Origin of the sequence: Janthinobacterium woesei (assembly GCF_051380875.1) — a bacterium.
Lineage (GTDB): Bacteria > Pseudomonadota > Gammaproteobacteria > Burkholderiales > Burkholderiaceae_D > Janthinobacterium.
Genome location: NZ_JBNYXW010000009.1, coordinates 114,000 through 229,342, shown reverse-complemented (window position 1 = coordinate 229,342; position 115,343 = coordinate 114,000). Strand labels below are relative to the sequence as shown.

The 115,343-nt window shown below is 60.7% G+C and carries 95 protein-coding genes, 5 tRNA genes and 3 pseudogenes (2 of these 103 cut by a window edge); 44 read left to right on the top strand and 59 right to left on the bottom strand.

All coding sequences use genetic code 11. From position 1 onward, the window contains the following. The 4 genes from ACQ4W6_RS12685 to ACQ4W6_RS12670 all read right to left on the bottom strand — a co-directional run. Positions 1–196 carry the 5' portion of a DUF3240 family protein gene (locus ACQ4W6_RS12685; protein ID WP_436567534.1) on the bottom strand. Its footprint begins 107 nt before the window's first position, so the window shows 196 of its 303 coding nt (coding positions 1–196); its start codon is at positions 194–196; its stop codon lies off the left edge, out of view. Then, entirely contained in the window at positions 189–3,272 is a 3,084-nt protein-coding gene (locus ACQ4W6_RS12680) for an efflux RND transporter permease subunit (protein ID WP_436567533.1), read from the bottom strand. Before ACQ4W6_RS12680 ends, ACQ4W6_RS12685 begins: the two co-directional genes overlap by 8 nt. After that, a complete protein-coding gene (locus ACQ4W6_RS12675) occupies positions 3,272–4,387 on the bottom strand; it encodes an efflux RND transporter periplasmic adaptor subunit (RefSeq protein ID WP_436567532.1) in 1,116 nt (371 codons plus the stop codon). Before ACQ4W6_RS12675 ends, ACQ4W6_RS12680 begins: the two co-directional genes overlap by 1 nt. Positions 4,388–4,612: 225 nt before the next feature. Beyond that, positions 4,613–5,008, bottom strand: a complete 396-nt coding sequence (locus ACQ4W6_RS12670; protein ID WP_436567531.1) for a hypothetical protein — start codon at positions 5,006–5,008, stop codon at positions 4,613–4,615. Positions 5,009–5,442: 434 nt separating this feature from the next. Here ACQ4W6_RS12670 and ACQ4W6_RS12665 point away from each other — a divergent pair, with 434 nt between their 5' ends. Then, positions 5,443–6,114 carry a heavy metal response regulator transcription factor gene (locus tag ACQ4W6_RS12665; protein WP_076568658.1) on the top strand — a complete coding sequence of 224 codons (672 nt, stop codon included), beginning with the start codon at positions 5,443–5,445 and terminating at the stop codon, positions 6,112–6,114. After that, the gene (locus ACQ4W6_RS12660; RefSeq protein ID WP_436567530.1) at positions 6,111–7,520 is read left to right on the top strand and encodes a heavy metal sensor histidine kinase; all 1,410 of its coding nucleotides are present in this window, start codon (positions 6,111–6,113) and stop codon (positions 7,518–7,520) included. Before ACQ4W6_RS12665 ends, ACQ4W6_RS12660 begins: the two co-directional genes overlap by 4 nt. Positions 7,521–7,707: 187 nt before the next feature. Here the strand turns inward: ACQ4W6_RS12660 and ACQ4W6_RS12655 are convergent, their stop codons facing one another. Together ACQ4W6_RS12655 and ACQ4W6_RS25745 are read right to left on the bottom strand one after the other, a co-directional pair. Further along, complete coding sequence (locus ACQ4W6_RS12655; RefSeq protein ID WP_436567529.1) at positions 7,708–8,124, bottom strand: DUF305 domain-containing protein; 417 nt, start codon at positions 8,122–8,124, stop codon at positions 7,708–7,710. Between the two features lie 90 nt (positions 8,125–8,214). After that, positions 8,215–8,526 carry a four-helix bundle copper-binding protein gene (locus tag ACQ4W6_RS25745; protein ID WP_495542722.1) on the bottom strand — a complete coding sequence of 104 codons (312 nt, stop codon included), beginning with the start codon at positions 8,524–8,526 and terminating at the stop codon, positions 8,215–8,217. A 403-nt stretch (positions 8,527–8,929) separates the two neighbouring features. Between ACQ4W6_RS25745 and ACQ4W6_RS12650 the strand changes: the two genes are divergently transcribed. Further along, complete coding sequence (locus ACQ4W6_RS12650) at positions 8,930–9,274, top strand: CzcE family metal-binding protein (protein WP_436567528.1); 345 nt, start codon at positions 8,930–8,932, stop codon at positions 9,272–9,274. A gap of 39 nt (positions 9,275–9,313) precedes the next feature. On the opposite strand, the gene ACQ4W6_RS12645 is transcribed toward ACQ4W6_RS12650, so the two are convergent. After that, positions 9,314–9,742, bottom strand: a complete 429-nt coding sequence (locus ACQ4W6_RS12645) for a YybH family protein (protein ID WP_436567527.1) — start codon at positions 9,740–9,742, stop codon at positions 9,314–9,316. Between the two features lie 458 nt (positions 9,743–10,200). Here ACQ4W6_RS12645 and ACQ4W6_RS12640 point away from each other — a divergent pair, with 458 nt between their 5' ends. From ACQ4W6_RS12640 to ACQ4W6_RS12595, 10 genes are all read left to right on the top strand, one after another. Further along, positions 10,201–10,554: a hypothetical protein gene (locus ACQ4W6_RS12640; protein WP_436567526.1), complete on the top strand. Its 354-nt coding sequence runs from the start codon at positions 10,201–10,203 to the stop codon at positions 10,552–10,554. 1 nt (position 10,555) lies between these two features. After that, positions 10,556–11,941, top strand: a complete 1,386-nt coding sequence (locus tag ACQ4W6_RS12635; protein WP_436567525.1) for a TolC family protein — start codon at positions 10,556–10,558, stop codon at positions 11,939–11,941. After that, on the top strand, positions 11,938–13,329 hold the full coding sequence (locus ACQ4W6_RS12630) for a multicopper oxidase family protein (protein WP_436567524.1): 1,392 nt from the start codon (positions 11,938–11,940) through the stop codon (positions 13,327–13,329). The genes ACQ4W6_RS12635 and ACQ4W6_RS12630 overlap by 4 nt, the downstream gene beginning before the upstream one ends. Before the next feature lie 24 nt (positions 13,330–13,353). Continuing rightward, positions 13,354–13,683 (top strand): copper-binding protein, encoded by a 330-nt coding sequence (locus ACQ4W6_RS12625; protein ID WP_436567523.1) that lies wholly within the window; start codon positions 13,354–13,356, stop codon positions 13,681–13,683. A gap of 21 nt (positions 13,684–13,704) precedes the next feature. Beyond that, positions 13,705–14,073 (top strand): copper resistance CopC family protein, encoded by a 369-nt coding sequence (locus tag ACQ4W6_RS12620; RefSeq protein ID WP_436567522.1) that lies wholly within the window; start codon positions 13,705–13,707, stop codon positions 14,071–14,073. After that, positions 14,074–14,973: a copper resistance D family protein gene (locus tag ACQ4W6_RS12615; RefSeq protein ID WP_436567521.1), complete on the top strand. Its 900-nt coding sequence runs from the start codon at positions 14,074–14,076 to the stop codon at positions 14,971–14,973. A 42-nt stretch (positions 14,974–15,015) separates the two neighbouring features. Further along, positions 15,016–15,519 (top strand): cupredoxin domain-containing protein, encoded by a 504-nt coding sequence (locus tag ACQ4W6_RS12610; RefSeq protein WP_436567572.1) that lies wholly within the window; start codon positions 15,016–15,018, stop codon positions 15,517–15,519. 99 nt (positions 15,520–15,618) lie between these two features. Further along, positions 15,619–18,000 carry a heavy metal translocating P-type ATPase gene (locus ACQ4W6_RS12605; protein ID WP_436567520.1) on the top strand — a complete coding sequence of 794 codons (2,382 nt, stop codon included), beginning with the start codon at positions 15,619–15,621 and terminating at the stop codon, positions 17,998–18,000. 42 nt (positions 18,001–18,042) lie between these two features. Beyond that, positions 18,043–19,434, top strand: coding sequence for an ATP-grasp domain-containing protein (locus tag ACQ4W6_RS12600; RefSeq protein WP_436567519.1), 1,392 nt, complete (start codon positions 18,043–18,045; stop codon positions 19,432–19,434). Between the two features lie 303 nt (positions 19,435–19,737). Next, positions 19,738–20,070 carry a flagellar basal body rod protein FlgB gene (locus ACQ4W6_RS12595; RefSeq protein ID WP_436567571.1) on the top strand — a complete coding sequence of 111 codons (333 nt, stop codon included), beginning with the start codon at positions 19,738–19,740 and terminating at the stop codon, positions 20,068–20,070. Between the two features lie 161 nt (positions 20,071–20,231). Here the strand turns inward: ACQ4W6_RS12595 and ACQ4W6_RS12590 are convergent, their stop codons facing one another. The 13 genes from ACQ4W6_RS12590 to ACQ4W6_RS12530 form a co-directional block, all read right to left on the bottom strand. Continuing rightward, positions 20,232–20,489 carry a hypothetical protein gene (locus tag ACQ4W6_RS12590; protein WP_436567518.1) on the bottom strand — a complete coding sequence of 86 codons (258 nt, stop codon included), beginning with the start codon at positions 20,487–20,489 and terminating at the stop codon, positions 20,232–20,234. Between the two features lie 58 nt (positions 20,490–20,547). Further along, a complete protein-coding gene (locus ACQ4W6_RS12585; protein ID WP_436567517.1) occupies positions 20,548–20,907 on the bottom strand; it encodes a hypothetical protein in 360 nt (119 codons plus the stop codon). Positions 20,908–20,912: 5 nt separating this feature from the next. Then, positions 20,913–24,068, bottom strand: a complete 3,156-nt coding sequence (locus ACQ4W6_RS12580) for an efflux RND transporter permease subunit (protein ID WP_436567516.1) — start codon at positions 24,066–24,068, stop codon at positions 20,913–20,915. Further along, the gene (locus ACQ4W6_RS12575; protein ID WP_436567515.1) at positions 24,065–25,621 is read right to left on the bottom strand and encodes an efflux RND transporter periplasmic adaptor subunit; all 1,557 of its coding nucleotides are present in this window, start codon (positions 25,619–25,621) and stop codon (positions 24,065–24,067) included. Before ACQ4W6_RS12575 ends, ACQ4W6_RS12580 begins: the two co-directional genes overlap by 4 nt. Beyond that, positions 25,618–26,967, bottom strand: coding sequence for a TolC family protein (locus ACQ4W6_RS12570; RefSeq protein WP_436567514.1), 1,350 nt, complete (start codon positions 26,965–26,967; stop codon positions 25,618–25,620). Before ACQ4W6_RS12570 ends, ACQ4W6_RS12575 begins: the two co-directional genes overlap by 4 nt. A 742-nt stretch (positions 26,968–27,709) precedes the next feature. Continuing rightward, a complete protein-coding gene (locus ACQ4W6_RS12565; protein WP_436567513.1) occupies positions 27,710–28,195 on the bottom strand; it encodes an arsinothricin resistance N-acetyltransferase ArsN1 family B in 486 nt (161 codons plus the stop codon). Positions 28,196–28,298: 103 nt separating this feature from the next. Further along, the gene (locus ACQ4W6_RS12560) at positions 28,299–28,952 is read right to left on the bottom strand and encodes an NADPH-dependent FMN reductase (protein WP_436567512.1); all 654 of its coding nucleotides are present in this window, start codon (positions 28,950–28,952) and stop codon (positions 28,299–28,301) included. Between the two features lie 77 nt (positions 28,953–29,029). Further along, the gene (gene arsH / locus ACQ4W6_RS12555; RefSeq protein WP_436567511.1) at positions 29,030–29,773 is read right to left on the bottom strand and encodes an arsenical resistance protein ArsH; all 744 of its coding nucleotides are present in this window, start codon (positions 29,771–29,773) and stop codon (positions 29,030–29,032) included. Further along, positions 29,766–30,197 (bottom strand): arsenate reductase (glutaredoxin), encoded by a 432-nt coding sequence (arsC, locus tag ACQ4W6_RS12550; protein ID WP_436567510.1) that lies wholly within the window; start codon positions 30,195–30,197, stop codon positions 29,766–29,768. Before arsC ends, arsH begins: the two co-directional genes overlap by 8 nt. 17 nt (positions 30,198–30,214) lie before the next feature. Further along, entirely contained in the window at positions 30,215–31,495 is a 1,281-nt protein-coding gene (locus tag ACQ4W6_RS12545) for an arsenic transporter (protein ID WP_436567509.1), read from the bottom strand. Then, positions 31,489–31,998 (bottom strand): arsenate reductase ArsC, encoded by a 510-nt coding sequence (locus ACQ4W6_RS12540; RefSeq protein ID WP_436567508.1) that lies wholly within the window; start codon positions 31,996–31,998, stop codon positions 31,489–31,491. The genes ACQ4W6_RS12545 and ACQ4W6_RS12540 overlap by 7 nt, the downstream gene beginning before the upstream one ends. Before the next feature lie 68 nt (positions 31,999–32,066). Then, on the bottom strand, positions 32,067–32,567 hold the full coding sequence (locus ACQ4W6_RS12535; RefSeq protein WP_436567507.1) for an arsenate reductase ArsC: 501 nt from the start codon (positions 32,565–32,567) through the stop codon (positions 32,067–32,069). A gap of 59 nt (positions 32,568–32,626) precedes the next feature. Continuing rightward, a complete protein-coding gene (locus tag ACQ4W6_RS12530; protein WP_436567506.1) occupies positions 32,627–32,953 on the bottom strand; it encodes an ArsR/SmtB family transcription factor in 327 nt (108 codons plus the stop codon). Positions 32,954–33,119: 166 nt separating this feature from the next. Here ACQ4W6_RS12530 and ACQ4W6_RS12525 point away from each other — a divergent pair, with 166 nt between their 5' ends. Both ACQ4W6_RS12525 and traM read left to right on the top strand, forming a co-directional pair. After that, the gene (locus ACQ4W6_RS12525) at positions 33,120–33,434 is read left to right on the top strand and encodes a hypothetical protein (protein WP_436567505.1); all 315 of its coding nucleotides are present in this window, start codon (positions 33,120–33,122) and stop codon (positions 33,432–33,434) included. Continuing rightward, positions 33,434–33,808, top strand: a complete 375-nt coding sequence (traM, locus tag ACQ4W6_RS12520) for a conjugal transfer transcriptional regulator TraM (protein WP_436567504.1) — start codon at positions 33,434–33,436, stop codon at positions 33,806–33,808. Before ACQ4W6_RS12525 ends, traM begins: the two co-directional genes overlap by 1 nt. A gap of 142 nt (positions 33,809–33,950) precedes the next feature. On the opposite strand, the pseudogene ACQ4W6_RS12515 reads toward traM, so the two are convergent. Then, positions 33,951–34,121: pseudogene (locus ACQ4W6_RS12515) on the bottom strand (IncP plasmid survival protein KfrC family protein); the annotation flags it as partial. A 213-nt stretch (positions 34,122–34,334) separates the two neighbouring features. Between ACQ4W6_RS12515 and ACQ4W6_RS12510 the strand changes: the two are divergent. Together ACQ4W6_RS12510 and ACQ4W6_RS12505 are read left to right on the top strand one after the other, a co-directional pair. After that, positions 34,335–34,799, top strand: coding sequence for a helix-turn-helix domain-containing protein (locus tag ACQ4W6_RS12510; protein WP_436567503.1), 465 nt, complete (start codon positions 34,335–34,337; stop codon positions 34,797–34,799). A 162-nt stretch (positions 34,800–34,961) separates the two neighbouring features. Next, positions 34,962–35,960 carry a type II toxin-antitoxin system HipA family toxin gene (locus ACQ4W6_RS12505; protein WP_436567502.1) on the top strand — a complete coding sequence of 333 codons (999 nt, stop codon included), beginning with the start codon at positions 34,962–34,964 and terminating at the stop codon, positions 35,958–35,960. Between the two features lie 99 nt (positions 35,961–36,059). On the opposite strand, the gene ACQ4W6_RS12500 is transcribed toward ACQ4W6_RS12505, so the two are convergent. Next, the gene (locus ACQ4W6_RS12500; protein WP_436567501.1) at positions 36,060–36,950 is read right to left on the bottom strand and encodes a ParB/RepB/Spo0J family partition protein; all 891 of its coding nucleotides are present in this window, start codon (positions 36,948–36,950) and stop codon (positions 36,060–36,062) included. Between the two features lie 56 nt (positions 36,951–37,006). After that, positions 37,007–37,327 (bottom strand): KleE stable inheritance protein, encoded by a 321-nt coding sequence (kleE, locus tag ACQ4W6_RS12495; protein ID WP_436567500.1) that lies wholly within the window; start codon positions 37,325–37,327, stop codon positions 37,007–37,009. A 390-nt stretch (positions 37,328–37,717) separates the two neighbouring features. On the opposite strand from kleE, the gene ACQ4W6_RS12490 reads away from it, so the two are divergent. Beyond that, a complete protein-coding gene (locus ACQ4W6_RS12490; RefSeq protein ID WP_436567499.1) occupies positions 37,718–38,041 on the top strand; it encodes a helix-turn-helix transcriptional regulator in 324 nt (107 codons plus the stop codon). 20 nt (positions 38,042–38,061) lie between these two features. Here the strand turns inward: ACQ4W6_RS12490 and ACQ4W6_RS12485 are convergent, their stop codons facing one another. The 8 genes from ACQ4W6_RS12485 to cysS form a co-directional block, all read right to left on the bottom strand. Continuing rightward, positions 38,062–38,466 (bottom strand): tyrosine-type recombinase/integrase, encoded by a 405-nt coding sequence (locus tag ACQ4W6_RS12485; RefSeq protein ID WP_436567498.1) that lies wholly within the window; start codon positions 38,464–38,466, stop codon positions 38,062–38,064. A gap of 43 nt (positions 38,467–38,509) precedes the next feature. Beyond that, on the bottom strand, positions 38,510–39,184 hold the full coding sequence (locus tag ACQ4W6_RS12480) for a tyrosine-type recombinase/integrase (protein ID WP_436567497.1): 675 nt from the start codon (positions 39,182–39,184) through the stop codon (positions 38,510–38,512). A gap of 368 nt (positions 39,185–39,552) precedes the next feature. Continuing rightward, positions 39,553–39,645 (bottom strand) — tRNA-Ser (locus ACQ4W6_RS12475). A gap of 110 nt (positions 39,646–39,755) precedes the next feature. Beyond that, a complete protein-coding gene (locus tag ACQ4W6_RS12470; RefSeq protein ID WP_436567496.1) occupies positions 39,756–41,003 on the bottom strand; it encodes an aspartate kinase in 1,248 nt (415 codons plus the stop codon). 196 nt (positions 41,004–41,199) lie between these two features. Then, entirely contained in the window at positions 41,200–42,618 is a 1,419-nt protein-coding gene (gene tilS / locus ACQ4W6_RS12465; protein ID WP_436567495.1) for a tRNA lysidine(34) synthetase TilS, read from the bottom strand. Between the two features lie 123 nt (positions 42,619–42,741). Continuing rightward, complete coding sequence (locus ACQ4W6_RS12460) at positions 42,742–43,716, bottom strand: acetyl-CoA carboxylase carboxyltransferase subunit alpha (RefSeq protein ID WP_436567494.1); 975 nt, start codon at positions 43,714–43,716, stop codon at positions 42,742–42,744. A 54-nt stretch (positions 43,717–43,770) separates the two neighbouring features. Continuing rightward, positions 43,771–44,490, bottom strand: coding sequence for a DNA-3-methyladenine glycosylase family protein (locus tag ACQ4W6_RS12455; protein ID WP_436567570.1), 720 nt, complete (start codon positions 44,488–44,490; stop codon positions 43,771–43,773). After that, positions 44,490–45,887 carry a cysteine--tRNA ligase gene (gene cysS, locus ACQ4W6_RS12450; protein ID WP_436567493.1) on the bottom strand — a complete coding sequence of 466 codons (1,398 nt, stop codon included), beginning with the start codon at positions 45,885–45,887 and terminating at the stop codon, positions 44,490–44,492. Before cysS ends, ACQ4W6_RS12455 begins: the two co-directional genes overlap by 1 nt. A 278-nt stretch (positions 45,888–46,165) precedes the next feature. Between cysS and ACQ4W6_RS12445 the strand changes: the two genes are divergently transcribed. The 13 genes and pseudogenes from ACQ4W6_RS12445 (at position 46,166) to ACQ4W6_RS12385 (ending at position 69,269) form a co-directional block, all read left to right on the top strand. Beyond that, on the top strand, positions 46,166–46,795 hold the full coding sequence (locus tag ACQ4W6_RS12445; protein WP_436567492.1) for a peptidylprolyl isomerase: 630 nt from the start codon (positions 46,166–46,168) through the stop codon (positions 46,793–46,795). Between the two features lie 83 nt (positions 46,796–46,878). Then, a complete protein-coding gene (locus ACQ4W6_RS12440) occupies positions 46,879–47,370 on the top strand; it encodes a peptidylprolyl isomerase (RefSeq protein WP_436567491.1) in 492 nt (163 codons plus the stop codon). Positions 47,371–47,456: 86 nt separating this feature from the next. Beyond that, a complete protein-coding gene (locus tag ACQ4W6_RS12435) occupies positions 47,457–48,212 on the top strand; it encodes a UDP-2,3-diacylglucosamine diphosphatase (protein WP_436567569.1) in 756 nt (251 codons plus the stop codon). 113 nt (positions 48,213–48,325) lie between these two features. Continuing rightward, a pseudogene (locus ACQ4W6_RS12430) lies at positions 48,326–48,673 on the top strand (GntR family transcriptional regulator). Next, a complete protein-coding gene (locus ACQ4W6_RS12425; protein WP_436567490.1) occupies positions 48,670–49,536 on the top strand; it encodes an ABC transporter ATP-binding protein in 867 nt (288 codons plus the stop codon). The pseudogene ACQ4W6_RS12430 and the gene ACQ4W6_RS12425 overlap by 4 nt, the downstream one beginning before the upstream one ends. 2 nt (positions 49,537–49,538) lie before the next feature. Then, the gene (locus tag ACQ4W6_RS12420) at positions 49,539–50,537 is read left to right on the top strand and encodes a hypothetical protein (protein WP_436567489.1); all 999 of its coding nucleotides are present in this window, start codon (positions 49,539–49,541) and stop codon (positions 50,535–50,537) included. A 789-nt stretch (positions 50,538–51,326) separates the two neighbouring features. Beyond that, on the top strand, positions 51,327–60,386 hold the full coding sequence (locus ACQ4W6_RS12415; protein WP_436567488.1) for a hypothetical protein: 9,060 nt from the start codon (positions 51,327–51,329) through the stop codon (positions 60,384–60,386). Positions 60,387–60,463: 77 nt separating this feature from the next. Next, on the top strand, positions 60,464–61,780 hold the full coding sequence (locus ACQ4W6_RS12410) for a TolC family protein (protein WP_436567487.1): 1,317 nt from the start codon (positions 60,464–60,466) through the stop codon (positions 61,778–61,780). Between the two features lie 28 nt (positions 61,781–61,808). Then, a complete protein-coding gene (locus ACQ4W6_RS12405) occupies positions 61,809–63,959 on the top strand; it encodes an ATP-binding cassette domain-containing protein (protein WP_436567486.1) in 2,151 nt (716 codons plus the stop codon). Beyond that, positions 63,956–65,125 carry an HlyD family type I secretion periplasmic adaptor subunit gene (locus ACQ4W6_RS12400; RefSeq protein ID WP_436567485.1) on the top strand — a complete coding sequence of 390 codons (1,170 nt, stop codon included), beginning with the start codon at positions 63,956–63,958 and terminating at the stop codon, positions 65,123–65,125. Before ACQ4W6_RS12405 ends, ACQ4W6_RS12400 begins: the two co-directional genes overlap by 4 nt. A gap of 89 nt (positions 65,126–65,214) precedes the next feature. Next, on the top strand, positions 65,215–65,838 hold the full coding sequence (locus ACQ4W6_RS12395) for a T6SS effector phospholipase Tle3 domain-containing protein (RefSeq protein WP_436567484.1): 624 nt from the start codon (positions 65,215–65,217) through the stop codon (positions 65,836–65,838). Beyond that, positions 65,777–67,534 (top strand): T6SS effector phospholipase Tle3 domain-containing protein, encoded by a 1,758-nt coding sequence (locus ACQ4W6_RS12390; RefSeq protein ID WP_436567483.1) that lies wholly within the window; start codon positions 65,777–65,779, stop codon positions 67,532–67,534. The genes ACQ4W6_RS12395 and ACQ4W6_RS12390 overlap by 62 nt, the downstream gene beginning before the upstream one ends. Continuing rightward, positions 67,531–69,269, top strand: a pseudogene (locus ACQ4W6_RS12385) (type VI lipase adapter Tla3 domain-containing protein). Before ACQ4W6_RS12390 ends, ACQ4W6_RS12385 begins: the two are co-directional and overlap by 4 nt. A 22-nt stretch (positions 69,270–69,291) precedes the next feature. Here the strand turns inward: ACQ4W6_RS12385 and ACQ4W6_RS12380 are convergent. From ACQ4W6_RS12380 to rnr, 4 genes are all read right to left on the bottom strand, one after another. Then, the gene (locus tag ACQ4W6_RS12380) at positions 69,292–69,984 is read right to left on the bottom strand and encodes a YceH family protein (RefSeq protein ID WP_436567482.1); all 693 of its coding nucleotides are present in this window, start codon (positions 69,982–69,984) and stop codon (positions 69,292–69,294) included. Positions 69,985–70,015: 31 nt separating this feature from the next. After that, positions 70,016–70,765 (bottom strand): serine O-acetyltransferase, encoded by a 750-nt coding sequence (cysE, locus tag ACQ4W6_RS12375; RefSeq protein ID WP_436567481.1) that lies wholly within the window; start codon positions 70,763–70,765, stop codon positions 70,016–70,018. Between the two features lie 193 nt (positions 70,766–70,958). Then, entirely contained in the window at positions 70,959–71,702 is a 744-nt protein-coding gene (gene rlmB, locus ACQ4W6_RS12370; RefSeq protein WP_436567480.1) for a 23S rRNA (guanosine(2251)-2'-O)-methyltransferase RlmB, read from the bottom strand. Between the two features lie 15 nt (positions 71,703–71,717). Then, positions 71,718–74,255, bottom strand: coding sequence for a ribonuclease R (gene rnr, locus ACQ4W6_RS12365; RefSeq protein WP_436567479.1), 2,538 nt, complete (start codon positions 74,253–74,255; stop codon positions 71,718–71,720). Positions 74,256–74,667: 412 nt separating this feature from the next. Here rnr and ACQ4W6_RS12360 point away from each other — a divergent pair. From ACQ4W6_RS12360 to ACQ4W6_RS12345, 4 genes are all read left to right on the top strand, one after another. After that, positions 74,668–74,752, top strand: a tRNA-Leu gene (locus ACQ4W6_RS12360). A 317-nt stretch (positions 74,753–75,069) separates the two neighbouring features. Further along, positions 75,070–75,154: transfer RNA gene (locus ACQ4W6_RS12355), tRNA-Leu, on the top strand. Between the two features lie 69 nt (positions 75,155–75,223). Then, positions 75,224–75,308 (top strand) — tRNA-Leu (locus tag ACQ4W6_RS12350). A 70-nt stretch (positions 75,309–75,378) separates the two neighbouring features. After that, positions 75,379–75,463 (top strand) — tRNA-Leu (locus ACQ4W6_RS12345). Positions 75,464–75,563: 100 nt separating this feature from the next. Here the strand turns inward: ACQ4W6_RS12345 and ACQ4W6_RS12340 are convergent. Then, the gene (locus ACQ4W6_RS12340; RefSeq protein WP_436567478.1) at positions 75,564–76,415 is read right to left on the bottom strand and encodes an SDR family oxidoreductase; all 852 of its coding nucleotides are present in this window, start codon (positions 76,413–76,415) and stop codon (positions 75,564–75,566) included. A 118-nt stretch (positions 76,416–76,533) separates the two neighbouring features. Between ACQ4W6_RS12340 and ACQ4W6_RS12335 the strand changes: the two genes are divergently transcribed. From ACQ4W6_RS12335 to phaP, 4 genes are all read left to right on the top strand, one after another. Beyond that, positions 76,534–76,962, top strand: a complete 429-nt coding sequence (locus ACQ4W6_RS12335; protein ID WP_436567477.1) for a winged helix-turn-helix transcriptional regulator — start codon at positions 76,534–76,536, stop codon at positions 76,960–76,962. 113 nt (positions 76,963–77,075) lie between these two features. Then, positions 77,076–79,319, top strand: a complete 2,244-nt coding sequence (locus ACQ4W6_RS12330; RefSeq protein ID WP_436567476.1) for an ATP-binding protein — start codon at positions 77,076–77,078, stop codon at positions 79,317–79,319. Between the two features lie 48 nt (positions 79,320–79,367). Further along, a complete protein-coding gene (locus ACQ4W6_RS12325; RefSeq protein ID WP_436567475.1) occupies positions 79,368–79,562 on the top strand; it encodes a hypothetical protein in 195 nt (64 codons plus the stop codon). A 108-nt stretch (positions 79,563–79,670) separates the two neighbouring features. Beyond that, a complete protein-coding gene (gene phaP / locus ACQ4W6_RS12320) occupies positions 79,671–80,264 on the top strand; it encodes a TIGR01841 family phasin (RefSeq protein ID WP_436567474.1) in 594 nt (197 codons plus the stop codon). Positions 80,265–80,291: 27 nt separating this feature from the next. Here phaP and ACQ4W6_RS12315 read toward each other — a convergent pair whose 3' ends face one another. Both ACQ4W6_RS12315 and ACQ4W6_RS12310 read right to left on the bottom strand, forming a co-directional pair. Beyond that, entirely contained in the window at positions 80,292–80,924 is a 633-nt protein-coding gene (locus ACQ4W6_RS12315) for a helix-turn-helix transcriptional regulator (protein ID WP_436567473.1), read from the bottom strand. Then, a complete protein-coding gene (locus tag ACQ4W6_RS12310; protein WP_436567472.1) occupies positions 80,921–82,138 on the bottom strand; it encodes an MFS transporter in 1,218 nt (405 codons plus the stop codon). The genes ACQ4W6_RS12315 and ACQ4W6_RS12310 overlap by 4 nt, the downstream gene beginning before the upstream one ends. A gap of 204 nt (positions 82,139–82,342) precedes the next feature. Here ACQ4W6_RS12310 and ACQ4W6_RS12305 point away from each other — a divergent pair, with 204 nt between their 5' ends. Further along, complete coding sequence (locus ACQ4W6_RS12305) at positions 82,343–83,995, top strand: VRR-NUC domain-containing protein (RefSeq protein ID WP_436567471.1); 1,653 nt, start codon at positions 82,343–82,345, stop codon at positions 83,993–83,995. Further along, positions 83,992–86,286 (top strand): ATP-dependent DNA helicase, encoded by a 2,295-nt coding sequence (locus tag ACQ4W6_RS12300; RefSeq protein ID WP_436567470.1) that lies wholly within the window; start codon positions 83,992–83,994, stop codon positions 86,284–86,286. Before ACQ4W6_RS12305 ends, ACQ4W6_RS12300 begins: the two co-directional genes overlap by 4 nt. Here ACQ4W6_RS12300 and ACQ4W6_RS12295 read toward each other — a convergent pair. The 14 genes from ACQ4W6_RS12295 to pstS all read right to left on the bottom strand — a co-directional run bounded on the left by ACQ4W6_RS12295 (position 86,267) and on the right by pstS (position 100,666). Further along, the gene (locus ACQ4W6_RS12295; protein ID WP_436567568.1) at positions 86,267–87,007 is read right to left on the bottom strand and encodes a LytR/AlgR family response regulator transcription factor; all 741 of its coding nucleotides are present in this window, start codon (positions 87,005–87,007) and stop codon (positions 86,267–86,269) included. The genes ACQ4W6_RS12300 and ACQ4W6_RS12295 overlap by 20 nt on opposite strands. Positions 87,008–87,018: 11 nt before the next feature. Then, positions 87,019–88,095, bottom strand: a complete 1,077-nt coding sequence (locus tag ACQ4W6_RS12290) for a sensor histidine kinase (RefSeq protein WP_436567469.1) — start codon at positions 88,093–88,095, stop codon at positions 87,019–87,021. Between the two features lie 6 nt (positions 88,096–88,101). Then, complete coding sequence (locus tag ACQ4W6_RS12285; protein WP_436567468.1) at positions 88,102–88,902, bottom strand: LiaI-LiaF-like domain-containing protein; 801 nt, start codon at positions 88,900–88,902, stop codon at positions 88,102–88,104. Continuing rightward, a complete protein-coding gene (locus tag ACQ4W6_RS12280) occupies positions 88,892–89,275 on the bottom strand; it encodes a LiaF transmembrane domain-containing protein (protein WP_436567467.1) in 384 nt (127 codons plus the stop codon). The genes ACQ4W6_RS12285 and ACQ4W6_RS12280 overlap by 11 nt, the downstream gene beginning before the upstream one ends. A 386-nt stretch (positions 89,276–89,661) precedes the next feature. After that, positions 89,662–90,564, bottom strand: coding sequence for an NAD-dependent epimerase/dehydratase family protein (locus ACQ4W6_RS12275; protein ID WP_436567466.1), 903 nt, complete (start codon positions 90,562–90,564; stop codon positions 89,662–89,664). Between the two features lie 95 nt (positions 90,565–90,659). Further along, on the bottom strand, positions 90,660–92,606 hold the full coding sequence (locus tag ACQ4W6_RS12270) for a UvrD-helicase domain-containing protein (protein ID WP_436567465.1): 1,947 nt from the start codon (positions 92,604–92,606) through the stop codon (positions 90,660–90,662). 33 nt (positions 92,607–92,639) lie between these two features. Beyond that, the gene (gene senA, locus ACQ4W6_RS12265; protein ID WP_436567464.1) at positions 92,640–93,836 is read right to left on the bottom strand and encodes a selenoneine synthase SenA; all 1,197 of its coding nucleotides are present in this window, start codon (positions 93,834–93,836) and stop codon (positions 92,640–92,642) included. A gap of 74 nt (positions 93,837–93,910) precedes the next feature. Continuing rightward, entirely contained in the window at positions 93,911–95,227 is a 1,317-nt protein-coding gene (phoR, locus tag ACQ4W6_RS12260; protein WP_436567463.1) for a phosphate regulon sensor histidine kinase PhoR, read from the bottom strand. An 11-nt stretch (positions 95,228–95,238) separates the two neighbouring features. Further along, a complete protein-coding gene (locus ACQ4W6_RS12255; RefSeq protein WP_034755074.1) occupies positions 95,239–95,928 on the bottom strand; it encodes a response regulator in 690 nt (229 codons plus the stop codon). Positions 95,929–95,933: 5 nt separating this feature from the next. Continuing rightward, a complete protein-coding gene (phoU, locus tag ACQ4W6_RS12250) occupies positions 95,934–96,644 on the bottom strand; it encodes a phosphate signaling complex protein PhoU (protein ID WP_436567462.1) in 711 nt (236 codons plus the stop codon). 60 nt (positions 96,645–96,704) lie between these two features. Beyond that, the gene (gene pstB, locus ACQ4W6_RS12245) at positions 96,705–97,487 is read right to left on the bottom strand and encodes a phosphate ABC transporter ATP-binding protein PstB (RefSeq protein WP_436567461.1); all 783 of its coding nucleotides are present in this window, start codon (positions 97,485–97,487) and stop codon (positions 96,705–96,707) included. A 40-nt stretch (positions 97,488–97,527) separates the two neighbouring features. Then, positions 97,528–98,424: a phosphate ABC transporter permease PstA gene (gene pstA, locus ACQ4W6_RS12240; protein WP_436567460.1), complete on the bottom strand. Its 897-nt coding sequence runs from the start codon at positions 98,422–98,424 to the stop codon at positions 97,528–97,530. Continuing rightward, positions 98,421–99,392, bottom strand: a complete 972-nt coding sequence (gene pstC / locus ACQ4W6_RS12235) for a phosphate ABC transporter permease subunit PstC (RefSeq protein WP_436567459.1) — start codon at positions 99,390–99,392, stop codon at positions 98,421–98,423. Before pstC ends, pstA begins: the two co-directional genes overlap by 4 nt. Before the next feature lie 224 nt (positions 99,393–99,616). Continuing rightward, positions 99,617–100,666 carry a phosphate ABC transporter substrate-binding protein PstS gene (pstS, locus tag ACQ4W6_RS12230; protein ID WP_436567458.1) on the bottom strand — a complete coding sequence of 350 codons (1,050 nt, stop codon included), beginning with the start codon at positions 100,664–100,666 and terminating at the stop codon, positions 99,617–99,619. Positions 100,667–100,936: 270 nt separating this feature from the next. On the opposite strand from pstS, the gene ppk1 reads away from it, so the two are divergent. The 3 genes from ppk1 to ACQ4W6_RS12215 all read left to right on the top strand — a co-directional run bounded on the left by ppk1 (position 100,937) and on the right by ACQ4W6_RS12215 (position 104,084). Beyond that, on the top strand, positions 100,937–103,030 hold the full coding sequence (gene ppk1, locus ACQ4W6_RS12225; protein WP_436567457.1) for a polyphosphate kinase 1: 2,094 nt from the start codon (positions 100,937–100,939) through the stop codon (positions 103,028–103,030). A gap of 34 nt (positions 103,031–103,064) precedes the next feature. Further along, on the top strand, positions 103,065–103,523 hold the full coding sequence (gene sixA / locus ACQ4W6_RS12220) for a phosphohistidine phosphatase SixA (RefSeq protein ID WP_436567456.1): 459 nt from the start codon (positions 103,065–103,067) through the stop codon (positions 103,521–103,523). Between the two features lie 435 nt (positions 103,524–103,958). Beyond that, positions 103,959–104,084, top strand: a complete 126-nt coding sequence (locus ACQ4W6_RS12215) for a hypothetical protein (protein ID WP_254926692.1) — start codon at positions 103,959–103,961, stop codon at positions 104,082–104,084. A gap of 84 nt (positions 104,085–104,168) precedes the next feature. Here ACQ4W6_RS12215 and ACQ4W6_RS12210 read toward each other — a convergent pair whose 3' ends face one another. From ACQ4W6_RS12210 to ACQ4W6_RS12180, 7 genes are all read right to left on the bottom strand, one after another. Further along, on the bottom strand, positions 104,169–105,290 hold the full coding sequence (locus ACQ4W6_RS12210) for a polyamine ABC transporter substrate-binding protein (protein WP_436567455.1): 1,122 nt from the start codon (positions 105,288–105,290) through the stop codon (positions 104,169–104,171). A 114-nt stretch (positions 105,291–105,404) separates the two neighbouring features. Beyond that, the gene (gene clpB, locus ACQ4W6_RS12205; protein ID WP_436567454.1) at positions 105,405–108,011 is read right to left on the bottom strand and encodes an ATP-dependent chaperone ClpB; all 2,607 of its coding nucleotides are present in this window, start codon (positions 108,009–108,011) and stop codon (positions 105,405–105,407) included. Positions 108,012–108,132: 121 nt separating this feature from the next. Next, complete coding sequence (moaE, locus tag ACQ4W6_RS12200) at positions 108,133–108,606, bottom strand: molybdopterin synthase catalytic subunit MoaE (protein WP_436567453.1); 474 nt, start codon at positions 108,604–108,606, stop codon at positions 108,133–108,135. After that, positions 108,603–111,197, bottom strand: coding sequence for a DUF349 domain-containing protein (locus ACQ4W6_RS12195; protein ID WP_436567452.1), 2,595 nt, complete (start codon positions 111,195–111,197; stop codon positions 108,603–108,605). The genes moaE and ACQ4W6_RS12195 overlap by 4 nt, the downstream gene beginning before the upstream one ends. A gap of 205 nt (positions 111,198–111,402) precedes the next feature. Continuing rightward, entirely contained in the window at positions 111,403–112,044 is a 642-nt protein-coding gene (locus ACQ4W6_RS12190) for a hypothetical protein (RefSeq protein WP_436567451.1), read from the bottom strand. A 123-nt stretch (positions 112,045–112,167) separates the two neighbouring features. Beyond that, entirely contained in the window at positions 112,168–114,843 is a 2,676-nt protein-coding gene (locus ACQ4W6_RS12185; RefSeq protein ID WP_436567450.1) for a bifunctional acetate--CoA ligase family protein/GNAT family N-acetyltransferase, read from the bottom strand. Between the two features lie 104 nt (positions 114,844–114,947). After that, a protein-coding gene (locus tag ACQ4W6_RS12180; protein WP_436567449.1) for a DUF2804 domain-containing protein crosses the window boundary here: on the bottom strand, positions 114,948–115,343 show its 3' end. The gene runs 597 nt beyond the window's last position; only the last 396 of its 993 coding nucleotides appear in the window; its start codon lies beyond the right edge, outside the window — the gene reads right to left on this strand; it ends in the stop codon at positions 114,948–114,950.

The following is a 115,343-nucleotide window of genomic DNA, read 5'->3' as shown; positions in this document are numbered from 1 at the left end:
GCAGAAGTGCATCGATGCGCGTCATCTTGGCCAGGCCAAGTACTTGCTCGATGGCGCTGAGCCGGTCGTGCGCCAAGCCGTGTGCGGCCACCGCAGTGCTGGTAAAGAGAGAAATTTCACTTGTCATCAGCAGCGTGTCGAGCACGCGCTCTTCCAGCGCCGGAGGACACAGCAAGGTTAAACACAGTTCAGTCATGGGGTTTCTCCTGCTTCGCGACAGCGAAGCGCAAATAAAGAATGGGTAACAGCAACAGGGTCAAGGCGGTCGCCGTGATCAGGCCGCCAATCACCACGATGGCCAGGGGGCGCTGGATTTCCGAGCCTGGCCCGCTGGCGAAGAGCAGCGGAATCAGGCCAAAAGCGGTAATCGAGGCGGTCATCATCACCGGACGCAGGCGTCGGCGCGCACCCTGCACCACCAGCTCAGCCAGGGCCATGCCTTCGGCACGTAGCTGATTGAAGTAACTGACCAAAACGATGCCATTTAGCACGGTAATACCCAGCAAGGCGATAAAGCCTACCGACGCCGGTACTGACAGATACTCGCCTGTGACCCACAAGGCGACGATGCCGCCCACCAGGGCGAACGGGATAATCGACAGAATTAGCAGCGCCTGGCGTACCGAGCGGAACGTGGAAAACAAAACAATAAAGATCAAGCCCAATGCCACCGGGACGACAACGCTCAGGCGAGCGGCCGCGCGTTGCTGGTTCTCGAACTGGCCACCCCAGGTGATGCGGTAACCGGTTGGCAGCACCAGTGCCTTGGCGACGCTGGCCTTGGCCTCATTGACGAAACCCACCAGATCGCGACCGCTGACGTTGGCAATCACCACGCTATAACGGCTACCCATCTCGCGGTCGATCTTGACTGGCCCCTCGGCCCGCTCCAGTTTGGCAACAGTACTGAGCGGCACGCTGCTACCGTCCTTGGCGGTGATGCGCACAGCAGCAAAATCCGTCGGCGACAGGCGGATGGATTCGTCGGCACGCAGCACGATAGGCGTACGGCGGTTGCCTTCAACCGCATGTCCCGCCTGCTGGCCTTCGATCTGCACCCGCAGCGCATCCTGGATTTCCTCGACGCTCAAGCCCAATCGGCCAGCCTGCAGGCGGTCGACGGCCACGCGCAGGTATTGCACGCCATCGTTTTGCACCGTGTACACATCCTGATTGCCTGGTATGGTTTTCAGAACAGTTTCCACTTGCGAGGCAAATTGGTTCAGCTGCGCCAGATCGGGACCGAAGATTTTCACGGCGATATCGCCGCGCACGCCGATGATCATCTCGCTCACGCGCATTTCGATCGGCTGCGTAAAACTGTACTTGATGCCAGGCAACTGATCGAGCACCTTGCGGATCTCGTCCATCAAGGCTTCCTTGCTCTTCATGCGCCATTCGCCACTCGGCTTGAGCAAGAGGTAGGTGTCGGTTTGATTCAAGCCCATCGGGTCGAGGCCGATTTCATCCGAGCCCGCGCGTGCCACAACCCCAGTGATTTCCGGCAGCGCTTGCATCAAGGCCTGATGAATCTTGAGGTCCAGCGCAGCGCTTTGCTCAAGGCTGACGGAAGGCAGCTTTTCGATGCCGACAATCAGGTCGCCCTCATCCATGGTGGGCATGAACGTCTTGCCCACCTGCGTGTAGAGCAAGCCCGCGCCGAGCAGCATGGCCACGGCGCCGATGGCGACCACCCGTTGCCGGCGCATGCTCCAGGCCAGGATCGGTTCGTAAAAGGCCAACAGCTTGCGCGGCAACCAGGGTTCCTGATGCGCCACATCGCGCAGCAGATACGACGCCAGGACGGGAATGACGGTCAGCGACAGCAGCAGCGAGCCGGCTAGTGCAAAGACGATCGCCAGGGCGACCGGGGCAAAGAATTTCCCTTCCAGATCCTGCAGCGTCAACAGCGGCAAAAAGACGGTGATGATGATGACGATGCCGGACGTGACAGGGACGGCCACTTCGCGCACCGCCCGGTAAATCGTGTGCAGGCGGGGTAACTTGCCGGCCGTCGGGTCGTGCGCCAGCCTTTGGACGACGTTTTCCACCACCACCACGGCCGCGTCGACCAGCATGCCAATAGCAATCGCCAGGCCACCCAGACTCATCAGATTGGCCGACATGTTGAAGCCACGCATGAGAATAAACGTGATCAGCGCCGCCAGCGGCAAGACCAGGGCCACCGTCAGCGCCGCGCGCAAGTTACCCAGGAACAGGACCAGCAGGACAACGACAATTACCGTCGCTTCCAGTAACGCCGACGAGACGGCACCCACTGCTTTCGAGACGAGCTGTGCCCGGTCATAGAAGACATTCAGCGTCACTCCCTTGGGCAGGGTGGGCTTGATCTCGTCGAGCTTCTTGCGCACGCCTTCGACCACTTGCTGCGCATTGGCGCCGGCAAGACCAAGCACCAGGCCTTGTACCGCCTCCCCTTTGCCGCTCTGGGTCACGACGCCATAGCGTGTCAATGAGCCGATACGCACGTCTGCAAGTGCGCCCACGCGCAACGGCGCCCCGTTCTGTACCGTGACCACGACCGCGCGCAGATCATCGAGGCTGGTAATGCTGCCTTCGCTACGCACCAGCAACACCTCGTCGCCCTCGCCAAGGCGCCCGGCCCCGTCGTTGCGGTTGTTGGCGCGGATTGCCTCGCTCAATTGAGCCAGTGTGACGCCGCCGGCCGCCATGGCCAGCGGATTGGGCACAACCTCAAAGGCGCGCACCACACCGCCCAAGGCATTCACGTCAGCCACGCCAGGCACCGTACGCAAGGCGGGACGGATCACCCAGTCGAGCAAACTGCGGCGCTCGGCCAGGGAGAGACCGCCACCCTCGATGGTAAACATGAACATTTCACCCAGCGGCGTGGTAATCGGCGCCATGCCACCACTGATACCACCGGGCAAGCTCTCGGTGATACCGGCAAGCCGCTCGCTGACTTGCTGGCGGGCCCAGAAGATATCGGTGCCGTCCTGAAAGTCGATGGTGACGTCGGCCAGGCCATATTTCGTGACCGAACGCAGAACCTTGGTCTTGGGAATGCCCAACATTTCAACTTCGATCGGCACCGCGATGCGGCTTTCCACTTCTTCCGGCGTCATGCCGGGGGCCTTCATGATGATCTTGACCTGCGTACTTGAGACGTCAGGAAAGGCGTCAATGGGCAACTGGTTGAAGGCATACCAGCCGGCACCACCGAGCATCAGCGCCGCCAGCAGGACAAATAGCCGTTGCGAGAGACAAGCCTGAATCAGACGGGCTAACATCAGCTGCCTCCCTTCTCGCCCATCCAGGAGCCTTTCAGGGCCACGACACCGGAGACGGCGATACGATCACCGGCCTTAAGCTCGCCGGAGATGCGCGAACGTTGTCCGGCACTGCTGACCACTGCAACTTGACGGGCTTCGAAGCCTTCTTTCGTGCGCACAAAGACGTACGCCTGCTTGCCGTCATGCGCCAGTGCGGCCAGCGGCACGTCCCAGGCGGCAATATTGGCGCTCAATGGCAATTGCACGGTGACCATTTCACCGGGCCGCAAACCGCTGGTTCCAGCATCCAGTTCGGCGCGAATAGCGACCGTTTGGCTGCCAGGTGCGACGACCGGACTGATACTGACGATGCGCGCCTTGCTGTTGCGCCCCTCAATCTGCAAGGTGCCGCCGACACGCCAGGCCGCAGATTCAGCCGCAGGCGCCTGGATTTCCAGTGCCAGGCGATCCAGTTGTGTCAGGTGCAGCAAGGCGGTGGTGGGATCGACCCTCTGGCCCGGCTTGACCTCGATATTAGTCACGATGCCGGCCTGGGAGGCCATGAGCGTCAATCCATCCTCCAGTTTGCCGCTGGCAATAATGCGTTCGATCGCCTGCGCCGACAGACCGGCCAGGCGCAGCGCAGCTTTGGCCTGGCGCAACGTCGCTTCGCTGTCCTGCAGTGCCGCCTGTGATTCCTGCACACGGCGCTGGGCAATGATGCCCTCGTCAAACAAAGCACGTTCGCGCTGTGCAGTCTGGCGAGCCAGGCTGGCGCGGCTCGCAGCTTGCAGCACTTGCAATTGCAAAGGGCCGAGTTCCTGGCTTACCAGGCGTAGCAACGGTGCGCCGCGCTTGACCAACTGGTTCGGTTGTACATACAACTGTACCGCCAGGCCCGCCACGGGCGAGCTGACGATTTGTTCACCGCTGGCGGGCAACGCGACCTGCGCAGGCAGGCTCAGCACGACCAATTCGGCATCGCGCTGCAAGGCCCGCACCTGGATATTGAGGGCTTTCATCTGCTGTTCCGTGACAGAAAATCTGGCTGGGCGTTCCGCAGCGAACGACGGGATGCAAAATGCCAGCGCAAGCGCCAGGCACAAGGGCGAGAGTATTTCTTTTGTTTTCATGATTCTTTCCTGAATGAGGCAGACAGGGCTACTGGGGTAATCGATGCCATGGCCCGCAGGCCAGGCACGCCAACGTCCACCAGGCGCACCATAGAGGCGGCGCCGGGCAAAGGAAGGCAGCACAAGGTGAAGAAGCAACGAAGACAGGGACGCGCCAGGGACAGGCACGCGTCTACTCCGGCAGATGCCTGATAGGGGAACTAGTCCCCGGTCATACAGACGGAGTTAGGCTGTCAGCGCGTCGCTACAAGGCGGACGGAATGGGGGATCGTACGATGGGAGCGGCAAGCGCAGGGCGACAAATTGCGGCGGCACATTGGCATCGGCCGCCTGCATGGAGAAACCGCCGAAGGCGGTATCCGGGAAAAACTGAAGGTGGTCAACGGCGTGCAATGCCTGGTGGCCGGACTTGCCGGGCACGTCATTGCTGCGATCATCATGATCGACATCGCCGCTGTGCCCCAGATGGGTATGCTCATGTGCACTCGCATCTTGGTCGAGCTGGCCAATATGCTCCATCTCATGTGCAAGGCGAACGCTACTCCCCGTCCATGCGCCGCTGTTCGTCATGAACATGACGAACAGAAAAAAAGCGAGGTAGTGGGAGAGGGACTTGCGCATGCCCGGAATGTATCACGCCTGCCATGACTTTGCGAGGGCTACTTGCAAGAGAAAATTTTTCACCACAACACATGAAAAACATTTAGTAAACAATGAGGTCGACGTTTCTTATAAGCATCGTTACATTTCGACATGTGACAGTCATGAAAACCATTCCTCTACAATGCGTTCTGCTCGTTGTAAGCCTGCCGACCGATAGCGCGCCCTCCTTGGTCACCGCTCACATCATGGCGCTGTTGTGAAAATTCAAAAAAAGTACAGGAACCTTTAAGCGTATTCTGATTAGCACTGGTAAACAGTTCAATTCTGACAGGATTGTAATCCTGGCGTTAGACGATTGTCACCTTTCCAAGGTAGACTAAAGACAGAGACCGACGGCGATCTTCGCCATCCGCATAACGTGGACACAGCAGTTGAACGAGTGGAAAAGTGACATGCGATTATTAGTTGTGGAAGACGAGCAAAAGGCGGGCGAATATATTCAGAAAGGTTTGAACGAGTCTGGTTTTGTTGTTGACTTGGCGAGAACTGGGCCTGACGGACTTCACGCTGCCACTACTGCCCATTATGACCTGATCGTGCTTGACGTCATGCTGCCGGGCCTAGATGGTTGGCAAATCATCGCTGAGTTGCGTAAAACGGTCGATACGCCGGTACTGTTTCTTACAGCACGGGATGGGCTCGATGACCGCATCAAAGGTCTGGAGCTTGGTGCGGATGATTACTTGGTCAAGCCATTCGCTTTTGTTGAGTTGCTTGTTCGTATTCGAACGTTGTTGCGCCGGGGGCCAATCAGAGAAGCTGATATTTTTCAAATTGCCGATCTGGAACTGGACATTCCCAAGCGAAGAGTAATACGGGCCGGTGTTCGGATTGATTTGACTGCGAAAGAATTTGCACTTTTGCATTTGTTATCCAAACGGGTCGGACAAGTTTTGTCCCGGCCGTTGATTGCATCGCAAGTGTGGGACATGAATTTTGACAGTGACACGAACGTGGTGGATGTCGCGGTACGCCGTCTACGTGCAAAAATTGACGACCCCTTCGAGGTCAAACTGATCCATACGATTCGGAGTATGGGCTATGTATTAGAAGATAGACAATGAAGGTCAAGAACTGGTCTCTCACAGCTCAGCTGGGGGCGCTCTTCGCCTGCATCTCGGCAATTGTATTTTCGGCCTTAGGCATCTATCTCTATCAAGCACTCGCGGCGCAGCTCCAAGCACGGGATGATGCAGACCTTGTCGACCGTATTGTGTTCATCAGGCATATGCTTGAGGAAACACCGAGTGTAGAATCGATTCGTATGGATCCGCACCGCTTTTTAGATGCTGTCGATTTGCATGGCGGCTTTTTGCTCGTTATGCAGGCACAAGATGGGGAAGAATTAACCCGCAATACCCGTGACCGTTCATTCATGCATGCCAATGGGGCTGTGCCGGCTGAGACGATGCCAGAACCGTCTCACGTACGTGCTGCGCCAGGGCATAGCGAACCCAACCTAAGGGTTATTGCAGCGCTGGGTACCGTTGGCTCGACAGGATCCGTGGTGCAAATCACGCTCGCCCGGAGTGAAGAGAGTCGGGCAGCTGTTCTATCTGCATACAAGTTAAAAGTTCTTGCATCAGGCTTCTTTGGTGCTGTGCTAACAGCCCTACTGGGGTTTCTGCTTGTGCGTCGCGCGTTGCACAAAGTGAAGCTCTTCGCGCAGCAAGCTCAGCAAGTCAGTGCGCACAATTTGGAAGTGCGCTTGCTTGCAAAATCAGCCCCGAAGGAATTCCAGATACTGGCTGATTCGTTCAATGAGGTGCTTGACCGCCTGCAAAATAGCTTTAATAACCTTTCCCAGTTCGCAGATGACCTGGCACACGATTTGCGTACGCCCCTTAACAATCTGATGGTACAAACAGAAGTTGCCCTGTCTCAACCCAGAGAATCGGATGAATATCAAAACCTGCTCTCATCTAACTACGAGGAGTTTGGCCGTCTAGCTAGAATGGTGGAAAGCATATTATTTTTGGCGCGGGCTGACCATGACCAAGTTTTGCTAGCAACTGAACAGCTTGATATGGATGTTGAGCTGACGCGAATCGCCGAGTATTTTGAAGGGCCGGCATCCGACGCCGGGATATCATTCATCGTCATCGCCACTGGTAAAGTGCTTGCTGATGGGCTCCTGCTTCGCCGCGCGGTAAGCAACCTTGTATCGAACGCCATTCGGTACACCCCAAAGGGTGAAACTATCACGCTCAAGGCGATAGCTGACGACGACGGAGCTGTGGTTTCCGTTTCCAATCCTGGCCCAGGCATCATGCAGGAACACCTGCCGCGGCTGTTTGACCGGTTCTACCGTTCCGATAAATCGAGGTCCAGTACGTCAGCCTCCGCTGGCTTGGGTCTTTCAATCGTCAAATCCATCATGACGCTTCACCATGGCCGCGCCAGCGTCACGAGTGAGCCCGATGGAGTGACCGAATTCACGCTATTTTTTCCAGTACCCATCATCCACTGATAGTTCGAGGCGGGTTTGCGAGGACAGACACCTTGAAATTGCCGAGGATTACCCCAAAACCCCACACCACCATTAGCGCAATCGTCGACGGGAGAAAAGGCATCTTGTTGTTCGATTTCACAAATGCCTTTGCCGCTGTTAAGCGTAGGTGGTGTGGTTCCGCCGCCCGCGTCTGGCGCCAACCGCGCTATTTCATTGGATGTTTCTTCATCCAGGCGTCGAATTGCGCGATCTCTTTCTTTTGCGCGGCAATGATTTTCTTTGCAGCGTTGATCATGGCTGCATCCTTGCCGGTGTCGACTTCAACTTGCGCCATATCAATGGCCGCCTGATGGTGAGACCGCATCATCATCACAAAATCGTGATCGACATCGCCAGTCATTTTCATTTGGCCCATTTTTTCGTGCATGTCGTCCATCGACTTACGCATTTTCATTGAAGCGTCGCCGGAAGCATTTGCACCCATTTCCATCTTGGCTGCGGAAGACGCCGACGTCTGTGCGGTGGCTACCACCGGTATTGTATATGCCGATATAGCCACTGCGAGCGTGCATGCCAAATTGCGCGCAATGCCCAGACTACTGATTTTGTTGTTGGTATGCATATTTCTCTCCTAACAGGTTGAAAAATCCCCACCCATGTCAACCAGGCGGAGGAGGCGTTGTGTATTAACAGCAATTTTTCCAATTGATAATCAGGCCGCCATGCTACGGCAACTGGACGCGCACGCATCACATGCACGCACGCACTCGTCCATACCGTCAATTTTGCGGCAGCTATCAGCGCAAGCTTGACAGATATCGGCACAAACAGCGCACAAACGGGCGCTGAACGCAGAACCACTCAGCTGAAAATTTGCTGAGGTTTGGCAAATTTCGGCGCAGTTCACCATCAAACGAAAATGATCCGGCTCGACGTGTTTTCCACCCATCTTCAGACAATGGGTCATGGCCATCTTCAAACATATTTGATGGCATTGTGCGCACGCATCGATGCAAGACTGCATCTCCGAGACCGCCATACTTGATGAATTTTTCATGCCAAGTTCCTTATCAAAAATGATGAAATGACATAACAACATCACATCATATTCCGCAAAAATGCTAGCTGTATGTACGGCATCGCACGTCGATCCACGATTACTCAACGAGCCGCATCCCTTGCCGCGCTGCACCGCCAGCTCAGGCGTTTTCCGGTCGCCCTATCCAGCCTGCTTGCTGCGGATGAAATGTCACTAAAAAAGTTAGCTCAAGTCGAATTGAAGAAAGGTACTTGACCTTGGAACTGCTGAGGTTTCTGTAATGTAAATGTAATGTTTCCGTCATTCGGGTGTGCGGGTCCCCTACGTAGAATAGCTTCATCGGATTCGCAACTTCTTTAACCCGCAACTGAACAATAAGGACATTCCAATGAAATCCCTCAAAGCAAACATCATCGCCGTTTTCGCTGTCATCGCGCTCAGCCCCCTCGCCGCGATGGCACACCAAAGCGAAATGCATTCGAGTCCTGCATTCGGCAGTGCTGCTCCAGCGCCGTTCGCCAGCCGCACCATCACAATTTCGTCAGTTACCAAGTATGTAAATGTCACCCAAGGCGACGTCGTCAAATTTGACGTGGATGGCAAGACGTTCACTTGGCAGTTCGATACGCTGCGCGCCAATGCAAGCTTTGACTTTTCGGCAATTGCGCCCTCTGGCGTGAATACCCACGGCGTACGCGTGTACGTGGCACCTAACCCGACCTACGCCAACTAAGTGCATGTAAGCCCGCCTGTGGGCTGCTGGCACATGAGGTTACTGAGATTTACGGGACGACCAGTGAAGATGAAAGATGACCCATTGGTCGCCCTGTTTTTCGAGCAAAGCTGTTTCCGTGCCGAATAAGTGCACATTTTTGCCCTGGAATTGTCCTGTGGTCTCTGTTTCCTGCATCACGACCGCCAGGTTTCCATCAATACGTTCGTTTTGTTTTAGGACTTTGCTTTTGGTGACCTTGGCAAAGGCGGCATCGGCAGGCAGGTGATGGCCAGCGTATTCATCACGTGAACGCTCAACATGCCCAGATTCGTAAATTTTAATTTCCGGGCTGAGCAAAGTAATCGCTTGCTCGGACTTGCCGCTGGCGAGTGCTTCGTGAAATGCAGCAACAGTTTCAGTTGGTGTGGCGGCGTATAGGGGGAGACTGAATACGGAAATAGCGATAAGGGAAGTTAGTTGGCGCACGAGCTCTCCAGTGTTTTTTGTTTATACGGTGAATTGCAGTGGCGCAATTAAATCAGCGGGCGATGATTGTAGCAAGGTGGAAGTGAAAATACTCTGGCAAACTGAAATATGCTTGACCTTCCGTTCATTGGAAGGTGTAGCTTTAGGGGGCGGTTTCATCTCGGTTGGTTCGGGTAATGTGCAAGCAACCTGGTGGAGCACCACGGCGAGGATACGCGGATGAATCGTATGCTGACGCGCATTGCAAGCAACCTGGGCAGGTAAGGTGCATGACATTGGATGCCTCGCTCTACCTTGGGAGGCACCGCCATGGAGCTGATAATGGCCACCACCCGTTCCTCGCGCCCCTTGAGCTCTTTTCACACCACCGTCCCCGCCGCTTGCTGAAATCATGCACTGGCGTTCGCCTCACCTCGTGCTGTATCCACCCAGTAATCAGTCAATTTTGAAAGAGAATCATGCAACGCTTCCACTTATTGCTTCTGGCAACGGTTAGCTTTTCGCCGGTTGTCTATGCACAATCCGCTCAGCCTGCTAGTACCACTGCGGCGGTGACGGATGCTAACGCCACGGTGCCGCCGCTGAAATATGTCTCTGCTTTTGCTGATGTTAAGCCGATTGGGGAGTCCAAGACGTCTCCAGATAAGGCCTGGATTCAAGCAAATCAAGATGTGACAGGGGGCTCTCAGCATGGCGCTCAGGGAGACATGTCGATGGAAATGGCGCCCGGGGCAAAAGGCCAGGAAAACTCCAAGCCGTCTTCGGCGAACGATCCGCACAAAGGCCATCAAATGAACATGAAAGGCAAATGACATGAAGCGATTATCGTTGCCAGTGCCCACTCGGGTAGCTGCTGTGTTCGGTGTGGTATTTCTTGCAGGCTGCGCCAGCTTTTCACCGGATGGTGGCTTAAATGATGTCTCTCGGCTAACGCAAGAGCGGATTGGACAAGTCAAGCCCTTCACGAAAGAGAGCCTGAAAGACGGCCAGCAGTCCAATACACAGGTGCATTCCTTGCTGTCCGCACCACTGACGCCTGAGTCTGCAGTCCAGATTGCGCTGCTCAATAATGCTGCACTGAAGGTCTCCTTCGCTGAATTGGGGGTCTCGGAGGCTGAGTTTGTGCAAGCTGGACGGATGCGCAATCCAAGCTTTAGTTTCGGCCGCGTCAGCGGTGGTGGCGACGCGGAAATCGATCGCAGTGTGATGTTTGACATCGCAGGCCTGCTGACGCTGCCCACACGTCGACGCATTGAGCAAAGACGTTTTGAGCAAGCCAAGTTGCAAACAGCTGCTCAGGCTGTCCAACTGGCGGCAGAGACACGTCGGGCATATTTTATGGCCGTAGCGGCGGCACAATCAGCCGCTTTCGCGGAGCAGGTGCGCGGCGCCGCCGAGGCATCATCGCAACTCGCCGATAGCATGACGAAGGTAGGAAACTGGAGCACGCTTGACCGGGCCCGTGAGCGCGCGTTCTACCAAGATGCGTTGACACAGTTGGCGAGGACAAAGCATGAAGCAACAGCGACGCGTGAGCAGCTCATTCGCCTCCTTGGCCTATGGGGCGAGCAACAAAATTTTGTATTGCCAGACAGGTTGCCTCCCCTGCCGGACAAACCGCTGGAGACGAACAATGCGGAAGCACAGGCAATGTCGCAACGCCTCGATATGCTGTCGGCTCGCCGCAATACCGAGGCTACTGCTTCAGCGCTTGGCTTAACAAAGGCAACCGGCTTCATCAACGTTTTTGATGCCGGCTACACCAACAAGAGTACGACAGGCTTGCCACGCGAGAATGGATACCAGATTTCCCTCGAACTACCGATTTTCGACTGGGGTGGTGCCAAGGCCGCGCGGGCGGAGGCGCTCTATATGCAGTCCGTCCATCGCACCACCGATACTGCCGTGCGGGCACGCTCAGAAGTTCGTGAGGCCTACTCCGCTTACCGCACTAGCTATGACATTGCCCGTCATTACCGTGACGATGTCGTGCCGCTGCGGAAAAAAATATCCGACGAGGTTCTGCTTCGCTACAACGGGATGCTTGCCAGCGTATTCGAATTGCTGGCGGACTCGCGCGAACAACTGGTGAGCGTGAACACCGCCATCGAAACCCAGCGCGACTTTTGGATAGCAGAAACCAAACTTCAATCCACCATCAACGGTGGAAGTACGAACGATACAAGGGCCATGCCATGATTTCACGTAGAGATTTTTTCAGAGGTGCCGGTGCTGTAGCGGTGAGTGCCGTTGCCGTTAGCAAGGCTGGTGCCGCGTCATTGCCTGAGGCGATGTTGATGGACAATGCCAAGACACACATCCCCCCGGCGCCACCCACTGGCCGGCCCTACAATCCGGTCGTGACCCTGAACGGCTGGTCATTGCCATGGCGGATGAAAAATGGCGTAAAGGAATTCCATCTGGTGGCCGAACCCGTGGTGCGTGAACTTGCACCAGGGATGAAAGCCAATCTGTGGGGCTATAACGGACAATCCCCAGGCCCGACAATTGAAGTGGTCGAAGGTGACCGTGTGCGTATTTTCGTGACCAACAAGCTACCTGAGCACACCAGCGTTCATTGGCATGGACAGCGATTGCCGAACGGCATGGATGGCGTCACGGGCCTTACTCAACCGGGTATCGGCCCTGGAAAGACTTTCGTCTACGAATTCGAGGCCAAACGGCCAGGTACGTTTATGTACCATCCCCACGCCGACGAGATGGCCCAAATGGCGATGGGGATGATGGGCTTCTGGGTCACCCATCCGAAGGACCCGTCGCTCCATGCTGTGGACCGTGATTTCGTCTTCCTGCTCAACGCGTATGACGTGGAACCGGGAAGCTATACGCCGAAGATCAACACCATGCTGGACTTCAACCTGTGGACATTCAATAGCCGCGTCTTCCCCGGCATTGATTCATTGCCGGTGCGCCAAGGTGACAAGGTACGCATCCGTGTCGGCAACCTGACGATGACGAATCACCCTATTCATATACATGGCCATGAGTTTTTCGTCACTGGCACGGATGGTGGCTGGACCCCGCCGGCGTCGCGTTGGCCTGAAGTCACCACCGATGTCGCCGTTGGGCAAATGCGGGCCATCGAATTCGTCGCTACTGATCTGGGTGACTGGGCACTTCACTGCCATAAATCCCACCATACCATGAATGCAATGGGCCACTCGGTACCGACAATGATTGGCGTCAATCATCGCGGGGTTGCTGAAAAAATTAACAAAATCGTCCCTGAATATATGGTGATGGGCGACAAGGGCGGCTCTATGGGAGGCATGGAAATGCCCTTACCGGACAACACTTTACCGATGATGTCGGGCGAAGGACCGTTCGGTGGTGTTGAGATGGGGGGCATGTTTACCGTACTGAAAGTGCGCAAGGACCAGAAGCGCGGCGACTATTCCGATCCTGGTTGGTACAAACATCCGGCCGGAACCGTGGCATACGAGTGGACGGGCGCCCTTCCTGAACCCGAACGTGCCACTAACGCTGGGGGGCAGTCGATGCCAACGATGAACAAACCCAATATTGAAGTTACTGTTCGTAAACCGACCGGGCATAGCGGTCACTAATTTTTTCAACTAAAAGGAAACATCATGAAAAACCTGCAAAAAGCTGTATTGGCAACCTTGCTTGGCCTGTCTTCCGTCGCAACGACCTCGGTGGCGTTCGCCCAGCAGCAGACCGCCCCCGCGACGCAAGACGCGATGAGCGAAGGGGAAATCAAGAAAGTGGACAAGGACGCCGGCAAGCTGACCATCAAGCATGGTGAGCTGAAGAACCTGGGTATGCCCGGTATGACCATGCTATTCAAGGTCAAGGAGCCGTCAATGCTCGACAAGGTCAAACAAGGCGACAAAGTACGTTTCGTCGTGGAAAAAGTTGGCGGTGCACTGACGGTCACCTCCATCGAAGCAGTAAAGTAAATTTAACAAAGAGAGTTGAAGATGAAGACCCTGCGGAACATTATTCTTGCCACATCCATATTGGCGGCAACGCTGGCTACCCCATTTGCCTTGGCACATGCGAGCTTGAAGAACTCCAATCCCGTGGCAGGTGCCTCCCTGGCAGTCGCACCAACGGAGATTGCGCTGACCTTCAACGAGAAGGTGGAAGAAGCCTTTAGCACGATCGTTCTGGCCGATGGCGAAGGCAAAACTGTCGGTGCAAACAAGGCAAAGGTCGATGCCGCAAATCCAGCCGTTTTACGCTTGGCAGTACCAACCTTGAACGCTGGCGCCTATACCGTGAGCTGGGCAGTTGCCGGACACGATGGGCATCGTCGTAAGGGCGATTTTAAGTTCTCGGTGAAATAAATGGATGCAGTCTCGCTGTTGCAAGTCAGTTCAGCTTTGCTGCTGAACCTCGGCTTTGCCTGGCTCGTTGGATCATGGTTTGCGCGTTACTGGATGCGTTCTAGCGGCGTCGACCATGATCATTTCGAGCCTGCGCTGCGCAAACTTGACTTGATGGCGGCGGCAATCAGCACGGTTGCTAGTGCATCTGCACTATTGAGCGCAACGGCGGTCATGGGGGGTGTCGGCCTGCGCGAAGCGTGCCCGATGTTCTGGATGATGGTGTCTACAACCGACTACGGACATGCAGGCTGCGCCATTATTGTGGCGATGCTTGCTCTCTTTTTTGTGCGATTAGTCGGCGGAGTCGGCCGCAGCAGCGATATTGCTGTCGTTCTCCTTTTGGCCATTTTTTCTGCAATACGGGCGTCCATGGGGCATGCGGGCGAGGAAGGCTTCTGGACTATTCCGCTAGCAGTAGAAGCGATCCATTTTTTTGCCATCGGCCTATGGACTGGCGCGGTGATGGTTACCGGCTGGTTTGTTCTTCATGCGGCGCGGGTAAGGAAATTTGATACGGGTAGCACCGATCAGTACCTCGAACTGATGTCCCAGGCAGCAATGCTCGCAGTAGTTGCCATTGTTGCTACTGGTATCTACAGCGCCTGGCACCGAGTGGGAAGTTCCGAGCACCTTGTTCATACCACCTACGGCGTCACCTTACTGGTCAAAGTTGCATTGGTCCTTCTTGCCATTGCCTTGGGCGGCTACAACAAATTTCGTGGACTGCCTGCTGCCTCCCGCTCCTCCCGCGGCGTCACTCTGGTGAGAGTCGTTCTACAAGTAGAGACTTTGCTACTGCTCGGTGCACTGTTTGCGGCGGCAATTCTTACCACTCAACAACCACCTACCGCGATGTAATGCCGCGACGGTTTTTCTACAAGGGAGTACGATATGAAAAAGATGACCTTAAATGCAATTGCAGTAATGTTACTGGCCAGCTTGAGCACTTTCAGCAATGCTGCGGTACCGGATAGTAGCCCAGCAGCACATAGTGGCCACCAGCATGGCGCAAATGAGCAGAGTGCATCTCTTGTGGGCAAAGCGGGCGACCCGAAAAAAGTGACGCGTACCGTCACTGTCGATATGAACGACACCATGCGCTTTAGCCCAGCGTCTATTGCCGTGAAACGGGGCGAGACCATTCGCTTTGTCGTCAACAATTCCGGCAAGATCAGGCATGAGATGGTCATTGGTTCTGAGAGCGAGTTGAAAGAACATGCCCAACAAATGGCAAAGTTTCCGGAGATGGAGCATGCGGAACTCAATCAGGTGAGCGTAACGCCTGGAAAATCGGGAACCATTGTCTGGCAGTTCGACAAAGCCGGCAAAGTAGAATTTGCTTGCTTACAACCCGGTCACTTTGAGGCGGGCATGAAGGGACTGGTACTGGTTTCTGCTAAATAGATGGCTTCATTCGGCGGGAATGTTCAATTTCCGCCGTTGCCGCAATAGCTGGTTCCACCACAGCCAACGAAACAGGCGAATCTGCCCAAGGAGTGATTCATGAGTAGAACTGAAGCCGAGCATCACGCGCACGAGCATCATCACGGCACCCATAGCGAGACCGGGCCTGGCAATACGATAAAGACAGGGGATGAAAAACCGTTCATCGATCCTGTCTGCGGCATGCGCGTTGGTGCAAATCCCGAAAAAGAAATCACCTACAAAAGTATGGTCTACCACTTCTGTAGCGGGAAATGCATGACAAAGTTCAACGCAGCGCCAGATTCTTTCATCGATAGAGCGAATGCGGCGCCCAGCCCTGAGCACTCACCCCAGCAGGGAGCGGTCTACACCTGCCCCATGCACCCCGAGATACGCCAGCCTGCACCGGGAACTTGCCCCATTTGCGGCATGTCGCTCGAACCTGAAATGCCGACGCTAGATGAGGCGGAAAATCCGGAGCTGGTCGATTTTCGCCACCGCTTCTGGTGGACGCTGCCGCTGACCCTGGTGGTATTCCTGTTGGCGATGTTTGGGCATGTGTTCCTTGAAATGGGGCTGCCAGGCCAGAACTGGATTGAGTTCGCGTTAAGCACACCTGTCGTACTGTGGGCCGGCTGGCCATTTTTCACGCGCTGGGCGCAATCGCTGGCACGCATGAGCCCGAATATGTGGACCTTGATTGGTTTTGGCGTAATGGCTGCCTATGGCTATAGTGTCGTCGCCACTATCGCACCGGGCCTCTTCCCGCCTACTTTTGCTGCACATGGCCGCATAGGCGTCTATTTTGAGGCGGCAGCAGTCATTGTTTCGCTCACGCTACTGGGACAGATACTTGAGCTGCGCGCACGCTCCCAAACTTCCGCCGCAATCAAATCCTTACTCGGACTCGCTCCGAAGACGGCTCGACGCATTCAGGACGATGGCTCCGAAGACGACATCCCGCTCACGCACGTCCACGTCGGCGACAAACTCCGTGTCCGACCCGGTGAGAAGGTGCCGGTTGATGGCGTAGTGCTTGATGGCGAGAGTTCGCTTGATGAGTCGATGCTGACTGGCGAGCCCTTACCTGTGACAAAGCGTCCCGGAGACACGTTGATTGGCGCAACGATCAATACCAGCGGGAGCCTGATTATGCGTGCCGAGAAAATCGGCAGCGACACGATGTTGTCTCAAATCGTACAAATGGTCGCGCAGGCGCAGCGCTCCCGCGCGCCTATGCAACGACTCGCCGATAGTGTCGCAGGCTACTTCGTGGTCGTGGTCGTGGTCATAGCGCTACTGACGTTCGTGTTATGGGGAATGTATGGACCTGAACCGAGCTGGGTCTTTGGTTTTGTTAACGCCGTTGCAGTACTGATCATTGCTTGCCCATGTGCATTGGGGCTAGCCACGCCGATGTCCATTATGGCCGCCACAGGCCGCGCCGCCACCCAGGGCGTGCTCTTTCGGGATGCCGCGGCAATAGAAGACCTCAAGAAGGTCGACACACTGATTGTCGACAAGACGGGGACCCTCACTGAAGGTAAGCCTTCCTTTGACAGCGTGGTCGCAGCGCCCGGTTTCAAGGACGAAGACGTCTTGCAAATGGCAGCGAGCATAGACCAGGGCAGCGAACATCCTCTAGCGCACGCTATCGTCAACGAAGCGAACAGGCGAGCACTGGTGCTGACAAAACCTGACAGTTTTGAGTCCGCCAGCGGTATTGGCGTGCGCGGCACGCTTGCTGGGGTGCACATCACGCTGGGCAACACCGCCCTGATGGATGCTGACAAAGTTGATTGGCGGCCGCTTGCAGACGTCGCTGAACGATTGAGAACAGAAGGTGCTAGCGTCATGTATTTATCCTCTGACGGCGTTTTGGCAGGACTGATCGCCGTGTCGGATCCCATCAAGGCAACGACGCGTGAGGCGATAGAGGGCCTGCGCGCCGAAGGGCTGACCGTGATCATGGCCACTGGCGATGGCGTCACCACTGCGAGGTCCGTGGCCGAAAGGCTGGGCATCACGGAGTTCTACGGCGAGGTGAAACCACAGGACAAGTTGGCCTTGGTAGAAAAACTGCAAAAGCAAGGCAAGGTGGTCGCAATGGCCGGCGACGGAATCAATGATGCTCCCGCACTGGCGAAGGCCAACGTTGGCATTGCCATGGGTACAGGAACAGACGTGGCCATCAATAGCGCTCACGTCGCCTTGGTAAAGGGAGATCTGCGTGGGATTGCCCTTGCCCGACGAATCTCGGTCGACACTGTTCGCAATATGTGGCAGAACCTGGGCTTCGCGTTTATCTACAATGCATTGGGCATTCCACTGGCTGCCGGCGTGCTGTATCCATTTACTGGCCAATTGCTGTCGCCGATGATCGCCGCGTTAGCGATGAGCCTGAGCTCCGTGTCTGTCATTACCAATGCACTCCGGTTACGCGGCACTGGTCGGCCTTAGCCATTGACCGTGCCACCGAGCGACAATCTCGTGGACGCAAACATGAATACTCCTGCAATAGTGAAAGCTGTATCGAAGAATGGTTGCTTACTGAGCAACGAAGAATTGCGCTTTCTACCAGCGGCACGCCTAAATAAGGACTGTTTCTGCACCAGTTTGGATAGTTCTGCATTGAAAACAGTACTATCGAGCGAACCAGGTATGGAGGGATTGCATGAGTTGATAGAGGCGCGGTGCCCCTATCTATTTTCCGCCAGGCCAATTTTCATTTCCGATAGTCAAAGCAAGCGTATTGCGGATGTGATTGGTGCGATTGAATCAGTGATATCGCTGCCATCGTATCGCGCGCGCGTTCTGGCGGATGCCCCGAGCATTGCCAGACATAATCCTGGTGGTGCAAAAGGTGTCTTTTTCGGCTATGACTTTCATTTGCGCGACGACACTTTGGCGCTCATCGAAATCAACACAAATGCCGGTGGGGCAATGCTCAACGCCGCGATGGCCAAAGCCCATAGATCGTGCTGTCTCAGTGATAGTGAATTGACACGTGCCATTGATAGCGGTGCGACCCTTGAAGACACCATCTTCAACATGTTTGAGTCGGAATGGGCGCTATCTCGGCGTTCACAGCCACTTCGGACAGTCGCGATAGTTGACGAACATCCAGAGCAGCAGTATCTCTATCCCGAGTTTGTTCTTTTTCAACGCTTGTTCGAACGCCACGGCATCGAGGCCGTCATTGCCTCACCATCGGACATTACCTATCGTGATGGCGTTTTACGTCATGGGGATCTTGCTATCGACTTGGTCTATAACCGGCTGACCGATTTCATGCTTGAGTCGCCCCAGTGTCTCCCATTGCGGTCGGCGTATCTAGAAAGCGCGATCGTGCTAACGCCCCACCCTCAAGCGCATGCCTTATATGCAAATAAAGCAAATCTGGTTCTGCTATCGGATACGCAAGAGCTCGTAGCACTTGGCGTAGCCCCAGCCGTGCAAGATATTCTGCTCAGGAGCATACCTCGGACGCAGATTGTGACGGCCGCTGATACGAACCGCTTATGGACGGAGCGCCGAAAGTTGTTTTTTAAACCTGTTGCAGGCTACGGGGGGCGAGCCACGTACCGTGGGGAAAAGATCACCAAACGGGTATGGCAGGACATTCTGGCTGGTGACTATGTCGCTCAGGCCCTCGTCATACCCGGTGAGCGCTCGATCGGCTCCACCGATAATCCTAGCTCGCTGAAATTCGACCTTCGAATCTATGTTTATGACGGAAAGGTGCAGTGGACCGCAGCCAGGATGTATCAGGGGCAAACCACCAACTTTCGCACCCCTGGAGGTGGTTTTGCACCTGTTTATAGTTTGGACGACGAGCGCACTGCTGATGAAATCAGCTCTATCGCGACTAGAGTTAGTTCCCATCACGACTGAGACGCGTTTGATCCGCAAACCGAACAGCTTAGTTACGCTATCATCCGGCCAGCTCTCAGAAACGTCAGAAATCGAATGTCAATGAGGTAGGAATCCATGATTAAAATTGCATCGATCCAGGCATCTATCGGGGTCATTGTTAAAGGTAGCACCAGCGCGGAAGGCATGAAGGCAGGGCAAGTGTTTTCTGCCTCGTTAGCTAATGCACTTGGATCGACGCCAAAAGTCGTGATGGCCTTGCCTCCAGTGGCATCTATTCAACACACACCGTTTGACCTTCCATTGAATTTGACCGCTGCTAAGATTTGGCAGCAGCCGAGTATCAATGAACGTGCGCTCGGACTGCGGGCATACCGTCAAGAACTGCTCGCCTCCAATATTGCGAATGCCGATACGCCTGGATATGTGGCGGTGGATATCGACATTGAGAAGGCCTTAAAAAAAGGAAAGTCAAAAGATGACGTTTCCCTGCAATTTCGTCTTCCGGCACAAGGTAGCATTGATGGCAATACCGTTGATATGGATGTTGAACGGGCCCAGTTTGCTCACAATTCCCTCATGTATGAATACAGTGTTGATCGTGTCAAGGGACGCTTCAAGGAAATAGATGACCTTTTGAAAAATACACCATATTAGTAATCCCTACTTGGAAATACTGACAGTAGCAACTGAATGCAACTACCGCAGGCAACGGAAAGATTAAGTCATGGCGTGATCGGGTAAGTACCTGAATGGATACGATCGCTCCCGGCTGCATATGCCACCAGTAGTGATCGCATCCAGTACTCAAAACCGCGTTATTTCTTCATCATGTCCTGACAATCCTTCATCATTTGATCCATTTTTTCATGCGTTTTCGGATCCATTTGATGATCCATTTTTTGGCCCATCTGATGATCCATTCCGGCTTCCGGGGCTTTATTGGCCCCTTGCATCATTTGCGCCTGTTTGGCCTTGCGCCCTTGGTTAATCAGCTGCCAGTCGGGGCCGGCGAAGGCGGGAAATGCAGCGCTAAGGGTGCTGATACAAACCAGCGTAAGTAGTAATTTTTTCATGATAAGCTCCTCGATAAACTAATTTGATGTATGCATCGACATCCCCATGGTCAAGTAGCTAATTCAACCATCGACAATACAAAAGCCGCAGCGCAACTGCGGGAACTTCTGAAATATCAAAAGCAAACTCCGCACTGTCCGTGTGTGAAACAAAACGCAGCGTTGCAGTGGTAGCACCGAGATCCGGATAGTCGCCGCCTGCTTTATGTACTGCAAAAGGTGGTCCCATATAGCAGAAGGCGCATGGCTGGCAGCTTGGCATGGCCATCGGCTGCACGATCACCGCAGATGCACGCATGTCGTTTTGCCGTGGGAACGCCGGCACATGGCTGCACCAGATAAAACCGAACAACACCACCGCACACCTCACGAAATACACAAAGTGCTTAGTCGAGCGGTAAGTGCCGAACGGTCTCATGAAGGCTAACTCTCCTCTGCTGCTGCCGTGCCGGCGGCACGGATCTGACGCCGGCGTAGCAGCAGATAGACCGCAGGGACCACAAACATGGACAACAGCGGCGCGGTGATCATGCCGCCAACCATCGGCGCGGCGATGCGTTGCATGACCTCCGACCCGGTGCCGGTGCCCAGCATGATCGGCACCAGGCCGGCGATAATGACCGCCACCGTCATTGCCTTGGGGCGCACGCGCAAGACCGCACCTTCACGAATTGCATCGAGCAGATCGGTTTCACTGGCGTTACCATTCGCCAGACGTTCCTCCCAGGCATGCTTTAAATAAAGCAGCATGATGACGCCGAATTCGGCCGAGACGCCAGCCAACGCGATGAAGCCCACGCCGCCGGCGACTGACAGGTGATAGTCGAGCAACCAGAGTAGCCAAATGCCGCCGGCCAGCGCAAACGGTAGCGTTGCCATGATCAAGGCCGCTTCGTCGAAGCGCTTGAAGGTCAGATAGAGCAGCACGAAGATAATAAGCAAGGTCGCTGGCACGACGATTTTGAGTTTTTCAGTGGCACGCTCCAGATATTCGAACTGCCCCGACCATGCAATGGAGTAACCCGCCGGCAATTTGACTTCCCTGGCGACGACTTGCTTCATGTCATGCACAGTCGAACTCAAGTCGCGATCGCGAATATCGACATACACCCAGCCTGACAGCCGGGCATTTTCACTCTTGAGCATTGGTGGACCGTCGTCGATGCGGATCGCGGCGACATCACCCAGCCGGATTTGCGCCCCCCGCTCAGTTAGCACCGGTAGCTGGCGCAGTTTCTCGACTGAGTCGCGCACCTCGCGTGGATAGCGCACATTAATCGGGAAACGCTGCAATCCTTCGACAGTTTCACCGATATTGTCGCCGCCGATCGCCGCCGACACCACGCTTTGCACGTCTGCAATATTCAAGCCGTAGCGGGCGGCCGCGTCGCGATCGATGTTGACGTCGATGTACCGTCCGCCATTCAGGCGCTCGGCCAGCGCTGAGGAGACGCCCGGCACCCTCTTGACTGCGCGTTCTATCTCACCAGTGATGCGGTCAATTTCCTGCAAGCTAACGCCTGCAACCTTGACGCCGACCGGGCTTTTGATGCCGGTGGCCAACATGTCAATCCGGTTGCGGATCGGCGGCACCCAGATGTTGGACAGCCCAGGCACCTTGACGGTGCGGTCCAGTTCCTGTATCAATTTTTCCGGCGTCATGCCAGGGCGCCACTGATCGCGCGGCTTGAACTGGATCATGGTTTCAAACATTTCCAGCGGCGCCGGATCAGTGGCGCTCTCGGCTCGGCCGGCCTTGCCGAAGACGCTTTGTACCTCAGGTACCGTTTTGATCAGCCGGTCTGTCTGCTGCAACAACTGCCCGACCTTACCGGCCGACAGACCTGGCAACGCCGACGGCATGTACAGCACATCGCCTTCATCCAGTGGCGGCATGAATTCGCCGCCGAGCCGGCTCATGGGCCAGATCGTGATGGCCGCTACCAGCGCTGCCGCCAGCAAAGTCAGCTTTGGAAAACGCAGTACGATCTCGAGCAAGGGGCGGTATAACGCGATCAGGAAGCGATTGAGGGGATTCTTTTGCTCATCGGGAATCCGGCCTCGGATCAGATAGCCCATTAAAATGGGAATCAGCGTCACCGCCAACCCAGCCGCCGCCGCCATCGCATACGTCTTGGTAAAGGCCAGCGGCGAAAACATGCGCCCCTCCTGCGCTTCCAGGGTGAACACTGGAATGAACGAGAGAACGATGATCAATAGCGAAAAGAACAGTGCTGGCCCAACCTCAACGGCAGCGTCGCCAATGACACGCCAGTGCTCATTACCCTTCAGCTGTTTACCCGGATGGGCATGATTCCAGGCCTCAATATGCTTGTGGGCATTCTCAATCATCACCACGGCGGCATCGACCATCGCGCCGACGGCAATGGCAATACCGCCCAGTGACATGATATTGGCGTTAACTCCCTGATAATACATGACGATAAAAGCGATCAGGATACCGATCGGCAGCGTGATGATGGCCACCAACGCCGAGCGCAAGTGAAACAGGAATAGCGCGCAAACGACAGCGACGACAATGAATTCCTCGATCAGCTTTTCTTTCAGGTTGCTCACAGCGCGCTTGATCAGATTCGACCGGTCGTAGGTGGGAATGATTTCGACGCCGGGCGGCAGGCTTGCTTTTAGCTTTTCCAGCTTGACCTTGACGGCATCGATGGTTTCCAGCGCATTTTTCCCGGAACGCATAATAATCACGCCGCCAGCAACTTCGCCCTCACCATTCAATTCGGCAATCCCGCGCCGCATTTCAGGCCCGATCTGGATCCGCGCAACATCGCCCAGCCGCACCGATACGCCGGCGTCAGTCGTCATCAAGGCAATCTTGCGGAAGTCGTCCAGCGACTTTAGATAACCGGAGGCCCGTACCATGTATTCGGCCTCGCCCAATTCCAGCACGGAGCCGCCAGTTTCCTGATTGGCTTTCTGCACGGCATCGATAATTTTGCCGTGCGGGATGTTAAAGGCGCGCATTTTATCCGGATCGAGCACGATCTGGTACTGGCGCACCATGCCGCCAATGCTGGCCACTTCCGAGACGTTGGGCACCGCTTTCAACTCATACTTGAGAAACCAGTCCTGCAAGGCGCGCAATTGCGACAAATCGGTCTTGCCGCTACGGTCGACCAGCGCATATTCATAGACCCAGCCGACGCCGGTAGCATCTGGACCGAGCGCGGTTTTTGCCTGCGGTGGCAGGCGTGACTGCACCTGGTTCAGATATTCCAGCACCCGTGAACGCGCCCAGTATGGATCGGTACCGTCTTCAAACAGAATGTAGACGAAAGAGTCACCGAAAAACGAGTATCCGCGCACCGTCTTGGCGCCCGGCACTGACAGCATGGTGGTGGTCAGTGGATACGTGACCTGGTTCTCGACGATTTGTGGCGCCTGCCCCGGATAGCTGGTGCGGATGATAACCTGCACGTCCGACAGGTCGGGAATCGCGTCGAGCGGCGTGCGCGCCAGCGACCATATGCCCCAGGCCGTAATGAAAACAGTCGCCAACAAGACCAAAAACCGGTTGCTGATAGACCAGCGGATCAGTTTTGCGATCATTTCGCCACTCCCGCTGGTGCCTTCATGCCACCCATGGGTTTGTTCCCGACTTTCGGCGCACCGGAGGTCGGCGCAATGGCCACGATCTCGAAACTGCCATCCTCGCCTTGCTTGATGTCGAATGCGACGCGGTCACCTATACCGATATTGGGCGGCAACCCATTGGAAGGTAATTTGAAGCCCATCGTCATCGCACCCCACTGCAGCGACGTGATAGGACCATGCGAAATGGTGATCTCATCCTTGCCGATCTGTTCAACCTTGCCTACGCCATGGTGGCGCGGGGGTGCCTTGTCTGCGTCCGGGGATGGCGTATCGCTCATGCGTGTCGTGGTTCCCTTCAGGCTGGCCTCGGAATCGACCAGGAACTGCGCCGAGACGACCACTTTCTGGCCAGCGGACAGGCCCTTGCGGATTTCGGTGAGACCATTGCCTTCGCTGCCGACCTCCACATCGACGGGCATAAACTTGCCGCCCTCCTGGGCAAGCATGACAACGCTGCGTGTACCCGTCTGGATGACTGCCTCCGATGGCACCTGCAAAACATCGGCGCCACTGTTTGACGCGAAGGTCAACGTAGCAAACATGCCGGGCAATAACTGAGCGCCGGGATTAGACAGCTCCACACGGGCTTTCAGGGTTCGCGTCGCGGCATTAACTTCCGGCAAAATGGCACTCACCTTGCCCTTGAAAATACTTCCGGGTAGCGCTTGTACCCGCGCTTCGACGGCGTCACCGGGGCGAACCTTTGCCGCCACGCTCTCGGGCAACTCCGCATTGACCCACACTGTCGCGAGGCCATTGATGCGAAACAGCGGCGCACCGGCTGAGACGGTCATTCCTTCCCGGGCGCCAAGCTCTGCGATCACACCGCTGATGGGTGCTGAGACCGTCATGCGCGGATGGACCTTTCCACTCGATTCGACTAGGCGGATTTGCCCGTCACTCATACCAACTAGCCGCATGCGCTGACGGGCAGCATCGACCAGGGATGCTGTCTCATTGCCTTGCATACGACGGCTCGCCAGATAGTCTTCTTGTGCCGCGATCCAGTCAGGAACATACAAGTCAGCCAAGGGTTGCCCTTTTTTCACCGGATCGAGCGTGGCACGCACATACAGGCGCTCGACAAACCCACTGCTACGCGCCTGCACTAATGCCACGTCGCGTTCATCATAGGCGACGTTACCGACAGCAACCAAGCCGCCGGACATCTTTCCGAATGTGACGAGCGCTGTGCGCACTCCCAGGTTTTGCTGGACCCGCGGGCTGATCGTGACATTACTGTCCTCACCATCTCCCGCAGCATAGACGGGCACCAGCGGCATATCCATGAACGGTGACTTGCCGGGTTTGTCAAACTTCTGGCCCGGCACCATGGGGTCATGCCAATATAATGGTTTCTTGTTGGCAGCACTCGCGGCGCCTGCTGCGTTGCCGGCACCTGGAGATGCTGCCTCATGTGCCTGTCGTACACCAAACTGGTAACCGGCATAAGCGACCGCTGCAAGGGCACCCGCAAGTACCAGGACGCGTAATTTCTTATTGTTCATTTGAATTCCTGCTGGCGATGTACTGCGGAAATTTGCGCGATTGCGATGTCGGGAAAGAGGAAGCGAAGCTGTGCCCAAAACTGGGCTGTATTCATCTGCAACTGCAGCAACTGAACGTGCATGTCTGCACTATTGCGCCTGGCAGCGAGCACCTCGGCCAAAGAGGCTTTACCGCCACGATAGGCGGCCAGGACCGCCAGGCTTCGCTCGTCGGCAAGTGGCAATAGCTGGAGCGCGTAGCGCTCGCTACGTTCTTGGCCACTCCTCCATTCGATGAGCAAGGCACGGATGTTGGCGGCATCTTCTCGCAGCAGTTCGTCGCGTTCGCTCCTCGCTTGTTCAACCAAGGCGAGTTTGGAGCTTAGCTCGCGGTCCTGCCGGTTCTTGCGATCCCACTGCAATGGCAGGGACAGGCCAACGGAGACCATGTTCGAATAGGCCGCGCCGCGCTGCTGGAATGCAAACTCGACACTCCAGTCCGGGTGCCGGTTCGCTTGCGCCAGATTGACGTCCGCCTGGGCCGCTTCTTCCTGCCGAGTCAACACCATGATCTGCGGGCGCTGCGCCAGTTCAGTGTCGGGAAAAACCGGGTCCAGAGGGATGGCGCCCAGGTCAGGCATGCCAGCCTCGGCAAGTTCGCCGCTGCTGCCGGTCCAACGCACCAGCATGTTTTTTGCCGTATTGAGGTCGCGTTCGACTTGGCTAGCTCGGTCTTCGATGGTTAACAAGGCGGAACGTGCGGCCAGCACATCGGCCTGACTGCCACGCCCTCCCCTGTAGGCCGCCGCGGCAGCGTCTATTTCCTGGCGAGAAAAGATTACTTGCTCTTTCAATACAACTGACATTTTCCGAGTGTAGTAGACGTTGAGCCAGGAGATCGCCGTGTCGCGTTGAATCGCAGCGAGTGCGACATCTTTTTGCGCTTGCACCTTAGCGGCTTCGCGCTCAAGGCGTACGGAACGCCAGCGCAATTTATCGGCGCGTGTCAGTTCCTGCGAAATGCCGATGCGCCGCATCGTCATAAAATCCCCGCTCAAACTAAAGCGATCACTGCCACTTAAGGGCACATTATCGATACCTACCTTGAGAGTGGGATCGGGGCGCTGACCTACCGCTACCGCCATTTCATGTGCGGCGACAGTGGCCTGGTCCTGCGCATGGAGTTGGCGCGAGCGGGCGACAGCCTGCTGCAGCGCCTCGGCGAAAGTGACTGGCTGGGGGGCCGCGCGCGCATCATGAACGGAGACAAGCAACGGAAAAGTAAGGGCGAGAGCGAGCGCCGTCTTCATGAATGGGCGAAGACGGGCGACGCGTGCATGCGACTGCACGGAATACGGGATAGACATGGCAGCTCCAGAATGCGATGGGCAACAACGCCCTGTCGAATCCGACAAGGCGATGACGATCTAGGCAGTCTGGAGTATTAAATACGGAAACAGCAATGGCGGATAGAGATAGGCGGCGCCGTTGGCCTCGCCAAGGTAATGAACAAGGGAGATTTTGCTGTATACACTACAGGAGTGTCAAAAATGGCTGGCGTCAGAAGCAGGACAACAGGTACGAAAGATGGGTGGTCGGCGACGGGTGCCTTGTCCAGCGACTGTCTGGACGCATCTCCCACAGCATGAATTTGACACAAAGTCGACTGGTCAGTGTCCATGCCAGCGCAGTCTGCCATCGCGGGCATCGCAGATGCCCCAACGCCTGCGGATACAACAGAACCACTGCCTCCCATCGATACGCCAGGGCACAGGTACGAAGCGACCGCATGCTGCATGAACAGCATGCTGAGTATCGCGACAAGAGCCGTGAACAATCGCACTGTGCGGGAGGTCTTCATAAACTATCTATATGGATGGTATTCGTAGCCTAGGTTGTATCAAACCACCTGTCAAGGTATTGCTGTACCGCCTCTTGACCTTGAGCAAATGCGGGTCCGAATGATGCAAAAATCACTATACGCATTACCATCATGGGAAGGTCAAAGACCATATGTCGCAAGGATGATTGGAACGCCAAATAGTCAAGCTCCTGACATTACCGTCAGATGGTGGCTGCCTCATCCTGCAAACAGGAGACTTGCGTCGCTTACCCCAGCTGCAATTCCCAGTAACCTACATCAATCCACTGATCGAACTTAAGCCCAACACGTTTAAACAAGGCAACTTTCACGAATCCTAACCGCTCATGCAAAACAACGCTGGCTTCATTGGGTTGCGAGATGCCGCCAATGACCACTTGTAGTTGGCGCCGACGCAGTTCAGCGATCAGGGCACTGTAAAGTTGTCGGCCTATTCCCTTGCCGACGCTCTCGCGCGCCACATACACCGTAGACTCAACCGAAAAACGATAGGCGCTGCGGGCACGCCAGGGCGTTGCATAGGCGTAGCCGACTATCTCGCCGGCACGTTCAAAGACGTACCACGGCAACTGCGCACCGACAGAGACGATACGCTGGGCCATCTCATCGATGCCGACTATCTGCTCTTCAAACGTGATGGTGGAGCTGCTGACGTAATGGTTGTAGATCGTGGCGATCGCGGCGGCATCGGCGGTAGTGGCAAGTCGAATCATTAGTGGGATCCAAATAGACGTGAAGTGGCAGGAAGGAGCGCGGCCGCAAACTGCGCATGGCGCCTTGAAGTGTCATTCTAGCAATAATTCGTCATATGTGGCCTCACGGCGCATTGCGTTGAGTAGGATCGCGCAGGAAAGCCGGCGAAGGCCCTGTTCCTCCCGAGCGTGCCCGCTCCCGTCCGGCGGCCTCGGCCCACCAGATCAGCTGGGAAAAGGTGCGCTCGATATAGGAAACCCAGCGCGTACTATCGACTTCGGGCGCAAAGCTGCCATCGGCAGCGAAAACAGTGTGTGCGGCCGGAATGTGGACCATGGCCGAAACAGGCAGGCATCCAAGTTCGGACAGGAAAGTGCGCATGCCGACTGCCGCCCGCACACCGCCCCACTGCCCTGCCGAGTAAGTCACGATGGCGCTGGGCTTGAAGGCAAACAGGGAGCTGCCAAAATGGTTCAGTAAATGCATCAGTGCCGGACTCATTGAATGATTGTATTCAGGACTGACCATCACATACCCATCGGCGCTGGCAATTTCACTGGCCAGATGCTCCAACGGCAGCGGCGCACGCCCTTGCGCATAGGAAAAGTGCGGCTTGAACACGTCACCCAGGTCGTAATCAAGTGGATCGATGAGTACCACCTCATGACCATCGCGGCTGCACTGCGCCGCGCAAGCCTTGGCGACGCGTTCGCCCACGCGCGCGGGCTGGGGCGGCGTGCTGGTACGAATAGAACCGAGAAACACCAAAATTTTCATCTTGCCCTTTCCAGCCAAAACCTCGGCTGCGTCATCGTGTAGTGACGACCCGGCAAGCGGGCCACAGTGAAAACAGCTTACTTGCCTGGCGTCTCGTGCTCCATGGCCGCATCGGCGAGGGCGCGCACTTCGGCCGGCATGGATTCCTTGCGCTCGCTATAACGGCTGGTCAGGTAATCCGAGCGATCGCGCACCACCAGGGTGAATTTATACAATTCCTCCATGACGTCGACCAGGCGGTCGTAATATGGGGACGGCTTCATGCGGTCGTTGTCGTCAAACTCCTGGTATGCCTTGGCAACGGACGACTGGTTCGGGATGGTCACCATGCGCATCCAGCGGCCCAGCACGCGCAAGCCGTTGACGGCATTGAACGATTGCGAGCCGCCCGACACTTGCATCACTGCCAGGGTACGCCCTTGCGTGGGGCGCACGCTACCCATTTCCAATGGAAGCCAGTCGATTTGCGACTTGAACACACCCGTCACAGCGCCATGGCGTTCCGGGCTGCACCAGACCTGGCCTTCCGACCAGAGCGACAACTCGCGCAACTCCTGCACCTTGGGATGGTCGGGGCTGACGCTGTCGACCATGGGCAGGCCATGCGGATCAAACACCCGCGTTTCAGCGCCGAAGTGCTGTAGCAGGCGCTCCGCCTCCAGCGTCAGCAGGCGGCTGAACGAGCGTTCACGCAGCGAGCCATACAGCAAGAGGATGCGCGGCGGATGCGTTGCCACTGTCGGCGGCACAAGTTTATCGACCGTCGGCGTATCGAGGTGTGCGGCGCTGATGTTGGGCAAGTTATCAATGAGCTTATGCATGGGGCACCACCCGCTTTCCATGTGCATCGATGACCGCCTCGCCATCTTCTTTGGCAAACGCGCTCAGTTGTGGCAAGGGCAGAATGTCGAGTACCAGTTCCGATGGGCGGCACAGCCGCACGCCGAGCGGCGTGACCACGAAGGGACGATTGATGAGGATGGGATGGGCCAGCATGGCGTCCAACAGGGCCTCGTCGCTGACGTGGGCCTGGTCGAGCCCCAGTTCCAGGTATGGCGTCCCCTTCTGACGAATGGCCTCGCGCACGCTCAAGCCAGCACGGGCAATCAAATCGGCCAGGGTATTTCGCGTTGGCGGTTGCTGCAGATATTCGATGACCTGCGGCTCGGTGCCGGTATTGCGGATCAGCGCCAGGGTATTGCGCGAGGTGCCGCAGGCCGGGTTGTGATAAATAGTGATATCCATGATGAATCCTTTCTTGATTAGCTGAGGCGCAGTGCCAGCGCCGCCAGGGTCACCAGCAATACAGGCAAGGTGAGGACGATGCCGACGCGGAAGTAATAACCCCAGGAGATGTGAATCTTTTTACTATCGAGGACATGCAGCCACAGCAGGGTCGCCAGGCTGCCGATCGGGGTAATTTTCGGTCCCAGGTCACTGCCAATGACATTGGCATAAATCATCGCTTCGCGCACGGCCCCCTGCGCCGTGGTCGGATCGATCGACAAGGCGCCGATCAGCACCGTCGGCATATTGTTCATGATCGAGGACAGGACGGCCGTCAGCACGCCGGTGCCCATGGCCGCACCCCACACACCATATTGCGCAAAGTAATTGAGCACGCCAGTGAGGTAGCCGGTCAGGCCCGCGTTGCGCAAGCCATACACGACCAGATACATGCCCAGCGAAAAAACGACGATCTGCCAAGGCGCGTTGCGGATAACTTCGCGCGTGGGAATGACATGGCCCTTGGCGGCAATGGCGAGCAACAGCGCGGCACCGACGGCGGCCACGGCACTGATCGGCACGCCCTGGCTCTCCAGCCAGAAAAATCCGATCAGCAGCAGAGCCAGTACCAGCCAGCCGGCCTTGAAGGTCGCCATGTCGCGGATCGCGGCACTGGGACTCTTAAGCTGGGAGACGTCGTAATTTTGCGGGATATCCTTGCGGAAGAACCACATCAGCGCCACTAAGGTGGCAATCACTGCAACCACGTTGACTGGCACCATCACAGCGGCATACTCAGCAAAGCCAATCTTGAAATAGTCGGCGGAAACGATATTGACCAGGTTCGACACCACCAGCGGCAGACTGGCCGTATCGGCGATGAAGCCGGCCGCCATCACGAAGGCCAATGTCGCCTTGGCTGAAAACTTCAGTTCGAGCAACATGGCGATCACAATGGGCGTCAATATCAGCGCCGCGCCATCGTTGGCAAACAGTGCTGCGACGGCGGCGCCCAGCAAGACCAGCAAGACGAACAACTTCCGACCGCTGCCGCCACCCCAGCGTGCCACGTGCAGCGCGGCCCACTCGAAGAAGCCCGCCTTGTCGAGCAACAGGCTGATAATAATCACTGCGATAAATGTGCCGGTGGCATTCCAGACGATGTGCCAGACGACGGGAATGTCTGACAACTGGATAACGCCGGCCAGAAGCGCCACTGTGGCGCCGATGGCCGCGCTCCAGCCGATGCCCAGGCCGCGCGGCTGCCAGATGACAAGTACCAGGGTGGCCAGAAAAATCAGGAAAGCGGTTAGCATACAGGCGCTTCCTTGTGGGTTGCCGGGGCAAAGACACCGGCAATGTTGTCGAGTTCAGCTTTCAGGCATACCGGGTCATGCTGCAACTGCGCCAGCGGCAAGGCGAAGAAAGCCTCGATGCGCGCGCGTAAAATGCCGTAAGTCAAGCGGAATGCGGCGTCCTTCTCTGCATCCGTGCCCGTGACATGGCCGGGATCGTCCACGCCCCAGTGGCTGCGCAGCACGGGGCCCAGGTAGGCCGGGCAGATCTCGCCAGCGGCACTGGCGCAGACGGTGATGACGATATCGGGCACCGATGGCAGTGCGTCCCAGGACTTGCTGTAATACCCTTGGGTTGATATCTGCTCTTTTGCCAGCAACGCCAGTGCCCCTGGGTGCAGCGCCCCGGCTGGATGACTCCCTGCGCTCAGCGCATGCCAGCCTGCCGGCGCCAGATGATTAAAAGTCGCTTCGGCCAGGATGGAGCGGCAAGAGTTGCCGGTACACAAAAAGAGAACGTTCATGAGTTATCGAAAAATAGTGAAAAGTAAGGTATGCCCGTCATCTGCGGGCATGCCGGGACGCTCGCCCATCAGACGGCGCTTTGCCCGATGGCTTTGATCTCATGCTGGATCGCGTTTTTTTCGAGCATGTGCAGCGGCAGGCTGACGAAGACGTTCATCCGGGTCATGATCTGACGGAATACCTTATGGAATATCGCGCGCTTTTCTTCGTCGGTGCCAGTAGCTGCAGCCGGGTCTTCAAAGCCCCAGTGCGCCGAGAGCGGATGGCCTGGCCAGTATGGGCAGACCTCGCCGGCTGCGTTATCGCAGACAGTAATGATGAAGTCCATGTGCGGTGCATCTGCGGTACCGAATTCATCCCAGCTCTTGCTGCGCAGTTTGTCGAGCGGATAGCCGGTCGCTTCAATTTGCTCGATGGCGAATGGGTTGACGCTACCGCCCGGGTAGCTGCCGGCGGAAAAGCCACGGAAGCGGCCCTTGCCCATGGTGGAGACCAGCGCCTCAGCCATCACGCTACGGGCTGAGTTACCAGTACAGAGAAACAACACGTTGTACACTTTGTCGGTCATGACAACTCCTTCAATCACTGCGTTGGTGGGGGTGTGCGATTCGATTTGTACGTTTGGATTCATACGGCGTCGCAGGCTGCGCCTTGCGCAGTAGTGCATGGCGCACCGCCGCAGCAGTTCTCGGTCAAAAAGCCAATCAGGGCATTCATGCTGTCGATATGCGCGGCGTAGATGACAAAGCGTCCATCCTGGCGAGGCACGATCAGGTCCGCATGTACCAGTTCCTTTAGGTGAAACGACAGCGAAGACGGAGGAATGCCCAGCTGTTCGGCAATCTTGGTGGCCGCCATCCCTTGCGGCCCGACTTGGACGAGTAAGCGAAAGACGGCCAGACGCGATTCTTGCGCCAGTGCTGCCAACGCGGCGATGACATTTTTGGTTTCCATGCGTATTCCTTTTTTATTTCATATTTCCATAATAATCGAATTATAGAAATAATGTAAACCAGTTTTTATGCGCGAGTAGCGATTCGCCTTGCTACGGCGATCTTGCAGCCAGTCCCTTCTCCATAGGTGTCGACACAGCAATTAGCGCGGAATTGCACCCAACCAAATGATCGTGACGGATTCAATCGGTGACTGCAACACCCTTTCACTGCCCAGATCTGACAAGCCGGTGCTGCAGCGGTTCCTGCAAGAGCGTCATGGCATGTTCATTGACATTGGCCTGCTGGCGTTCGATTGCCGACTGCACCACTGGCCGCACCTGCCGGCCTATTCCCTCCAGTCCCAGTCGGCTTTTGCTGGCGAGATCATTAAAGTCGGTGAGGCGTTGGCACAGGAATCCCTGTCGATCATGACGCGCCAGCGCCTGAGCATCGTCAAGCGCCTGATCTACGGCGAGCTTGATGCCGCGAGGGTGCTGTGATGAGCGACCAGACCGATGAACTGCTACGCGAGATTGCCGCGAAACACGGCATCGCCGTCTCGCGCGACGACCCCATTCTGATTTTGCAAACCATCAACAGCCGCCTGCTACAGGACAGTGCCAAGGCCCAGCAAGTCCAACTGGATCAGTTCAAGGAGGAAATGGAGGCGCTGTCGCTACGCTGGGGTAGCGACCCCAAAGACAAGGCGGAACGGATCCTGAACACGGCGCTTACTGCCGCCAGGGAAGCCATGGCCGCCACCATGCAGGAGGGAGGAAAACAGGCGGCAAGCGCCGCACGCCAGGAGATCGACGAGGCTCTGCAGCAACTCGCCAGCCCCCCCTGCGCGCTGCGCACGCCATCGCGGTGCTGAACGTGATCGCGTCCCTGTTCACCATGCTGGCGGCGGCGCTGCTCTTATGGGTCGTGCTGCGATAGTCCCAATCGCATGCTGCGGCCATGCTGTCGCGCACTTCGCGTACCAGTTCAAGACGGCCCAGCAGGCGCTGAATGGTCTTCTGTTGCTGCTGCACCTGCTGTTGCCATTGCGTGCGCGTGCCGGGAAACGTCAGCAAACCCGGCTGCTGCATTTGCGTGCGCTGCAGGCGCGAAGCCTGCGACTCGATCAGGTTTTCCAACCTGTCCTCGATGCGCTCCACCTGCTCGTGCTTGGCCTCGATCTGCACCGCCAGCGCCGTACTGTATGGCGATGCCAGCGGCGCCGAGGCGAGCCTTCGTTGTCAACAATGACGGCACAGAAAAAAACTAAATCACTATATGAGCTACGGGTGTGTTTATGACCTGACTTAATGGAAACTATGATTAACAAAATATATGATTTTTGCTCATAATAGATTTCATAATGGCCAGAAATATTTAAGTTTCTGGCTGCGTGCCAATTGGAATTTCACACTAACGTATTCTATAACAAGCAAAAAACGTATTTTTCGCATAAAATAGATTACATTATGCCGAGACCATCAACTACTTTATATCCCAATTCCCTTCGCGCCCTGGCAGCCTTGGGGCAGCGGCTCAAGGACGCGCGCTTGCGCCGCCACTTCTCCGCCGAGACGGTGGCGACGCGCGCAGGCATGACGCGTCAGACGCTCAGCAAAATTGAATCTGGGAACCCGTCTGTAACGATGGGCAACTACTTCCAAGTAATGACCGTGCTGGGACTCGACAAAGACATGTCGAACGTGGCCCTGGACGACGTACTTGGACGCCGACTGCAGGATGCAGAACTGCCACAGCGGAAACGGGCTCCGGCCACCCATCCACACCGGGTCGCACAGGATGCCTCAGGAGCTGCCGAAGCAAAAGAAGTTGAGACGGCCCCTCCTGATGGCAAAGGAAACTAAAATGGCCACAAAAAAATCACAACCTCACTGAAGGTTTGGCTGGACGATCCCGCTTTCGGCCCTGGACCCCGCATTGAGTCTTGACGCCAACGATTTTATCCCGTTGACTCAAATTTTGGGGTCTTCATGGACTCGTGTCCTGACCGCTGGGGGCAGGTGCTGATGCAACGTCGCGAGACCATCGACGCAAAAGAAGCAGGCCGGACAAAAATAACCTTGCGGGCCTGGGAATTTCTGTGCGGAGTGCAGGACCATACGCGCATGGGCTCGCTGAGATTCAGTGCCGAGGACACCGACGTCTTTCTCGCCAATGAACTGCTCGCGGCACCACCCATGACCAGCCTGGCGGAGCTGCAGCAAGTCGCCTTGGAACTATCTCGAAAAAAATTCGACGACATGCTGAAGTTGCGGCAGTGGCTCAAAATTCTGGTGGCCCCCGGCGCCTCATTGGGCGGCGCACGTCCCAAGGCTAACCTGTCCGAGGCGGGGGAACTATGGATCGCGAAGTTTCCGTCGGCGGACGACGACAGGGATGTGGCGCTATGGGAAAAGCTCTTGCATGACATGGCGGCCGACTGCGGCATCGACATTCCTCCATCGCGTATTGAGCGTGTGGGTCACGAATACCACACCTTCATGGTCAAGCGCTTCGACCGGGAAAACGGGGCTCGTCGATTCTTTACCTCGGCAATGACGCTGCTGAACAAGACCGACAAGGAATCCGCCACCTATCTCGACCTGGCCCAGTTTATTGCCGAACAAGGCAGCCCGGCCCACATCGCCGACGACCTCCAGCAATTATTTATCCGAGTTGCCTTCAACATTGCCGTGGCCAATCGCGACGACCACTTGCGCAATCACGGATTCATGCGCACACCCACTGGATGGCGGCTGTCGAAGGCATACGACATGAACCCTTCCATCAAAAAAGACGAGCATGTGCTGGGGATAGACGAAGGCTTGCACGAGCCGTCGCTGGAAACCTTGCTGGAAACGGCCATCTACTATCGATTGACAGATGCCGATGCGGCATTGCTCATCCAGAATGTACTCGTGGTCGTCGCTACATGGAAAGTCCGTGCCAAGGCCTTGCACATCGCTGCTGCGGATGTGCATGAAATGGAACATCTATTCATCACGGAGCTGGGTGACACAATCTGACAGTCTGCTGTAACGCCCAAGAATTAGCCATCAAGCAAATGCGGCTCGCGCCCGCACCAATCAGGCGATCTCACCTGTCATGTGGGTGGGTGCGGGAAGTCAATCCCCGGCGCCAAGCAGCTTCAACGGCACGACCTCGGCAAGCGCGATCTCCAGTTCTACGCCATCCTCATAGCGCATCCAGACGCGTCCTTCCCCTGTAGGACGGCGCCCCAACACTAGCATGCCCTCGCGCTGGTGGTGGCGCACGAAGATGCCGGTACAGCGCCAGCGGCTGTGCCCTGCGTGTGCAGAAAGGGTAAGCCCGGCAACCGCTTCCGGCGCAGTTGCCGCCAATGGCGCGAAATCAACCTCCTCCGCATCAGTGACGGGAGGCTCCTCCCGGCTGAACTTCTCGCCCAGAAAGGCACGCAGCAGCTTGACGGCGCTGCGTGTGATCTCAGGCTCTCCACCGTTCAGCCAGGTCGCGACCTGGCCCGGCTGCGACTTGTAAGCCGTCACCAGTTCATTGATGGTCGTCACATCGCGCACTCTGCCGGCATTGAATGCCTGGGCAATGGATTCCGGCAAGTCCAGCAAGGCGGCGTGCTGCGTCACGAATGCGGCGGACTTGCTGATATTGCTGGCGATCTGCCCCCGTTTCAGGCCCTTCGACAGCTCACGGCCGATGTAGTTGGCAATTTCCCGCGCCGTCAGCTCGTTGCGCTGCAGGTTTTCCACGACCTGGTCGGTCTCGCTGTAGTCGTCGTCAATAAAACCGGGAATCGCCACCAACTGCGCCAGCCGCGCTGCGCGGTAGCGGCGCGCGCCGTGATTGATGATGTAACGCCCGGGCCGTTCGGGATGACGGCGTACGGAGATCGGCGTCTTGACGCCGCGCAAGCGGATCGAGGCTGCGAGTTCGTCCAGGCTGTGCGCCGCAAAGCCTGGGTTCTCGGCGGAGCGCGGCTGCAGCGCATCTTCGTCGATACGGTCGAGGGGCAGTGCCAACGGCCTGCCCTCCGGCTCACCAATGCCAACGGCCTCTTCCTGTGTTGGGACCTCCCTCATCGCGACTGGTCCGGATTGCCATATGCCACGAACCAGGTCAGGTAGCAGAACACCGCATAGTGCAGAGTGAATGTCCACCCGGCATGCGTGCCAGGCGTATCCCACAGCACCAGAGCGCGCAGCAACTGGAACAGCACATCGCACACCATGACAAAACGCAGCAGCGGCCAGCATAGCACGGTCAGAACCCAGACTATCTGACGTATGCTGGGGCCTTTTTCCGGTATAGGCGGCACAGATTGCCGCTCAGGCTCAGGCAGCGGCTGCGCCTTATCCTTGCCGCCGGCAGCAACGGGAAACTGAATGATGTCTGCCATACTGCCCCCTCATCTGTTGCACAACAAATCATCGCTGTCATGCTCACAGCATGTATAGTCGCGCGACACCGCTGCACCCGCCTTGATCTGGATTAAACCGGTACGCATGCATACGCTTTTTTAGCCGCTAAAATTGCGCAGGCCATCAATGCCCCTGTGGCAGAACCCACTTGCATGACACCTTTGATCTAGTCGATATGCTCACCCGATTCCTGTTGCATCAGACGTGAGCGCCACAGATACTGGCTACATATTTTCGGAATAATGATTGTGAACGTGATGTCGACAGACCGCCGCCGGAGCTACCAGGCTCAACGATCCGGTCTGCTTCATTGCCGCCATGCTGGCACTGATATCGTCTCGCTCGCCGACGAGCAAAAGGAGCGCACCATGACCCGAGTCACACTTCCCACTACGCGGGAGCGCCGTGCAGCGCAAACGCTCAACGAGGAGCGCTTCATCCGCCTGGCTGAAGTACTGGCCACCTGTGGAAAATCGCGCAGCAGCATTTATGAGGGCATCAAGGAAGGCACTTTCCCGGCCCCGGTAAAACTCCAGGGCCGCTCATCGGCCTGGCTCAAGAGTGAGGTCCAGCATTGGATGCAGGCGTGCGTCACCGCACGCCGTTCTGCCCCTGGTGCAATACAGGCTCCTCCGATGCAAACGGTGGCTGCGACTGATTTAACCACGCGCGTCAAGCACCAGCCTGCGTAAGGATGTCCCTGCGAGCCCCCTCAGACAGCAGGCGGCGTGGGGCTGGCGCAAAAAACAGACCATGCCTGCATCAGCAAGACACGCTTATGGAACAAGTCGCCGCGCCGGTAGGCCGCTTCCACCCTGTCTGGCAAGCGATGCGCCAGCGCATGCTCGCATACTTCGCGGGAAAAGGCGTTGGCTACCGCCTCGGCGCACCAGTCGCGGAACGAAGAACGGAAGCCGTGTACGGTGATGTCGTCAAACTGCATGCGGCGCAAGACCGCCGTCAGACTCATGTCAGATAGCAGCGTGCCACGCTTGCGGCCTGGGAATATGACCTCGCCCTGACGCGGCACTGCGCGCAGCAGCGCAAGCGCTTGACCCGACAGCGGCACGCGATGTTCCTTGCCGGCCTTCATGCGCTGTGCTGGAATCGTCCACAACGCCGCCGCCAGGTCGATCTCCGGCCACCGCGCGCCCCTGACCTCACCTGAGCGCAGCTGTCAGGATCGCAAACGACAGCGCCCTGGCAGCGATCCCTTCCTGAGCCGACAAGGCGGCCATGAATCTGCCGATCTCTTGCCACGGCAGGGCCGGCCGGTTTTTCACGGGGGCGACCTTGTTCGGATTGGCCAGCAGGTTTTCCAGATGGCCTTTCCAGCGCGCCGGATTTTCTCCCTGACGAAAGCCGCTGACCGTCGCCCAGTCGAGTATGCATTCGATTCTGCCGCGTATGCGCGTTGCCGTTTCCGTCTTTGACAACCAGATCGCACCGAGCACCTTGACAACCAGATCGGTGTCGATCGCCGCGACAGGCAGCGTGCCCATGACCGGGAATACATAGGCGGCCAGGGTGCTTTCCCACTGCGCCACATGTTTAGCATTTCTCCAGCCATGCCGGTGCGCTGCAATATAGGCCGCAGCACACTGTGCAAAACTCATCTGGCGCGCACGCGCCAGCATCCCTGCCGGCTCTTCCTGGCGACGCATCGCCAGCGGATCGCGCCCTTCACTCAGCAGCAAACGACATTGCCGGGCCCTTACGCGCGCCTCGGCCAGATCGACCGCCAGACAGGAACCCAGTCCCATTTCCCGGCGCTTACCACCGATACAGTAACGAAACAGCCAACTCCTGGCTGCAGCACCGGACACCTGCAGCACCAGGCCGCCACCGTCCCCGTAATACCCTGCCCCCCCTGACGCGGCCTACGGCCAGCGCCGGCAGCTTGTTCAGCCTGATTGTCATCGCCCTTCTCCCGCATTGCGAGATCCAGCACTTATTCTAGCGCATGATCAACCGCCTGCTTGCCAGCGGCACTTGATTCCGCACAATGTCACTTACACCGGCTGGCCTGGGATAACGGGGGCGCTGAAGTACGCTCGGATGGCTGCGGCCACAGCCACTCCTACCCCCCCAGCGCATGCTGGATTGACGCGGCAGGCAGCGGACGCTGGTGGATTAATTTGCGTGATTTCTCCTATGAGGAGCGGAAATGAAAAAACCCGCCGAAGCGGGTTTTTAAAAATACTGGCGGAGACGGTGAGATTCGAACTCACGATACAGGTATAAGCCGTATGCATCCTTAGCAGGGATGTGCCTTCGGCCACTCGGCCACGTCTCCTAGCTGACTAATCAACTATGTCTCTTCAGCTAACTGCGCTGTAGCGACGAACGTCATAATATCGACTGCCCCCCCTTTGGTCAAGGGCGTGGGGCAATATTTTTACATTTTCAAGCTTTTTCCAGCTCGAACGCTTTATGCAGCGCGCGCACGGCCAGTTCCATGTACTTTTCATCGATCAGCACGGAGATCTTGATTTCGGAGGTGGAGATCATCATGATGTTGATGCCCTCTTCCGACAGGGTGCGGAACATTTGCGACGCAACGCCCACGTGGCTGCGCATGCCCACGCCGACGACGGACAGTTTCGACACTTTCGCGTCGCCCGTGATGCTGGCCGCGCCCAACGATTCGCGGTTTGCTTCCAGCACGGCCAGCGCGCGCGTGTATTCGCCGCGCGAGACGGTGAAGGTGAAGTCCGTTTTACCGTCGACCGACTGATTCTGTATGATCATGTCGACTTCGATATTCGCCTCTGCCACCGGTCCCAGGATGTGGTAGGCCACGCCTGGACGGTCGGGCACACCGAGCACGGTGATTTTGGCTTCATCGCGGTTGAAGGCGATGCCGGAGATGACTGCTTGTTCCATGTTTGTATCTTCCTCAAACGAAATCAGGGTGCCTGAATTGGCTTCTATTTCCAGCGGCAACATCGGGTCGGTCAGCGACGACAGCACGCGCGTAGGCACGCGGTAGTTGCCGGCGAACTCCACCGAACGCGTTTGCAGCACTTTGGAGCCCAGCGAAGCCAGTTCCAGCATTTCTTCAAAGGTAATGGTCTTCAGGCGGCGCGCATCGGAAACCACGCGCGGGTCGGTCGTGTAGACGCCGTCGACGTCCGTGAAGATCAGGCATTCGGCTGCCTTCATGGCAGCGGCAATGGCCACGGCCGAGGTATCGGAGCCGCCGCGGCCCAGGGTTGCAATGTTATCGTTCTCATCAACGCCCTGGAAACCGGTAATGATGACAATCTTGCCCGCATCGAGATCGCGTTTGACTTTTTCGTCATCGATCGACTGGATGCGTGCCTTGGTAAAGGCGGAATCGGTCTTGATCGCGACTTGCCAGCCAGCATAGGATACGGCTTGTTTGCCGATCGCCAGCAGTGCCATCGACAATAGGCCGACGGACACTTGTTCGCCTGTCGAGGCGATCATGTCAAGTTCACGGGGATCGGGTTGATCCATGATTTCCTTGGCCAGTCCAATCAGGCGGTTCGTTTCGCCCGACATGGCAGATGGCACCACCACGATTTGATGCCCAGCGTCGTGCCACTTAGCAACGCGCTTGGCGACATTCTTGATACGGTCAGTCGAGCCCATCGACGTACCGCCATATTTGTGGACGATTAAAGCCATAAGAGTGAAGTTTCCGCTCAAGAAGAATAAAAAAGGAGGGCTTTACTCTACATGCCGCAATGCAAAATAACAAGCTAAAAAGCGCATTAGCTCATACCGATTGCGCATATGGAAATAACCAATCCATGCAGTCCAGCAGACATCGCCAGGCACTTGCAGGCCACCCCAAGAGTGGCTGTGCTGGCGGCGCTCACGCTCAGCAGGACTGCCAGCGCAAGGCGATGCGCGGACGCTCAGCCAAACTCAGGCAATGGCAATCGAGGCCAATACCAGCGGCGAACAGCAATTGTTGCGCCGCACAGACAAGGGGCAGGCGTTCGCGCTCCCAGGCGGGCACATCAAACGCCTGGTAATGATATTTCAAACTCTTGGTGGGGCGGTTCAGGGCCAGCTTCAGGCGCTCGCCACCCTGGCGGAAGTCGATGGTCAAGGTTTGCGCTTGTAACCAGGCAATATCAATCCCCTGCCCGCCCTCTTCCACCGCATCGAAATGCAGCATGCCGCCGTAGGCTGGGAAGGCCAGGCTCGCTTCGCCCTGCCAGTGGAATTGCTGGCCGGCTTTTTCCAGGCCGGGGATATTCGCGTCGCTTTTATCGCGCATGCCGGCCAGCTCATCGAGCTTGGGCGTCAGGTACAAACGGTCGCGGTGGCGCCGCACGTGGCAGTCGGGGTGCGTCACCAGCAACTGGGCATCCGGGCGCGCTTCGAGCAATTGCGCCAACATTTCCGCCAGCCACGCCGTCGACGGCATGCGCAGGCCGCGCGTGCCGAACCAGTGGCGCAGCAGGTTGTAGCAGCGGTCAATGCTCAGCTCACGCAATGCCGCCAGCTCGATGCAATCACCATCGAGGCAAGCGGCCAGGTCCTGCGTCGCCAGTTCCATCAACAGGCGCTGCGCCGATTGCGCATGCTGGGCGCTGCGGGCGAAGCGCTCCTGGAAACCGGGAAACGCCTGCGCCAGCACGGGCATCACCTGATGCCGCAAGGCATTGCGGGCGAAGCGGGCATCGTCGTTCGATTCGTCGTGGATATGCGCGATGGCATAGTTGGCCACATACGCTTCCAGTTGCTTGCGCGACACGGGCAGCAGCGGTCGCGCCATCACCAGGTCCGGGTTACCCAGCAGCTCGGGCGCGCTGTTGGCGCCATCCATGCCGGACAGGCCCGCCGTGCCGGAACCGCGCAGCAATTGCAGCAGCACCGTCTCGGCCTGGTCGTCCTGGTGGTGGGCCGTCAGCAGCAGGCGCACGCCATGCGCGGCGCAGAGCGCGCCCAGGGCCGCGTAACGGCTCTTGCGGGCCGCCTCTTCCGTACCGGTCTTGGCATTCTTTTCCAGCGTGACGCGGCGCGCCTCGAAAGCGATACCCATGCCAGCGCACGATTGCGCGCAGTGCGCCAGCCACGCGTCCGCATTCTGGCTCAGGCCGTGGTGCACGTGGAAGGCGTGCAGGGTGACGCCCTGTTCTTGCGCCCAGGCATGCGCCAGGTGCAGCAGGGCCGAGGAATCGAGGCCGCCGCTCAGGGCGATGCCGACCGGGCTGCCAAGCTGCGGGGCACAGGCACCCAGCGCACGGGCGAAGATATCCGCCACGCTGGCGGTTTGTTGCTTTTTCATAGGGGTTCCGGGAATGCAAAGAGGGACAGGTGGGTAGTCGAAGATGTTCGGCTACCTGCCTGTCCCTGGTGTTTGTTGCTTGCTTTAACCCAAGACCTTGACTTGCCCTTGGGTTAAATGAATTTACTCGCTCGGCGTGGTTTCCTTGAACTTGCCGTAGCTCAACAATTTCTCATGGCGCGCTTGCAGCAAGTCCTTGGTTTTGATGCCGTGGAACTGGCGCAGGGTGTCGGCCAGGGCGCGTTTGAGCAAGGTGGCCATCTGCTTCGGATCGCGGTGGGCGCCGCCCAGCGGTTCGTTGATGATCTTGTCGATCAGGCCCATGGCTTTCAGGCGGTGGGCTGTGAGGCCCAGCGCTTCGGCCGCGTCGGCGGCGCGCTCGGCGCTCTTCCACAGGATCGAGGCGCAACCTTCGGGCGAGATCACGGCATAGGTCGAGTATTGCAGCATCAGCACGGCGTCGCCCACGGCAATGGCCAGCGCTCCGCCGGAACCGCCTTCACCGATGATGGTGGCGATCAGCGGCACTTTCAGTTCAGCCATCACATACAGGTTGTGGCCGATCGCTTCGGACTGGCCGCGCTCTTCCGCGTCGATGCCGGGGAAGGCGCCTGGCGTGTCGACGAAGGTGAAAATCGGCAGGTTGAACTTTTCAGCCACTTTCATCAGGCGCATGGCCTTGCGGTAGCCTTCCGGTTTCGGCATGCCGAAATTGCGCAAGGCGCGCTCTTTCGTGTCGCGGCCCTTTTGATGGCCAATGACCATGCACGGCTGGCCGTTGAAGCGGGCCAGGCCGCCCACGACGGACAAATCGTCCGCGTAGCTGCGGTCGCCATGCAATTCGTGGAAATCGGTAAAAATTTCATTCACGTAATCCATGGTGTACGGGCGCTGCGGGTGGCGCGCGATCTGCGCCACTTGCCAGGGCGTCAGCTTGGCGTAGATATCCTTGGTCAACTGCTGGCTCTTCTTGGCCAGGCGGTCGATCTCTTCCGAGATGTCGACGGCCGAATCGTCTTGCACGAAGCGCAACTCTTCGATCTTGGAATCGAGTTCCGCGATCGGCTGTTCAAAATTGAGGAAAGTCGTTTTAGTCATTGTACCTCCAGGTTTTACCGGCCACGGCGCCAGGGCGCGCGGCATCATCTATGTTTATTTTACCGTACCGGCTTGAGCGCCGGGGGCTGCATCGGGTGCGGCAGGGGTGGCTGCAGGGTCGAGACTGCGCCACAAATACCACGTCGCCACGGTGCGCCACGGTTCCCAATTGGCGGAAACTTCGCGCGCATCGCTGCGGGAAACAGGTTCGCCGGAGAAATAATTGACGCTGATGCCCTGGATCAAACCAGGATCATCGAGCGGCAATACATTCGGTCGCAGCAAATTGAATATCAAAAACATCTCGGCTGTCCAGCGGCTGATGCCGCGGATCTGCACCAGTTCGGCGATGACGGCTTCATCATCCATCTGATCCCACTGGCTGGCATGCACGCGCTTGGCCTTGAAATGGTCAGCCAGGTCGAGGATGTATTCGGTCTTGCGTTTGGACAAGCCACAGGCCGACAACTGCTCGGCGCCAGCTTTCAGCACTTGCGTGGGCGTGCACTTGGGGCACGCCAGCAGCAGCTTTTTCCAGGCGGCATCGGCCGCCTTGGGCGTGATCTGCTGCCCCACCAGCGAACGGGCCAGGGTGGTAAACGGGTCGCTATGGCCAACCAGGTGCAGGTCGCCAAATTGCGGGATGAGCTTTTTCATGATGCGGTCGCGCTTCATCAGCTCGATTTTCGCCTCTTCCCAGTAGTGCGGCACCTGGATCACTGCTGCCGTGGCCGCAACGCTAGGGGCTTCCCCGTTTTCCCTGGACGTTGGCATCATGCGCGGCGCCAGTTGGTCGTGCCGTCAGGCTTGTCTTCGAGAATAATGCCCGCAGCCAACAATTCGGCGCGGATCTTGTCTGATTCGGCAAAGTCGCGCGCCTTTTTCGCCGCGCTGCGCGCCGCGATGGCCGCTTCGATGCCGGCAGCTTCATCCTGGCCGCCGGCAACAGCGCCGACGGTTGCTTGCAGGAATTGCTGCGGCGTGCGCTCCAGCAAGCCCAGCACGCCGGCCAGGCCTTTCAGCTGGCGCGCCAGCGCCGGCGACTTGCTCTTGTTGACTTCCGTGGCCAGGTCGAACAGGGCGGCGACGGCCAGCGGCGTATTGAAATCGTCGTCCATGGCTTCGGCCACGCGTGCGGCATGCGCGCAGCTCCAGTCGATGCCACCGTCTTCCACCACCACGTCGGCCAGCGCCGTGTACAAACGCGTCAGCGACAGGCGCGCATCGTCCAGGTGCACGTCCGAGTAGTTCAGCGGACTACGGTAGTGCGCGCGCAAGATGAAAAAGCGGATCACTTCGGCATCGTATTTTTGCAGCACTTCGCGGATGGTAAAGAAATTGCCCAGCGACTTGGACATTTTTTCATTGTCCAGGCGCACGAAACCGTTATGTATCCAGTAATTCACGCTGACGTGGCCGAACGCGCCTTCAGATTGGGCGATTTCGTTTTCGTGGTGCGGGAATTGCAAGTCCGCGCCGCCGCCATGGATGTCAAATTGCTCGCCCAGCAAGGCGCACGACATGGCCGAGCACTCGATATGCCAGCCCGGACGGCCTTTACCCCACTTCGAATCCCATTTGACTTCTTCCGGCTCAGACTCTTTCGACGACTTCCACAGTACGAAGTCGAGCGGATCGCGCTTGCCTGTGTTGACGTCGACGCGTTCGCCCGCGCGCAGGTCGTCGAGCGACTTGCCCGACAGCTTGCCGTAGTTGGGGAAATTGCGCACGGCGTAATTCACGTCGCCATCGGTACCCTGGTAAGCGAGGTTTTTTGCTTCCAGGCGCTCGATCAGGCTCAGCATTTGCGGCACGTAGTCGGTGGCGCGCGGCGTGTGGTCGGGCGTCAGGATGCCCAGCGCGGCCGTGTCTTCATCCATGTATTGGGTGAAACGCGTCGTCAGCTGCGAAATCGTCTCGCCGTTTTCCACGGCGCGGCGAATGATCTTGTCGTCGATGTCCGTAATGTTGCGCACATAGGTGACATCGAAACCGGATGCCTTCAGCCAGCGGTAGATGACATCGAACGCCATCATCATGCGCGCATGGCCAATATGGCAATAGTCGTAGATTGTCATGCCGCACACGTACATGCGTACCTTGCCCGCTTCCATCGGGACAAATACCTGCTTCTCGCGCGCCAGCGTGTTGTAAATCTTTAGATTGCTCATCGTACTTTGCAAGTGGAGCGGCCGCCAGCCAGGCAAAACGACAGGCAGGCGCGGACACCGGGGGTGCCGCGCCACTGAACTGCCGTGTGCGCCAAGACGGGACGACCCGCTATATTGTTGTTCTTGTTTGTTAGAATTAAAGCGTTAGCGGTCAAGTATAACATTGATAAAAACCAGACTGGCCCGATATGGATCAGGTTTTTACGATGTTCAACCGAAACTCACTTCTTTTGGCACTAAAGCAAGTTTAGAGAAAAATAACGATCAAGGACGCCTTCATGCAAGAAACCAAACCGCAGCGCCTGTCTTTCCTGGCCCGCTTCTGCACCCTGTTTGCCAGCCTGACCCTGGGTGGCGCCGTTGTGGCAGCCCCGCCAACGGCACCGCTCGACCCCACGCCGCACGTGGCCCTGAAAACCAGCCTGGGCGAGATCGTACTGGAACTGGACCAGGAAAAAGCGCCGAAAAGCGTCGCCAACTTCTTGCAGTATGTCAAAAGCGGTTACTACAAGGGTACCGTGTTTCACCGCGTCATCGATGGCTTCATGATACAGGGCGGCGGCTTCGACAAGAACATGAAGCAAAAGGCCACCAGGGCGCCGGTCAGGAATGAAGCGCAAAACGGCTTGCAAAACGTCACCTACAGCATCGCCATGGCGCGCACGGGCGACCCGCATTCGGCCACCGCGCAGTTTTTCATCAATGTGGGCAACAACGGCGCGCTCGACTACCCAGGCCGCGACGGTTTCGGCTACACGGTGTTTGGCAAAGTCGTCAGTGGCATGGACGTGGTCGACAAGATCAAGGCCGTGCCCGTGGCCGACAAGGGACCGCACCAGAACGTCCCCGTTACGCCCGTGGTGATCGAATCGGCGACTTTACTCAAATCGGCGCCCGCAAAACTGTAAAATAGCGTTTTTACGGCTCCGGCTTGCCACCATGGACTGCGCGGGCCGTTGAATATTTATCATCTAATTTATTAAGGATCATCATGACCTCCGTCATCATCACCACCAATCTGGGCAAGATCACCGCTGAACTGGACGCCGAAAAAGCGCCGAAAACGGTTGCCAACTTCCTGGCCTACATGCAAGCCGGCCACTACGACAACACGATTTTCCACCGCGTCATCGACGGTTTCATGATCCAGGGCGGCGGTTTCGAGCCAGGCATGAAACAAAAGCCAGCCGACACCACCGTGGAAAACGAAGCCAAGAACGGCCTGAAAAACGATACTTACACGCTGGCCATGGCCCGCACGTCGGATCCGCACTCGGCATCGGCCCAGTTCTTCATCAATATCAAGAACAACAGCTTCCTCGACTATCCAGGCCAGGACGGCTGGGGCTACGCCGTGTTTGGTAAAGTCACCGATGGCAAAGAAGTCGTCGACGCCATCCGCGCCGTGAAAACCACGCGCACCGGCATGTTCGCCGACGTGCCGACCACGGACGTCATCATCGAAAAAGTAGAAGCTGCTTAATACGGCTCTGGCATCATGAATAACAGGCATTGCAGCGTTTGCGCCCCTCCATGCACTTCACACCCTGGGAGCGTTGAACAATGACAATGCCTGCCGCACTCTTTATTTCCGACCTGCACCTGCAGAGCTCGCACCCGCGCACCAGCGCGGCATTTCTTTCCTTTCTGCAACACCATGCGCAATATGCGCAAGCGCTGTATCTATTAGGCGACGTGTTCGAATACTGGGCCGGCGACGATGACCTGGAAGACCCGTTCAATGCGCGCATGACGGCCGCCATCCGCGCCGTCAGCGATGCTGGCGTGCATGTCTACTGGATCGCCGGCAACCGCGACTTTCTTGTCGGCTCCGGCTTTGCCGCCGCTGCCGGCGCCACCCTGCTGAGTGAACCGCATGTGGCCACCATCGGCGGTCGGCGCATCGTCCTGCTGCATGGCGATGCCGAATGCACCAAAGACGTCAACTACATGGAATTTCGCGCCATAGTGCGCCAGCCCGCCTGGCAAAAGCAATTCCTGGCCATGCCGCTGACGCAGCGCAAGGCCATCATCGCCGGCTTGCGCCAGAGCAGCCGCGAGCATAACGGTGAAAAGTCCTATGACATCATGGATGTCACGCCAGATGCCGTGGCGCAAGTATTTGCCGAACACACCAGTAGCGTGATGATCCACGGCCATACACACCGCCCTGCCCTGCACCTGGTCGACAATACCTTGCGCTATGTCCTGTCCGACTGGGAATGCGACGTGACTGCGCCGGAACTGCCGCGCGGCGGCTGGATCGCCATCGATGCGCGCGGCAACATCACGCGCCATGATCTCGACGGCAATATCCTCGACTAGACGTACGCCGACCGCATCACGGGCGTTTTACGGATGCGGCGTATATTCACCTGCACGGCAGCCCGCAGATTTACTATTCGGCATATTCAGCCGCGTTTCTCGATGCACTGGCGATCGAACTACGGCAACATGCCGCCGACAGCTGGTGCATCTACGACCATACGACGGCCGGCGTAGCCCTGCCATCGGTAAGCCAGGTGGCGGCCGACTATCAATTGAATCCCATCACGGTGTCGTGCGCCTATCAGGAACTGGTCGACGATGCCCTGGTGGAAAAACGCTGAGGACTCGGTATGTATGTCATGGATGGCGCCCGCGACAAGTTGCTGGCCAGCGAACGCGAGCGCTTCCTGCGCGAAGAGTGGCCTACCTTACTGGAACACATCACACGCCTGGATCTTGACCTGGAGCAACTACTACAGGCCAAGCGCGACGGCGGCGCAAACGGAGAAAATGCATGAGCGAATTGAACAAGGACAGCATCATCAGCGCACGCGGCTTGCGCAAGCACTACGGCAAGCAGGCGGCCATCGATGGCATCAGCTTCGATATCGCACCGGGGCGCATTGTCGGCCTGATCGGGCCGAATGGTTCTGGCAAGACCACCACCCTGAAAGCCATCCTGGGCCTGACGGGCTTCGACGGCGAATTGTCGGTACTGGGACGCGATCCGCGCCTGCAGCGCGACGCGTTGATGGATGACGTCTGTTTCATCGCCGACGTGGCGATCCTGCCGGGCTGGCTGCGCGTGCGCGACGCCATCGATTTTGTTGCCGGCGTGCATCCACGCTTCGACCGCAGCAAGGCCGAGCGCTACCTTGCGCACACCAGGCTGGCGCCGAAGATGAAGGTCAAGGCCATGTCGAAAGGCATGATCGTGCAGCTGCACCTGGCGCTGGTAATGGCCATCGACGCCAAACTGCTGGTGCTCGACGAGCCGACCCTGGGCCTCGATATCCTGTACCGCAAGCAATTTTATCAAAACCTGCTGGAAGACTACTTCGATGAAAACAAGACCATCGTCATTACCACCCACCAGATCGAGGAAGTGGAACACATCCTCAGTGACCTGATGTTCATTCGCGACGGCAAGATCGTGCTGGCCGCCACCATGGAAGAGGTGGGCGAACGCTATATCGAGGTCATGGTGGGGCCGCAGTATGTCAACCCGGCGCGCGCCCTGCTGCCGATCAGCGAACGCAGCGTGTTCGGCAAGTCGGTGATGCTGTTCGATGGCGTCGCCCGCACCGAGCTCGCTGCCCTGGGCGAATTGCGCACGCCCAGCCTGGCTGACCTGTTTGTCGCGACCATGAAAGGATCGTAGCAATGAGTATTTCCCCCATGAAAAAGATGCAGTGGCTGATCAGGCGTGAATTGTGGGAGTACAAGGGCATGCTGCTATGGACGCCCACTGTCATCGGCATCGTCATGACGTTGCTGGGCACCTTGATGACGGTCGGCACCATCGCCAAGACCAAGATGCGCACGGCGCTGATCTTGAATGGCGAAGAAGTGTCCTGGAGCGCCATCTTCAATACCCGCACATTTGGTCCGCGCCGCACGGAAATCATCGACACCATCGCCAATAACTACACCTACACGGCCGCGCCGCTATTCCTGGCACTGGGCTTCCTGGTCTTTTTCTACTGCCTGAGCGCCCTGCATGACGACCGGCGCGACCGCAGCGTGCTGTTCTGGAAGTCACTGCCCGTCTCAGATGCACAAACGGTGCTGTCGAAAGTGGCCATCGCCCTGCTGGTCGCGCCGCTGATCGTGGCCGCCGCTGCCAGCCTCACTTCGCTGGCACTGGTGCTGATACTGAGCGGCGTGCTGGCGGTCAATGGCATCCACGTGTTTTCCGAACTGGCCAGTTCGCCAGGCCTGTATCTGGGTCCGCTGCGCGTGTTCGGCTTGCTGCCCGTGTATTGCCTGTGGGCCTTGCCAACGGTGGGCTGGTTGCTGATGGTGTCGAGCTGGGCCAAGTCAAAAGTGTTCCTGTGGGCCGTCGGCGTGCCGCTGCTACTGCTCGTCCTGACCGTGTGGGCGGGCAAACTGGCGCAAATGGAAAACGATGTCAGCTGGATACAAATGAATCTCATCGGACGCGCCCTGCTGGGCACCCTCCCCGGCAGCTGGTATCTGTTCGAACCGGAATTGCTGCCGCAAATGCGGGGCTTGGGACAGGGTTCGCACCTGGCAAGGGTCGACGTGTTCAGCAACTCCTGGTCCAGCTTGAGTTTGCCAGCCGCCTGGCTCGGCGCGGCAGCAGGCGCGGCACAGATTTACGCAGCCATCGGCCTGCGCCGCTGGCGCGAGGAAGGCTGACAACGAGGCTGACAACGGGGCTGTCAGCGCCTATCCCACCCCCATCCTGCCACACAACGCCCCGCCCGCCGGGGCGTTTTTCATGTCAAAAAACCTCTCTTTCCCGCCTGCCGATATTAACTATATTCCTGATAGTGATTATCAAAAATCCCCTCTGCATCTAAAGACTATTGATTCAATATTCTAGAATTGATATAAAAATTACAAAATATTATTTCTATTGCATTTTATTGTCAATTAAATTTGATAATCGTTGTACCAAAAATCAGCAACTAGCAATTTGATAGCGAAGCGGGTTTTTTATGAAAGGCGAAGAAATATTGGACCCTGACAGAAAATTTTGCCGAAAACTGCCATTTCGTGACAATCAGTGATAATTACATCGAGTAAAACTCGACAGAATAAGGCTATGGGAAATGATCAAAATGAAATTAAATATTTCTTTTTTAAAACCACCATCAGAGTGACCGCATCTAAGAGTGTAGCGAAGCAGATGCATTTGACAGCGAGTATTGCCAGACTAGCCCGTTGCCGGCGCAGCAAAAGGCAAAAAAAATAGTGCAATGAGAAACAAATATAAAAATAGTATTTTAAATATTTTTTACTCCCCGCCATTTCGTCCCAGCGGTTTTAAATCAGATATGTTTTACTTGTGCTGTAAACATCAGCTGCGCTCAAGATCGATCATGGCGCAAGCCAGCCGGAGTAATCATGAATTAAATGATATTTATTGATTTTTAATGCCTTAAAAAAATTGACCGAACACATAACTATTCCGGAGAATTTCAAATGGCCACCCCACAAAATCCAGCACAAGTTCCCGTCAATGCCGAAGGCGCTGGCGCCAAAATCATCCCCCCCGCAAAAAAAGCCGCCAGTGACAAGAATGGCGGGCGCAAACTGTATGACGACGACGAGCTGGCGCCAGCCGCCGCAACCGACCAGTCCATGCCGGCTGAAAACGTGGTCGAAGTCACGGCTAGCGCCGACACCGACAAGGCTGGCGCCCTTGGCGCTGCAGCAACGGCGGCGGCGATCGCTGCGGGGGCAACTGGTGGTGCGGGCGCTGCTGCGGGCCAGGCGGGCACGCCGCAAGGCGACAGCAACGGCGGTGCTGCGGGTGTCGGCGCTGCGGGCGTACCTAGCGGCAGTGTCGTCGACGTCGCAGGGGGATCGGCTGGAGCCGGTGCTGCTGGCGGCATCGGTGGACTCGGTGCCCTGGGCGCACTTGGCGGCCTCGGCCTGGTTGCCGCCGCGGCCGGCGGCGGTGGCGGCGGTGGCGCTGCAGCGGGCGGTTCCGGCACGGGCACTGGAGGCACAGGCACGGGAGGCACAGGTACAGGTGGCACGGGAGGTACCGGCACCGGCGGCACGGGCACGGGCACGGGCGGTACAGGCACGGGTGGCACCGGCGGATCGACCGGCGGCCAGGGCGACGGCGGTACGGGCGGCACCGGTGGTACAGGCGGTACGGGAGGTACGGGCGGTACGGGAGGTACGGGCGGCACCGATCCGACGCATCAATCAGTCACCATCACGGTCACGGACGCCGCCCTGCTGGCCGCCGCTGCCGCATTGAATGCCGCCAGCAGTGCACTGGCCGATGACGCCGCTGCTGCTGCCGCCGCCGCCAAGACCGCCGCCTCGCAGGCAAGCGCCAACGCCGCCATCCTGGCCGACCAGCAGGCAGCACAGGCGGCAGCGGCAGCGGCCCAGGCCCAGGCAGCCGCCACTGCCGCAGCCGCCGCTGACGTGGCCGCACCGGTCGCCGCCGCCAACGCGGCCGCTTCGCAAACGGCAGCACAAAATGCCCTCGCCGCCGACAATGCGGCGGCAGCCGCCAACGCCACGGCCGCCGCTTCCGCCGCCGCCGCCAACGCCGCGCAGGCCGATGACGCCGCCGCAGCCGCCGCCCCGCAAGCGGTGCTCGCTGCCGCTGCCGCGCAAGCGGCAGCCAGTGCGCAAGCGGGCCTGACCGATGCCCCGGCCTTGCTGGCCGTCTCGGATAGCGCAGCCGCCGTGGCCGCCACCGCCGACCAGCAAGCCAGCCTCAGCGAGGCTGCGGCACTGGCGGTGACGGCCTACAACGATGCCGCTAACGCCGCCAATACCGCCGCCATCGCCGCTGCCTCCGACGCCGCTGCGCTGGAGGCCACAGCTGCCGCTGCCGCCACGCAGGCAGCCAACGCCGCCACGCTTGCCAGCCAGACCGATGCGGCAGCGCTGGGCGCCACTGCCGATAACGCCAGCGCGCAAGCGGCGGCAGCCCAGGCGCAAGCGAACGCCACCGATGCGGGCGCGCTGCAGCAAGCGGCAACTGCCGCGCAAGCCGCTGCGCAAGCGGCCGCCACGCAGGCAGGCGCCACCGACGCCGCCGCCTTGAATGCGGCTGCCAACGCCGCCGCGCAAAACGCCGCCAGCGCCACCGCCGTCGCCAACCAGACCGATGCAGCGGCACTGGGACAAGCCTCGGATCAAGCCGCCGCGCAAGCGGCCGCCGCCCAGGCACAGGCCGACGCCACCGACACCACGAGCCTGACCGTGAGCGCCAACGCGGCGGCCGCGAATGCTGCGCTTGCCGCCAACCTGGCGGCGCAAACCGACGCCGTCTCCCTGGCCGCCGCCTTTGACGCCGCTGCCGCCATCGCCGCCAATGCCAATGCGATCGCCGGCCAGACCGACGCCGCCGCCTTGCAAACGGTCTACAACAATGCCCAGGCCGCATCGAACGCCGCCGCCGCGCAGGCCGCGGCGAATGACGCCACCGTGCTGGCCCAGGCAGCCACCGCCGCCGATGCCGCAGCCCTGGCCGCAGCCACCCTGGCCGGCCAGACTGATGCTGCAGTGCTGGGTGCCGCCTCGGCCGCCGCCACGCAAGCGGCCGACAATGCCGCCACCATCGCCAACCTGACCGACGCCGCCGCCCTGCAAGTCGCGTCCGACGCCGCCCAGGCCGCCGCAGCCGCAGCCGCAGCGCAAGCGGCCGCGAATGACGCCAGCGTGCTGGGACAGGCCGCCGTCGCCGCCGATGCGGCAGCCCAGGCCGCCGCCACCCTGGCCAACCAGACTGACGCTGCCACGCTGGGCGCCGTCTCGGCCGCCGCCACGCAAGCGGCCAACAATGCCGCCGCCCTCGCCAACCAGACCAACGCCGTCGCCCTGCAAACGGCCTCCGACGCCGCCCAGGCAGCCGCTGCTGCCGCTGCTACGCAAGCGGCCGCCAGCGACGCCACCGTGCTGGGCCAGGCATCAAACGTTGCGGCCACCGCCGCACTGGCCGCCGCCACCGTAGCCAACGCCACCGACGCCGCCGTACTGACAGGCCTGTCGAACGCCGCCACGCAACTGGCCAGCAACGCCGCCACCCTGGCCGCCGCCACCGATGCCGCCGCCTTGCAAATCGCCTCCGACGCGGCCCAGGCTGCAGCAGCAGCGGCCGCCACGCAAGCGGGCAATACCGACGCCACCGCCCTGACCCAGGCCTTTGACTCAGCCAATGCACTGGCCGCCAATGCAGTCGCGCTGGCCAACGCCACCGATGCGGGCCTGCTGGCCGCTGCCGCCGCCACTGCCGCGCAAGCGGCCACCAATGCCGCCGCCCAGGCCGCCGCCACCGACGCCACCGCCCTCGGCCTGGTGTCCAACGCGGCGCAAGCGGCGGCCACGGCCGCCAGCACGCTAGCGGACTTGAGCGACGCCGCCGCACTGACGGCCGCGTCGAATACCGCCGCCACGGCCGCCGCCAACGCGCAAACGCTGGCCGATGGCACCAATGCAGCAGCGCTCGGCACGGCAGCCGCCATTGCCGCCAATGCGGCGAGCGCTGCGCAGACGCTGGCCAACGCCACCGATGCGAGCGCCCTGCAAATCACCTCCGACGCCGCAGCGGCCGTCTCCCAGGCCGCCGCCGCCCAAGCTGGCCTGACGGACGCTGCCGCGCTGGCCTTGGTGTCGAACGACGATGCCGCCGCCGCGCTGGCCGCGCAAACCCTGGCCGACGCCACCGACGCCAATGCACTGCAGGCCGCCTCGAACACGGCTGCTTCCGTAGCGGCCAACGCGCAGACGGTAGCCAATCTGACCAACGCCGTTGCCCTGCAGGCAGACTACGATGCGAAGGCGGCCACTGCCGCCACCGCCAACGCGAACGCCGCCGGCATCAACCTCAGCGCGCTGATCAGTGCAGCCGACGCCAGCGCCCTGCTGGCTGCCGCCGCCAACCTGACGGCGGGCCAGACCAGCGTGCTCGACCTGACCGCCATCGTCAACAACCTGCAAGGTACCTTCGATGCCGCCGATCTGCTGGCAGCGGCCACCGATGCCGATGCGCTGGGCCTTGTCTCGACGGCCCAGGCGCAGGCTGCGGCAACACTGCAAGATACTGCCGACGTGACCGACGCCGCCGCCCTGGCCGCTATCGCTGCCACTGCAGTCGATGCCGCAGTGTTGGCTGCGGGCGTAATCATCGATCTGAGCGCCGTGAGCGCCGCCGCCACCGCTGCTGCCGCATCGGCCGCCGCCGCCGCCACCGCCGCCCTGACCGATGCCGATACGCTGAGCGTCATTTCCACCGCTGACGCCGTGGCGGCAGCCGCCGCCCAGTTGCTGGCGTCGCAAACCGACGCCACTGCACTGGGCCTGCTGTCGAGCACCGCCACCACCGCCGCCATCGCAGCACAAAACGCGGCCAACCTGACGGACGCCGTCGCACTGGGCCTGGTGTCGACCGCAGCGGCGGCCGCAGCCGCCACCGCGCAGACGGCTGCCAATGCCACCGACGCCGTCGCCCTGGGCCTGGTATCGACCGCCAATGCCGCCACCGCCGGTGCGCTGGCCACCATCGCCAGCCTGACCGACGCCACCGCACTGGGCCTGGTCTCGACGGCCGACGCCACCGCCGCCGCCACCTTGCAGGCAACCGCCAACCTGACCAATGCCGTCGCGCTGGGCGTCATTTCAACGGCCGCCGCCACCGCATCGACGGCAGCGGCCAACCTGGCCAACCTGACTGACGCGGTAGCCCTGGGCAATGCATCGACCGCTGCCACGGCTGCCGCCAATGCCGCGCAGGCGACCGCCAACCTGACCGACGCAGCCGCCCTGGGCCTGGTCGCCACCGCCAATGCGGCGCTGGCCGCCACCGCGCAAACGACGGCCAACCTGACCGACGCCGTCGCGCTGAACCTGGTATCGACAGCGGCCAATACGGCTGCCTCTGCCGCGCAGGCAACGGCCAACCTGACCGACGCGGTTGCGCTGGGGACGGTATCGACCGCCGCCACGCAGGCCGCCAATGCGGCCGCCGCCACCGCCAACCTGACGGACGCCGTCGCGCTCGGCTTGATTTCGACGGTCGACGCCACCACCGCAGCCGCCTTGCAAAACACGGCCAATCTGACCGACGCCGTGGCGCTGGGCCTGATTGCGACCGCCGATGCTGCGGCAGTGACCACCGCCAATGCCCTGGCGGGCCTGCTCGACGCCGTAGTGCTGGGCACAGCGCATACACTGGACGCCACGGCGGCCACGCAGGCCAGCACCGTGGCCGCGCTGACCGATGCCGCCGCCTTGACCGTCATCGCCAACAATGACGCCGCAGCAGCGGCAGCAGCGGCCGCCCATTCGGCTTCGCGGCCACTCGATCTGGTTGCCGCGCTGGCCTCGACCCTTGCGGCGACCACGGCCACGCTGTCGCGCGCCGCCGCCGATGGCGCCATTGCCGACGATGCAGCGGCTACTGCCGCCATCGCCCGCTCGGCCGCATCGCTGGCCGCGCTCAATAACGCAGTTGCGGCCGACAATGCCGCTACCGCCGCCGCCGCTACCGCTGCGCTGTCGCAACTGGCAGCGCAAACCGCGCTGGCCGACGACGCAGCGGCGGCCGCTTCCGCCACCATCGCCGCGACCTCGCTGGCCGCCACCCAGGCTGCGCAGGCGGCCGACGCCGCCGCCGCATCGACCGCCGCCACCGCCACCAATGCCCTGTCGGCGCTGAATGCCGCCCTGGCAGCCGATGCCGCTGCCGCATCGACCGCCGCCAACGCCGTGCTGGCCAACGCCGCCACCGCCGCCGCGGTGGCCGACGATGTGGCTGGCGCCCTGGCCGCCACCACGGCCACGGCCTCGCAAGCGACCGCCAATGCGGCGCTGGCAGCCGACGCCGCCGCCACCAGCGCCGTGACCATCGCCAACAATGCCATCGCCGCCCTCAACAGCGCCCTGGCCGACGACGCCGCCGCCGGCAGCGCCGCCCTCAATGCGGCCAACACCCTGGCCGCCACCAATGCGGCGATTGCCGCCGATACTGCCGCCGCCGTCGCCGCCAATGTCGCCGCCATCTCGGCAGCCGCCGCGCTGGCGGCGCAGGCCGACGACGCCGCCGCTGCCGCGGCAGCGATCGTGGCCGCCGCCTCGCTGGTCACGACACAAGCTGCGCAAGCGCTCGACAGTACGGCCGCCACCGCCGTCGCCACCGCCAACTCCGCCCTGGCTGCCTTGAACAGCGCCCTGGCCGACGACGCTGCAGCAGCCGCCGCAGCGACGGCCGCCAACAATGCGCTGGCCGCCCTCAACGCAGCGATTGCCGCCGATACCAACGCCGTCAATACCGCCATCACTGCCGCCGCATCGCTGGCGGCAACCGCGGCGGCCCAGGCCGACGACACCGCCGCCGTCGTCGCCGCCGGTCTGGCCGCCACGGCGCAGGCCGCGGCCGATGCCGTACTACTCGGCAATCCCGCTGCCAACGCTATCGCCGCTACTGCCGCCGCCGCCCTGGCTGCCGCCAATGCCGCGCTCGCCGACGACAATGCGGCCGCCAACGCTGCGCACATCGCCGGCATCTCGCTGGCCGCCACGCTGGCGGCGTTGAACGACGACGCCGCCGCCGTCGCCGCCAACCTGGCGCTGAATGTGGCTATCGGCGACCTGAACGTTGCCGTCGACGCCGATGCCGATGCGATCACTGCGCAAAACCTGGCCAACGCCAATGCGCTCGTCGTCATCAACTCGCGCGCCGCCGTCGACGCCGCCAACCAGGCCAATGCCAACGCCGCAGCCGCGCTGGCCACGCTGAACGCCGCGCTGGCCGACGATGCCGCCGCCGCCGCCGCGGCAGCCGCCGCCGCTAGCGCGCTGACCGCCGCCAATGCAGCGCAAGCGAACGACTTGGCCGCCGCCGCTGCCGCCGCCCAGGCAGCCATCTCGGCCGCCGCCACGGCCGCCGCGCAAAGCGACGATAGCGCCGCTGCCAGCGCCGCCACGGCTGCAGCGGCAGCGCTGGCCGCCTTGAACACGGCCCTGGCCGACGACGCCGCCGTCGCCGTCGCGCAAGCGGCGGCCGTCACCGCGCAAGCGGCTACCACGGCAGCGCAAAGCGACGATGCCAGCGCGCTGGCCGCGGCCACCGCCGCCGCCCTCGCGCTGGCCGCCGCCACTGCCGCGCAAGCGGACGACACTTCGGCAGCCACGGCCGCCGCCAACGCCGCCGCCGCGCTGAGCGCCTACAACAATGCGCTGACCGCCGACGCCGCAGCAGCAGCAGCAGCAGCAGCCAATGCCATGGCCCAGTGGGCACTGTCCACTGCCCAGGCCAACGATGCGGCCGCCACCGCCGCTCTGGCCGCCGCTGCGATTGCACAGGCAGCCGCCACCGCCGCGCAAAACGACGATACGGCCGCTGCCAACGCGGCCAACGCCGCCGCCAGCGCGCTGGCTGCCTTGAACAGCGCACTGGCCAACGACGCCGCCGCCGCCAGCACGGCTGCAGCCGCCGCCGTGGCCGCCACCGCCGCCCAGGCCGCAACGGCCGACGACGCTGCCGCCGCAGCCGCTGCAGCAGCGGCCGCCGTTGCGCTGGCCGCTGCCACGGCGGCGCAAAACGACGATGCCGCCGCCGCCCAGGCAGCAGCGGACGCCGCGGCCGCCCTGTCCGCACTCAATGTAGCCCTGGCAGCCGATGCCGCAGCAGCCGCCACGGCCGCTGCGGCCATCACCGCCGCCGCAGCGGCGCAAGCGGCGTTGAACGACGATGCGGCCGCCCTGGCCGCCGCCAATGCGGCCGCCAATGCGCTGCTCGCCGCCACCGGTGCGCAAAACGATGACGCAGCGGCGGCACAGGCAGCCATCGATGCCGCTGCCGCGCTGGCCGCACTGACCGCCGCGCTGGCCGACGACACGGCCGCCGCCAACACGGCCCAGTCGGCGCTGGCCGCCGCCACTGCGGCGCAGGCGGCGCAAGCTGCCGATACGGCAGCACTAACCACCGCCGCCCAAGCTGCGCAAGCGGCCGCCGCGCTCATCGCCGCGCAAAACGACGACGCCGCAGCGTCCCAGGCAGCCGCCAATGCCGCTGCCGCCCTGGCGGCGCTCAATGCCGCCCAAGCCGACGACGCGGCCGCCGCCGCAGCCACGCAAAACGCCGCCGATGCACTGGCTGCCGCCCAGGCCGCGCAAAGCGCCGATGCGGCCGCCCTGGCCGCTGCCGTACAGGCATCGGTGGCGCTGTCCGCCGCCAACAGCGCGCAAAGCGACGACGCCGCAGCGCAAGCGGCGCAAGCCAACGCCGCCGCCGCACTGGCCGCCTATCATGCGGCGCAGGCAGACGACGCCACCGCGGCAGCTGCCGTGCAGGCAGCCGCCGCCGCCCAAGCCAGCGCCCAGGCCGCGCAAGCGGACGATGACGCGGCCGTGCAAGCGGCCGCCCAGTCCGCGATTGCCCAGGCAGCCGCCACGGCAGCGCAAAACGACGATGCCGCCGCCCTGGCAGCATCGGCCACCGCGGCAGCCGCCGTGGCCGCGCGCGATGCTGCCCTGGCCGACGACGCCAATGCGGCAGCAACCGCCAATGCGGCCAGCGCCGCCCTGGCGGCAGCGACTGCCGCACAGGCCGCCGACGCCGCGGCAACGGCGGCCGCCATCGCCACCGTCAACTCGCAAGCGGCACTGCAGGCCGCCCTGGCCGACGATGCGATCGCCGCCATCGCCAGCCAGAACGCCGCCACCGCGCTGGCGGCGTATAACGCGGCGCAGGCTGATGATGCGGCCGCAGTGCAGGCGCTGGCAGCCTACGATGCGGCGCTGGTCGCGGCGCAGCAAGCGATCGCTGCGGCAGCGCAAACGGACGCCGTGGCGCTGGGCCAGGTCGCCGCCAGCGACGCGCAAGCGGCCAGCGCGCTGCAAGCGACGGCCGACCAGAGCGACGCCCATGCCCTGACCTTGCAAGCCCAGGCAGACGCGCAAGCCGCCACCACCGCCCTCGACGCCGCGCAAGCGAGCGACGCGCAAGCCTTGAGCCTGGCGGCCAACGCCGCCTTGTCCGCCGCCGCGCAAGCCCATGCGCAAGCCGACCTGACCGATGCGGCATCGCTGACGGTGGCCGCCAATGCCGATGCGGCAGCAGCCGCCGCGGCGCAAGCCCAGGCCGACCTGACGGACGCATCGCATCTGTTCGCACTAAGCCAGGCCGCCTTGCACAATCCGCTGACGGTGGCCGACTTCCATACCGGCCTGCCCTCGGCCGGCGGCGACGTGATCGACATGTCGGCCATCGTCGACCTGACGGCGTCGATGGCGCTCGGCGTGTCGCTCGATACGGACTTCGTCAACAACAATATCTTCATCTTCAATGACACGGCGGTGTCGATCGGCGCGGCGGCCAGCGCGATTGCGGCCGACGACAGCGTCTTGTCGGGCCAGGGCTACATCGTCATCCGCGATATCGACAATGGCGGCGCAGTGACGGTGTACCACTCCAGCGACCTGAGTTCGGCACAGTCGCTCGACACGGCGCTGGTACTGCTCAGTAACGTCAATATCACGCAACTGCAGGCGGCCAACTTTATCGTTTGATGGCCAGCAGCAGGGCGGGAGGCGCCAGTCTCCTACCCACCTCGAACCTTCAGGCCACTTGAGCCAGAAAAGACAGGATGAGATTACGCAGTTTGCCAGCAATACCACTTCGCCGGCGCCCCTGGCCCGGCATCCTGCCCTGCATCGCGGCCGTACTGGCGGCCGTCGCCTTGGCCTGTGCTTCCTCTTTTGCCAGCGCCCAAAGCGCCACCGCCTGGAGCTTCGACCAGGTCTTGCAGCAGGCGCTGCAAAGCCATCCGAGCGTCCAGGGCAAGCGTTCTGCGCAGGCGGCCGCGCGGGCCGACCTTGATGGCGCGCAATGGCAGCGCTTTCCCAGCCTGTCAGCCGAAATACCCACCGGCTCGCAGGAAACGGGCGGCGTGGTGCGCATCGAGCAGCCGCTGTGGAGCGGCGGGCGCATCGACGCCGGCATCGATGCCGCCGGCAGCCGGGTCGACGCGGCCGGCGCGGCCATCGAGGAAGAACGCCTGAACCTGTCCCTGCGCGTGATCGCCGCTTATACGGAAGCGCTGCGCCAGACGGCCCGCGCGCGTTCGGCCGAAGACGGCCTGGCCGAACACCAGCGCCTGCTGGAAATGATCAAGCGCCGCGTGGTGCAGTCGGTCAGCTCGCAAACGGACCAGCGCCTGGCCGAATCGCGTGCCTACCAGGCGGCCAACGATGTATCGAATGCGCGCCAGGCGCTGGAGAACGCGCTGGCGCAGCTGTCGCAACTGGCCGGCAAGCCCGTGCGCCTGGTCAGCGGCAGCGGCATCGGTGTGGGCGAACCGCTGCCCGACGCCAGCCTGGAACGCGTCATGCGCCAGGCCATCAGCTACTCGCCCACCCTGCACCGCCTCGATTTCGAGGCGCAGGCGGCCGACTCGGAAATCACCCTGCAGCGCTCGGCCTACATGCCAAAAGTCGTGCTGCGCATGGAAAAGCCCACGGGCGGCATCAATGCCGACAACCGCACGCGCGCCATGCTGGTGCTGCAGGCGCAGCCGGGCGCCGGCCTGTCGGCCAAGGCTGGCGTGGACGCCGCCGTGGCCCGGCGCGAAGGCGCGCGCGCGGCGCACGATGCGGCCGAACGCGACGTGCGCGAACGTTTTACCCTCGACTGGAACGAAGCCGAAGCGAGCCGCCAGCGCCTGGACAACGCGGGCGAAGCCAGTACCACATCGACGCAGGTGTTCGAATCGTACGCGCGCCAGTACGTGATCGGGCGCAAGAGCTGGAACGATGTGCTTAACGCCGTGCGCGAAGCCACGCAGGCGCAGTTTTCGCTGGAAGACACGCGCGCGCAGGCAATTGCCGCCAGCCTGCGCCTGGCTGCGCAGACGGGCACCCTGGCCGGGCGCACGGCGCCGGCAGCCTCGATACGCGCCAATTGACACCAACAGAACAGAAACAGGAGACAGCGTGGATACCTCCATCAAACATGGCTTGCTGACACTCATAGGCCAGGCCGCGCGCCTGACAGGCCAGCACCTGGCCGCCGCCCGCCTGGCCGACCTGCAGCGCCAGCTCGAACACGTCGATGACAACGACGCACCCAGCGTGGTCCTCTCCACGACCTGGCAGGCGGCCGGGCTGGAAGGCGCGGCGCGCCAGTTGCACGAACCGACGCCGGGCGAGCTGCCGTTCGCCGTCTACAGCGCCAGCACCGGCTGGGGCTTGCTGCAGTCGCGCGGCGCCGATGGTGCCTGGCGCGGCGAAGGCGCCGATGGCCGCTCTTTGCAACTGGCCTCGCTGGCCGGCCTGGCTTGCGTGGGCCTGCCCCGCCGTCCCGAAAAGAGCGCGGCGCGCCCCGGCGCCCTGGGCCTGGTGCGCGACGCCCTGTGGCTGAAAAAAGGCGTGTTTGTCGACGCCGTGCTGGCCACCGCGCTGGTGACCTTGCTGACCATGGCCACCTCGCTGTTTTCCATGCAGGTGTACGACCGCGTGATTCCCAACCAGAGTTTCAATACCCTGTGGGTGCTGGTGGTGGGCGTGGCGCTGTCGATCGGCCTGGAATTCATCCTCAAGCAGGTACGCAGCCGCATCGTCGACCATTCGTGCAACGATGTCGACCATGAGCTGTCCGAGTGGTTTTTCCAGCGCATGCTGGGCATCCGCATGGAGGCACGCCCCGCCTCCGTCGGCACCCTGGCGGCGCAAGTGAAGGGCTTTGAAATGGTGCGCGGCGTGTTGACATCGACGTCCCTGTTCGTGCTGACGGACGTGCCCTTCGCCCTGATTTTTCTCGCCATGATCACCATCATCGGCGGTTGGTTGGTGGTGGTGCCACTGGTGGCCCTGCCGCTGGCCCTGGTGTGCGGCCTGATGTTCCAGCGCGCCATCCAGAACCACACGCGCAAGAATCTCAATGCCAGCAACCGCAAGGCTGGCCTGCTGGTGGAAGCCGTGGATGGCGTCGAAACCCTCAAGGGCAGCAGCGCCGAATGGATGATGCAGGCGCGCTGGGCCGAACTGGTGGCCGAGACCAGCCACGCCGAGCAGAATATCCGCGATTATGCGGCACTGTCGCAAAACATCACGGCCGCCTTCCAGCAGCTGACCAATGTCGCCCTCATCTCCATGGGCGCCTGGTTCGTGGCGGAAAACCAGATGACCATGGGCGCCCTGATGGCCTGCACCATCATCAGCAACCGCGCCCTGATGCCCATCGTGCAGCTGCCCGCCGTGATGGTGCAGTGGGCGCATGCGCGCGCCTCGATCGACGGCCTGGAACAAGTCATCAGCCTGCCCAATGAAGCCGACAACGCGCAATTCGCGCTGACGCCGCGCAGCCTCGACACCGGCTTGCGCTTCGAGCGCATCCGTTTTACGTATGGCGGCGCGCAAAAAGTGGCGCTGGAAGTGGAAAGCCTTGCCATCCGTCCCGGCGAACGGGTCGGCCTGGTGGGCGCCATCGGCTCGGGCAAGAGCACCCTGCTGAAACTGGCCTCGGGCCTGTACCAGCCGGCCGAGGGCAAGGTCTACCTGGGCGACGTCGACATGGCCTTGCTGGCGCCACCCGTGGTGCGTGAAATGATCGGCTACCTGCCGCAAGAGACGCGCCTGTTCAGCGGCAGCCTGCGCGACAACCTGCTGTTGGGGCTGGCCGATCCGGGCGAGGAAGCGATTTTGGCAGCGGCGAAACGCACGGGCCTGATCGAACTGATACTCGGCCAGCCACGCGGTTTGGCGCTGGCCATTACCGAGGGCGGACGCGGCGTCTCGGGCGGCCAGCGCCAGCTGATTGCCGTCACGCGGCTGCTGCTGGCCAAGCCAAGAATCTGGCTGCTCGACGAGCCGACGGGCGCCATGGATGCGAAGACGGAGGCGCGCATCGTGGGGCTGCTGGGCGAACTGGCGGCCGAAGGCGTGACCCTGGTCGCCACCACGCACAAAAATGCCCTCTTGCCCCTGCTCGACCGGCTGGTGGTGCTGCAGGCGGGGCGGGTGCTGCTCGATGGCCCGCGCGACGCCGTGCTGGCCAAGCTATCGGGCAAGCCGCAGGCTGTGCCTTCTCCCTCTCCAACTCCCGTCCCCGCCTCCGCGCCGGTGGCGCAAGGAGCAGTCGCATGAAACTGGCCAAGGTGGAGACAAGAGAAGAAGCCAAACGGGGACGCGTGCTGATCTGGGGCTGCGCGGCGGCGCTGGCAGGCGTCATCGCCTGGGCATCGTGGGCGGAGCTGGACCAGGTCACGCGCGCCAATGGCCAGGTGATCGCCAGTTCGCGCAACCAGATCATCCAGGTGGCCGATGGCGGCGTGCTGGCCGAATTGCGCGTGCATGAAGGCAGCGTGGTGAAAAAGGGCGCATTGCTGGCACGTTTCGACCGCACGCGCGCCGAGACGAGCTACCTGGAAAGCACGGCCAAGGCGGCCGGGCTGAAGGCAGCCGTGGCGCGCCTGCAGGCGGAGGTATTTGGCGGCGCACCGAAATTCCCCGCCGAGTTGCAGGCCTTTCCCGAGTTTCGCGCCAACCAGCTGGCCCTGTTCAGCAAGCGCCAGGGCGCCGTGCAGGCCGAAGTGGCCGCACTGGACAGCGCCATGAAACTCATCAAGGAAGAGCTGGAGATGAACTTGCCGCTGCTGGAAACGGGAGATGTGAGCCGCGCCGATGTGCTCAAACTGCGGCGGCAGGTGGTCGACATCCAGGCGCAGATCACCAACCGGCGCAACAAGTATCTGCAAGACAGCCAGACCGACCTGGTCAAAGCACAGGAAGACCTGGCCGGCGTGCTGCAGACGGTCACCCAGCGCAAGGAGCAGCTGGGTTCGACCGACATCTACGCGCCCACCGACGGCATCGTGCGCAACGTCAGGCTCACCACCCTGGGCGGCGTGGCCAAGCCGGGCGAGGAAATCCTGCAAATCGTGCCCACCGACGACGACCTGATCATCGAAGCGAAGGTCAAACCGGCCGATATTGCCTTCATCAAGCCCGGCCTGCCCACAGCCGTGAAACTCGACGCCTACGACTATGGCATTTACGGCCGCCTGCGCGGCACCGTCAGCTACATCAGCGCGGATACTTTGAACGAAGACAACAAGGGCAATGAACAGCCCTACTACCGCGTGCAAATCAAGACCAGCGGGCGCAACCTGATCGGCAAGAATGGCGAACCGATCCTGATCCAGCCCGGCATGACGGCCACCGTGGAAATCAACACGGGGCGCAAGACGGTCCTGCGCTATTTGACGAAACCAATTGCCAAGACATTTTCGGAGTCGATGGGGGAGCGCTAGGCGCGGCATCGCCGAACTCCTTGTTTCAGCGCAATTGATCCGTCATTCCGCCGCCCTACACTGTCCTGTCCGGTCAGCAAGGAGCGGCGATGGCGTATCCGAAACTTCCCTACATCAGCGGCAAGAGTAACGCCCTGCTTCATTGCGCGCGCCTGAGCAACGCCATCGTGCGCATCCGCCCGGAATTGCCGGGCAATGTGATCGTCATCCACGGCGTCAACGACGTCGGCACCAGCTTCGGCGCCGTTGAACAGGGCCTGTGCCAGGGACTCGATACGCGCATGTACGGCGGCGGCCACGTCTTCACGCCCGCCGCGTACCGCATGCCGCAGGCGGCCGACAAGGACAAGCTGGAAGCCGATCCGGACGCCGTCTACTTCAAGCGCCAGCTGACTGGCACCACCAACAGCCCGGTGATCCCGTTTTACTGGGGCTTTCGCGAAAACAGCAACGCCAGCAAAGTGCTCAACGGCCAAAATATCGACCGCTACGGCAACCGCCTGGACAAGGATATGTCGAAGAACGGCGGCCCATTCGGCAACGCCACCAACACCCTGCCCGACATGTGGAACAAGGGCCTGTTTTCGCCGAGCGATGTGGGCGGCGACCCCGTGCGCCCCTTGATGACGGCGCCGGGACGCATGTACATGCGTGCTGGCGGCCAAGCGCCTGGCTGCGCTCATCGCCATGATCCGCGACTACGACAGCAATGAGGTGGTCTCCGTCGTCGCGCACAGCCAGGGCTGTTTGATCTCGCTGCTGGCGCAAGCCTTCCTGCTTGACGAAGGAAAACGCCCGGCCGACACGCTGATCCTCACGCATCCGCCCTACAGCTTGGTGGAAGATACCAGCATGTTTTTCGGCACCGTGGAAGCGAGCCGCATCTTTGGCGGCGGCCACGATGCGCCGATGCGCGAGCAATACGTGGCCATCAACAACCACCAGACCTTCCATGCACGCCTGCAAACGCTGGTGCAGATCGTGCAGGGCGTGGTGGCAAAAAAACACGCCACACCGGCCTTTGCGCAGATCAAGGACCACGCCGTCTGCAACGGCATGGCGGGCGCAGCGTGGCGCGCAGAAGCGGACCGCGACAACCGGGGCAAGGTGTACCTGTATTTTTGCCCCGAAGACATGACGGTGGCGCTGGACAATATGCAAGGTATCGGCTGGCAAGGCGTGCCCGACTATCACGATGGCCATGGCCTGTCGAAAACCGAGGGCAAGACGGACAAAAGCATCTGGGGCGATGGCCCCACGCAGTGGGACAAGCAATTCCAGCGGCGCCAGCCCATGAAGGAATTGGGCGCGGGATTTTACCAGCGCGTCTTCACCAACAAGCAACGCCTCGATGCGGCCGGAAAGAACAGCGGCCCGGTACTGGTGGGCTTGCCGCCGCACGACTTCGCGCTGCGCCTGGACGGCGAGGATGACCACGCCCACGTGGCCGGCGCCAATCAGGGCCACCGCGCCAACCATGACGAGGCGCCGTGGCCGCCCGTCAAGTCGGGCAAATGGAATATCTTTTCAACGGAAGCAGGCCGGCGCGAAGGCTTGCGCACGATCAACGGCGAAGCGCTGCGCGTGCCCAGGGCGGCCGTGCTGGATGGCGGCGAAATCCACCCCGCGCAGTTCCCGAAGGATTCCATCCAGGCTAGGCTGCCGCGCGACCAGCAAGGTCCGTGCGAGGAAGTCGATCCCATCGATGCGGCCATCGCCATTACCAGCAAGCAAGGCGTGCGAAAACTCCCGCGGAAAGTCGTCGATGATCCGCGCCCCCAGCATGACCGTAAATCGGAATACAACTATGGTCCTTTCAGCCCGGCAGCGCACAAACAGGTGGAGCAAGCCCTCAATCTGGGCAAGGAACCGGGAGACTGGCGCGAGCTCGAACGCGTCGCCCGCTACCCGCGCGGTGGCGACCTGCTATTCATCGACCCCATGGAACCCCCGAACGAGGCGCGCCAGCGCTGGCAGCATGAAATCAGCCCCAAATCCTTCCACGGCGCCATCATCGGCAACGCGGAAAACCACCGCAACGTGACGGCGTATGACGTGGCAATCGGCGGGGGCAAGGCGAGCAGTGATCCGAAGTTTTACCGGTATTTGTGTGCGGTGGCGGATTGGCGCCTACAACGAAATATCTATGCTCCGAAGCGACTATCCATCCTCGGATGGGAAGAGTTCTTGACGCAATTTGGTATCTATTGGGCGGCTGAATCCACGCAACACAGACAAATTATCGAAGGTAATGCTCACTACTACAGTTCGGGAGTACTCCCGGCCTGGCTACCAGCCCTGCACGCTGGCCTGCCCTCCACCGTCGTATGTGAAACCTTGACCGGCAGACGCACCGAATCGGTCGTCACGCCAGTCGTCCACAAAGCCAGCGATGACATCCCAAAATGAAAAACTTGCTTCCACGCTTGAAGTATCCGCTCGGTGCTGGCCTTGGTGCAATGGCACTGCTACTGCTTTGGTCTTTATTGATCGGTCAATCACATTCCTTACTGGAGTCCACGATGAGCAGAAAAATATGGCAACACCTGCAATGGCTCTTGCTGATCCCGCCCATCGTGGCGGCCACATTACTCGGTTCACGCTGGTTGCACTCTACCAAGCCTGCGGCGGTGGCAAAACAGCAAGCACAACAGGCGGCTCCCAGCGAGCAGGAGAAACGCGAGTATGTTCTGGAAGTCATCGGTCTCGGCGTCACCCTCGACAAGTATCGGCAGGGCAAGTTGTGGGAAGCGCTGCAGAAGGGAAACGCCTATGCCAGCATCCGCGAACAGGATAAGGAAAAATACCCGTGGGATGCCATGGAAAGGTCTGGCATGTCGGGGAGCCGTGGTGGTGACGCGCTGGAAAATGGGGCAAAGTATATTCCCATGTATTTCGGTGTTCCTGTTTTCAATGCAGAAGCGCCTGTCTTCAATTCGCGCATGGTGGACAAACCAGATGCTCCACTCATCGGTTTAACAGGTGGCGCCGCACCCTCCGGCCTGCACTGGCATCTGTTCATTGCCGGTGCGCGCCGCTTCAGCGAACACCCGGACCGCATCCTGGAAGACGTGTTCGCTTTTTTTGACGCCCATCCCGACGTGCCGTACATCGTGCTCAACTCCGAAGACAGCACGCCCACGCGCGATCTGTACCGGCCCAATGAATCGCCATCGCTCGTTAAAGACGGCCGCTATATGCCCGAAATGCCCGACGCCTCCGCCCTCTTCGTGCTGGCGCGGCGCGAGCGCATCGAGGCCGTGCGGAAGTTCGCATACGATGACGCACCGCCCGAGGACAGCGTCGATGACCTCAACACCTATGGCGTGGCACGGCGGCTGTACCTGGCTTACTATGAATTGATGGGAACCGTGCCGCAGGCACGCCTGGAAAGTGATCCTACGGCAATCACGCAGCGGCCACCTTTAGTTGCCGAATGGCTGCCCGTCGCAGCACAATTCGCGCAACGCCCCGATATCCGTGGCACAGGCAGCTTCAGCATGTTCGACAGGCTCCAGCACAAGACCTACCATCCGCCGAAAGACTGGCAGCCCACGCCGTGGTTTCCCTTGCCCTTCAATAAGGAGCAGCTGGCGCAGCTCGACCGCCTGCCGACCTTCGGCTTCATCCACCGGCCTACTTTTGTCAAGATGCTCGACAAGGATGGCAAGCCCTTGACGCGCCGCGACCAGCGCGAGCAAGCCTTGCTTGCCGGCTGGCAGGAAGCCTTGCGCAACCTGCCCGAAGCCGAACAGCCCGCCGCGCCAGCGCGCCTGATCGCCGCCACCGGCGGCAGCACAGAGCAGCTGGTGGCGCTGCACAAGACTTTGTTAAAACACGCGCAAGATGGCGGCACGGAACTCGACAGCGGCAACACGGCGCAGTGGATCGATACGGATCAACGCCTGGGCAATACGGCGCGGCCACCCTGTTCGTGCAGATGGCTATCGGCGTGATGGGTAGCTACCGCGATGGCGGCGTCAGCGCGGCGGTGAACTTGCGCAACCCGGACGAAGCGTCGATCGTGCTGATCAGTCCACCGTCGGATGAAAAACGCCGCACGCAAAAACACCCACATGGCGGCGACGTGTTCCGCCACCATGTGGCGCCAGCCATCGATCCGGCGAATTATCCAGAAAATTGAGCGGCACGACAAAGGCTACTGTTTACTCGAACTGCTTGCGAAACGCCTCGAACTGCGCCGCCAAGCCATCGAAATCGCTGCGCAGTTGCAGCACTTCCTGTTCCAGCTGGGCCACGCGGCTACCCTGCTGTGGCGCGCTGACGGCGCCCACGTAGCCGGCCGCCGTCTCGATTTGGGCCAGCGCTTCTGCACCGCCTAGCAAATGGCCGTAGCGCGGCTCCTTGGCGCCCGGCGCGACGTTCAATTTCGCCACCAGCGGCGGGTATTTATCGATCAGGAATTGCAGGCCGGATTCCACCTCGGCCACCGACTTGAATTCATGCACGCGGCCGCTGCGGCTGCGGATTTCGCCCGCCGTCTGCAAGCCGCGCAGCATCAATATCGCCAGGATGGCCAGCTTGTCCTGCTCCAGCGACCATTTGATGCGCATGCGGTGTTCGTACTTGGCGACCCTGGCGCCAGCCTGCGTGATGCCGTTAACGAATTTGCGCTGCATCAAGCGCTGCAGCACGTCATACACGGTTTCCTCGGAGAGGGCCATGACGGGGTCGCGGCTGGACAGCTGGTTGCAGCCATTGGTCAGCGCGTTGAGCGACAGCGGGTAGCTGTCCGGCGTCAGCGCTTCCTTTTCGGCCAGCACGGCCAGCACGCGGATCTCGAATGGGTCGAGCAGGTTAGGATTGTCGGTGCTTGCTGCAGTTACATCAGTACTCATGCGTCATCCTCTTTGGTCAGTCCGCCAGCTATCAGTCCACCAGCTTGTTCATTTGTTCCGAATCAAATTTATCACATTCAGGCACAGCCTGGCAGCAAATGCCCGCCGCCTTCAGGGTGGCGAGGATGGTTTCGATGCGCTGTTCCTGCGCCACGGCGTGCGTAATCAAGCCCTGCAGTGCCTTTGACAGCGGATCGTCGCCGTTCGGCGTCACGCCATAGGCTGCGAACAGGTGCGCCGTGCTGCCTTCGCGCAGGGCGTTGACATCTTTTTGCACGACGTGCGCCGGGTTGCCGACGGCCGTGCCGCCAGCTGGCACGGCTTTCAGCAGCACCGCGTTCGAGCCCACCTTGGCGTACTCGCCCACCGTAAAACTGCCCAGCACCTGCGCGCCGGCGCCGACGATGACGCCGCGCGCCAGGGTCGGATGGCGCTTGGTGCCGCTGTGCAGCGAAGTGCCGCCCAAGGTCACGCCCTGGTAGATGGTGCAGTCGTCGCCGACAATGGCCGTCTCGCCGATCACCACGCCGAAGCCATGGTCGATGAAGACGCGGCGGCCAATAATGGCGCCCGGATGGATTTCGATGCCCGTGATGATGCGGGCAATATAGGAAATGAAGCGCCCTACCCACTTCAGCCCGCGCAGCCAGCACCAGTGTGCCCAGCCGTGCATGATGATGGCGTGCAGCCCAGGATAACAGGTCAGCACCTCCCAGCCATTACGGGCAGCCGGGTCACGTTCAATAATGCTGTTGATATCTTCGCGCAGGTGGTGGAACATAATAAAAACGGATAAGGTGGAACGCAAATGGTAGCGTATTCGGTAGGGAATTGCTGGAGGGGAAAGCAAATCGGCCGCCGGCATCAGAGCGGCGGCCGATCAGGGAAGCGCTACAAAATGTTCAGGGCTAGGCGCATTGCCGAAGACAGTACAAATGTACGGCTAGGCAATGCAACGCCGCCATGGACGTTTTTTAGCCTTCCTTGGCGATGCGCTGGCGGCGGGCTTCATACAAGCACACGCCGGAAGCGACCGACACATTCAGGCTCTCGACGGAGCCGAACATCGGGATGCTGACGAGCATGTCGCAGGTATCGCGCGTCAAACGGCGCATGCCTTCGCCTTCGGAACCCATGACCAGGGCCGTCGGACCCGAGAAATCGGCTTCGTACAGGCCTTTTTCGCCATCGTCCGAAGTACCGATCAGCCAGATGCCGCGCTCTTTCAATTCACGCATGGTGCGCGCCAGGTTCGTCACGGTGATGTACGGGACGGTTTCGGCGGCGCCGCTGGCAACCTTGGCGGCCGTGGCATTCAAGCCCACGGCGCGGTCCTTCGGCACGATGACGGCGTGTGCGCCGACGCCGTCGGCAACGCGCAGGCAGGCACCCAGGTTGTGCGGGTCAGTGATGCCGTCGAGTATCAACAGCAGCGGCGGGCCATCGATGGCGTCCAGCAATTCGTCCAGATTACGCGCCAGCGACAGTTGCGAGGCAAAGGCAATCACGCCCTGGTGACGGCGCGTGCCGACGATCTTGTCGAGACGCGCGGAGTCGACGGGCATGACGCGCACGCCGGCCGACTTGGCGGCGGCGATCATGTCCTTCATGCGGCCGTCGACGCGGCTGGCATCGACGAAAATTTCTTCCACGGACGACGCTTCATGACGCAGGCGCGAGGTGACGGCGTGGAAGCCGAAAATCATTTTATTCTTCATTGTTTATCGCTTCTTTTATCGCTTGTTCTTGCTTGTTTTTGAACCAGTTTTTGCTGCTCGTGGTGCCGCCGCAGCGGGCGCCGCGGCAGGGGTCTTGCTGCGCTTCGGCTGACCCTTGGGCGCGGCCTTGGGTGCTGCCGTGGCCTGGCTGGCGGCTTTCGGCGCTGCCTTTGCCGGCGCTTTTGCACCGTTGCTGCCATGACCAGCCTTGACGCTGGTCTTGACTTCATGGCGCTGCTCGGTCACAGGACCAGGCTTGACCATGTTTTTCTTCTCGCCCTTGCGCTTGCCGCCCGCATGCTTGGCTGGCGCTTCTTCGCCTGCCAGTTCCGCATCGGTCACCAGGCGCAGGTCGATCTTGCGCGTTTCCAGGTCGACGCGTGCTACCTGCACCGTCACGCGGTCGGTCAGCTGATAGCGCTTGCCCGTGCGTTCGCCGCGCAATTCATGGCGCGCATCGTCGTACTGGAAGTAATCGGTACCCAGCTCTGTGACATGCACCAGGCCTTCGACAAACAACGTATCAAGCTGCACGAACACGCCAAAGGTGGTCACGCCCGTGATGGTGCCGGTGAATTCCTCGCCCAGCTTGTCCTGCATGAAGTAGCACTTGAGCCAGGCTTCGACGTCGCGCGACGCTTCATCTGCGCGGCGCTCGTTGGCCGAGCAATGCACGCCCAGCGCATCCCAGATGGTCAGTTCGGTCTTCTTCGGCTTGCCTTCGGCCTTGTCTTTCGCCTGCTGCTTGCGCGTGGCGTTCGATACATTCGTGTTCAGCACGCTGGTGTCGGCCAGCTTCGGCTCGTATTTCTTGCCTTGCAGAATGGCCTTGATGGCGCGGTGCGTCAGCAAGTCAGGGTAGCGGCGGATCGGGCTGGTGAAGTGGGCATACGCCTCGTACGCCAGGCCGAAGTGGCCGATATTGTCCGGGCTATAGACAGCTTGCTGCATCGAGCGCAGCAGCATCGTTTGCAGCAGGGCCGCGTCGGGACGCATCTTGATCTGCTGCATCAGTGTCTGGTAATCCGATGCCGATGGCGTGTCACCACCCGTCAGGTTCAGGCCGACTTGCTTGAGGAATGTGCGCACTTGCGTGAGCTTTTCCTTGGTCGGGCTGGCGTGGATGCGGTAGGTGCCCGGGTGTTTATTGCGCAGCAACAAATCGGCCGCACAGACGTTGGCTGCCAGCATGCACTCTTCGATGATCTTGTGCGCTTCGTTGCGCGTGCGCGGGATGATCTTTTCGATCTTGCCGGCGCTATTGCAGACGATATAGGTTTCCGTCGTCTCGAAATCGATGGCGCCCCGCTCCGTGCGTGCTTTCAGCAAGGCACGGTAGACCGCTTCCAGGTTTTGCAGGTGCGGCAGGATATCGGCGCGGCGCACCGCTTCCGGACCCTTGGTGTTGCCCAGCACGGCGGCCACTTCGTCATACGTCAGGCGCGCGGCCGAATGGATCACGGCCGGATAGAACTGATAAGCCTTCAGTTCGCCCTTGTCGCTGACGACGGCGTCGCATACCAGGGTCAAACGATCGACGGCCGGATTCAGCGAACACAGGCCATTCGAGAGTTTTTCCGGCAGCATCGGAATCACGCGGCGCGGGAAGTACACGGACGTGCTGCGTTCGAGCGCATCGGTGTCGAGCGCGTCGTTCGGTTTGACGTAATGGCTGACGTCGGCAATGGCGACGATCAGGCGGAAACAGTTGGCGCGGCCAATCTTGACAGGTTCGCAATACACGGCATCGTCAAAATCGCGCGCGTCTTCGCCGTCGATGGTGACCAATGGCACGTCGCGCAGGTCGACCCGGTCTTTCAGGTCGGCGTCACGTACTTCGAACGGCAGTTTTTCAGCCTGTTTCAACGCGGCGGCGGAAAAGATATGCGGCACATTGAATTTACGTACGGCAATTTCGATTTCCATGCCGGGATCATCGAGCGCGCCCAGCACTTCGACGATCTTGCCGACTGGCTGCTTGAAGCGCATCGGCTGCTCGGTCAACTCGACGCTGACGATCTGGCCGGCTTTCGCCTTGCCCAAGGAACCCGTGACTAAAATGTCCTGGCCGATGCGCTGGTCTTCCGGCGCCACCACCCAGTTGCCGTTTTCCTGGATCAGGCGGCCGATGACGTGGGTGTTGGCACGGTAGGTGACTTCCACGATCGTGCCTTCCGGGCGGCCGCGGCGGTCCGTGCCGACGATGCGGGCCATGACCTTGTCGCCATGCAACACTTTCTGCATTTCTTTCTCAGGCAGGAACAGGTCGGCGCTGGCGTCGTCAGGAATGACGAAACCGAATCCATCGCGGTGGCTGGTGACGCGACCGGCGACGAGCGCGCTCTGGTCGGCCAGCGCGAATACGCCGCTGGCATCAGACTTGAGCTGGCCGTCGCGCTCCATCGCCTTCAGGCGACGGACCAGGACATCCATGGAATCGGCATGCACTTGCAGCGTTTTCCCGAGAGACTGCGAATCGAGAGGCGCGTTGACGCTGCGGAATATGCCGAGAATGTCCTCCCGGCTGGGAATGGTGTGGGTATTTTGGCTCAAAAGTATTTCTATAGTTGTTATTGACAGTGATCAAACGGAGTACAAAGACCGATGACATCACCGTCAATTTGACACGGTGATACCCGGTAGTGTACCGGACGACGCCTTGGTTTGCCTAACTGGTTTGCCTAACGTACAGCGTATCGGAAACAGTACAAACACTGCGCCGATGAAAAAAGGAGAAAAGCCGCGCAATGCATTTGACTTCGGCAAATATTGCTCTATAATCTCGGTCTCTTGCAGCGACAAACCCTCACGGGAATGCAGTTGCAGGAAAGCGGTACAGGGTTGATGTGCAGTATGGAGCGAAAGCTCATCTGGCGCAAAACTCTTCAAGACGCTATAATAGCAGAATTGTTGTAGTAAGTTTTTTTGCAACAAGTAGCTCAGCAGCAAATAAAGCAGCATCAGTGCCCACGTGGCGGAATTGGTAGACGCGCATGGTTCAGGTCCATGTGCCTTCGGGTGTAGGGGTTCGAGTCCCTTCGTGGGCACCATTACCTAATTCGCAAAGAGCCGCAAACTTTCACGAGTTTGCGGCTTTTTTCATTTCCGCAGCCTACCCTCCCCGCCTTCCTTTACCCACCCTGCCAGCGCTTCAGGCTGACCACACTCCAGCGGGCATCAGAAATCAGCAAAAAGTGCTGAAAAAATAGGCAGATTTCTCCTTTTTTCATAGAGAACAAGCGTTTTCAGGCGAAAAACAAGTTTTCTTGAAGAAAACAATCAAATGTTGATTGACCGAATGCGCGCCAGCCCTTATGATTTTGTCCTCGCTGCAGAACACGCAGCGTCAAGCAGCAAGCAGTACAATGCCCACGTGGCGGAATTGGTAGACGCGCATGGTTCAGGTCCATGTGCCTTCGGGTGTAGGGGTTCGAGTCCCTTCGTGGGCACCACCAGCAACGAGTTGTTCATCGTTGTGGTCCGCAGTAAAGTAGTGAGTAGTGAGTAACAAGCAGCACAATGCCCACGTGGCGGAATTGGTAGACGCGCATGGTTCAGGTCCATGTGCCTTCGGGTGTAGGGGTTCGAGTCCCTTCGTGGGCACCACCAGCAACGAGTTGTTCATCGTTGTGGTCCGCAGTGCAGTAGTGAGATAATAGTAACAAGCAGCATCAGTGCCCACGTGGCGGAATTGGTAGACGCGCATGGTTCAGGTCCATGTGCCTTCGGGTGTAGGGGTTCGAGTCCCTTCGTGGGCACCATTACCTAATTCGCAAAAAAGCCGCAAACTTTCACGAGTTTGCGGCTTTTTTCATTCCAGCATGCATTGCTCAATGCCGCGTTGCCACGGCACCCACTGCCTTACTTCGCCAGCGCCGCCTTCACGGCATCCATCAGGGTCGTCGTCGGACGGCCAATCAGCGCGCTCAACTGCTTGCCCTTATCCTCCAGGCCGCCCTTGGCCACGCCCGCATCGGAATCGGCCAGCAAAGCAGCAAAACCTTCTGGTACGCCCACGCCTGTCAAGGCCGCCTTGAAGTCCGCCGGCGGCAAATCCCTGTAGACGATGGCCTTGCCCGACTGGCGCGCCACCTCGGCCGCGTACTCGGCCAGGGTAAAACCGTGGTCGCCCGCCAGCTCATATACGGCTTGCGGCTTGTTCGCCGTCAAGACGGCAGCGGCAGCAGCGGCGTAATCGGCGCGCGCGGCCGACGAGAAGCGGCCATCTTGCGCCGCGCCCAGCATGACGCCGTGCTCGAGCACGGGCGCCAGGTGTTCCGTATGGTTTTCCAGGTACCAGCCGTTGCGCAGGAAGGTATATGGCAAGCCAGAGGCGCGGATGGCCGCTTCCGTGATCACGTGTTCGGCGGCCAGGGCCAGCGGCGACGTGTCGGCGCGCAAGACGCTGGTATAGGCCAGCAGGCCCACGCCGGCACGCTTGGCCGCGTCGATGACGTTCTGGTGCTGCTGCGCGCGCTGCCCAACTTCACTCGACGAAATCAGCAGGATTTTCGTTGCACCCTGGAACGCGCTATCGAGGCTGGCGCCATCGTTGTAATCGGCCTGGCGCACTTGCACGCCCTGGGCGGCCAGGTCTTGCGCCTTGGCCGGATTGCGCACGGCGGCGATGATGCTCGATGCTGGTACGGATTGCAGCAAGCTGGCGATGACGTGCTGGCCCAGTTTGCCTGTGGCGCCGGTAATGACGATCATGATTTCTCCTTGGAAGGTGGCGGGTAAAATCCTATAATAGGACTATTACTTACTTATTGTAAGTACGTACCTTTTGGTAAGTATAAATTAGCGTTAACACTTTTCCAGGCCAACTATCATGCTCACAGACACTCCGGGCGCCAGCATGCGCGCCGCCCTCGTCCGGCAACACCAGGGCGCCCATCTGCTGGCCGCCGCCTGTCCGTCGCGCGCCGTGCTCAGCCACCTGACCAGCCGCTGGGCCGTGCTGGTGCTGGTGCTGCTGCTGAGTGGCACGCGCCGCTTCAGCGAACTGCGCCGTGAAGTGGGCGGCGTCAGCGAAAAAATGCTGGCACAAACCCTGGAAGCGCTGGCCGGCGACGGTTTCGTGCTGCGCCAGGCCTACCTGGTGATCCCGCCAAAAGTGGAATACAGCTTGACGCCACTGGGGCGCGAGGCGGCCGAGCGGCTGGCCGTGCTGGTCGACTGGATCGAGGATAACTACCCGCGCATCGAACAGGCGCGGGCGGACCTGGCAACGGCGCCGGCAGCGAAAAGCGCCGCTTGAATGCGACGCAAACGCGATAAAAACGCCCTGCTTTTTGCGCTGCATAATTATCGTTTACTCCTTCTTGCCTTGATGTAATATTAGTCCCATGCACCGCGTAAGGGCGCGACACCATGAATCAGTTGATTTCTTCCATCACCGACCGGGCCAGGGTGTTACTGGTCAGCAATTCGCCAAATGATGTGCGCGAACTGCTGTATGTGCTGGACCGGCATAACCTGGGCACGGGGCTGGCGGGCGATGTCGAGGAAGGCGTGGAACTGGCCGCCCACGGCACGGACCTGATCCTGCTCGACGCGGCCCTGGCCGGCACGAATATCGGCGCCACCTGCATGCGGCTGCGCAATGCAGGCGGACGCCACGGCGTGCCGCTGCTGCTGATGTCGGCCAGCCCCAGCGCCGAGGAGCAGGGCCGCAGCGTGGGCGCCGGCGCCAGCGACTACATCAAGATGCCCTTCAATGCGCGCGATGTGGCCGAAAAAATCCTCATGGAACTGGCGTTGCACAGGGCCGTGGCGCCTGGCGCCCTGCCCGCCGCCGCCCTCGCCACGCCGCCACGGCCCTTACATCCACAAACGCTGGAAGTCAATTACCATGCCATCCTGGCCGGTTCGCCCGACGCCGTCTTGCTGCTTGACATCGATAACAGCCTGCTGATCGACGCCAACCACCTGGCCGAAGAACTGTTCGGCATGCCGCTGGCCGATCTGTTGCAAGGCGGCATGACACCACTGCTTCCCAAGAAACAGAACGATGGCCATTCCTCGGCGCAATTACTCGATGAAAAGATACGCGAAACCCTGCAAGGCAAGATCGTCGTCTTCCGCGCCAGCTGCTGCCACCGCGACAACCACCCCATCGAATGCGAAATGCGCCTGATGCGCTTGTCCGTGCCGGGCCGCCAGTTGGTGCATGCGCGCATCATCGACTTGACCGAGCGCAACCTCGCCGACGCGATGCGCTCGGGCCAGCGCGCCTTGCTGGAAATGGTCGCCAAGGGCGCGCCGCTGATCCCCACCCTGAACCAGTTGCTGCTGCTGATCGAAGGCCAGTCGCGCGACGTGTACTGCTCCATCATGCTGCTCGACGACGATGGGCGCCACATGCACAGCGCGGCCGGCCCCAGCCTGCCGCCCGACTACATGGCCCAGCTCGAAGGCGTGGAAATCGGCCCCGGCGTAGGCTCCTGCGGCACGGCCATGTTCCTGCGCGAGCCGGTGGTCGTCAGCGACATCATGCACGATCCGCTATGGGCGCCCTACCGCGAGCTGGCCGCGCCGTTCGGCTTGCGCGCCTGCTGGTCGCGCCCCATCTTCGGCCAGGATGGCGCCGTGCTCGGCTCGTTTGCCATGTATTACCGCGAAGTGCGCAGCCCCGACGCGCACGACCAGGGCCTGATCGACACGGCCACCGACTTGGCCGGCATCGCCATCGGGCGCATGCGCCACGAACGCGAACTGCAGCGCCACCGCACCCACCTGGAAGAATTGGTGGCCGAACGCACGGCCGCCTTGACGCAGGCCAAAGAACAGTCCGAACAGGCGAACCGCGAACTGGCCGCCGCGCTGGAGAACCTGTCCATTACTCAGGAAGAACTGGTGCGGCGCGACAAACTGGCGGCGCTGGGCGCGCTGGTGGCCGGCATCGCGCACGAACTCAATACGCCGATCGGCAACGGCCTGGTGGTGGCCACCACCATGGCCGAACGCACGCGCGAGATCCAGGCCAGCTTCCAGGGCGGCCTGCGCCGCTCGGAGCTCGACGCCTACCTGACGCAGGCCGGCGAGGCCGACGCCATCATGCTGCGCAACCTGCAGCGCGCCGCCGACCTGGTCAACAGCTTCAAGCAGATTGCCGTCGACCGCGCCAGCTCGCAACGGCGTCACTTCCTGCTGCGCCAGTTCGTGACCGAACTGATGCTGCCCATGTCCACCCCGCTGAAGGCGGCCGGACTGAGCCTGACGCAAGACGTGCCGGACGGCTTGGCCATGGACAGCTACCCGGGCCCGCTGGGCCAGGTGCTGAGCAACCTGCTGGAAAACTGCCTGCGCCATGGGTTCGAAGGCCGCAGTGGCGGACGCATCACGATCACCGCGCGCGGCAGCGGCGACGGCCAGGGCATCACCCTGTCCATCGCCGACACGGGCGTAGGCATCCCTGCCGACGACCTCACGCATATCTACGATCCTTTCTTCACGACAAAACTCGGTTCGGGCGGTTCCGGCCTGGGCCTGCACGTGGCGCACAACATCGTCACCGGCGTGCTCGGTGGCCATATCGACGCCGCCAGCAGCCCCGCCGGCACCACCTTCACCTTGCAGCTGCCCGTCGCAGCGCCGCAGTCAGGGGCCGCCTGACAGGCCGGCGCGCTACAATGGGGCCAGGCTTTTCTTTGGAGCATTGCAATGAAATACATCCTCGCCGTGGCCTTGCTGGCCGTTTGCGCTGGCGCATGGGCCGGGCCGGCGCCCTGGTACCAGTGGCGCAGCAAAGTCGACGGCACCCTGTCCTGCGCCCAGTCGACCCTGGGATTTGGCTGGGAACGGGCCTCGGGACCTTATAAAGATAGCCGTTGCGAAAAACCGGCGCTTGCTAAATAATGGGGCCATAACAACACGGGGCAACCGGCTTGATTGCAAGCGATGGCAATGCGGCGTCGAAAGAGTATGGAACGATAAGAACGTATCTATTCAAACCGAGGAGACCACATGTTTACGAATCCCGAACAATTCGCATCGGCCACCAAGGCCCTGTTTGAATTCCAGCTGATGACCTTCAACACCCTCACCACCAAGGCCGTGCAGGGAGTGGAACAGGTACTGGCGCTGAACATGGCGACCGCCAAGTCCGGCATCGAGGATAGCATTGCGGCCGGCAAGGAAATCAGCCAGGCCAAGGATCCGAAGGCTGCCCTGGCCGCCGCCGCTGCCCAGCTGCAGCCGGGCGTGGCTGGCGCGAAAGCGTATAAACAGCAACTCGACGACATCATCAAGGAAATCCACACGGAATTCACCACGGCCGCCGAAGCCCACGTGGCCGAAGCGAAAAGCAATTTGAGCGCCCTGATCTATGACGTCACGAAAAACGTGCCGCCAGGGTCGGAAAATGCGGTGGCCATCGTCAAGGCTGCCATCGACAACGCCTTCCTCGGTTACGAGCAAGTGACCAAGGCCACCCAACAGGCCGTGAAAACGGTGGAAGAGCAGATCGCCAAGGCCAGCGCGCAGGTAGCGCAGGCCACGGAAAAAGCCACGGCCGGTGCGACGGCGTCTGCTGCCAAGCCGAAGGCTGCCAAGAAGTAACTCGCTGCCATTGGGACTTGGCCCAGGTCAAGTCCCAATCGGTATGATCCTGTACACGCAACGCCTACCCCCCTCCAGCAGATACTCACTGCGCTCCACCTGACAATCCTTGCCCAGCACCCGTTGAAAGATGGCCAGCTCAGAACGGCAAAAGTTCTGGCACGCCGTGGCGGCCGCGCAGATGGGGCAATGGTTCTCTACCAGCAAGATGCTGCCATCGTCCTGCGCCTCGGCATTGGCCATGTAGCCTTCACCGTCGCGCACCCGCGCCAGACGCTCCACCCTTTGCGCCAGATCAAGCTGCGGGTCGACCAGCTTGCCGTAGGCCGCTTCGCTGCTGCGTTCGCGCGCGCTGATCAGTTTATCCAGGCCGTCGTCGCCGAACAGGGTTTTCACTTGGCCGATCAATTCCAGCGTCAGGTCGGCATGGCGGTCGGGAAAGCGCGCATGGCCCGTAGCAGTCAACTGCCAGCGCCGCGACGGACGCCCCACCTTGTCGGCTACGTCCTCGAAGGCCACCAGGCCTTTCTCCTGCGCCGCTTCGAGCTGGCGCCGCGCGCCCATGGAAGTGATATCGAGCAAGAGCGCCAGTTGCTGCGCCGTCTGCGGACCGCGCATTTTCAGCAGGAACAGGGTTTGCCCCGACGTGCTCGCGCTCATGCGGCCACCTTCGCCTCGGCGACACCGGCCATCTGGCGGCGCCAGGCTGCCATGCGCCAGGCGGCCCAGGCCGCCGAGCAGGCGCCGGCGATGAGGATCAGGCGCGTGTCGATCAGGGTCAGCACGGAGCCGCTCAGGGCGACGACGATGTTGGCGATGCAAAACGTGGTAGCCAGCAAGCCCATCACGGCGCCCTGCCCGTGCGCGCTGAAGCGCTCGGCGCACCAGCCCTGTATCACCGTGTTATACAGCGCATTCGGGATGCCGAACAGCACGATGGCAGCGATGCCCACCCAGATGTTGCCCAGCGACAGTACCCCCACGGCCAGCGCCACGCCACAGGCATACCAGCTGGCCCGCAGCAACGGCGCATGGCGGCTGGGTCCGCCCGCCAGCAAGGACGTGATGGTCATCGTGCCGCACAGGCCCACATTCACCCAGGCAATCGCCTGCGCATTGTAATTGGCCGTCTCGACCAGCCACAGCGGATAGAACTCATAGAAACTGGCCACGCCGCAGGTCAAGGCCAGTTGCACGATGAACAGGGTGCGCAGCTCATCGTGGCGCAGCAGGTTCAGCGCATGCCGGTCGCGCGCCACCTGCCACCACGAGGTCGTCAAGAGCGATGGCGTTTCGCGCGGCAAGCCCACGGCCACCAGCACGGCGACGAGCATCAGGGCGGCGGCGGCAATCCAGAACGGCACCGTCACGCCCCAGCCCAGCGTGGCGCCCGCCAGGATCGGCCCCACCAGCCAGCCCAGGTAAAAGGCGCCGTTCAGCCACGACATGGCGCGCAGGCGCAGCGGCCCCTGCAACTGGTCGGCCAGCATGGCGCGCGCCACGGCGCCGTTACCTTCCAGCAAGCCGGTGATAAAACGCGCAACGATAAACAGCGGATAGGACTGGTTCACCAGCGCCCAGGCCGTGATGGCATGGCCGATGGCCGCGCCCACGGCCGTGCGCATCAGCAAGGGACGGCGGCCATAGCGGTCCGACAATGGCCCCAGCAAGGCCGAGCCGATCAGCAAACCCAGCGGATTGATGGTCAGCGCCAGGCCGAACAGCAGTTTGGAAGGCAAGCCGAGGAAATGATTGAAGGCATTCGGCGCCTCGGCCGCAAACAGCGGCGGCAGGATCGGGTACGGCAGGGACGCACCGATGGTCGACAGCAGCGCAAGCAAACAGGCCGCCGTGATCAAGATTGTATTTTTCATGCAGCCTCGGAGGGTGTCTTGATTATATAGACAGAAAGAATACGTGGGCGCCGAACATTAGTAAACTAAAATGTTTATTTATTGAAGCACTACGCAACGAAGCAGGAAATCGCTGGGCAAGCGCCTGAGGAAGGTTTAAACTGTATATAAACACAGTAAAATCATGTCCGAGTTGCATCGAATACCTAATTACCCTGTCCCATCATGCTGAAAATCCTGGAAAATCCCCTGTACTATCTGGACAACTTCCAGGGCGTGCTGAGCTGGATCAACGCCCGCTACGCCGATCTGCTGAGTGTGGAAGAAACGCAATTCATCACTGAGTTCGGGCAATTGCCGCAGCCATCGCGTGCGCTGTTCGTGCGTCTGGTCATGCGCAAGGGTTGTTTGTTTCGCGCCAGCAAGCTCAATTATCCTGAAATCGGCGACACGCGCGCCGCCGCCCTGCCCTTGCTGGCCTCAGGCTGGGTGGTGGCCGACCCAGCCATTTCGCTAGCCGAGCTGTTTGACTTGCTGCTGAAAGCGGAAATCAGCCAGGCATTTAGCCTCACCGCGCCCCTGAAAGCGGCGCGCAAGGCCGAGCAGCTCGATGCCTTGCGCGAGCAGCATGCGCACGATCAAGCTTTTTCCGACTGGTATCCGGCCTCTGCCGATGTGCTGTACCGCATCGGCATGCAGCCCCTGTGCGACCGTTTGCGCCTGATTTACTTTGGCAACTATCACCAGGACTGGTCGGAATTCGTACTGTCCGACCTGGGCGTGTACCAATACGAAAAGGTGGAATTTTCGCCGCAATCGCGCGGCTTTCGCACGCGCCAGGATATCGAGCACTATGAAGTGCTGCACCAGTGCCGGGAACGCTACAACGACAGCGCACCGGCCGACGAGGTGCTGCAGGACTTGGCCGCGCTACCATTGCCGCTGGACAATACCTGGCTGGCCAGCCGGCGCGAAAAATTGCGTTTCCAGATTGCCCAGCAGCTGGAAAAATCCCAGGACTGGCCGGCCGCCTACCGCGCCTATGCCGATTGTCGCTATCCGGGCGCGCGGGGCCGCGCCATCCGCGTGCTGGAGAAAGATGCACAGCCGCAAGTGGCCTACGACAGGCTGGTGATCGCCCTGGCGGCGCCGGAAAGCGAGGCGGAACAGCAATTGCTGCTGCGCATGGCGCCGCGTCTGCGGCGCACGCTGGGCCACGCCAAACAGGTGGCCGAAGCACAGGGCGCCATCGACCGCATCGACCTGCTGCTGCCATATCAAAGCGAAGCCAGCTACGTGGAAGCGGTGGTGCAGCAACACCTGAGCCACAGCGACGCACCCGTGTATTACGTGGAAAACACCCTGATCAACTCGCTGTTCGGCCTGCTGTGCTGGCCCGCCATCTTCAAGGCCATCCCCGGCGCCTTCTTCCACCCGTTCCACCGGGGTCCGGCCGACTTGCACAGCGCCGATTTTTACCTGCGCCGCCAGGATGACTTCGCCGCCTGCCTGGCACAGCTGGACAACGGTGCCTACCAGGCAGCCATCCGCGCCACGCTTGCCGCCAAGCACGGCATCGTCTCGCCCTTCGTCAGCTGGGACGTGCTGGACGACGCCTTGCTGGACCTGGCGCTGGCCTGCATCCCCGCCGCGCACCTGAAAAAGGCTTTCGAGCGCATCTTGCTCGATATCAAAAGCAACCGCAGCGGCTTGCCCGACCTGATCCAGTTCTGGCCAGGCGAACGGCGCTACCGCATGATCGAAGTCAAAGGGCCGGGCGACCGCCTGCAAGATAATCAGCTGCGCTGGATCGCGTATTGCGCCGAGCACGCCATGCCCGTCAGCGTGTGCTACCTGCAATGGCAGGCGGCAGCATGAGCAGAGTGAGCAACACGGGCTACAGCGTGGCCGTGCGCGCCCTGTGCGAATTCACCGCCAAGGTGGGCGACCTGGACTTGCGTTTTACGCCATCGCCCACGGCGCAGGAAGGCATGGCTGGCCACGCCACCGTGACTGGCCGGCGCGACGACGATTACCAGCGCGAAATCAGCCTCGCCGGCGACTTCGGCGCCCTGCATGTGCGCGGCCGCGCCGATGGCTACGACCCGGCGCGGCGCCAGCTCGAAGAGATCAAGACTTACCGGGGCGAACTCGACGCCATGCCGGCCAACCACCGTCAGTTGCACTGGGCGCAGGCACGCATCTACGGCCACTTGCTGTGCCAGCAACTGAAGCTGCCCATGCTGCGCGTGGCGCTCGTGTATTTCGACATCGCCAGCCAGAAAGAAACTGTGATGCACGAGGAATGCACGGCCGAGGCGCTGCGCACTTTTTTCGAACAGCATTGCGCGCTGTTCCTGGAATGGGCCGAGCAGGAAATGGCGCACCGGGCCAGCCGCGATGCGCAGCTCTCGGCCATGGCCTTTCCCCATGCCGACTTTCGCCCGGGCCAGCGCCAGCTGGCTGAAGCCATGTTCAAGGCCAGCAGCCGTGGCTGCGGCTTGCTGGCGCAGGCGCCCACGGGCATCGGCAAGACCGTGGGCAGTCTGTTTCCCATGCTGAAGGCCACGGCCGCACATGGCCTGGATAAACTGTTTTTTCTGGCCGCCAAGGTGCCTGGGCGGCAAATGGCGCTCGACGCCTGCGCCATCCTGAAAAACAGCGCACCGCTGCTACCGCTGCGCGTGCTGGAACTGAGCGCCAAGAGCAGCGCCTGCGAACACCCGGACAAGGCTTGCCATGGTGCATCGTGCCCGCTGGCAAAGGGTTTTTACGACCGCCTGCCGCTGGCGCGCGAAGTGGCGCTGGCCAGCGGCTTGATACTGGACAAAGAAACCGTGCGCGCCATCGCCTTGCAGCAAGGCATTTGCCCATACTACCTGGGCATGGAACTGGCGCGCTGGAGCGATGTCGTCATCGGCGACTACAACTATTATTTTGACCTCAGCGCCATGCTGTATGGCATGACCCTGGCCCACGACTGGAAAGTCAACGTGCTGGTCGACGAGGCGCACAATATGGTGTCGCGCGCGCGCAACATGTATTCGGCCGAGCTGGAACAGAGCAAGCTGAAAATGCTGCGCAAGTTCGCACCCGAAGCGTTGAAGAAACCGCTGGACCGCCTCTCGCGCCAGTGGACGGCCTTGCTCAAAGAGCAGGACGGCGACTACCAGGTGCATGCGGCCTTGCCGGAAAAATTCTTTGGCGCCCTGCAAGGTGTGGCAACGGCCATCGGCGACTACATGGCCGAGCACGCGGCCACGCTGGACGAAGACTTGCAGCGCTTTTATTTCGACGTGCTGCTGCTGAACCGCCTGGCCGAGAGTTTCGGCGCGCATTCGCTGTTTGATGTCAGCAAGACGAATACAGGTTCCAATACGGGCTGCACCGTGTGCATCCGCAACATCATCCCCGCCCCTTTCCTGAAGGAACGCTTCGCGGCCAGCCACAGCACGGCCCTGTTTTCCGCCACCCTGAGTCCATGGAATTACTACAGCGACACCCTGGGCATGCCGGAGAACACGGCCTGGGTCGACGTGGAGTCGCCCTTCCAGGCGCAGCAGCTATCGGTGCGCGTAGCCGACACCATTTCCACGCGCTACCAGCACCGCGCCGCCTCGCTGCTGCCCATCGCGCAACTAATGGCGCGCCAGTACGTCGATGCGCCCGGCAACTACCTGGCGTTTTTCAGCAGTTTTGACTACATGGAAAAGACCGCCACCCTGTTTGCCCAGCATTATCCGGACGTGCCCATCTGGCAGCAGCCGCGCCGCATGGACGACGCTGCGCGCAGTCAGTTCCTGGGGCGTTTCGGCCTGGAGACGCGGGGCATCGGCTTTGCCGTGCTGGGCGGGGCCTTTGGCGAAGGCATCGACTTGCCGGGCGCGCGCCTGATCGGCGCCTTCATCGCCACCCTCGGTTTGCCGCAAATCAATCCCGTCAACGAGCAGATCCGCCAGCGCATGGGCGACATCTTCGGCGCTGGCTACGACTACACGTACTTGTATCCGGGCATGCAAAAAGTGGTGCAGGCGGCCGGGCGCGTGATCCGCACGCAATCGGACAAGGGCGTGGTGTACCTGATCGACGACCGCTTTTCCCGCCCGGAAATCCGGCAACTATTGCCCACCTGGTGGGATGTGCAAAGAGCTAGCCAACCAGCAATCTGAGCTTCTGGTAGCCGGCCTTGCTGACGGGGATGCGCGTATCGTCGCGCAAGATGGCCACGTGGCTGTCTTTCGTCGCCGCTTCGATGCGGCAGATACCGTCGATATTGAGCAGGAACGAACGGTGCACGCGCAGGAACTTGGCCGGGTCCAGCTGCGCCTCCAGTTCCGCCAGTGTCTGGCTTTTCAGGTAAGACTTGCCCTCCGAACGGATGTTGATGTAATCGTCCTGCGCCTCGATGTAGTCGATGCGCGCACTGGCGATGACGTGCACCTTGGCGCCGTCGCGTATTAGCACGCGGGCCAAAGGCGCGGCGCGCGTGGCCGCTACACGCGCCACCGTTTGCACAGCCGCTTGCACCTCTGCCTGCGCGCCGCGGTGGCCGCGCGCATGCGCCAGCGCCTGCTCGAAACGCTGTACGCTGAACGGCTTGAGCAGATAATCGAGCGCATGGCATTCGAACGCTTTCAAGGCGTACTGGTCGTAGGCCGTGACAAAGATCAAGCGCGTCTTCGCACCGATCAGCTCGGCCACCTCGAAGCCGTCAAGGCGCGGCATCTGGATGTCTAGAAACACCAGTTCCGGCACCAGTTCCGCGATCGCCTTGACGGCTTCGAAGCCGTTGGCGCACTCGGCCACGATATCGATATCGTCATGGCGCGCCAGGTATTCGCGCAGCACGCCGCGCGCCAGCAGCTCGTCGTCGACGATGGCCACCCGCATTCTTGCCTGCATCATTCTTCCTCCGTGTCACCGGTCTGTGCCGGCATGGAAAGCATTACCTCGAAATGGCCGTCGCGGCGCGCCCAATGCACGCTGGCCTCGTGGCCGTAAGCACTGGCCAGGCGCTGGCGCACATTCTCCAGCCCCACGCCATTGCCGCGCGACGGCCCTTGATCCGTATCAACGGGATTGCGCACCGCGATGTGCAGCAAGCTGCCCGCGCGGCGGGCTTCGATATGGATCAAGCCGCCGTCCGTCAAGCCGCACACGCCATGCTTGACGGCGTTTTCCACCAGCGGCTGGATCAGCATGGGCGGCAGCAGGCACGCCAGCGCGGCCTCGTCGATGTCTTCTGCCACTTGCAGGCGCTCGCCGAAGCGCACTTGCTCGATGGCCAGGAAATGGCGGATCAGCACCAGTTCCTGCTTGACGGTGATTTTCTTGTGCGCTTCCAGGCTGAGACTCTGGCGAAAGAAACTGGCCAACTGCAAGGTCATCTGGCGCGCGCCGGCCGCATTGATCGAGGTCAAGGCGCTGATGGAATTCAAGCTATTGAACAGGAAATGCGGATCGATCTGCGTGCGCAGCATGCGCAGTTGCGCTTCCTGCGCCATCAGCTGCGCTTCCAGCCCCCGCTGCTCGGCCGTCTTGGCGCGCACGAATTCCAGCAACACGTAATGCACGGCGCCAGCCAGGCAATACAGCAGCACGCCCAGGCAGAAAAACAGGGCCAGCAGCGACTGGCTCAAGGAAACGCCCAGCCAGCGTACCTCTGTCAGCAGGCTGACGCTGTTCATGAATTGCAGCAGGGTTGCCCACAGCAAGCCCGCAAACAGGGCCGCCACGCCCATCACGCCGGCAATCGCGGCCGGAGCACGGGCATTGAGCGGATAGGCGCGGCACAGGTAAAACGCGGAAAAGCCCGTGCCGATGGCATACACAAGCGTGGCGGGCACCACCAGCAAGACGGCGTTGAGCCACGGCGCGTGGGCCACCCTGGCCAGCACAAATGCCAAGGCCAGGCCCAGCGTCATGCAGACCAGCAAAACCGCCACGGCGCCGCGCCGCTTCGACAAGGCCCCGGACATGCGCGCCTAGTTGCGGATTTCCAGGCCGCCCATGATGGCGTAGCCCGTCACGTACAGGCGCTTGTCCTGGTTCGGCGGCACGATGGTCTTCTCTTCAAAACCGCCGAGGATGGGCGTGCCCTGCAGCACGACGCTCCAGTCGGGCGGGATCTTGATGGTGATGCCACCGCACAGGGCAAAGACGTTCAGCACGGCTTCGCCTTTGATCGACGCTTGGCGCAAGTCGATTTCACAGCCGGCCATGATGACATTGATATCGCCGCCCCTGAAGCGCTGCGACGAAACGCGCCGCACAAAGCCGCCCAGGATGGCCGTCACTTCGATGATGCTGTCGTCGTCGGGTGCGCCGCTGGCATCGGCATCGGCGGCAGCGGCAGCGGGCGCCTTGTCCAGCGAAACGGTGCCCTGGCGCGGCGGCTCAAAGCGGCTGGCATCGCCGGCCGGGCCACGCCGGCGGCGCAGGCGCTGCTGCGCACCGGGCAAGGATTTCGACACCACGCTCACGCCGACGGCGATGATCACCAGCGGCCACAGCATGCTCCAGTTGAAGTAGAAAAAACCCATGGCTTTCAGGGTCCAGCTCACGCCCAGCAAGACCATCACGCCGCCCACGATATAGCTGGAACGCGTATGGCTTTGCGAAATCTTCAGCAAGCCGAAAATGACCAGCAGCGTGGGCCAGAAGCGGAAGGTGTGGCGCACATTGATGAAACCCAGGTTGTCGAGCAAGAACAGCAGCCCCAGGCCGATGACGAGCACGCCCAGCACGATCTGCGATGCCGAGTGCATCTGCGGTTTATTTTTCATGCTCGGACTCCCGGTAGGCAATAAAATGTTTGTTCAACAGCGGTTCGAGCACCAGCCCCACGCCCCACGCGATAAGCAAGGCCGGCCAGCTATTGTAGAAATTCAAGTTCCACAGTTCTTCATACGACACATACCACCAGGCGGCGAAGAAATTCAGCCACAGGCCACTCAGCACCTGCCTGGCGGACACGGGCGCCAGCAGCTTGTTGAGCCCGAAGACGAGCATGATCACCGGCCAATAATGCCATAGTGCATAGTAATCGTGGAGGATGATCACATCGAGCCGGTCCAGCAGGATGATGGCGCCGATGGCGATCAGCAGCACGCCCCACAGCAGCTGGGTACGCCGGCCATACGCTTGTTCAGGTTTCACGAGAGCCCCTTGATGTTGATTAATCGTAACGATACGCGCGATGGCCGCGCAGCGACAGCCTTGTTCGGCGAATGGCGAATACGGGACGGTGGGTGGCGAAACAACGAGGCGAAAAAAAAGACCGGCTCGCGCCGGCCTTGAAGGGGTAATGCAGTACACGACTTGCGGATCCGATGCACAGTCTCATGACGAGCATGCGCATGCAGAGGAAATATGGTGCCGATCCTTGAGGCGACCGGCTGACCTGCTGGAAGATCGAACATGCCGCCAACTTCGCGGCAGTGCGTCTCAACCCAACAAAGCCATCATACCTGCGATCGCGGAAAAACACCGTTCGCTAGCGCACACAGATGAGGTTGCTTGTGCTGCATCAAACCGCGCATCGATCAGTGCGGGGGATTGAGCATGTAGTGCCTGATCCATTCCAGCACCGATGGTCCCTGCGCTTGCCAACCCAGCAGTTTGCGCGCCCGTTCGCCGCGCACGCGGCTGTTCGAACCCAGGCCATACGACGCCATTTCGTAGCCCCATTCGGCTATCGCTTCCGGCAAGGGCCAGTCTTGCGCAGGTCCCAGCCCAAGTGCTTCGGCGATGGCGGCCGTCATGTCGCGGAAAGCCGCTTCGCCCGACTCGACAAAGTAAAACGTGCCGGCCGGCGACTTTTCCAGCGCCAGCAAGTACAGGCTGACGACATCGTCGATATGCACGTTGGACCAACTATTGCGGCCCGGCCCCACGTGGCGCACGATGCCGCTCTTGCGTGCCTGTTTCAGCAAGCGTGGCAGTTGCACGCTGTCGCGCGGCAAGGCGCCATGGCCGTAGATCAGGGTGTTGCACAGCACGCTGGCGCGCACACCCAGGCTTGCGCTGGCCAGCACCAGATCATCGATGGCGACCCGGGCCGCCTTGTCGGCCGTGGCGGCCGGCAACTTGTCTTCGTCATAAATCTGTTGCGTGCCCTCGCCGCCCGAAGCGTCGCCCACGATAGACGAGCCACTCGTGTGCAGGAATGGTTTATTGGTTCCCGCCAGCGCTTCGATGATCGATTCCACGGCGCCCCGGTGGTCGCTGCTGGCCGCATTGATGACCGCGTCCGCCGCGCGCGCCTGTTCGATGATCAGTTCGCGGTCGCTCAACGTGCCAACCACGCCTTGCACACCGATGGACGCCAGTTCCGCTACCTGTTCAGGCCTGCGCACCAGGCCCGTGACCTGATGGCCCGCGTGCATCAGGCCCGCCGCGATGGAACTGCCAATAAAGCCCGCAGCGCCTGTCAGAAATACTTTCATGTTTTGCTCCTTGGTTGGTTCAGATTGCTGTCAATCACACCAACCAAGTATGCCCTTTTTCCGCTTTCGCAAAAAGTAGTCCTGCAGCAAAAGATTTATGCCTTGGGCGCAACAATCTTGCTCTTGAGCTGCAAGGCGGCGATGTAGCGGCTTTGATAAGCGGGATCTTCCGGTGTCAGCAAGGTGAGCCTGTCGCGTGCGCGCGTGGCGGCCACATAAAAGCGGTTTTCCTCTTCTAGCGGGTCGGTCTTGCTGCGCGGGAACTCATCGACGGCCAGGTAGGGCAAGATCACGTGGTTGTATTCCAGGCCCTTGATCTGGTCGATGCAGGCGATGACCAGCTTGGCCTTGCCGCTGGTCACGGCGACGGCGTCTTCCATCTCGCCCAGCCAGCCGCCAAAGCCACCTAGCGCCACGCCCGCTTCGCTGCAGACATCGATAAAACCGTGCAAGGAGCGGGCCACGACACGCGCCTGGGCCGGGTCGACATAGATGCGGCGCGCCGTCTGTTCCAGTTGCATCAAGCCAAAGATGTGCTGCAGGGCGGCACCTGCCGGGGCGTCGGCAGGCAGCGCGCGCAGATAATCGACGGCGGCCAACGTCAAGGCCGCCTTGGCCTGGTTGTGGGACTTGGCCAATTGATTGCTTAAAAAACCTTCCAGCAAGTCCGGATAATTGGCCACGTCGGCCTTGGCTTGCTGCAACTCCGGGCGCGTAAACGGGATTTCCGCGAACGCCACGAGGGCTTCGAGGATTTCGCCGCGGCGCGGGCCGCTTTTGATGGCGTGCAAATCCTTGCGGGCGATGGCGACCATGCCGCGCAGCATCAGCACTTCCTGACTCAGTAAATAGCTGTTCATGTCCACCAGGCCATATGCGATGCCACTCTGGAACAGCGCCGTTTCCACGCGGATCGCCTGGTCGCGGTCGCGCAGCAAGATGGCTGTCGTGCCAGCATGCGCATGTTCGAGCGCGGCGATCAGTTGCGCGCTGCACGCCTGCGGCAGCGTATGGTCGTATTGCAACAGTTCGATGACGGTAGCGCGCGACAGGGCCGACACGCTGGCCTTGTTTTTCAGCACGCCCACGGCTTGCGCCAATTGCGGGCCGTAGCGGTAGGACGCTGTCAGCGGCAAGCGCTGCAAGGCAGGAAACTCTTGCTCGAAGCGCTGGCGCAGGAAGCGGTGGTCGGCGCCCGACCAGGTATAGATGACTTGATCCTTGTCGCCGGCGCCGCAGAAAAATGCGTTGCCACGGCGTATCAGCATGGTCAGCAAGCGGAACGAAGCCTCGTTCAAATCGTGCAATTCATCGGCAACGATGATCTGGAAGGCGGGCAACTGCTGGCGCAGCGGCTCATCGCCGTCGAGCATGCGCACCAGGTCATAGGTGGCGTCGAACGGCGCGCGGAACTGGATATCACCTGTGTCGGCGCCGCGCAAGCCTTCGTATTCGCGCAGCCACAGATAATGCGTGCGCGACATGCCCAGCATTTCCAGGTTGTCCTCCGTGGAATTACTTTCAAAATCGGCGCCATGCAAATCCATGCGCGCCTTGGTGCGCAATTGCAATTTTAAAAACTCGGCAATGGCGCCATTCGTCGTATTGATTTCCAGCGGGTAGCGGTCGGCGTATTTCTCCGACACCACTTCCAGTGCTTCCCAAGCCACGGGGCGCAGCTCTTCGTCGCTGCGCATACTGGCCACCTGCATGCGCTCCATCTGCAGCAGCACCTTGGCGGCAAACGCGTCGAAGGTGTCGATGGCCAGGCGCTTGACGACGCCCAGCGGCACGCCCACTTCCAGCAGGCGCTGGCGCAGGGCCACCCGCGCCGCTTCCGTAAACACCAGCGCCAGCATGCGTTCGGGCGCGCGGCCCCGGTGCAGCGCTTCGGCCACGCGCAGGGCCAGGGTCGTCGTCTTGGCGGCGCCGGCATTGGCATCGATCAAGACGACTTTCTTTTGCGCCGTCTGGATGGCCACCTGTTCCGGCGTAGGCGTGATGCGTTTGGGAATGAATTGCGGAGCGTTATCTGTACTCAAAGGTATCCTGAAATTATTTCTGTTCCTGGCACTTTACCAGGAGCAGGTGCGCAGGCCGGCATAGATGTCGCCCCGCTCCGGCGCATGGAAAGCGCGCATGCGCGGCGAGCGCAGGCGCGGCGGCGTGGCGAACGCGGCGCCGCGCAGCACCTGGTGCTGCATGAAATACGGCGCCGAATATTCGCGCCACGCATCAAAGGCAAAGCCCGGATACGGCTCGAACGGCGTTGCCGTCCATTCCCACACCTGCCCCCACTGGAACAGCGGGTGGCCGGACAGCGCAGCATACTCCCATTCCGCCTCGCTCGCCAGACGGCGCCCTGCCCAGGCGCAATACGCCTGCGCCTCATACAGATTGATATGGCGCACGGCTTCGTTTGGCGCCAGCAGCATCGGCTGGCCAAACCGCACGGTGCGCCACTGCGTGGCGTCGCGCAGCCAGTACAGCGGCGATGAGCGCTCCTGCTGCATCAGCCAGGCGCTACCGGCGGCGCTCCAGAACTGGCGGTTCTGGTAACCGCCATCGGCGACGAAATCGGCAAACTGTGCGTTTGATACGGCGCAAGCATCGATGGAAAATGGCGGCACATAACAGGCGTACGATGGACATTCATTGTCGAAGGCAAAACCGGCATCGCGCGGGGAACCCAGTTCGATGCTGCCGCCCGCAAAGGCAATTTCGCCCGCCGCTGGCGGCAAGGCCAGGCTCGCTGGCAGCGTGTCGGGCGCTTCCAGGCCCAGCCATTGCAAGCCGGCCAGCAATTGCTCGCCGCACAAGTCTTCATGCGCCAGCGCCAGCCGGTAGGGATACAGGACGCCGTCGACATTGGCTACGCGCGAGAGTTTATCGAGCACCCTGTCCAGCACTTCATGGCAATACGTCTTGACGGCGCCCGGGCTGGGCAAGTCCACTTTCCAGCGGGCGCGCTGCGCCACCATGTTGGCGTCAAACAGGTCGTCGCCGCGCGTCAGCAGGGAATGATAGAGGGCGTCGGCCGGATGGCTCGATGGGGCTTCACGCAGGATGTACCACTCGGCAAACCAGGCGATATGCGCGAGCTGCCACAGGGGCGGGTTGAGTTGCGCATGGCGGGGCATGCGCTCGACCAGATCCAGCCCGGCTGATACATAACAATCAAACAGGGACAAGGTGGCTTGGCGCGCGGCCAGCAGCGACTGGGCCAGTTGCTGCGCGCCGGCATGGCGAAAAGAAGTGTTGATTAAAGTCATGGCCCGATTGTAACGACTTTTGCCAACATTGCACTAGTCGCCTTGGAACACAGGGGAGCCATCCCCTGCCCCCATTACTTGGCCAGCAGCTCGCCCTGCAGTGGCGTGACGACAGATTTTGGCATGCTGACGATAAAGCTGCTGCCCTTGTCGGCGACGGAATCGATGGCCAAAGTCCCCCCATGGCGCAGCAGCACGTGCTTGACGATGGCCAGGCCCAGGCCCGTACCCTGGGTTTCGCGCGAACGGCTCTTGTCGACGCGGTAAAAACGTTCCGTCAGACGCGAGATATGCTCAGGGCTGATGCCGATGCCCGTGTCTTGCGCGATGAATTGCGGTCCGGACGGGCCCTCCTGCCAGCGCAGGGTGATGCTGCCACCGGCCGGCGTGTAGCGCACGGCGTTCGAAGCGAGGTTGCCAAAGGCACTGTAGAGCTCGTCGTAGCTGCCCAGCATGTCAGGGCCATTGCATTCCATTGTCACTTCGTGCTTGCCGGCCGACAAGCCCTTGGCGTCGCGCAAGACCTGCTGCATCAGCTTCTTGATGTCCACCGGCTCGGGGCGCAGCGGGTAATCGACCGATTCCAGGCGCGACAGGGTCAGCATGTCCTCGATCAGGTGCTGCATGCGGTGGCCCTGCTCCGTCATCAGCTTGATGTGGGCGGCGCGCGTGGCGGCGTCCAGGTCCAGCTCAGTGGAAGCGATTTCCAGGAAGCCCACGATGACGGTGAGCGGCGTGCGCAGTTCGTGCGAGGCGTTGGCGATGAAGTCGCGGCGCATCCGTTCCAGGCGCTCGGTCTCCGTTACATCGTGCGTGACGAGAATCTGGCGGCGGTTCTCGAAGGGAATGATCTGCACGATCAGCTTGCGGTTGCGAAAGGTGATCGTCAAGGGCTGGTCGTAGCGGCCCAGGATGATGTAGTCCATGAACTCGGGGCTGCGGATCAGGTTGGTGACGCGCATGCCCTTGTCGCGCTCGTGCGTCAGGCCCAGGTGCTTCTCGGCGGCCGGATTGCACCATTCGAGGAACAGCACGTCATCCATGATGACGACGCCGTCCGGCAGCAGATGCATGGCCTGGCGGAAACGCGCCAGCCATTCCGTCAGCTCGGCCTGGTTTTTCTCGTCGTCGCGGCGCATGCGGTACAGGCGCGCGAAGATGCTGGTCCAGGCGCCCCAGCCGTCGGGCAGCCTGGCGCTTTGCGGATTGTCCAGCCAGTTACTCAGCTGGAACAGGTACGACAGCTGCACGAACACCGCCATGACCATCAGCACGAAGGCAATACCCAGCGCATACGTGGCGCCAAACAGATACCAGACGATCGCCACGCCCAGCAGCACCAGCACCATGCGCAAGGCGGCCGGCACCCAGAACAGCAATTTCGGATTCATAGAGGCAAGCTTTATTTTTCAGACAACATGTAACCGACACTGCGCACCGTCTTGATCAGGCTTTCTGCCTCTTTCAAGGCTTTGCGCAAGCGCAATACGTGGACATCGACCGTGCGTTCCTCGATCACCACATGGTCGCCCCACACCTTGTCGAGCAGCTGGCTGCGCGAAAATACGCGCTCCGGATGGGCCAGCAGGAATTTCAGCAGCTTGTATTCGGCGTGGCCGATATCGATCTTCTGCTCATCCATCATCACGGTGCAGCTGACGGGGTCCAGCGCCACGTTGCCGGCGCGCATGGGCGCCTGCGCGTGTTCCGGACTCTTGCGTCGCAAGAGAGCCTTGGCGCGCGCCAGCAGTTCGCGCGGCGAAAACGGCTTGGTGACGTAATCGTCGGCCCCGCTGTTCAGGCCGGCCAGTTTGTCTTCTTCCATGCTCTTGGCGGTGAGCATGATGACGGGGATGGCGGCGAAATTGCGGTCGGCGCGGATGCGCGAGAGCAGGCGCAAGCCCGTTTGATCCGGCAACATCCAGTCGAGCAGGATCAAATGCGGCGTGCGGTGCTGGATGAATTCCCAGGCATCGGCGACGTTTTGTACAGAACAGCAATTCCAGCCCGATTCGCGCAGCGAATAGGTCACCAGTTCAACGATGGCCGGCTCATCTTCAACAATCAATACCGTGGTTTTATCAGATGCCATAAAGCTTACTCAGGGAGCTCCTCGGAAATGGCGGGAGCAGCCAGCTTGGTGTGGCGGATGTCCTTGCCTTCGACCACGTAAATCACGTATTCGGCGATGTTTTTCGCATGGTCGCCGATCCGTTCGATGGCCTTGGCCACCCACAGGGTATCGAGCGCCGCCGAAATTGTGCGCGGGTCTTCCATCATAAAGGTGATCAAGTTGCGCATGATAGACCGAAACTCATGGTCGATGATGGCATCTTGTGCAATTAATTGTAATGCCTGCTTGCCATCATTGCGCGCGAATGCGTCCAGCGCGTCGTGCAGCATGTCGGTGGCCGTGTTGGCAATGCCGCGCACCATCTCGTAATGGTTGACGACGCCGTTGCCCCGCTGGTGCAGGTTTTTGGCCACGCGGGCGATCTTGGCAGCCTCGTCGCCTACGCGTTCAAGGTCGATAATCACCTTGATGGTGGCCATGATGGTGCGCAAATCGTTGGCGGCCGGCTGGCGGCGCACGAGTAAATGGCTGCAGGCGTCGTCGAGCGACACTTCCAGCTGGTTGACGACGTCGTCTTCGCGTATCACGCGGTCGGCGCGTTCCGGGTTGCCGATGCGAAAGCAGGTCATCGCGTCGAGGAACTGGGTTTCAACGATGCCGCCCATCAGCAGCACTTTCGAGCGGATCGCCTCGAGTTCGTTGTCATATTGCTTGGATGAATGTTCGCCTATCATGCTGTGTCTCCGTATTCAGTTGTCTTGTATATAGCGGCTAGATGCTAGATGCGGGGCGGATCAGCCGAAGCGGCCGGTGATGTAATCCTGGGTTTCCTTGCGGGCCGGATTCATGAATATCTGGTCCGTATCGCCAAATTCCACCAGTTCGCCCAGATACATATACGCCGTGTAGTCGGAGCAGCGTGCCGCCTGCTGCATGTTGTGCGTCACGATGGCGATCGTGTAGTCCTGTTTCAGTTCGCTGATCAGCTCTTCCACTTTCGACGTCGAAATGGGGTCCAGCGCGGAAGTCGGCTCATCGAGCAGCAAGACATCTGGCTTGACGGCCACGCCGCGCGCGATGCACAGGCGCTGCTGCTGGCCACCCGACAGCGACAGGCCGCTCTTGGAAAGCTTATCCTTGACTTCGCCCCACAGTGCGGCTTTTTTCAGGGCCCACTCGACGCGCTCGTCCATCTCGCCTTTCGACAGGTCTTCATACAGGCGCACGCCAAAGGCGATGTTGTCGTAGACCGACATCGGGAACGGCGTCGGCTTCTGGAACACCATGCCGACCTTGGCGCGCAGCATGTTGACGTCCTGGTCCGCGTCAAGCACGTTGCGGCCGCGGTACAGGATCGAGCCTTCCGCGCGCTGGCCCGGATACAGGTCATACATGCGGTTCAGCGTGCGCAGCAGGGTTGACTTGCCGCAACCGGACGGGCCGATGAAGGCCGTCACTTTTTTCTCGTGGATATCCAGATTGACGTTGTGCAAGCTTTGCGTCTTGCCGTAAAAAAAGTTCAGACCCGAAATCTCGATGGTTTTTTTCTTTGGCGCCTGGTCTTGGGCTGGATTCATTTGCGTATTCATATGGGTTCGCTTCGCTCAATATAGCTAATTAATTGGGGACTTTTTGGCTGAACACGGTGCGCGACAGGATATTCAAGGCCAGCACGCTGAAGGTGATCAGCAGTGCACCGCCCCAGGCCAGCGAGCGCCAGTTGTCGTACGGGCTCATGGCGAACGAAGCGATGACAGACGGCAAGTTGGCCATCGGCGCATTCATGTTGAAGCTTTGGAACTGGTTATTCAAGGCCGTGAACAGCAGCGGCGCCGTTTCGCCGGCGATGCGGGCCAATGCCAGCAGTACGCCGGTAACGACACCGGCCTTGACGGCGCGCAGGCGCACCAGGGTGGCCACCTTCCAGCGCGGCGCGCCTAGGGCAAACGCGGCTTCGAGCAAGCTGTTCGGTACCAGACGCAGCATGTTATCCGTCGTGCGCACCACCACCGGCACGGCAATCAGCGACAGGGCGATGGCGCCCGCATAGCCGGAAAAGTGTTTTACGTGGGCAACATACAGCGCATACACGAACAGGCCGATGACGATCGACGGCGCCGACAGCATGATATCGGTGACAAAGCGCGTCACTTGCGCCAGCTTGTTTTCTTCGCCATATTCGGCCAGATAGATACCGGCCAGGATGCCGACCGGGGTGCTGACCAGCGTGGCCATGCCCACCATCAGGGTGCTGCCGACGATGGCATTGATCAAGCCGCCACCTTCGCTGCCCGGGGCCGGCGTGGTTTGCGTGAACAGGTCGATCGACAGTGCGCCGAAGCCTTTGACCACCAGGGTGAACAGAATCCACACCAGTACGGCCAGGCCCAGGGCCATGGCGGCCACCGACAGGGCGATGCCGATGCGGTGCATCAACAGTCGCTTGCGGTAGACCGGGTTCATGGCCGGCTTGACCGGAACATCGAGCGTGCTAACTTGGCTGATTTGGCTCATTTCGTGCCTTCCTTGCGGGACATGCCTGCCAGCATCAGCTTGGCGGCGGATAAGACGATAAAGGTGATGACAAACAGGATCAGCGCCAGCGAAAACAGCGAAGCCACGTGCAGCTCGGATTGCGCTTCGCCAAATTCATTGGCCAGCAGGGAGGTGATGCTGTTACCGGCGGCAAACAGCGACCACGACAGCTTGTTGGCGTTACCAATGACGAAAGTGACGGCCATGGTTTCGCCCAGTGCGCGGCCCAAGCCCAGCATGACGCCGCCGACGACGCCGGTCTTGGTGTACGGCAAGACGATCTTGCGCACCACTTCCCAGCGCGTGCAGCCCAGGCCGTAGGCCGATTCCTTCAGCACGGCGGGGACGATTTCAAACACGTCGCGCATCACCGAGGCGATGAAGGGGATGATCATGATGGCCAGCACCAGGCCGGCCGTCAGCAGGCCGATGCCCATCATGGGGCCGCTGAACAGCTGGCCGATGACGGGGACGTTGCCCAGGGTGGCTTTCAGGAGTGGCTGGACGTGGTCGGCAAACAGGGGCGCGAAGACAAACAGGCCCCAGATGCCGTAGATGATCGATGGCACGCCGGCCAGCAGCTCGACGGCCGTGCCCAGCGGGCGGCGCAGCCAGGCCGGGCAGATTTCAGTGAGGAACAGGGCGATGCCGAAGCTGACGGGAAAGGCGATCAGTAGGGCAATGACCGATGTGACCAGGGTACCGATGATGGGAATCAGGGCGCCGTACTGGTCATTGACGGGGTCCCACTCGGCCGTGATGATGAAACCCAGGCCGAAGGCACGGAAGGCCGGTATCGATTCCATGATCAGCGAGATGATGATGCCGAGCAGCACGATCAGCACCGACAGGGCGAACAGCATCGTCACCTTGTGGAACAGAAAATCCTGGATGCGCTGCTTGCGCATGGTGGAAAGCATTTGCGCGTGACTGATGGAATCGCTCATGGTGCCGCCTGGCATGGGGATCGTGGAGGAGGTAGATTGTGCGCTCATAGTGTGCCATGTGGGTAGTACTGCAGGTATTACTATTTTTATCTTGGTCTTTTAGCCGGGAGCGCCTGCAAGGTCTTGCGGGCGGTCCTGGCTAACTCCCTGCCCCGCCGCCGTGCTGCTGGCGGGGGACAAGGATGAGTACAAAGAATGGATACTTATGTGGTCAAGCTATCGCATTAATAGATGGCTTTGCCGGAAGCGTCCTTCAAATTGGCTTTCCACGATTCCTGCACCAGTTTCACGACCGATGCTGGCATAGGCACGTAGTCCAGTTCGGCAGCAGCGGCGCCGCCGTTCTTGTAGGCCCAGTCGAAGAACTTCAGGACTTCCTTGCCCTTGACTGCATCAGCCTGGACTTTGTGCATCAGGATGAACGACACGCCAGTAATAGGCCAGCTGTTCTTGCCAGCCGTGTCGGTCAGCACCACGCCAAAGCCTGGGGTCTTGGTCCACTCTGCCGAAGCGGCAGCGGCCTTGAAGTTCTCGTCGTCAGGTTGCAGGAAGTTGCCATCCTTGTTTTGCAGCTGGGTGTGCGACATCTTGTTTTTCTTGGCGTAAGCCCACTCGACATAGCCGATCGAACCCTTGATGCGCTGTACGTTCGCTGCAACGCCTTCGTTGCCCTTGCCGCCCACGCCTACGGCCCATTTCACAGCAGTGCCAGCACCGATTTTCGATTTGAATTCAGGGTTGGTTTTCGACAGGAAGTCGGTGAACAGGAAGGAGGTACCCGAGCTGTCAGCGCGGTGCACTACGGTAATTTCCGTGTCCGGCAGCTTGACGCCCTTGTTCACTGCGGCGATTTCCGGTGCGCTCCACTTGGTGATCTTGCCCAGGTAGATGTCGCCGACGATCTTGCCCGTCATTTTCAACTGGCCTGGGGTCACGCCGTCGAGGTTGACGATGGTGACCACGCCGCCCATGATGGCCGGGAATTGCATCAGGCCCGCTTCTTCCAGCTCTTCCGCTTTCAACGGCATGTCCGAGGCGCCGAATTCAACAGTCTTGGCCTTGATTTGCTTGATGCCAGCGCCGGAACCGACGGACTGGTAGTTCAGGCCGTTACCGGTGTTGGCTTTGTAGGTTTCAGCCCATTTGGCATAGATCGGGTACGGGAAGGTTGCACCAGCACCTGTCATATCTGCCGCCATGACGGAAGCGGAAGAAAATGCCATCGCTGCCGAAGCACCCACGACGATAAATTTGACCATTTGCTTCATTTGCATATCAAGTCCTCAGGGTTGTTAGGGCTCAAAGTCCCGGTTGAATGCTGCGCAGTCTAGCAAGTGAATATGACAGCTTTATGACATGCGCCAGATTTCTTGAAATATTTGCCTACGCCCCGGGAAATCCCGCTTCGGCATAAAAAATGACAGGCCGGGCGAAGCTTTATGACAGAGTATGTCACGCTGACGTCATATTTCATAATTACACTCACAACACGTCATACATGATGAAATACGGCTAGAATTAATTATCTGCAAAGACAAAAGAATATGAAACCTGAACTGCACACGGAAGTGACCAAATCAGGCATCCTGCTTGACCGCGAGCTGTCGCAACTGACTTTTAACCGGCGCGTGATGGCCCAGGCGGAAGATCCCGGCATTCCCTTGCTCGAGCGCCTGCGCTACCTGTGTATCGTCAGCAGCAATATGGATGAGTTCTTCGAAGTGCGCGTAGCCAGCCTGCTGGCGGCCGGCAGCATCGGCGGTTCGCTGGCAGGCCACCCTGCCCTGGCAGCCAACCTGGAGCGCATCGGCAAGGAGTGCCACGCGCTGGTGGAACGCCAATACGAGATATTGAATAACGACGTCTTGCCGGCCCTGCGCGAAGCAGGCGTGCACTTGCTGCGCGACAAAGACCGCAACGATGCGCAGCGCGCGTGGGTCAAACAGTATTTCGACCGCGAAGTGCGCCCCCTGCTGACGCCTATCGGCCTCGATCCGGCCCATCCGTTCCCGCAAGTGGTGAATAAAAGTCTCAATTTCATCGTCTCGCTGAGCGGCAAGGATGCATTCGGGCGCGGTACGGCCATTGCCATCGTCAAGGCACCCCGCGTCTTGCCGCGCGTCATCAAGCTACCCGACGAGATTTCCGGCGATGGCGTGTCCTTCTGTTTATTGTCTTCCGTCATCCATGCACATATCTCGGACATGTTCGCCGGGCGCGAAGTGATGGCCTATTCGCAATTCCGGGTCACGCGCGACAGCGACCTGTGGGTCGACGAAGATGAAGTCAAGAACTTGCGCCAGGCCCTGAAGGGCGAACTGGTGGGCCGCCAGTTCGGCACCTCGGTGCGCCTGGAAGTGGCGCGCAATTGTCCACCGGAATTATCACAGTTCCTGCTCGACCAGTTTAATCTGGATCAAAGCCGGCTGTACCGCGTCAACGGTCCCGTGAACCTGGTGCGCCTGTCGGAAATGATCGACCACGTCAAGCAGCCCAAACTGCGCTTCCCGCCATTCTTTCCCGGCGTAGCGCATAAAGCCATCGGCAACGACATCTTTGCCGCGCTGAACAAGAACGACATCCTGATGCACCACCCCTACCAGTCGTTCCAGACGGTGATCGACTTCGTGCGCAGCGCCGCGCATGACCCGTCCGTGGTGGCCATCAAGCAAACCATTTACCGCACGGGCATGAATTCGGACTTGATGGAATCGTTGATCACGGCGGCGAAGTTGGGCAAGGAAGTGACCGTCATCGTGGAACTGATGGCGCGCTTCGACGAAGAGGCCAATATCAACTGGGCCGACAAGCTGGAACAGGCCGGTGCACAAGTCGTCTACGGCGTAGTTGGGCTGAAAACCCACGCCAAGGTGGCGCTCGTGATTCGCCGCGAAGAAGGCGCGCTGCGCTTCTACGCCCATTTGGGCACCGGCAATTACCACCCTACTACCACCAAGCTGTACACAGACTTCGGCTTGCTGACGGCCAAGCAAGACCTGGCGGTGGAAGTCAATGAAGTCTTCATCCACCTGACCAGCCTGACCAAGCCGCACAACCTGAACCATCTGTGGCTGGCGCCGTTCGGCCTGCAAAGCGAAATCATCAAGGCCATCCGCAACGAGGCAAAGATCGCCCGCTCAGGCCGGCGCGGACGCATCATCGTCAAGGTCAACGCCCTGGTCGATGAATCCGTGATCCGCGCCCTGTATGCGGCCTCGACCGATGGTGTGAAGATCGACCTGATCGTGCGCGGCGCCTGCACCCTGAAGCCGGGCGTGCCGGGCCTGTCGGAAAACATCAAGGTGCGCTCCGTGATCGGCCGCTTCCTCGAGCATAGCCGCATTTATTACTTCCGCAATGACCTGGCGCACGATGTGTACCTGGCCAGCGCCGACTGGATGAGCCGCAACCTGTTCCGCCGCGTCGAGGTAGCCTTCCCCGTGCTGGACCGGGCACTCAAGCGGCGCGTGATCGCCGAGGGCCTGAATCCCTATTTGAAGGATAATACAAATGCATGGGAACTGGAGCCGACGGGCCAGTACGCGCGCCGCAAGCCGCGCGGCAAGCAAAGTCCGTTCAGCGCCCAGCAATACCTGATGCACACGCTGGGCACGCCGGACGCGGAGGTCAGCGAATAAGCGTAGTTCGACTTTCAACACAGAGGAGTACAGCATGGATCTCATCTTGTGGCGACACGCAGAAGCCGAGCCGGGCGTGCCCGACCTGGAACGCGCACTGACAGTCAAAGGCCAAAAACAGGCGCGCCGCATGGGGGAATGGCTGGGCTCGCAGTTATCCGAGAATTGCCGCATCCTCGTCAGCCCCGCCCTGCGCACCTTGCAAACGGCCGAGGCGCTGGGGCGCAAGTTCAAGCTGATGCCGGAACTGGCGCCGGGCGCCGAGGCGGAAGACATCCTGAAGGCGGCCAACTGGCCAGCCGGCAAGGAAACCGTACTCATCGTCGGCCACCAGCCCACCCTGGGCCAGGCGGCCGCCCTGCTCCTGACGGGCGAGGTGCAGGACTGGGAAATGCGCAAGGCAAGTGCATGGTGGTTTTCACAGCGTGAGCCTGGCGACCCCGTCAGCGTGTATTTAAAGGCCGTAATGGCACATGACCTGGTGATCAAATAGGCGTGCTGAAGCAGGAAAATGCGCAAGGCCAGCGCAGGATGGACAGGTTCTCGCAACGCGAACCGGGCGACCCGGTCAGCGTGTATTTAAAGGCTGTAATGGCACATGATTTGGTGATCAAATAGGCGTGCTGAAGCAGGGAAATGCGCAAGGCCAGCGCAGGATGGACAGGTTCTCGCAACGTGAGCCTGGCGACCCGGTCAGCGTGTATTTAAAGGCCGTGATGGCACATGACCTGGTGATCAAATAGGCGTGCTGAAGCAGGGAAATGCGCAAATCATGCGTTGGGATAAATACTGGCAGAAATCACAAGCAGGCAGCCTTGTAAAGCGCCGCCGATCTGCTAGAGTTTAATTGCATCAACTACGTGTTGGAGTACTGCTCTGGCACATTGAGCAACCCAGCGGACGGCCGCCCAACGGCGGCTGAAAGACCATGTTAACCTTCCTCGTTTTTCTCTTCATCGCCATCTTCGCCGCCATCATCGGCTTCGTCGCCTTTGAATTGATCGAAGAAATGCGCGGCAGCCATCACAAGCTGATGGATCGCTACCACGAGTAGCGCTCACCTCGGCACTATCGCATGGCGCCAGCGACGGCCTACAGGCCCGTCCCTCGCGCCATCCTTATATTGACACTCCCCCGTTTACACTCCCGTCTTGAACTTCGTATAGAGCCGCGTCATCAAACGGCGAATATCGGCGGTGATCGCTTCCGGTGCCGCCATGCGCTGCTTGTCGGCGTCCGACAGGAAGATGGCCTTGTTCTCGCCAATGTCCTTGCGCACATATTTGATGCTGGCCGGATTCGGATTCGCGTAAAACACCTTGTTGCTCAGGCTGGCATGCACTTGCGGACGCAGAATGTAGTTAATGAAGGCATGCGCATTGTTCGGGTGCGGCGCATCGGCAGGGATGGCCATGGTGTCGAACATCAGGGCGGCCGTCTTCGGCACCAGCACCTGGATCACATTGCCGTTTTTCGCATCGATGGCGCGCTGGCGCGCAATATTGATGTCGCCAGACCAGCCCAGCGCCACGCAGACGGAACCATTGGCCATGTCATTGATGTAGCCGGACGAGCTGAACAGGGTCACGTATGGACGGATGGCCTGCAGCACCTTGCCCGCTTCCTGGTAATCGGCGGCCGACTTCGAGTAGGCGGGCTTGTTCAGGTATTGCAGCGCGGCCGGCAGCACTTCGGATGGCGAATCGAGGAAGGAGACGCCGCACGATTTCAGTTTCGACACGTATTTCGGGTCGAAGACCAGGTCCCAGGCGTTCTCGGGCATGGGCATGCCGCCCAGCGCAGCCTTGACCTTGTTGACATTGATGCCCACCGTCGTGTAGCCCCACAGCCAGTCGACCAGGTAATCGTTGTTCGGGTCGATCTTCGACAATTTGGCTTGCAGGTTCTGGTCCAGGTTGCCCAAATTCGTCAGCTTGCTCTTGTCGAGTTTGCGCAGCAGGCCCGCATCGATCTGCAGGCGCGCCCACTGGGCCGTCGGCACCACGATATCGTAGCCAGACTTGCCCGCCACCAGTTTCGCATTGAGGATTTCGTTATTATCGAAAACATCATAACGCACCTTGATGCCGGTTTCCTTTTCAAAATTCTTGATCGTATCGTCGCCGATATAGTCCGACCAGTTATAGATGTTCAGCACTTTTTCTTCCTGAGCCTGAGCCTGGGCAGGCAATGCCAGCACGGCCGCCGCCAAGGTCAATCCCACTCCAATGCGCCGCCCTGCTTGCCACGTGTTTGCCATCGTACCGCCTCCGGAAATAATCAGAAAATAGTGCCGATCATAGCAAGAAGGGCGGCATCAGGTCTAGCCTGATACCGCCCTTCTTTCACAACCGGGGTCAGTCCCCAAACAACGTTACACCTTGTCCAGCCCCACTTGCGCCCCGGTAAACACCAGGTTGCCGTTGCGGGCATCGATGCGGATCTCGTCTTTCGGGCCAAACTTGCCTTCCAGGATCAGCTTCGACAGCGGATTTTCGATCTGCTGCTGGATTGCCCGCTTCAATGGACGGGCGCCATATACGGGATCGTAGCCCGCTTCGGCAATTTGCTGCAATGCGGCGTCGGTCATGCTCAGCTGCATGTCCATGCGCGCCAGGCGTTCTTCGAGGATCTTCAGCTGGATCTTCGCGATCGCGCCGATGTTTTTCTCGTCGAGGCCGTGGAACACCACGATTTCGTCGATACGGTTGACAAACTCGGGGCGGAAGTGCGAGCGCACCTCGGCCATCACGGCCAGCTTCACGACACCGGGATCATCGCTTTCCATGGCCTGGATCTTGTGCGAACCCAGGTTCGAGGTCATGATGATGACAGTATTCTTGAAGTCCACCGTGCGGCCCTGACCGTCCGTCATGCGTCCATCGTCGAGCACTTGCAGCAGCACGTTGAAGACGTCAGGGTGCGCCTTCTCGACTTCGTCGAGCAGGATCACGCTGTACGGCTTGCGGCGCACGGCTTCCGTCAGGTAGCCGCCCTCGTCGTAACCGACATAACCGGGCGGCGCGCCGATCAGGCGGGCCACGGAATGCTTCTCCATGAATTCGCTCATGTCGATGCGTATCATCGATTCTTCCGTATCGAACAGGAAGGTCGCCAGCGCCTTGCTCAGCTCGGTTTTGCCCACACCCGTCGGCCCCAGGAACATGAAGGAACCATAGGGGCGGTTCGGGTCGGAGAGGCCGGCGCGTGAACGGCGGATGGCGTCGGCCACGGCCGTGATCGCTTCATCCTGGCCCACCACGCGCTCATGCAGCTTCTCTTCGATGTGCAGCAGCTTGTCGCGCTCGCCCTGCATCATGCGCGACACGGGGATACCCGTCGCGCGCGACACCACTTCGGCGATTTCCTCGGCGCCCACTTGCGTGCGCAGCAACTTCGGCTGGCCGGGATCGAGCTTGGCCAGGCCAATATCGGCTTGCTTGAGCTGGGCTTCGAGCTGTGGCAGCTTGCCATATTGCAATTCCGACACTTTCTGCCAGTTGCTCTCGCGCGTCGCCTGCTCCATCTGCAGCTTGACGTTCTCGATCTCTTCCTTGATATGCGTACTGCCTTGCACCACGGCTTTTTCCGCCTTCAGGATTTCCTCGAAATCGTTGTATTCACGCTGCAGCTTGACGATTTCTTCCTCGATCAAGGCCAGGCGGCGCATTGAGGCTTCGTCTTTTTCCTTCTTCACGGCTTCGCGCTCGATCTTGAGCTGGATCAAGCGGCGTTCCAGCTTGTCCATCACTTCCGGCTTGGAATCGATCTCGATCTTGATCTTTGCCGCCGCTTCATCGATCAAATCGATGGCCTTGTCGGGCAGGAAACGGTCCGTGATGTAGCGGTGCGACAATTCCGCCGCGGCAATGATGGCCGCGTCCGTGATTTCCACCTTGTGATGCAGCGCATATTTATCTTGCAAGCCACGCAGGATGGCGATCGTCGCCTCCACGGTGGGCTCCTCGACCAGCACTTTCTGGAAGCGCCGTTCGAGGGCAGCATCCTTCTCGATATACTTGCGGTACTCGTCAAGCGTGGTGGCGCCCACGCAATGGAGTTCGCCGCGCGCCAGCGCCGGTTTGAGCATATTGCCCGCGTCCATCGCGCCTTCGGCCTTGCCCGCGCCCACCATGGTGTGCATCTCGTCGATGAAAACGATGGTTTGCCCTTCGTCCATGGCCAGTTCCTTGAGCACGGATTTCAGGCGCTCCTCGAATTCGCCGCGGAATTTCGCACCTGCCAGCAAAGCTGCCATGTCCAGCGAGAGTACGCGCTTGCCTTTCAGGGACTCGGGCACTTCACCATTAACGATGCGCTGCGCCAGTCCTTCGACGATGGCGGTCTTGCCCACGCCAGGCTCGCCGATCAGCACAGGGTTGTTCTTGGTGCGGCGCTGCAGGATCTGGATAGTGCGGCGAATTTCATCGTCGCGGCCGATCACAGGGTCGAGCTTGCCCTGGCGGGCGCGTTCCGTCACGTCCAGCGTGTATTTTTTCAGCGATTCGCGCTGGCCTTCGGCCTCTTGCGAATCGACCTTGCCGCCGCCGCGCACAGCATCGATGGCCGAGGCCAGGGCCTTGCGCGACAGGCCGTTTTCGCGCGCCAGCTTGCCGCAGTCGGACTTGTCGTCCGTCATGGCCAGCAGCACCATTTCGCTGGAAACGAACTGGTCGCCCGCCTTTTGCGATTCCTTGTCCGCCAGGTTCAAGAGGGCCACGAATTCGCGGCTGACCTGCACGTCGCCGCCCGTGCCGGACACTTTCGGCAGGCGTTCGATCGACGCAGTCAGGGCCTTCGACAGGCCGCCCACGTTGACACCGGCACGCTGCAACAGCGAACGGGCGCCGCCGTCGTCCTGATTCAACAGGGCCGTCAGCAAATGGACTGGTTCAATATAAGGATTGTCATTGCCCACGGCCAAGCTTTGCGCATCGGCCAGGGCTTCTTGTAGCTTGGTAGTCAGTTTATCTTGTCGCATGAAAAGCGCTCCCGGTTAATTAGTTGTTAACCAAATTGGGGTGAGGCGGTACTTTTCAAGCATACACAAAGCAGAAAACCGATGCACTTGGGCAAACACTACCGTGCGGGGCGCGTACGATTCAAATGGGGCTTGCTTTTGCCGTCCACTTGTTTAACGCCGCGTCGTCGCTGTCGCGCGCATCGACCCAGCGCGCGCCCTCGGGCGTGTCTTCCTTCTTCCAGAACGGCGCTTCCGTTTTCAGGTAGTCAATGATGAACTCGCAGGCGGCAAACGCCTCGCCCCGATGCGCAGACGAGACGGCCACCAGCACGATCTGCTCCTGTGGCAGCAAGGGGCCGACGCGGTGGATCACCAGCGCGCCCGACAGGGGCCAGCGCTGGCGCGCCTGCGCCACGATGGCCTCGATGGATTTCTCCGTCATGCCCGGATAATGCTCAAGCTCCATCGCCGCCACGTCCAGCCCCTCGTTCATGTCGCGCACCGTGCCGACAAAGCCGACGACGGCGCCTACCTTGGGGTTGCCTGCACGCAATTGTGCGATTTCTTGACTGAGGTCAAAATCGGCTTGCTGGACGCGCACGCAAATCGTCATTTGGCATGGCCTCCGATGCGGCGCAGCAGGGTTTCGATGCGGCTGGCCGTGCGCGCATCGGTGGCGGCGGCAATCGCGCACAGCTGCATCAGCTGCGACACTTGCGTGAGCGGCTTCTGGCCAGATTTCAACGACGATTGCAGCACTTCCACCTGCATTTTCAGGCGGTCGCGGGCAAATTCAGCGCCGCTGTCGACGCCAGCGACGATTTCCAGGCGCAACACTTCATCGAGCAAACGGGCCTGGTTGGCCTGCAATTGCTGCACATAGGCACTGGCGCCCTCGCCCAGCGCGGCCTGGGCGGCGGCAAAGCGCTGCTGCAGGCTGCGTTCATATTGCGCATCGAGCGCCGGCAAGGCGCTCCAGCGCCCGGCCCAGTGTGCAGCTTCTACACTGGCGTCGCCGTCGGCCAACGAGGTTGCCAATGCAGTTTCCAGCGCCTGCACCAGACGCAGCTTGTCGCGCAAGGCGTTTGCCTGCGCCGCGCCAGCGCGCTCGGCGATGGCCTCAGCCTGGGCTTGCACACCGGCAACAGCTGCCTGGTAGCGCTGCTCGATCTTCGCTTCGCTGGTGCGCGGCACGGGGCCGGTGGCGTTCCAGGCGGCACGCGTGTCGCGCAGCAACTGCTGAATGGCAGCCGTGCGGCTCTTGTCGTCGCCCTCAGCGATGACGGCCGTTTCCAGCGTGGCGCACAGCGCCTCGCGCGCATGCAGGTGTTCGCGCCGCTCATGGTCGGCCGCATGGGCCGTTTCCTTGCGCTTGGCAAAGATATCGTCGCAGGTGGCACGGAAACGCTGCCACAGCGCCTGTTCGGCGCGGCGCTCCAGCGGCAGGGCCTTGGCCAGTTCCTGCCATTTATCCTGCAAGGCTTTCAACATGTCGACCGTATTGCGCTCGGACGGCTTCAGCAGGCCCACTTCGACGATCAGCTGCTCGCGGCGCGCCGTCTCGATCAGGCGCTGTGTGTCCAGCGGCTTCGACAAGGCGTCCAGCGCGGCGCCGAATTCGGCGTCCAGGCGTTTCTTTTCCTTGCGGTCGATGGTACCGAGGCGCGTCCAGGCCTGGTGCAAGCGCTGCGAGCTTGATGCCACGTGTTTCCAGTCCGTGCTTTCCTGCGCCGCCAGAGCCGCTGTTTCCGTAATCAGTTCCTGGGCCTTGGCCGCATTGCCGTGGCGCTCGTCGGCCAGTAGCTTGAAATGCTGGGCTGCTGGCGCGTACGCCAGGCTGCAAGCCGCATCGAAACGCTCCCACAGAGACTTGGGCGCCGGACCGGACAGGGTGTCGAGCGACTTCCAGCGTTCGCGCAGGCTGCCCACTTTCTTGGCCAGCTCGGCCATGGCCAGTTCTTGCGCCGGCAATTCCTCGCCCGCCTTGACCAGTTCCTCGCGCGAGACGTTGCCGCCCCAGCGCGCCCAGTCGGCCAGGCGCTTGAATTCGGCACGCACATGGGCCAGGCGATCCGCTTGCGCCGGCGTCAAACGGCCATGTTTGCTGTCGCGCAAGGTCTTGTCGTGTTCGGACGCCACATGCAGCAAGCCATCCTGCAGGGCCGCTTCCATGGCGTCGAGCGCCTTGAAGAACTGTTCGGTCGCTTCCTTCGATACGGGAGCGTGCTCCTGGCGTGGCTTGCGCGGTGCCGGCTCGGCATGCGCCGGCGCCGGCACTGCGGCGAGCGCAGTGGCAACGGGCGCCGGTGCGCTGGCCAGCAGGGTCAAAAATTGCTGCTGCAAGCTGTCGGACAGTGCTGACTCCGGCAAGCGCGGCAGGGCTTGCCAAGCGCGTTTCAAGGTATCCGCATCGAGCGTGGCGGCGTCTTGCACCTGCCACTCGGCCAGCGCGGCCTGGCGCGCGTCGAACACGGCCTGGTGCTGCTGCAGTGCCTGCAAGGCAGACTGCGCCTCGCTGCGCGCCTGCGTGAAATCGCTCTCCAGGTGTTTCGGCAGCGAGGCGCGCTCCGGCGATTGCGCGTGCTGCGCATGCTGCGCGTCCAGACTTGCCAGCGCCTGCGCCAGCTGCTCGGCAGACTGGCCGTCCGTTGCCAACGCGCGTGCGGCGACGACGGCGTCGATCACGGCGCGCTGCAAGTCCACTTGCGCTTCCAGGCGGGCAGCGAGCGCCGCGCGCGCGGCGGCAAAGGCGGTGGCCAGTTCTGGCGTGGACTTGATGACCTGCCATTGGCGGTCCAGTTCGGCTACCTGGTTGGGACTGAGTTTTTCATCGTTCAACAGGCGCTGCGCCGTGTCGATGCTGGCCTGGGCGCGCTGCGTTTCGGCTGCCTGATGGCGTATCAGGTCGATCCGGCCCTGCATCAGCTTGGCGACGCGGCGGTCCGTGTTGCGCATGGCTAGCTGGACTTTTTCCAGCAGCGGCAGGGAATGGACATGCTCGGCCGCGATCAAACGGGCATCGGCAAATTCGCTGGCCACGATGAAATCAAGGGCGGCGGCTTCGTCGCCCGCCACGGCATGCGCACGCGCAACCTGTTCGGCGCGGCGCGATGCGCTCAGCGCCGAAGCGGCGGCCTGTTCTGCCACGACAGGATCGGGAACGGCAGTCTTGCTGGCAGAACGTTTGAAGAGAAATTCGAACATGACGGGTTTCGCGTGGATCAAAAGCACCATCATAACAAAGCCCGGGGCATTGCATCGGACAGCAATGAACAAGTTACCAAATAAGCAAAATCAATATTTCCCTACGGCGCACGGCGCGCAAACCCAGCGCAACATGTGCTGGCAACCGGTGCTGGCAACAGGGCCGGCCGCAGTCACGCCGCAGGGGTGTGCGCTCGCTACCGGCTCAAGCCTTCGCGCGCAGCGGCTGTGCCGTGACACGCTGCGCGAAAGCACTGCCAGTGCCAGCGCTTTCCTCGCTGCCGGCAAGCGTATCGTGGGCCGGCAAGATGAAGGTGTGCACTTGCGCCTTGCCGTGGCGCGCCTCGCGTGCCTGCGCATCATGGGCCAGGAACTGATAGGCGATGGCAAACCACGCTTCGCCCACGATGACCTTGCGCGCCAGGGCGAACAGTTCGCGCTCTTCTTTTTCCATGCGTTCGAGCAGGGCCGCGCAAAAGGCGTCGATGGCCGCGCACAGCTGTTCAGCCTGCAGCCCGGAACTGTCGATGGCGGCCCCGGCGCGCTGCTGCACGGCGTGGACGCTTTCCAGCGCGGCGTGGTGCAAGCCGTTGAGTTCGTCCAACAAGCCATCAGCAAGTGGCGTGGCCTCGCGGATGGCCGGAATCAGATACATCTCCACCTTGCGCCAGTAGCCGCCCTGATACAGCCGGCTCAGCCAGTCGCCCGCATACTCCAGTTGCGCCAGGCTCAAACAACTCTGGTGGCGCAGCTGCACATGCATGTATTTCTGAAAAGCCAGCAGACTCAAGCGTATGCTGGCCTGCTCCACTGACAGGGACACCAAACTATATGTTGCCGTAAGCATGCACTCACTCCTAAAGCACGTCGGATCTATCATCCTGGAAGTGAAAGTGTAAAGACTCCCGACACAGGCGGGTTTGATCCAGCACAAACCATGACAGGACGCCGCGCGCTTTTTGCCGGGGTCTCAGCGCAGGCCGATATGCAGGTTGACCACACCCGGCTCTTCCGACGGCGTGACCTCGCCGCCAAAGCTTTTCACCAGCCGCTGCATGCCCTTGTTGCGCGCCATCGCCTCACCCACCAGCGCTTCCGTGCCACGGCTGCGAAAGTAGTCGACCAGCTTTTCAAACAGGATATGCCCGAGCCCCTTGCCTTTCAGGGCCGAGCGCACGGCAATGGCGAAATCGGCGTGGATATTGTCCGGGTCGGCCACGGCGCGCACCACGCCCAGCGTTTCCGGCTGGCCGTCCGGCCCCGTATGCGTGGCGATGAAGGCCATGGCGCGGTCGTAATCGATCTGCGTCAGGCGCGCCAGCTGCGACACGGGCAGTTCGCGCATCGACGTGAAGAAGCGCAGGCGCACGTCGTCCGGGTCCAGCGCGCGGAACAATTCCATGTGCTGCGGCGCGTCTTCCGGGCGGATCGGGCGCAGCAAGATGGACTGATCCATCCACATCACCTGCTCTTCGAGCTCCTGCGGATACGGGCGGATCGCCAGGCGGTCGCTCTTCTGGCCCGGCTGCAAGCGGATGCGCGCGTCAAGGGCGATCACGCCATCGGCGTCGGCCACCAGCGGGTTGATATCGAGTTCGGCCAGTTCGCCGATGTCGGCCACCAGTTCGGCCACCTGGATCAGGGTGTAGCAAATGGCGTCGATGTCGGCCGGCGGCTGGTTGCGGTAGCCGGCCAGCAGCTTCGACACGCGCGTGCGCGCCAGCATATCGCGCGCCAGCACCATGTTCAGCGGCGGCAGGCCGATGGCGTGGTCGGCCGTCACTTCGACGGCAATGCCGCCCTGCCCCACTAATATGACGGGGCCGAAGGCGGCGTCCGTGGTGACGCCGACGATCAGTTCATGCGATTGCGGGCGGCGCGCCATCTGCTGCACCGTGAAGCCGTCAATCAGCGCATCGGGGCGCATGCGCCGTACGCGTTTCTCCATGGCGGCGGCGGCCGCGCGCAGGATGTCGGGCGTGTCCAGATCGAGCGCCACGCCGCCCACGTCGGATTTATGCCCGATGTCGGGCGAATGGATTTTCAGCGCCACCGGGTAGCCGATGTCCGCCGCCACGGCCAGCGCTTCTTCCACGTCGGCTGCCATGCGCGTGGTGGCCACGGGAATGCCGTAGGCGGCCAGGATTTCCTTCGAGCGGCATTCGCCCAGCACCGTCTGGCCGGCCGCCAGCGCCGCAGCGACGATTTCGCGTACCCTCGCGCGGCGCGGCGTGGCCGACATGGGCAGTTGCGCAGGCACTTGCATCAGGGTTTCCTGATTGCGCCGGTACTGCACGATCTGCATGAAGCCATGCACGGCTTTTTCCGGCGTGTCGTAGGTGGGAATGCCGGCGCGGTTGAACACCTGGCGCGCGGGCGCCACCGTGGTGCCGCCCAAAAGGCAGGACAGCACCGTGCGCGAGGTGGCCTTGATCAGCGGCGTGACCGCTTCGGCGATGTCAATCGACGATACCATGGCCGTGGGCGCGTGCAGCAGCAGCAAGGCGTCCGCCTGCGGCTCGTCGAGCAGCGGCTTGATGGCGTCGACATAGCGCTGCACGGGCGCGTCGCCGGGCAAGCCGACGGGGTTGTCGTGCGACCAGCCGCGTGGCAGGGCTTTTTCCAGCGCGATGACGGTGTCGGGCGACAGCTCGGCAAGCTTGCCGCCGCTGCCCACCAGGGCGTCGGTGGCCATCACGCCCAGCCCGCCGCCGTTGCACAGGATCGCCAGGCGCTCGCCGCGCTGGGCGCGGATATGCGTCAGCGTTTCCACCGCGTCGAAGAGTTCCTCGGCCGAGTACACACGCAGCATGCCGGCGCGGCGGATGGCCGCATCGTAGACGGCATCCGAGCCGGCCAGCGCGCCCGTATGCCAGGCCGCCACGGCCGCGCCTTCCGCCTCGCGCCCCGCTTTCAAGACGATCACGGGTTTGCTGCGCGCTGCCGCGCGCGCGGCCGACATGAATTTGCGCGCCGCCTGGATATCTTCCATGTACAGCAGGATGGCGGCCGTGTCGATGTCGCCGGCCAGGTAGTCGAGCAAGTCGCCGAAATCGATGTCAATGCTGCCGCCCAGCGAAATGAACTTGGAAAAACCCACGCCATGCGCATTGGCCCAATCGAGCACGCCCGACACCAGCGCCCCCGATTGCGACACAAAGGCGATCTTGCCGGCCGCTGCCCCCAGGTGGGCGAAACTGGCGTTCAAGCCCAGTTTCGGCACCAGCAAACCCATGCTGTTGGGTCCCAGGATGCGCAGCAGATGCGGCTTGGCCGCCTTCAGCATGTCCAGGCGCAGCGACTGCTCGCGCACGGGGTCGAGGCCGGAGGTCATGACGATGGCGGCGCGCGTGCCCAGCGCGCCCAGTTCGCGGATCAGGGCCGTGATCGTGGCGGGCGGCGTGCAGATGATGGCCAGGTCCGGCGCCTTGGGCAGCTGCGCCAGCTTGCGGTAGCATTTGAGGCCCATCAACTCGCCATACTTGGGATTGACGGGCCAGATATCACCTTTATACTGCGGCCCCTGATCCCCGCCGCCCAGCAGATTACTGAGCGCGATGGCGCCCAGCTTGTGTTCGCGCGCCGTGGCGCCAATCAGGGCCACCGAAGCCGGCTTGAACAGCTTGTCGAGATTACGGATACTCATGTTCTGGCCTCATGGATTGCCGGAGTGGCATAGTAACGCCCCAGTGTATAGGATACATTGCCAAAAAATTTTGACCTTGCGATGCGTTTCGCGAAAAAGCATGGCTACCAGCGCGAGCGGTGGCTTTCCGTCACGCCCGCCAGCTGCGCCACGATGCGCTTGGGCGACTCCGCGCTGGCACGCACCCAGCCGCTGAAGGTGCCGATGGGCTGGATGTAGCGGCTGGCGGCGATCCACAGGTTCTTGTCTTCGCGCCGCGCGCCTTCAGGCTTGAAATGCAGGTCCAGCAAGTCGTCGTCCGTCCACACATGCCACGGCGCCAGCGGATTGTCGGGATTGAAGTCAAAGTGCGCGCGCCCCAGCGCGTACAGCTGGCCATCGAGCCACAGCGCGTTTTCATGCGCGCCGAAATAGCCAGCCTGCAAATTGAAACCCAGGTCCAGGCTGTGCGCCGAGGCCCAGCGCCACTCCGTCTCGCGCGCCAGCAGGCCATTCGAATA

Excerpts from the sequence above, each read along its gene's own strand:
- ACQ4W6_RS12395 (WP_436567484.1), top strand. The coding sequence starts at position 65,215 with ATGGCGTATCCGAAACTTCCCTACATCAGCGGCAAGAGTAACGCCCTG.
- ACQ4W6_RS12570 (WP_436567514.1), bottom strand. The coding sequence starts at position 26,967 with ATGTCTATCCCGTATTCCGTGCAGTCGCATGCACGCGTCGCCCGTCTT.
- ACQ4W6_RS12605 (WP_436567520.1), top strand. The coding sequence starts at position 15,619 with ATGAGTAGAACTGAAGCCGAGCATCACGCGCACGAGCATCATCACGGC.
- ACQ4W6_RS12470 (WP_436567496.1), bottom strand. The coding sequence starts at position 41,003 with ATGGCTTTAATCGTCCACAAATATGGCGGTACGTCGATGGGCTCGACT.
- ACQ4W6_RS12535 (WP_436567507.1), bottom strand. The coding sequence starts at position 32,567 with ATGACCGACAAAGTGTACAACGTGTTGTTTCTCTGTACTGGTAACTCA.
- ACQ4W6_RS12665 (WP_076568658.1), top strand. The coding sequence starts at position 5,443 with ATGCGATTATTAGTTGTGGAAGACGAGCAAAAGGCGGGCGAATATATT.
- ACQ4W6_RS12210 (WP_436567455.1), bottom strand. The coding sequence starts at position 105,290 with ATGGCAAACACGTGGCAAGCAGGGCGGCGCATTGGAGTGGGATTGACC.
- ACQ4W6_RS12655 (WP_436567529.1), bottom strand. The coding sequence starts at position 8,124 with ATGCATACCAACAACAAAATCAGTAGTCTGGGCATTGCGCGCAATTTG.
- ACQ4W6_RS12215 (WP_254926692.1), top strand. The coding sequence starts at position 103,959 with ATGTTAACCTTCCTCGTTTTTCTCTTCATCGCCATCTTCGCCGCCATC.
- ACQ4W6_RS12580 (WP_436567516.1), bottom strand. The coding sequence starts at position 24,068 with ATGATCGCAAAACTGATCCGCTGGTCTATCAGCAACCGGTTTTTGGTC.
- ACQ4W6_RS12630 (WP_436567524.1), top strand. The coding sequence starts at position 11,938 with ATGATTTCACGTAGAGATTTTTTCAGAGGTGCCGGTGCTGTAGCGGTG.
- ACQ4W6_RS12440 (WP_436567491.1), top strand. The coding sequence starts at position 46,879 with ATGACCTCCGTCATCATCACCACCAATCTGGGCAAGATCACCGCTGAA.
- ACQ4W6_RS12670 (WP_436567531.1), bottom strand. The coding sequence starts at position 5,008 with ATGCGCAAGTCCCTCTCCCACTACCTCGCTTTTTTTCTGTTCGTCATG.
- ACQ4W6_RS12425 (WP_436567490.1), top strand. The coding sequence starts at position 48,670 with ATGAGCGAATTGAACAAGGACAGCATCATCAGCGCACGCGGCTTGCGC.
- ACQ4W6_RS25745 (WP_495542722.1), bottom strand. The coding sequence starts at position 8,526 with ATGCAGTCTTGCATCGATGCGTGCGCACAATGCCATCAAATATGTTTG.
- ACQ4W6_RS12560 (WP_436567512.1), bottom strand. The coding sequence starts at position 28,952 with ATGAAAATTTTGGTGTTTCTCGGTTCTATTCGTACCAGCACGCCGCCC.
- pstB (WP_436567461.1), bottom strand. The coding sequence starts at position 97,487 with ATGAATCCAGCCCAAGACCAGGCGCCAAAGAAAAAAACCATCGAGATT.
- ACQ4W6_RS12295 (WP_436567568.1), bottom strand. The coding sequence starts at position 87,007 with ATGCGGGTGGCCATCGTCGACGACGAGCTGCTGGCGCGCGGCGTGCTG.
- pstA (WP_436567460.1), bottom strand. The coding sequence starts at position 98,424 with ATGAGCCAAATCAGCCAAGTTAGCACGCTCGATGTTCCGGTCAAGCCG.
- pstS (WP_436567458.1), bottom strand. The coding sequence starts at position 100,666 with ATGCAAATGAAGCAAATGGTCAAATTTATCGTCGTGGGTGCTTCGGCA.
- traM (WP_436567504.1), top strand. The coding sequence starts at position 33,434 with ATGAGCGACCAGACCGATGAACTGCTACGCGAGATTGCCGCGAAACAC.
- cysS (WP_436567493.1), bottom strand. The coding sequence starts at position 45,887 with ATGAGCAATCTAAAGATTTACAACACGCTGGCGCGCGAGAAGCAGGTA.
- ACQ4W6_RS12435 (WP_436567569.1), top strand. The coding sequence starts at position 47,457 with ATGCCTGCCGCACTCTTTATTTCCGACCTGCACCTGCAGAGCTCGCAC.
- ACQ4W6_RS12640 (WP_436567526.1), top strand. The coding sequence starts at position 10,201 with ATGCAACGCTTCCACTTATTGCTTCTGGCAACGGTTAGCTTTTCGCCG.
- ACQ4W6_RS12620 (WP_436567522.1), top strand. The coding sequence starts at position 13,705 with ATGAAGACCCTGCGGAACATTATTCTTGCCACATCCATATTGGCGGCA.
- ACQ4W6_RS12310 (WP_436567472.1), bottom strand. The coding sequence starts at position 82,138 with ATGAAAAATACAATCTTGATCACGGCGGCCTGTTTGCTTGCGCTGCTG.
- ACQ4W6_RS12650 (WP_436567528.1), top strand. The coding sequence starts at position 8,930 with ATGAAATCCCTCAAAGCAAACATCATCGCCGTTTTCGCTGTCATCGCG.
- ppk1 (WP_436567457.1), top strand. The coding sequence starts at position 100,937 with ATGAAACCTGAACTGCACACGGAAGTGACCAAATCAGGCATCCTGCTT.
- senA (WP_436567464.1), bottom strand. The coding sequence starts at position 93,836 with ATGACTTTAATCAACACTTCTTTTCGCCATGCCGGCGCGCAGCAACTG.
- ACQ4W6_RS12540 (WP_436567508.1), bottom strand. The coding sequence starts at position 31,998 with ATGAACGTTCTCTTTTTGTGTACCGGCAACTCTTGCCGCTCCATCCTG.
- ACQ4W6_RS12315 (WP_436567473.1), bottom strand. The coding sequence starts at position 80,924 with ATGAGCGCGAGCACGTCGGGGCAAACCCTGTTCCTGCTGAAAATGCGC.
- arsH (WP_436567511.1), bottom strand. The coding sequence starts at position 29,773 with ATGCATAAGCTCATTGATAACTTGCCCAACATCAGCGCCGCACACCTC.
- ACQ4W6_RS12455 (WP_436567570.1), bottom strand. The coding sequence starts at position 44,490 with ATGCCAACGTCCAGGGAAAACGGGGAAGCCCCTAGCGTTGCGGCCACG.
- ACQ4W6_RS12565 (WP_436567513.1), bottom strand. The coding sequence starts at position 28,195 with ATGATTCGACTTGCCACTACCGCCGATGCCGCCGCGATCGCCACGATC.
- phaP (WP_436567474.1), top strand. The coding sequence starts at position 79,671 with ATGTTTACGAATCCCGAACAATTCGCATCGGCCACCAAGGCCCTGTTT.
- ACQ4W6_RS12285 (WP_436567468.1), bottom strand. The coding sequence starts at position 88,902 with ATGAAAAATAAACCGCAGATGCACTCGGCATCGCAGATCGTGCTGGGC.
- phoU (WP_436567462.1), bottom strand. The coding sequence starts at position 96,644 with ATGATAGGCGAACATTCATCCAAGCAATATGACAACGAACTCGAGGCG.
- ACQ4W6_RS12410 (WP_436567487.1), top strand. The coding sequence starts at position 60,464 with ATGAGATTACGCAGTTTGCCAGCAATACCACTTCGCCGGCGCCCCTGG.
- clpB (WP_436567454.1), bottom strand. The coding sequence starts at position 108,011 with ATGCGACAAGATAAACTGACTACCAAGCTACAAGAAGCCCTGGCCGAT.
- ACQ4W6_RS12590 (WP_436567518.1), bottom strand. The coding sequence starts at position 20,489 with ATGAAAAAATTACTACTTACGCTGGTTTGTATCAGCACCCTTAGCGCT.
- ACQ4W6_RS12600 (WP_436567519.1), top strand. The coding sequence starts at position 18,043 with ATGAATACTCCTGCAATAGTGAAAGCTGTATCGAAGAATGGTTGCTTA.
- tilS (WP_436567495.1), bottom strand. The coding sequence starts at position 42,618 with ATGAAAAAGCAACAAACCGCCAGCGTGGCGGATATCTTCGCCCGTGCG.
- ACQ4W6_RS12330 (WP_436567476.1), top strand. The coding sequence starts at position 77,076 with ATGAATCAGTTGATTTCTTCCATCACCGACCGGGCCAGGGTGTTACTG.
- ACQ4W6_RS12505 (WP_436567502.1), top strand. The coding sequence starts at position 34,962 with ATGCAACGTCGCGAGACCATCGACGCAAAAGAAGCAGGCCGGACAAAA.
- ACQ4W6_RS12615 (WP_436567521.1), top strand. The coding sequence starts at position 14,074 with ATGGATGCAGTCTCGCTGTTGCAAGTCAGTTCAGCTTTGCTGCTGAAC.
- ACQ4W6_RS12460 (WP_436567494.1), bottom strand. The coding sequence starts at position 43,716 with ATGACTAAAACGACTTTCCTCAATTTTGAACAGCCGATCGCGGAACTC.
- ACQ4W6_RS12290 (WP_436567469.1), bottom strand. The coding sequence starts at position 88,095 with ATGTCCGGGGCCTTGTCGAAGCGGCGCGGCGCCGTGGCGGTTTTGCTG.
- ACQ4W6_RS12255 (WP_034755074.1), bottom strand. The coding sequence starts at position 95,928 with ATGGCATCTGATAAAACCACGGTATTGATTGTTGAAGATGAGCCGGCC.
- ACQ4W6_RS12530 (WP_436567506.1), bottom strand. The coding sequence starts at position 32,953 with ATGGAAACCAAAAATGTCATCGCCGCGTTGGCAGCACTGGCGCAAGAA.
- ACQ4W6_RS12300 (WP_436567470.1), top strand. The coding sequence starts at position 83,992 with ATGAGCAGAGTGAGCAACACGGGCTACAGCGTGGCCGTGCGCGCCCTG.
- ACQ4W6_RS12625 (WP_436567523.1), top strand. The coding sequence starts at position 13,354 with ATGAAAAACCTGCAAAAAGCTGTATTGGCAACCTTGCTTGGCCTGTCT.
- ACQ4W6_RS12545 (WP_436567509.1), bottom strand. The coding sequence starts at position 31,495 with ATGCTAACCGCTTTCCTGATTTTTCTGGCCACCCTGGTACTTGTCATC.
- phoR (WP_436567463.1), bottom strand. The coding sequence starts at position 95,227 with ATGAATCCGAAATTGCTGTTCTGGGTGCCGGCCGCCTTGCGCATGGTG.
- ACQ4W6_RS12275 (WP_436567466.1), bottom strand. The coding sequence starts at position 90,564 with ATGAAAGTATTTCTGACAGGCGCTGCGGGCTTTATTGGCAGTTCCATC.
- ACQ4W6_RS12415 (WP_436567488.1), top strand. The coding sequence starts at position 51,327 with ATGGCCACCCCACAAAATCCAGCACAAGTTCCCGTCAATGCCGAAGGC.
- ACQ4W6_RS12335 (WP_436567477.1), top strand. The coding sequence starts at position 76,534 with ATGCTCACAGACACTCCGGGCGCCAGCATGCGCGCCGCCCTCGTCCGG.
- ACQ4W6_RS12445 (WP_436567492.1), top strand. The coding sequence starts at position 46,166 with ATGCAAGAAACCAAACCGCAGCGCCTGTCTTTCCTGGCCCGCTTCTGC.
- ACQ4W6_RS12420 (WP_436567489.1), top strand. The coding sequence starts at position 49,539 with ATGAGTATTTCCCCCATGAAAAAGATGCAGTGGCTGATCAGGCGTGAA.
- sixA (WP_436567456.1), top strand. The coding sequence starts at position 103,065 with ATGGATCTCATCTTGTGGCGACACGCAGAAGCCGAGCCGGGCGTGCCC.
- ACQ4W6_RS12400 (WP_436567485.1), top strand. The coding sequence starts at position 63,956 with ATGAAACTGGCCAAGGTGGAGACAAGAGAAGAAGCCAAACGGGGACGC.
- ACQ4W6_RS12575 (WP_436567515.1), bottom strand. The coding sequence starts at position 25,621 with ATGAACAATAAGAAATTACGCGTCCTGGTACTTGCGGGTGCCCTTGCA.
- moaE (WP_436567453.1), bottom strand. The coding sequence starts at position 108,606 with ATGACGATTTGCGTGCGCGTCCAGCAAGCCGATTTTGACCTCAGTCAA.
- ACQ4W6_RS12340 (WP_436567478.1), bottom strand. The coding sequence starts at position 76,415 with ATGATCGTCATTACCGGCGCCACAGGCAAACTGGGCCAGCACGTCATC.
- ACQ4W6_RS12195 (WP_436567452.1), bottom strand. The coding sequence starts at position 111,197 with ATGTTCGAATTTCTCTTCAAACGTTCTGCCAGCAAGACTGCCGTTCCC.
- cysE (WP_436567481.1), bottom strand. The coding sequence starts at position 70,765 with ATGTTCCACCACCTGCGCGAAGATATCAACAGCATTATTGAACGTGAC.
- ACQ4W6_RS12380 (WP_436567482.1), bottom strand. The coding sequence starts at position 69,984 with ATGAGTACTGATGTAACTGCAGCAAGCACCGACAATCCTAACCTGCTC.
- ACQ4W6_RS12675 (WP_436567532.1), bottom strand. The coding sequence starts at position 4,387 with ATGAAAACAAAAGAAATACTCTCGCCCTTGTGCCTGGCGCTTGCGCTG.
- ACQ4W6_RS12185 (WP_436567450.1), bottom strand. The coding sequence starts at position 114,843 with ATGAGTATCCGTAATCTCGACAAGCTGTTCAAGCCGGCTTCGGTGGCC.
- pstC (WP_436567459.1), bottom strand. The coding sequence starts at position 99,392 with ATGAGCGATTCCATCAGTCACGCGCAAATGCTTTCCACCATGCGCAAG.
- rlmB (WP_436567480.1), bottom strand. The coding sequence starts at position 71,702 with ATGAAGAATAAAATGATTTTCGGCTTCCACGCCGTCACCTCGCGCCTG.
- ACQ4W6_RS12325 (WP_436567475.1), top strand. The coding sequence starts at position 79,368 with ATGAAATACATCCTCGCCGTGGCCTTGCTGGCCGTTTGCGCTGGCGCA.
- ACQ4W6_RS12490 (WP_436567499.1), top strand. The coding sequence starts at position 37,718 with ATGACCCGAGTCACACTTCCCACTACGCGGGAGCGCCGTGCAGCGCAA.
- ACQ4W6_RS12305 (WP_436567471.1), top strand. The coding sequence starts at position 82,343 with ATGCTGAAAATCCTGGAAAATCCCCTGTACTATCTGGACAACTTCCAG.
- ACQ4W6_RS12525 (WP_436567505.1), top strand. The coding sequence starts at position 33,120 with ATGATCGTGACGGATTCAATCGGTGACTGCAACACCCTTTCACTGCCC.
- ACQ4W6_RS12610 (WP_436567572.1), top strand. The coding sequence starts at position 15,016 with ATGACCTTAAATGCAATTGCAGTAATGTTACTGGCCAGCTTGAGCACT.
- arsC (WP_436567510.1), bottom strand. The coding sequence starts at position 30,197 with ATGGATATCACTATTTATCACAACCCGGCCTGCGGCACCTCGCGCAAT.
- ACQ4W6_RS12585 (WP_436567517.1), bottom strand. The coding sequence starts at position 20,907 with ATGAGACCGTTCGGCACTTACCGCTCGACTAAGCACTTTGTGTATTTC.
- ACQ4W6_RS12190 (WP_436567451.1), bottom strand. The coding sequence starts at position 112,044 with ATGCTTACGGCAACATATAGTTTGGTGTCCCTGTCAGTGGAGCAGGCC.
- ACQ4W6_RS12660 (WP_436567530.1), top strand. The coding sequence starts at position 6,111 with ATGAAGGTCAAGAACTGGTCTCTCACAGCTCAGCTGGGGGCGCTCTTC.
- ACQ4W6_RS12680 (WP_436567533.1), bottom strand. The coding sequence starts at position 3,272 with ATGTTAGCCCGTCTGATTCAGGCTTGTCTCTCGCAACGGCTATTTGTC.
- kleE (WP_436567500.1), bottom strand. The coding sequence starts at position 37,327 with ATGGCAGACATCATTCAGTTTCCCGTTGCTGCCGGCGGCAAGGATAAG.
- ACQ4W6_RS12635 (WP_436567525.1), top strand. The coding sequence starts at position 10,556 with ATGAAGCGATTATCGTTGCCAGTGCCCACTCGGGTAGCTGCTGTGTTC.